The sequence below is a fragment of the Streptomyces sp. NPDC052012 genome (assembly GCF_040689265.1).
Taxonomy (GTDB): domain Bacteria; phylum Actinomycetota; class Actinomycetes; order Streptomycetales; family Streptomycetaceae; genus Streptomyces.
In genome coordinates, this window is the sequence record NZ_JBFAXA010000001.1 from 115,344 (window position 1) to 229,046 (window position 113,703).

Below are 113,703 nucleotides of genomic sequence, written 5' to 3' on the forward strand. Positions count from 1 at the left end.
GAGGTTGATGCGCTCGGCGAGCGACGCGAGCTGCTCGCCGCCCATGGGCTCGAGTGGCCCGTGCACCTTGAGGTGCATGGGCAGATCGAGCCGGTCGACAAGGTCGAAGCCCGACGTGAGCTGGGGAAGACCGACCACGCGGACTTCGGGGACGTCGGGCAGGGCCTCGTTCACTTATAGCCTCCGGAAGGCATGTTCCAAGGTTCGCCCGAACCCGGAGCGTCGAAGTCGTAGGACGCACCGGGGGTTGGTTCAGTGGCGGGACCGCTGTTGTACGTGTCACTCGGGTTGTACGTGCCGTAGAGGGTGTTCGTCTCACCGGTGTCGTACACATCACTCGAGCCGTACCCGGAGCCGACCGGACTGCCATAGGCCGGGATGGTTTGTCCCGTGTCGTTCAGGGGGTCGTACGCCGGTATGTGCCCGGTGTCGTTGAGCGGGTCGTACGACGACGGCGGGGCCTCGCCGACCGGCGGCGGGGACGGGATCGGCCAGCTGCCCGAGGTGCTGGAGGGGGAGTCCACGCGCGGCATGCTCTCGGTGGGCTGGAGGTCCAGCGGCAGCTCCATGGAGGACGTCTGGTCCGCGAACAGGGGCTGCTGCCGGCTGCGTGACGGCGCCGAGACCGCGCGGTAGGCGGCCGCGAAACCGTTCGCCGGCTCCGCGGCTGCGGGGCGCTCGGCGGTCTCGAAGCGCGAGTCGGCGGGACGCTCGGCGGCGTCGAAGCGCGGGCCGTCGTCGCGCGAGCGGGAGTCGCGCGACCGGGAGCCGCGCCGGCCGCCGTACCCGGGCAGTGGGGACTCGCCTGCCCGTGACCTGCTCTCCTCCAGCTCCTCGCGCCGCTGCTCCAGGGTCGTGCCGAGGAACGCGGTGATCCGGTCGGCGACCCTGCGCTTGACCGGGCGCGGGGCCGCGCGCAGGGCGAGGGCCGCCGTCACGCCGACCACGGACAGGCCGTAGAGGATCACGAAGATCGGCTTGGCCGCTCGACCCGCGTAGAGCCCGTGGACGAGCGCGGCGCACCAGGCCGGATAGGCCAGCATGTGCATGGCCCGCCAGCGGGCCGCGACCGGCGCCGGGGAGGCGAAGCGGTTGCGCAGGACGCCGGTGACGGCGACGAACATCATCAGCAGGCCGGCCGTGGTGCCGAGGCCGATCAGGAAGGTCCTGCCGCCGACGACCTCGTCGTCGGTCAGGGCCAGCCCGAAGGGGATCACCGCGGCGATCCACGTGGTGTGGTCCTGGGCGACCTTGATGCCGATGTGCATCAGCAGGAACACGAGCGAGGCGACCGCGGTCGTGCGGTGCACCGCCTGCGCCAGGATCCGCTGACGCGGGCCGAGCAGGATGCGGTCCTGGGCGACCAGCCCCCAGATCACCGAGGCGCTGAGGCAGACCAGCGACAGGACGCCCACACCGAAGCTGAGGAACTCGGCGAGCCAGTCGTCCGCCGTGCTGTCGTCCGGCCTCACGACCTACCTCCCCACGTCACGAAGGCGAGCGGGTACGGCTGAGCGGCAGCCGACCGGCCCTGGACGGGGGGTGGGCTGCTGTCTGGACGAGGGTTCATGGGGGCAACTCCGAACGGTTCGGTAAAGCGGTCCCGCTGCCGCACTCTAAGCGTGCTCATACCGATCAGTACGAGGTTTGAGTTATTGCGCTGTTATCAAAAGACGATCCGCTCGTTGTCTTGCCCCTTTAGCGGCCGTTACGCGAAGTAACTTTTGACCGAGATTCAGTGCGTCGCGTGCCGCTCCGGGGCTGCGGTACCCTAGCGCCATGCGTGCCGTACGCCTTCTGCTTAGCGAGCCGCGCTGATCAGTCCCGGCCATCGCCCGACCGCCGTTCGCGTCGGGTGGCCGGAGTCGGCGCGGCGTCCCCTCCTGTGCGAGGGGATTTTTCATTTCTTGGAAGTCGCAGGTCGCAGGCAGAGACGATCGATGGAGCTTTGAGGACGATGAGCGAGACGAACCCCGCTGCCGCCGCCGCGGAGGCCGCGCCGCACCGCTACACAGCCACCCTGGCCGCCGAGATCGAGGCACGCTGGCAGGACTTCTGGGACGCCGAGGGCACCTACGCCGCCCCCAACCCGAGCGGCGACCTGGCCGGCGACCCCGAGACGGTCGCCAGGCCCAAGAAGTTCATCATGGACATGTTCCCGTACCCCTCCGGTGCGGGACTGCACGTCGGCCACCCCCTGGGCTACATCGCCACCGATGTCTCCGCCCGGTTCCAGCGCATGACCGGCCACAACGTGCTGCACACCCTGGGCTTCGACGCCTTCGGGCTGCCCGCCGAGCAGTACGCCGTGCAGACCGGCACGCACCCGCGCGTGTCCACCGAGGCCAACATCGAGAACATGAAGGCCCAGCTGCGCCGGCTGGGCCTGGGCCACGACAAGCGCCGGTCCTTCGCCACGATCGACCCGGACTACTACAAGTGGACCCAGTGGATCTTCCTGCAGATCTTCAACTCCTGGTACGACGAGGACGCGAACAAGGCCCGCCCGATCTCCGAGCTGATCGCCCGGTTCGAGTCCGGTGAGCGGCCCGTACCGGGGCACACGCGCGCGTGGAGCGAGCTGAGCGAGGCCGAGCGCGCCGACGTGCTGGGCGAGTTCCGCCTGGCCTACGCCTCCGACGCGCCGGTCAACTGGTGCCCCGGCCTGGGCACCGTGCTGGCCAACGAGGAGGTCACCGCCGAGGGCCGCTCCGAGCGCGGCAACTTCCCCGTCTTCAAGGCCAAGCTGCGCCAGTGGAACATGCGGATCACGGCGTACGCGGACCGGCTGCTGGAGGACCTGGACGCGCTGGACTGGCCCGAGGCCATCAAGCTGCAGCAGCGCAACTGGATCGGCCGCTCCGAGGGCGCCCGCGTCGACTTCCCGATCGACGGCGAGCGCATCACCGTCTTCACCACCCGCCCCGACACGCTGTTCGGCGCGACCTACATGGTGCTGGCGCCCGAACACCCGCTGGTCGAGAAGTTCACGCCGCAGGAATGGCCCGAGGGTACCCACCAGGTGTGGACCGGCGGCCACGCGAGCCCGGCCGAGGCCGTCGCCGCGTACCGCGCGCAGGCCGCGTCCAAGTCCGACGTCGAGCGGCAGGCCGAGGCCAAGGACAAGACCGGCGTCTTCATCGGCGCCTACGCCACCAACCCGGTCAACGGCGAGCAGGTGCCCGTCTTCATCGCCGACTACGTCCTGATGGGCTACGGCACCGGCGCGATCATGGCCGTCCCCGGCCACGACTCCCGCGACTTCGAGTTCGCACGCGCCTTCGAACTGCCGATCCGCTGTGTGGTCGAGCCGACCGACGGCCGCGGCACCGACCCCGCCACCTGGGACGACGCCTTCGTCTCGTACGACGCGAAGATCATGAACTCCTCGGGCGCCGACGTCTCCCTGGACGGCCTGGGCGTCGTCGAGGCGAAGGCCCGCATCACCGAGTGGCTGGAGAGCAAGGGCTTCGGCGAGGGCACGGTCAACTTCCGCCTGCGCGACTGGCTGTTCAGCCGGCAGCGCTACTGGGGCGAGCCCTTCCCGATCGTCTACGACGAGGACGGCGTCGCCCACGCCCTGCCGGAGTCGATGCTGCCGCTGGAGCTGCCCGAGGTCGACGACTACTCGCCGCGCACCTTCGACCCGGACGACGCCGACACCCAGCCCGAGACGCCGCTGTCGCGCAACGAGGAGTGGGTCGACGTCACCCTGGACCTGGGCGACGGGCGCGGCCCGCGCAGGTTCCGCCGGGAGACCAACACCATGCCCAACTGGGCCGGTTCCTGCTGGTACCAGCTGCGCTACCTGGACCCGCACAACAGCGAGCGGCTGGTCGACCCGGAGATCGAGCGCTACTGGATGGGCCCGCGCGAGGGCATGCCGCACGGCGGTGTCGACCTGTACGTCGGCGGTGCCGAGCACGCCGTGCTGCACCTGCTGTACGCGCGCTTCTGGACCAAGGTCCTGTACGACCTGGGGCATGTGTCGGCGCCCGAGCCGTACCACAAGCTGTACAACCAGGGCATGATCCAGGCCTACGTCTACCGCGACAGCCGGGGCATCGCGGTGCCGGCCGCCGAGGTGGAGGAGCGCGACGGCGCATACTACTACCAGGGCGAGAGGGTCTCCCGGCTGCTGGGCAAGATGGGCAAGTCCCTGAAGAACGCGGTCACTCCGGACGAGATCTGCGCCGAGTACGGTGCCGACACCCTGCGCCTGTACGAGATGGCGATGGGCCCGCTGGACGTCTCCCGGCCGTGGGACACGCGCGCGGTGGTCGGTCAGTTCCGGCTGCTGCAGCGGCTGTGGCGCAACATCGTCGACGAGGCGACCGGTGAGGTGACCGTCGTCGACGCCGAGCCCGACGAGGACACGCTGCGCGCCCTGCACAAGGCGATCGACGGCGTCCGCCAGGACCTGGAGGGCATGCGCTTCAACACCGCCATCGCCAAGGTCACCGAGCTGAACAACCACCTGACCAAGGCGGGAGGGCGGGTGCCGCGCTCGGTCGCGGAGCCGCTGGTGCTGATGGTCGCGCCGCTGGCCCCGCACATCGCCGAGGAGCTGTGGCACCGGCTGGGGCACGACGGCTCGGTCGTGCACGAGGACTTCCCGGTGGCCGACCCGGCGTACGTGGTCGACGAGACCGTGACCTGTGTCGTGCAGGTCAAGGGCAAGGTCAAGGCGCGGCTGGAGGTGTCGCCCGACATCTCCGAGGACGAGCTGGAGAAGGCCGCCCTGGCCGACGAGAAGGTCGTCGCGGCGCTGGACGGCGCCGGGATCCGCAAGGTGATCGTGCGGGCGCCGAAGCTGGTGAACATCGTTCCGGCCTGACCCTTACGGGTAGCGCCGGATCCGTCTGCGGGCAGGCTCGGGGTTCTTCCGGAACTCCGGGCCTGCCTGTTGCGTTTACCGTTGAAGAGCGGCGCGGAGTGTGCCGGGACTGGTGCTACGGCCCTCAGGAGGAGCCTCGTGGAAGCAGTGTTCGCAGTGTTCGCCCTGCTTTTTGTGCTCCTGGTCGTCCTCGGCGCCTACGCCACGGTGAAGGTCGTCGGCGCCGCCAAGCGCAGTGCCGACCGTCACATCACCCAGGCCCGCCGCACCGTCGAGGACCACACCCTGAAGGTCAAGTCCCTCGTCCAGCCGGGCGCCGCGGGGGAGGTCGCCCAACTCCGGCTCAAGCTGCGCACGTCCATGCGAGCCACGCAGGACGCATTGCAGGCGGCCGTCGCCGAGGACGAGTCCCTCAAGGAGTCGCTCGCCCTCTTCGAGCGCCTCAGCGCCCACGGGCACGAGCTCGACGCGGAACTGCGCCGCCTGGAGACCGAACCGGACCGGGACACGCTCGCCGACCGGCTTCCCCAGCTGCGGGAGCGCACCGAGCGCATCACACAGTCGGCGGACGCCCTGCGCTGGGCGGCCCGCGACCGCGCCCGCCGCTTCGCCGAGGACGACCTGGACTCCCTCAGCACCCAGATCGACATGGAGGCCGGTGCTCTGAGGCACTGGACCACGACCGAGCCGCCCGCCGGCGGGCAGTCTCCGACCGGGCAGTCCGCGGGTGGACAGTCCGCGACCGGGCAGTCCGCGGGTGGGCAGCGCCCCGCCGCTCCGCCGTGGCCGGAAGCGCCCGCCGCCGATGCCCCGACGGCCGGTCAGACCTGGCCGGAGAGCCAGGAACCGGCCACGACGCGGCCGGAGTCGACCGAGCAGTCGCGGCCCGCGATCGCTCCGTCCGTGCCGCGCCCCACCTACCCCTGGCAGAAGAAGCCCCGCCCCGAGAGCACCACTTGATCCGGTCACTGCCGCACCCGGCCCGCGGGGCCGGGCTGCCGCGCGGGCGGTACGCCAGGTAACCTCCAGCTCATGTCCCGCCATGTCGCGATCGTCACCGATTCAACGGCCTACCTACCGGCCCGGACGATGGAGCGGCACGGCATCACCTCGGTACCCCTGACCGTGGTCCTCGGCGACCGCGCGCTGGAGGAGGGCACCGAGATCTCCACCCGCTCCCTCGCCCAGGCCCTGCAGAAGCGGCGCCCGGTCACCACCTCACGACCCGGTCCCGAGGTTTTCGCCGAGACCTATCGCAAGGTCGCCGAGTCGGGTGCCACGGGCATCGTCTCGCTGCACCTGTCCGCCGAACTCTCCGGAACCTACGACGCGGCGGTCGTCGCGGCCCGTCAGGCGCCGGTGCCGGTGCGGGTCGTGGACACCGGCATGATCGCGATGGCGCTCGGGTTCTGCGCGCTGGCCGCGGCGCAGACCGCGGAGGCGGGCGGCACGGTGGACGAGGCGGTCACGGCCGCGGAGAAGCGGGCGGCGGGCACGTCCGCCTACTTCTACGTCGACACCCTGGACTATCTGCGCCGTGGCGGCCGGATCGGCGCCGCGCAGGCGCTGCTGGGCTCCGCGCTGGCCGTGAAGCCGCTGCTGCAGCTGTCGGGCGGGCGCATCGAGCCGCTGGAGAAGGTGCGGACGGCGTCGAAGGCGATCGCCCGGCTGGAGGAGATCGCGGCCGAGCGGGCGGGCGGTGCCGAGGTCGACATCGCCGTGCACCATCTCGCCGCGCCGGACCGCGCGTCGGCCCTCGCGGACCGGCTTCGCGGGCGGGTCCCGGGGCTGGCCGATCTGCATGTCAGCGAGGTGGGGGCGGTGATCGGGGCGCATACCGGGCCCGGGTTGCTGGGTGTTGTGGTGTCGGCGCGGTGAGGCTCGTGGAGCGGGCCGCCGGGCGGCGGTTCCCTCGTGCGGGTGACGGAGTTGTCCACAACCCGGTGATAATCCCCGGGAATTGAGCAAGATCATCGCGGATGGGCGGGGTGTCCGATCCTCGTCGCATGGCACTTCGATCACGTTCACGCACTGCGACGGCAACCAGCGGCCCCGGCCGTGGGGCCGCGTCCGACGGCCGCGTTCGTCACCGCCGGGCCCGGCACGGGCACCGGCGCGGATACCGGCACCGCAGCCGTGACGCGTCGGCGGAGGAACTCCGGCGGCGTGCGGAGGCGCTGTTCGGTGGGGGCGGTGAGGGCCGCCCGGAAGGTGAGGGCCGTCGGGAAGGTGAGGGCGGCCAGGGAGGTGACAGGCGCAGGGGCGGGCGGCGGGTGCCGAGCTGGGCCGCAAGCGATGACGCGCCGTACGCCGATGCGGCGGACCCGGACGAGGAGCCGGCACCGCGGGAGGATCCTGACCTCGCGCCCCCGGAGAACTCCCGCAGGGAGCTGATGGGGCTCGCCCTGCGGGAGCGGTTACCGCTGTGGGTGCAGACGCGCTGCGGGATGGAGCGGCGGAGCCTGGTCGCGCTGTCGGTGGTGCTGGTGGTCGCGGTGGGCTTCGCCGTGCAGCACTTCTGGGCAGGGCGGACCCAGCCGGTGCGGCCACCGGAGGTGGTGCGGGCCGCGGCACCCCGCGGGGACCAGGCGCCGGCCGGTGCGGCGAAGGCCCCGGCCTCGGCGGCCCCGGAGATCGTCGTGGATGTCAGCGGCAAGGTGCGCGACCCGGGGGTTCATCATCTGCCGGCCGGTTCCCGGGTCGAGGACGCGCTGCGGGCGGCGGGCGGAGTACGGCCCGGCACGAAGACCGACGGCCTCAACCGGGCCCGCTTCCTGGTCGACGGGGAGCAGCTGATCGTCGGCGGTCCGGCACCTGGTGCGGCGCCGGGCGCGGGTGGTACGGCCGCGGCAGTGACGGCAGGTGGGGCAGGCGGGCCAGGGGCAGCCGGTCCGGCGACGCCGGTGTCGTTGAACACCGCCACACCCGAGCAGCTCGACACGTTGCCGGGAGTCGGCCCCGTGCTGGCCCAGCACATCATCGACTACCGCACACGCAACGGCGGCTTCCGCTCGGTGGACGAACTCCGCGAGGTCAACGGCATCGGTGACCGCCGTTTCGCGGACCTGCGCAACCTGGTGCGGCCATGAGCGGCGACGGCAGTGAGCAGGCCCGTGTCGCCGGTCGCGAACCCGGGGCCGGGGCGGCCCGGCGCGGGACCGGAGCCGGGCCAGGGGCTGCGACCGGCGCCGCGGTCACCGGCAGCCGGTCGGCGGTGACCCGCTCGGTGGTGCCCCGGTCGGTGGTGCCCACCCGCTCGGTGGTGCCCACCCGGTCGGTGGTGCACGCCCGGTCGGGGCATCGCCTGGGGGCCGCTCGGCCGAGGCAGGAAGGGCCGGTCGATCTCCGGCTGGTGCCACCGGCGCTGGCGGCCTGGGCCACGGCGGCGCTGATGTTGCATGCCTCGCCGGGCTGGGGCGTGCTGGTGGTGATCGTCGCACTCGCCGCAGCGGGTGCGCTGCTCGCCTCGCGGAGCACACGCCGCGCACGGTCGTGGGTTTCCGGGGCGGCCGTGCTGGTGTGCGTCGCCGCTGCGGCGGCGTCGGCCGGTCTGCACGGGGCGGATCTGCGGCGGGGACCGGTTCCGGCGCTGGCCCGGGAGTTCGCGCCGGTGACGGCGGAGGTCGAGATCACGTCCGACCCCCGGCTCACCCGGCCCCGGGTCAGCGGCGATCGGATGGCTCCGCCGGTGGTGCTGATCGAGGGCGAGGCGCGCCGGGTCGAGCGGGCGGACGGGGGACCGGCGGAGGTGACCCGGACGCCGGTGCTGATGATCGTCGACACCCGCTCGGGGAAGCGGGGCGCGGCCGGGAGCGGGCGCTCGGTGCCGGACGGTGCGGGTGCCCGGGGAAGGGACGCGCGGGCGATCTGGCTGGGGTTGCTGCCGTCCACCCGGGTGTCGGTCGAGGCACGGCTCGTGCCCGCGGCGGCGAGTGGGGACCGGTTCGCGGGCGTGCTGCGGGTGAAGGGCCGGGGTGGGCCGGAGGTCGTGGGGGCGCCGTCGGGGGCGCAGCGTTCGGCGGGGCGGCTGCGTGCGGGACTGCGAGAGGCGACCGACGGGCTGACCGGGGACGCGCGGGCGCTGCTGCCGGGACTGGTCGTGGGAGACACCTCACGGATCACACCGGAGCTGGACGAGGCGTTCCGGGAGACCGACCTCACGCACACGCTCGCCGTCTCCGGCGCCAACTTCACCATCCTGCTCGCCCTCCTCCTCGGCCCTCCCGGACTGGCGCAGCGCGCCGAGCGACGCGGTCTCGCACCCCGCCTCGGCATCTCCCTGCGCACGACGGCCCTGCTGGGCGGGGCGCTGTCCCTCGGCTTCGTCGTCGTGTGCCGCCCGGATCCGAGCGTGCTGCGGGCCGCGGCCTGCGGATCCGTCGCCCTGCTCGCCCTCGCCACCGGCCGGCGCAGATCGCTGATCCCGGCGCTGGCGGCAGCCGTCCTGCTGCTCGTGCTCTACGACCCCTGGCTGGCCCGCAGTTACGGCTTCCTGCTCTCCGTGCTGGCCACGGGCGCGCTCCTCACCCTCGCGCCACGCTGGAGCGCGGGACTGCGGCGGCGCGGGGTTCCGCCCCGGCTCGCGGAGGCGCTGGCCGCGGCCGGTGCCGCGCAGGCCCTGTGCGCGCCGGTGGTCGCCGTGCTGTCGGCCCGGGTGAGCCTGGTCGCGGTGCCGTGCAATCTCCTCGCGGAGTTCGCGCTCGCGCCGGCCACGGTGCTGGGCTTCGCCGCGCTGGCCACCGCCCCGCCGGCGATGCCGGTGGCCAAGGCGCTGGCCTGGTGCGCGAGTTGGCCCGCGGAGTGGATCGCGCAGATCGCCCGCGCCGGTGCCGCGCTGCCCGGTGCGGGAGTGGACTGGCCCGGCAGCTGGGCCGGGGCGGCGCTGCTCGGCGTGGTCACCCTGGCCGCGCTGCTCGCCGGGCGGCGGCTGCTGGGGCATCCCTGGTGGTGCGGGGCGTGCGCGCTGCTGCTGGTGCTCGTGGTGGTGCGCCCGCCCCCGCTGACCCGGGCCGTCACCGGCTGGCCCCCGCCGGGCTGGCGGATGGTGATGTGCGACGTCGGCCAGGGTGACGCGCTGGTGCTGGCGGCGGGTGAGGGCACCGGCGTGGTCGTGGACGCCGGCCCCGACCCGGATCTGGTGGACCACTGCCTGCACTCCCTGGGCATCACCAGAATCCCGCTCGTGGTCCTCACCCACTTCCACGCCGACCATGTGGCGGGCCTGAGCGGGGTGCTGCGCGGACGGTCGGTGGGGGCCATCGAGACCACCGGCTTCCAGGAGCCCGAGGACCAGGCGGCGTTCGTGAGGAGACTGGCGGCCGCCCGGCGGGTGCCGGTGACGCAGGCGGTCGCCGGGGAGCAGCGGCGCACGGGGGCGTTGACGTGGGAGGTGGTGTGGCCGCCGGGAGGGACACGGCAGCCCTCCAACGCGCCGGGGCACCCCGCCCCGTCCCCGGCCCCGGAACCGGAGGGGCCGAACGACGCCAGCGTGGCCATGCTCGTCCGGACGGCGGGTCTGCGCCTGCTGCTGCTCGGGGACCTGGAGCCCCCGGCCCAGCGGGCCCTGGCGAGATCACCGGCGGGATCGGTGCTGGCGGAGGTGGACGTGCTGAAGGTGGCCCACCACGGCTCGGCGTACCAGGACCCGGACCTCATACGCCGGGTGGCGCCGCGGCTGGCCTTGATCAGCGCCGGCGCGGACAACTCGTACGGCCACCCCGCGCCGAGCACGGTCGACGCGCTGCGCGCGCAGGGGGCGATGGTGCTGCGGACCGACCAGGAGGGAGCGATCGCGGTCACCGGTACGGGCGGTGCCCTGCGAGTGGCGGGACACTGAGGCCATGGACTCCCAAGAGATCGACGCCTATCTCCGCCGACTGGGTGCCCAGCGCCCCGCCCGCCCCACCGCCGACGCCCTGCGGTCACTGCAGCTGAACCATCTGCGGACCGTGCCCTTCGAGAACCTCTCCATCCATCTCGGGGAGGAGATCGTGCTGGAGGAGAAGCGGCTGCTGGAGAAGGTGGTGGGGTCGCGCAGGGGCGGGTTCTGCTACGAACTCAACGGCGTCTTCGGGGCGTTGCTCGCCGCCCTCGGGTACGACGTCACCCTCCTCGCGGCCCGGGTGTACGGGGAGGAGGGCCGGCTGGGGGTCCCGTACGACCATCTGGCGCTGCGGGTGCGGACGGTGGACGGGGCCGACTGGCTGGCCGACGTCGGCTTCGGTGCGCACAGCCACTTCCCGCTGGTCTTCGGGGAGCGGGGAGACCAGGAGGACCCCGGCGGCACGTTCCGGATCGCCGAGGCGGGGCCGGACGCCGCCGGGGTGCGCGGGGGACCCGGCTCCGCCCGAGCCGGTGACCTGGACGTCCTGCGGGACGGGAGGCCGGCGTACCGGCTGGAGCTGCGTCCGCGGGTGCTAGGGGACTTCGTCACCGGGGCCTGGTGGCACAGCACCTCGCCCCGGTCGCACTTCCGGCAGTCGCTGGTGTGCTCGCGGGTCACGGAGGACGGGGGCAGGGTCACGCTCAGCGGCCGGAAGCTGGTGCTGACGGGCGCGGCGGGCGGCGAGCGGGAGGAGCGGCAACTGGGGACGGACGAGGAGGTGCTGGCCGCGTACCGGGAGCGTTTCGGTGTGCTGCTCGACCGGGTGCCCACGGTGCGCGGACTGTGAGACGGCCCGTCTCCCGCGATGGGGAACGTCGTTCCCATGACGCACGGACCAACATGGGGCGGATCGTCGGTCTGCTGCTGTTCGTGTGAGGGCCCTACGCAGCGCTGCTCAAGAGGGACCGCAAGGTTCGGGCCACATTCGTTTCGTGGGTTTTCGGTCTGTGGCGCAGGCAGGCAGTGACCCTCTCTCACGCCGTCCTCGCCGTAGCGGTGGCGTCCATGGCCCTGTCAAGCACCCGTTCCGGACTCTTCGTCCTCGATCCCCCGCCCCCGGGCTCGCTGAGGACGGCGTGTTGCTGTCGCTGGGGCCCGCCTTTGATCGGGCGTCCTGCTTTTTCCTCGGGGGCCGGGGGCAGATGGGTGTGGACATGGGGGACGAGCCCGGGCGCCGGTAAGGCGACCGGGGAACCTAGGGGGTTGGTTGCGCATGATCCGTGTTCTCGTGGTGCACGATGCGGCGCTGCTGCGGACGGCACTGGTGCAACTGCTGCGGTCGGCCGGCGGATTCGAGGTCTCGTCCATGTCCTCCCGCGATGTCGTCCGCGTCGAGAACGACTTACCCCCGGACGTGTGCGTGGTGGACGGAGACAGCCTCGGGGGGCCGGGGGAAGTCGGCCGTGCGTCGTTCTGGGGCCGATGCGGGGCCGGGCTCGTCGTGCTCGGGGCTTCCCAGCGGCCCGGTGTGCTGCGCAGGGCGTTCGACGCGGGAGCGCTGGGTTTCGTCGACAAGGACGCCTCGTCACAGCGGTTGATCGCTGCGGTGCACGCTGTCGCCAGGGGCGAGCGGTTCCTCGACGAGAGACTCACCGTCGCGCTGTTGGAGGCGTCGGAGATGCCGCTGACGACTCGTGAGCTGAGTGTGGTCTCCCTGGCGGCGCAGGGCGCCCCCGTCGCGGAGATCGCCGTCTCTCTGCACCTGTCCCGGGGGACCGTCCGTAATTACATGGCCAGCGCGATCCGGAAGGTGGGGGCGCGCAATCGCGTGGACGCGATACGCATCGTGCAGAGCGCCGGCTGGATGTGAGGCGGCTGCCCTCGCCATCGCCTTCGGCTGCCCGCCCGCCGCGCGTCACTCCCGGGTTCCGCTCCAGTGCCCGACCAGGTCGCGGTAGAGGGGCGAGCGGGCGAGGAGCTCCTGGTGGGTTCCGCACACCGCGTCGACGCCGTCCAGTACCAGGATCCGGTCGGCCCGCATCGCCGACGACATGCGATGGGCCACGACGACGAGTGCTCCCGGACGTCGTGCGAGGGCCTGCTCGGCTCGTGCCTCGGACGCCGCGTCGAGATGGCAGGTCGCCTCGTCGAGGAGGAGCAGGCGAGCCGTCGACAGGTGCGCGCGGGCCAGGACCAGCAGTTGGCGCTCGCCCTGTGAGAGGTCGCCGGGCCGTACCGGCGCGTCGAGCCCGCCCAGGCGCTCGACGAGCGGGCCGGCCCCGAGTTCTCGCACGGCCGCCTCGATGTCGGTCCGCCGCGCGTCCGGCCGCAGGTAGCCGAGGTTGTCGCGGACCGTGCCGGTGAAGACGTACGCCTGCTGGGGCAGCAGGACGCGCAGGGCGGAGAGTTCGGCCGTGCTCCGGTCGGCGATCGTACGGCCCGCCACGTCGACCTCGCCGCTCCTGGGCACACAGGTCCCGGCGATGAGGCGGGTGAGGGTCGACTTGCCGATGCCGCTGGGACCGACGACGGCCAGGTGTTCGCCGTCCTCGATACGAAGATCGAGCGCGTCGAGGACCGGTTCGGCCCGCCCTCCGTAGGCCACGGTCACGGCCCGCAGTTCCACCGCGGGGGGCGGCCACGACGCCCGAGGGGCTTTCCGCAGCGGGCCGGGGACCTGCTGCGGGCGGTCGGCGCGCGTGGTGGCGGCGAGGAGCGGAGGCGACGCCGTCGTGGTGAACCGGTCCAGGACCACGAGCAGTCGGGTTCCCGCGGCGCCGAGCGCGGTCATGAGGGTGTGCAGTGCGGGCAGCAGGGCCTGCGCGAGGTAGGTGAACGCGCCCAGCAGGGCGCCCATGGTGACTCCTCGTCCCTGCAGCCATGGCGCGGCCAGCACCAGGAGCAGCACCGGCAGTTGGCCCGCGACGCCGAGGGCCAGCGTGCGTACCGCGGCCCAGCGGGCGAGGACACACGAGGTGGCGGCGGCTTCGGCGATGAGCCGCGCTCCGTGCCGGGCCGCTCCCCCTTGCGTGCCGCAGGCGGTGATGTCGCGCAGCGCCCGGCGGGTGCGCGCCGCGTGATCGCCCAGTGCCTCGTCGGCGGCGAGCGCCCGCCGTTGCGCGGCGGCCATGGGCCGCAGGGTGACCAGGAACAGGGTGAGGCCCGCTGCGAGGGGCGGCACGACCACCACGAGGAGGGCGGGGTCCAGTGAGAACAGTCCCACCAGGGCCCCGGCGGCGGTGAAGACGAACGAACGCAGGGTCAGGACGAGCCCGGCGAAACTGTCCCGCACGATCTCGACCTGGTTCGTGAGCCGTGAGACCGCGGCGCGGTCCCCGCCACCGGGGCGGGCCAGGGCGCGGGCCATCGACTGGTCGACCGCCCGCCGTACCAGCTGGTCGCGCAGCGGTTCCGTCAGCCCGGCCAGCTGGGCGAACACGCCCCGGATCACGGGCGCTCCGAGCACCACGGCGACGCCGGCGACCGCGAGCCAGCCGAGTCCCGTGCGGGTGTCGCCGACGAGGAATCCCCGGTCGACGGCCTGGGCGACGCCGTAGCCGACCAGGAAGGTCTGTGCGGACTCCGCCACGGACCACGCCGCGAGCCGCGCGAGGACGTGTTTGCGCCCGGCGAGGAAGCGACGGGCGGGCGGTGCGAGCCGGCGCAGCGGCCCGGACCTGCCGTGGGGCGGCGCGGCGGAACGGCCGCTGTCGACGGAGGTCACGGCCGCGCCTTTCCGTGCAGGGATGCCGTCCGTTCCTGCCGGGGCGTGTCGCCGCCCGCGGGGCCGACGGGTTCCTCGCCGCGCTCCTCGCCGGTGAACACCGCTCGGTAGGCGGTCTCCTGCCAGAGGTGCCGATGGGTGCCGACCGCGCGTACCCGGCCGCTCTCCAGCCAGATCACCAGATCCGCTCGGGCCGCGACCGACGGGCGGTGTGCCACGACGAGCCGCGTGGCGGCGCTGAGTGAGCGGCGCAGTGCCTGGTCCACCGCGTGTTCCGTGGCGGTGTCGAGACTGGACGTCGCGTCGTCCATGACGAGCAGCCGGCCCGCGTGAGCGAAGGCGCGCGCCAGGCCCAGACGCTGGTACTCGCCGCCGGACAGGGGGGCGTCGGCGAGCCGCGTGTCGTACGTGTCGGGAAGGCGGCGTACGAAGGCGTCGGCGCCCGCGACGCGGAGGGCGTCCCGTATCCGGTGCGACGACACGGTGCGTGGTCCGGCCGCGACCGCTTCCGCCACGGTGCCGTCGCCCAGGACCGGGCGGGCGAAGGCGAAGCCGACCTCGGCGCGCAGGCACGGGCGGGTCAGCTGGTCGAGACGTGTGCCGTCCAGCAGCACCTCCCCCTCGTCGGGGTCCACCAGCCGGCCGGCCACGGCGGCCAGCACGGACTTGCCGGCACCGCTGCGGCCCACGACCGCGGCGGTCAGGCCGCCGGGCACGACGACGTGGTCCGCCCGCAGGACCTCCGTCCCGTCCCGCAGGACCCGTACGCCGCGCAGTTCGAGGGCACCGGGGCCGTGCGGGGGGAGGGTCCGGGTTCCGTAGGGCAGGGTGGGCAGTTGTTCCAGGGCCGTGGTGCGTTCCCGCGCGGACCGTCCCCGGACGAGCGCGCCGAGCAGGGTGGCCGCACTGCCGAAGCCGGCGGTCAGCTGCGCGTACCGGCACACCGCCAGCAGTTCTCCGACGCTCAGGGCCCCTGCGTCGAGCCGGAGACCGCCGACGGCTGTGGCGGCCACGGTCAGCAGCGGAACGAGGACACCTCCGGTCGCCAGCGCCCTGCCGTGCAGCACCCACATGTGCCCGCCCAGTTCGGCGAGCTCGGTCAGCGGACGCAGTACGCGCTCACGTTCACGGACGGCCGTCCCGGCGGCGGCGACGGTCTCCGCGCCTTCGATGGTTTCGAGCAGGCGGGCCGCGATGTCCGACTGCACGCGCTGGTAGGCCCGTACCGACGTGCCCGTGTCGCGTGCGAACGCCCGCAGCACCAGGGCCAGGGCCGGCAGCCCGGCCAGGACGCATGCGGCGACCCATACGTCGACGACGGCCAGCGCGACGAGCGCGCCGGCCGGGGTGATGAGCGAGGCCGCCAGTGCGGCCCGGGCGGCCGGAGTGCCGCCGGCGTCGGAGGCGTTGAGCGTCAGCCGGGTCGCGATGTCCCCGGGTGAGTACCGGCTGACCGGGTCCGGGACGGCGTGCAGCATGCCGGTGAGGGCGCGGGAGCGGATCGCTGCCGTCCAGTGGGCCGTGCACCGGCCGGTGAGCAGCGCGGTCAGGCTGTCGAGCAGGACCTCACCGACGAGCAGTGCGGCGCTCGCCGCGAGCCAGCCTCCGGCGGCGCCGTCGTGCAGCAGCAGGTCCAGGGTGCGGCCGAGGACGAACGGCTGGGCGACCGCGACCGCCGCGGCCACCACCGAGCACACCAGGACGAGCAGTTCGGGCGTGCGGCCCGGACCGGTGTCGTACAGGTCCGGCGCCGAGCGCTTCTGCCGCCGCCGGACCGGGATGATTGCCACCAGCTGTCCCTCCTCGTGGCGTCGCCGTCCGCGGCGGAGACGAGGCGTGCTGGAACCGCCGCCCCGGGAGGTGAGTCCGGGGCGGCGGATCGCGGGGGCCCGCCGCGGTCGCCGCGACGGGCCGGCCGCCTCGGACGTCAGTTACAGGTCGTGACGCTGAGGCTGCTGTCGCCGCAGAGCAGCAGGCTGGCGCGGCTGCCCGTCTCGACGTCCCCGATGGCCTCTTCCTTGGGGGTCTCCATCGACTGCAGATCGAACAGGTTCATGTCATCTTCCCTTCGTGTGGCAACGGGTGTTCTTCTCACGGTCCCTGGTGGGACCGGCTCGTGGGCCGCGGCGTGTGCCGCGGGGTGGGGAGGAACGGCAGTCCGGCGGGGCGGTCGCCGTGTACGGACGCGAGGGCCAGCAGGCATCCGGCGGTGCCGGTGGACAGGTCCATCGACAGCCGCATCATCTGTTCGCCGGGGAAGGCGAGCCGGCCGCGGTAGGACATGGCGTGCCACGTCAGCGCGTCGATCTGGCGCCGGACGGCCTGCGGTCCTGTGCCCGGGCCGGTGGCCGTCGTCCGGCCGAGGTACAGCACCATGCCGGCCACGCCGCGGTAGAGGCCCGGCTGTGCGTAGAACATGGCTTGCGCGGCGCGTACGATCTCGGTCCGCGCCTGCTCGAACCGGTCGTCGGCGCGGTGTGCCAGGTAGTCGTCGAGCACCATGCCGATGCCCACGCTGCCGGCTCCCAGGTACGGCATCGTGCGCCAGCCCTCGTCCACCTGGAGGGCGCCGCTCGCGCTCCGGACGCACGCCGAGAGGTCCTGGCGCAGCGCGCCCCGGGCGAGGTCGAGCAGTCCGGTGTCACCGGTGCGTTCGTACAGGCGCAGGAACAGCAGGGCGCTGCCCGCCGCGCCGTACAGCAGACCTGCCCGCCGGCGGGGGCTGCCTGGCCGCAGGTCGGGCGTATCGCCCGGTAGGCTCCGCGCGCTCAGCTCGGCGCACCGCAGCGCCGCGGTGTGCAGGGCGCTGTCGCCGGTGGAGGCGGCCAGCGAGTCCAGCATCAGGCCCACTCCGGCCGTGCCGCTGTGCAGGTCCGCCGCGAGAGCCTCGAGGGGGTGGTCGAGGAGCAGCCCGGTGAGCTCGAGCGCCCGGTCCCGGTGGCCGAGGTGGTTCAGGGTCCACGCGGTTCCCGCGATGCCGTCGTGAAAGCCCAGCGGCATGCCCGACGGTGGTTCCTTGGTCCGTTCGAGCAGCCACTGCTCCTCGTCGTCGTCGCGCTCGGCGCCGCTCTCGGCGAGGGCGTACAGCACTCCGGCGGCTCCGTAGCCGAACGACAGCCCTCCGCCCGCGGTGGCGAACTGGGCGATGTCGCCGGGGAAGAGGCGGTCGTCGCGGGCCAAGGTCGCCGACGCGCGGATGGCCGCCGTCATCGAGTCGCGGCTGCGCGGCCAGTCGCCCGGCGCCACCGGGACGAACTGCTTCCCGCCGCGTCGCGCCGCCGGTGGGCGAGGAGACGTGGCGTCGGTGATCTCCTCGACCGCCGCGTCGAGGAAGGCCCGCGGAACCGGGAACTGCCCTGCCACCACGTCGGCGAGGTGCTCGGCCTTGCGCCGGTCCAGCGCCAGGAGACTGGTCAGCGGCAGGAACAGGGCCAGCCGCAGGCAGGCCAGCGCGTACCGGTCCACGGCTGTGCCCTTGCGGCCGGGGGGCGCCACGAACCCGGGATGGGCGACCGTCTGCCGGCCCGGCTCGTCGACGTGATGGGCGGCTTCGAAGTCCAGCAGGGCCACCCGTCCGTCGTCGCGGATCATGATGTTGAACAGGTGCAGGTCGTTGAAGACGACACCGCGGGCGTGCACCTCGGCGACGGCCTGCTCGACCCGGGCGTGGATGTCGAGCGCCCACTCGGTGTACTCGGCCAGCCGCCGGTGGTCGGGGTCGGCCTCGATGAGCGGATGGCGGCGGGCGAAGAAGGTGTTGAGCGGTTTGCCGTCGAGGTACTCCAGGGCGAGGAAGTGGTGCTCTGCGACGGTGAAGCCGTCACGCACCTCGGGCGTGCACGACAGACCCGAAAGCCTTTCCAGGGCCCGGCGTTCGCGGTGCAGGCGGGTCACCGCGTCGGCGCCGTCGGCCGCCAGCCCGGCGTGCGGGCGGGCCTCCTTGAGGACCACGAGTTCACCTGTGCGGTGGTCGCGCGCCCGGTAGACGCCACCGCCGTTGGAGAAGTGCAGGGCCGCCTCGACGGTGTACGGGATGCCGACCAGGGTCACCGTCGCCCGCGCGTCGAGGTGGGGCCGCAGGAAGGCCGGCACACGCACCCAGTCGGGGACCTGGAACACCGGGCCGCGAAGGTCGGGGACGAGGACGCCCTCGGGGTTCGCGACGGCCGGGCGCAACTCCCCGTCCTCGTCGTAGCAGTTGCGGCGGGTGAAGCTGCCGTAGCGCACGTGCACCGGGCCGTCGCCGAGCCTGAGGTCGCTCAGGATGTGCGGTCCGGGCTCACCGGCCAGCAGTGCGGCCAACTCGCCGGCGACGCTTTCCAGTTGTTCCTCGTCCGCCGGATACACGGTGATGAACTTGCCGCTGCCCGCCCGGTCCGCGTACTTGGCGTTGCGCTGGTGCAGCAGATAGCGGCTCGGGACGAACTTGAACGCGACGCGGCGCTCGAGGCAGTACGCCCGGACGCGCTCGAGGACGGACTCGGCGTTGTCCAGGCAGGCCGAGACGTGGATCTTCCAGCCCTGGGGCGGCAGCGTGGCGTCGAGCGGGCGCAGGGCGAGCCAGTCGCCGCTCTCTCTGCGCTGCCATCCGGCCGGCACGGGCAGCAGGGCCGCCGCGTACCGGGAGTCCGCCGCGCGGGTGCCGGGGGCGGTGCGGTGCGGCGCGTCGTAGAAGTGCGGGTCTGCGTCGCAGTACACGGCGTAGCCCTTGTTCACGCCTGCTCCCTCCGGCCGGATCGGTGCCGGGACAGACGCTGTCACGCGCCGCTGCGCCGGGGACAGTCACCACTGTCATCACTGTGACGTGCGGAACGCACAGGTAACTTGACCCGAGCGGATCCCTGTCGGCAGCCGCATGCCGGTCTGTGCTCGCTGCACGGGGTGACGCGTACGGTCACGCTGGACACCGAGCACCTCGGGCTGGGCAGCGGCATGGAGGGCGAGCCGCGGGCGGCGTGCCGGGCCACGACGGAGCTCCATCTCCTGCCGAAGGGGTGAGGCCCAGAATGGGTGTCGTGAGTGATGTGCGACATGTGCTGGTGCTGCCGGATCGGGATGCCGCGGAGGAGGTCGTGGAGGCGCTGAGGGAGAGATTCGGGGTGGCTGAGGAGCTTCGGGTCGTCCGGGACGCGTTGGCGGGGGAGGACGATGCGGAGGACGCCCAGTGGCTGGTGGCGCTGCGGGACGAGGAGGGCCGCCTGGATCCCGCGGAGCTGGACGAGTTCGCGGGGGAGTGGGACGGCTGGCGTGAGGAGCCGTAGCCGTCGCCGGTGCGGCTGAGTCACCTGAAGGGGGCGGGGAAGTGCGCGACCAGCCACGGACCCCCGCAGTCGGGAAGGCACCGGACCCCTACTGACCGACCCCGCTGTCAGTCCCCCGTGTCATCCTTGTCGCGATGGCCAGGAAAGCTGCTCAAGACGACCCCCTCGCCCCGCTGACGCTCGCCGTCGGTCAGGAGGAGCTGCTCCTCGACCGTGCCGTGCAGGAGGTGGTCGCCGCCGCCAAAGCCTCCGACGCCGACACCGACGTACGGGACCTGACCCCGGACCAGCTCCAGCCCGGCACCCTCGCCGAGTTGACCAGCCCCTCGCTCTTCGCGGAGCGCAAGGTCGTGGTCGTACGCAACGCGCAGGACCTGTCGGCGGACACGATCAAGGACGTGAAGGCGTATCTCGGTGCGCCGGCCGAGGAGATCACGCTCGTGCTGCTGCACGCGGGCGGAGCCAAGGGCAAGGGCCTGCTGGACGCCGCGCGCAAGGCGGGGGCCCGCGAGGTGGCCTGCCCGAAGATGACGAAGCCGGCGGACCGGCTGGCGTTCGTGCGGGGCGAGTTCCGCGCCGCCGGGCGGTCGGCCACGCCGGAGGCGTGCCAGGCACTGGTCGATGCCGTCGGCAGTGATCTGCGGGAGCTGGCCTCGGCGGTGTCCCAGCTGGTCGCGGACGTCGAGGGCACCATCGACGAGGCGATCGTCGGCCGGTACTACACCGGGCGGGCCGAGGCGTCCAGCTTCACGGTCGCCGACCGGGCCGTCGAGGGGCGGGCAGCCGAGGCACTGGAGGCGCTGCGCTGGTCGCTCGCGACCGGGGTCGCGCCCGTGCTGATCACCAGCGCGCTGGCGCAGGGGGTACGCGCCATCGGCAAGCTCCAGTCGGCCCGTGGCGGCAGACCCGCCGACCTGGCCCGTGAGCTGGGCATGCCGCCGTGGAAGATCGACCGTGTGCGGCAGCAGATGCGGGGCTGGACCCCGGACGGCGTGGCGGTGGCGCTGCGCGCGGTCGCGGACGCCGACGCGGGCGTGAAGGGCGGCGGCGACGACCCTGAGTACGCCCTGGAGAAGGCGGTCGTCACCATCGCCCGAGCGGCGCGGTCGAGAGGGCGGGCGTAGCGGAGTCGAGAGGGCGGGCGTGGAGGAGCAGAATCGGATGTATCAGCCGTAGGTCGCCCAGACAGACGGAGAGGTGGCGAGCGCCATGGCTGAACACCCGCACGCAATGCTCGTCCGCAAGGGGTACGAGGCGTTCACGCAAGGGGACATGGACACCCTGCGCGGACTGATGGCGGCGGACGCGACCCATCATGTGCCCGGGACCGGGATCCTCTCGGGCGACTACAAGGGACAGGACGCCATCCTCGACATGTACCGGCGGCTCGGTGAGGAGACCGGCGGCACGTTCCGCGTCGAGCTGCGTCAGACCCTCGTCGACGGCCGGGGCCATGCGGTGACCCTGCACCACTTCACGGCCGACCGGCAGGGCAAGCACCTGGACGAGGACGGCGGCATCGTCTTCCGGATCGTCGGGGACAAGATCACCGACCTCGACGAATGCGTCGCCGACCTCGACGCGGTGAACGACTTCTGGGCGTAGCGCCGCGAACGCCGAAGACCCCGCCCACCACCCTGGGGAAGGGTGAGCGGACGGGGTCTGCGGTTGAAGCCGATGAGCTCGTACCCGCGTGGCGAACGCAGGCCGCGTACGAGCTCGGGGTGCCGGTCGGGGGCGGATGAGAGAGGGCCCGCCCGGGTCCTTCCGGCGATCAGATCAGGAAGGTGATCAGCTCTGGTGAGCGATCAGCCCTTGAGGGTCGCGACCTTCTGAGCCAGCGCCGACTTCTTGTTGGCGGCCTGGTTCTTGTGGATGACGCCCTTGGAGACGGCCTTGTCGAGCTGACGCGCGGCAGCGCGCTGGTACTCGGTGGCCTTCTCGACGTCGCCCGCGGCAACGGCCTCGCGAGCCTTGCGGATCGCGGTCTTCAGAGAGGACTTGACGGCCTTGTTGCGCAGCCGGGCCTTCTCGTTGGTCTTGTTCCGCTTGATCTGGGACTTGATGTTCGCCACGAATGAGCCTCTTCAGAGTTGTATTTTCCGGTGTGCCTCGCGCAGAGAGGGCATGAGACACAGCGCCCTACACTACCAGCGGCTCTTTCCCCGGCCCAAACCGGTCGCCGCTCCCCACCCGTGGGACCATGGAGACTACGTATCGATCCGACCCGAGGCATAAGGCGCCTCAAGAGACAGGACCCTGCGTGCCCGCGACCCCTAACAATGTGCCCGAGCCGAGCCGCACCGACCCGGCTCTGATCCGCAATTTCTGCATCATCGCGCACATCGACCACGGCAAGTCCACGCTCGCCGACCGGATGCTCCAGCTGACCGGTGTGGTCGAGCAGCGGCAGATGCGCGCTCAGTACCTCGACCGCATGGACATCGAGCGCGAGCGCGGCATCACGATCAAGTCCCAGGCGGTGCGTCTGCCGTGGGCCCCGACCCACGACAAGGGCAACACGCACATCCTCAACATGATCGACACCCCGGGGCACGTCGACTTCACCTATGAGGTCTCGCGGTCGCTCGCCGCGTGCGAGGGGACCATCCTCCTCGTCGACGCCGCCCAGGGCATCGAGGCGCAGACCCTCGCCAATCTCTACCTGGCGATGGAGAACGACCTCACGATCATCCCGGTGCTCAACAAGATCGACCTGCCGGCGGCGCAGCCCGAGAAGTTCGCCGAGGAGCTCGCCAACCTGGTCGGCTGCGACCCCGACGACGTCCTGAAGGTCTCCGCGAAGACCGGCCTCGGCGTCGAGGCGCTGCTGGACAAGGTGGTCGCGGAGATCCCCGCCCCGGTCGGCGTCAAGGACGCCCCGGCCCGCGCGATGATCTTCGACTCGGTGTACGACTCCTACCGCGGTGTCGTGACGTACGTCCGTGTCATCGACGGCCAGCTCAACAAGCGCGAGCGGATCCGGATGATGTCCACCGGCGCCACGCACGAGCTGCTGGAGATCGGCACCAACTCCCCGGAGATGCTGCCGGCCGACGGCCTCGGTGTCGGCGAGGTGGGCTATCTGATCACCGGTGTGAAGGACGTCCGCCAGTCCAAGGTCGGTGACACCGTCACGAGCCAGCAGAAGGGCGCCGAGGAGCCGCTGGGCGGCTACAAGGACCCCAAGCCCATGGTCTTCTCCGGGCTGTATCCGCTGGACGGCTCCGACTACCCGCTGCTGCGCGAGGCGCTGGACAAGCTCCAGCTCAACGACGCCGCCTTGGTCTACGAGCCGGAGACCTCCGCGGCGCTCGGCTTCGGCTTCCGTGTCGGCTTCCTCGGCCTGCTGCACCTGGACGTGATCCGCGAGCGGCTGGAGCGCGAGTTCGGGCTCGACCTGATCGCGACCGCGCCGAACGTGGTCTACCGCGTGGTCATGGAGGACCGCAGCGAGCACACCGTCACCAACCCGAGCGAGTTCCCCGAGGGGAAGATCGCAGAGGTGTACGAGCCGGTCGTGCGCGCCACCATCCTCGCGCCCAGCGAGTTCATCGGCTCGATCATGGAGCTGTGCCAGACCCGGCGCGGTGTCCTGCTCGGCATGGACTACCTCTCCGAGGACCGGGTGGAGATCCGCTACACCCTCCCGCTCGCCGAGATCGTCTTCGACTTCTTCGACCAGCTGAAGTCCAAGACCCGCGGCTACGCCTCCCTGGACTACGAGCCCACCGGCGAGCAGACCTCCAGCCTGGTGAAGGTCGACATCCTGCTGCACGGCGACAAGGTGGACGCGTTCTCCGCGATCACCCACAAGGACCAGGCGTACGCGTACGGCGTACGGCTCGTCGCCAAGCTCAAGGAGCTGATCCCGCGGCAGGCCTTCGAGGTGCCGGTGCAGGCCGCCATCGGCTCCCGCGTCATCGCCCGCGAGACCATCCGCGCCATCCGCAAGGACGTCCTCGCCAAGTGCTACGGCGGTGACATCTCCCGTAAGCGGAAGCTGCTGGAGAAGCAGAAGGAAGGCAAGAAGCGGATGAAGATGGTGGGTTCCGTGGAAGTTCCGCAGGAGGCCTTCATCGCCGTCCTCTCCAGCGATGACAGCGCGGGACCGGGTAAGAGCAAGAAGTAGCCGCCGGGGGCCGCGGGGCCGCCTCGCAAACCGGACGGAACGGGGCCCGTCGCACGAAAGTGTGGCGGGCCCTTTCGCGTTCACGGGGTAGCTCTCTGTACGAAGCGACAGGCCGCGGACCCTTACGCGGCGGCCGGTCGACCTTTACTCTGTCCCTGCTCGATAGTTACTCGCGAGTTAAACAACGGCCGCGAGTGAAACCAGCCGCACTGAGCCAGCCGCACTGTCGCGGGCCCCGGAGGATGTCGTGAGCGACGCACAGACTTTGATCGAGAACCGTCCGCCGACCGTGGCGGCCCTCTTCCTGGAGCGCGTGGCGGCCACACCGGACGCCGAGGCATACCGCTATCCCGTCCCCCCGGCCTCCGGCCAGGGACCGGACGACTGGAAGTCCCTGACCTGGGGCCAGACCGCCGAGCGCGTCAACGCCATCGCGGCCGGCCTGATCGAGCTGGGCGTACGCCCGGAGGAGCGGGTGGCGCTGGCGTCCGCCACGCGGGTCGAGTGGATCCTCGCCGACCTCGGCATCCTGTGCGCGGGCGCCGCCACCACCACGATCTACCCGCAGACCAACGCGGACGAGTCCGCGTACATCCTGTCGGACTCCGGCAGCCGGGTGCTCATCGCGGAGAACGCCGAGCAGGTCGCCAAGGCGGTCGAGAAGCGCGCCGAGCTGCCCGAGCTGACGCGCGTCGTGGTCATCGACCCGGCCGGCGTCCAGACCGACGACTGGGTGATCAGCCTCAGCGAGCTGGAGAGCCGCGGCGCGGCCCGGCTGGAGAAGGACGCGGAGCTGATCAAGGAGCGGGTCTCCGCGATCACCAAGGACCAGCTCGCCACCCTCATCTACACCTCCGGCACCACCGGCCGCCCCAAGGGCGTGCGCCTGCCGCACGACAACTGGTCGTACATGGCCAAGGCGATCGCCGCGACCGGGCTGGTCAGCAGCGACGACGTGCAGTACCTGTGGCTGCCGCTCGCGCACGTCTTCGGCAAGGTGCTCACCTCCGGCCAGATCGAGGTCGGCCACGTCACCGCCGTCGACGGCCGCGTCGACAAGATCATCGAGAACCTTCCGGTGGTGCAGCCGACGTACATGGCGGCCGTGCCGCGCATCTTCGAGAAGGTCTACAACGGCGTCGCCGCCAAGGCGAAGGCCGGCGGCGGAGCCAAGTACAAGATCTTCCAGTGGGCCGCCGGCGTCGCCCGCGAGTACGCCAAGGTCACCCAGGACAACTTCCGCCGCACCGGCACCGCGAGCGCCCCCGCCGGCCTGCGCACCAAGCACGCCGTCGCCGACAAGCTCGTCTACGCCAAGATCCGCGAGGCCTTCGGCGGCAACCTGCGCGCCTGCGTCTCCGGCTCGGCCGCCCTCGCCCCGGAGATCGGCTACTTCTTCTCCGGCGCCGGCATCCACATCCTGGAGGGCTACGGCCTCACCGAGTCCTCCGCGGCCTCCTTCGTCAACCCCGGCGAGGCCTACCGCACCGGCACGGTCGGCAAGCCGCTGCCCGGCACGGAGGTGCGCATCGCGGACGACGGCGAGATCCTGCTGCGCGGCCCCGGCATCATGCAGGGCTACCACAACCTGCCCGAGAAGACCGCCGAGGTGCTGGAGGCGGACGGCTGGTTCCACACCGGCGACATCGGCGAACTGTCGCCCGACGGGTACCTGCGCATCACCGACCGCAAGAAGGACCTCATCAAGACCTCCGGCGGCAAGTACGTCGCCCCCGCCGAGGTCGAGGGGCAGTTCAAGGCCGTCTGCCCGTACGTCTCCAACATCCTCGTGCACGGCGCCGACCGGAACTACTGCACCGCCCTCATCGCCCTCGACGAGGTCGCGATCCAGGCGTGGGCCGCGGAGAACGGCCTCGAGGGCAAGCCGTACGCGGAAATCGTGGCCGCGCCGGTGACCGTCGAGATGGTCCAGAGCTACGTGGACCAGCTCAACCAGGGCCTGCAGCGCTGGCAGACCATCAAGAAGTTCCGCCTGCTGCCGCGCGACCTCGACGTCGAGCACGGCGAGATCACCCCGAGCCTGAAGCTGAAGCGGCCCGTGGTGGAGCGCGAGTACAAGCACCTGATCGACGAGATGTACGAGGGCACGCGCGAGGCGTGATCGTCGCGCGCTGAGCGCAGGGGCGGACTCCGGTGGGGTCCGCCCCTCTCTGTTCCGGTGGTGCATGGGTTCCCTGTTCGGGTGTTGCACGGATCTGACCGGATTCGTGCCCGTTCCTGAGCGCCTGGGTAGCACGGTTCTCACCCCTGGCGGGCCACTTCGGTAACTCGTTGCTCACGGGCGGGTCCGGTCTGTCACCCTGTCGGCAGCGATCGAGGTGTATTCGTACGCACTGTCCGGGGAGCTGCCCATGGGGGCCATTCCGACGCAACGGGAGACGGCCTCGCGCGCCGCCGACCTACGGGCGTGCGCGCGGGCGGACGCGACCCTGTCCGGAAGCTCCCTCGCGCCCGGCTCCGCGCGGGCCCTGGTGCGGGCGGCGCTCACGGAGTGGGCCGAGCAGCGACTACCCGGTGCCGAGCACCTCACCGCGCGCACCGTGGAGGACGCCACACTCATCGCCAGCGAACTGGTCACCAACGCCGTCGTCCACGCCGGGACGGACGTGCAGCTGACGTGCAGGCTGGAGGACGACACCGGCGCGCTGGTGGTCGAGGTCGCCGACCGGTACCCCTCCAGCGCCCCGCGCGACGGCGAGGCGGCCACCGCTGCCGCCCAGGAACCCGGTGAGTTCGGACGTGGCCTGCGCCTCGTCGCCGCGCTCTCCGAGGCCTGGGGGATCACCTACCGCCCCGGAACCAAGACGGTCTGGGCCCGGCTCCCCGCCGGAGGCCGCACGACGAGCGAGGGCACCGAGGCGTACGCGGAGGACCGCGCGCCTGGGCGTGACACCCAGCCGGCGAACCTCCTTGCGCCCGAGTCGGCCGCTGATGCGACGGGGCTTCTCGTGTCCGGGCAGGCCGCTGATGCGACGGGGCTTCTCGCGTCCGAGTCGGTCGCCGATACGGCCGAGCCCCTCGCGTCCGAGTCGGTCGCCGGATCGACTGAGCTCCTGGCGTCCGGACCGGCCGCCGATGCGACAGACCTCCTCGCGTCCGAGTCGGTCGCCGGATCGACTGAGCTCCTGGCGTCTGGACCGGCCGCCGATGCGACCGGGCTCCTCGCGTCTGGACCGGCCGCCGATGCGACAGGGCTCCTCGCGTCCGAGTCGGCTGCCGGAACGACCAACCTCCTCGCGCCCGAGCCGACCAACGGAACGGCCGACCACGTCACGCCCGCGCGGGCGCAGGGCGACTGGGCCGACTGGACTGACTGGCCGCCCCGGGCGTCGAGCGGGGCGGCCGGCGCGGGGGGCTCCGTCCCGGCGGTGGGCGGTGCCAGCGAGCCGGGCCGCTCGGCGCAGACGGCAGCGCAGGGCGGGGCCGGTGCGGAGGGCTGGACCCAGGCGGGAAGAGGAGTGATCGCCCCGGGCGGCCGGCCTCAGGCCCAGCCGCCCGGGGCGGGTTTCGCGGACGACTGGCTCGCCGGGCGCACGCGGCGCGACGGGGCCTGGCTCGGACGAGGGGCGTTGTCCTTCCTCGCCGAAGCCTCGGACCTGCTCGCCGGGCAGCTGGACGAGGATCTCGTCGCCGCGCTCACCGGGCAGCTGATCGTGCCGAGGCTCGCGGACTGGTGCGCGGTCTGGCTGGAGGACGAGACCAGCGGTCACGGCGGCTGGGGCGGGGACGCGTGGACCGGCGGCGCACGCCTCGCCCGCGTGTGGCACACCAGCGAACACCGCATCGAGGAACTCCGCGCCGCCCTCGACCAGAACCCCCCGGAGCCGCCGGACCCGTCGGGCGCCGGCCCGGCCCCGTACCCGTGGCCCGAGAAGGCGCTGGACGCGCCGGCCGGCACCGACCCCGGCAGCGGCGTCGCGGAGCCGCCCGGCGCACCCGGCGTCGCCCTGGCCTACCGGCTCGTCGCCGGGGGACGCCCGCTCGGCACTCTGGTGATCGGACGGGGCGCGATCGAGCGGTTCCCCGACGAGATCACCGGGCTCGTGGAGGACCTGAGCCGACGGGTCGCCCTCGCCATCGGCGCCGCCCGGCAGTACGCCCGCCAGGCCACCATCAGCGCCGTGCTGCAGCGCGGGCTGCTGCCCGGTGCCGTCGCCGAGATCCCCGGCGTGCGCTCCGCCCTCGTCTACGAGCCCTGCGACAAGGGCGGACCCAGCGGTGACTTCTACGACCTGTTCCCGGCCGGCCGGGGCCGCTGGTGCTTCGCCCTCGGCGACGTCCAGGGAAAGGGCCCGGAGGCCGCCGTCGTCATCGGTCTCGCCCGCCCCTGGCTGCGGCTGCTCGCCCGCGAGGGCTACCGCGTCGCCGACGTCCTCGACCGCCTCAACCAGCTCCTCCTCGACGACGCGACGGAGGCGGCGGACGCCGCGGCCCGAGCGCTGGTGGCGGCCGGCGCCCGCCCGACCGTCCCCGGCGACGGACCCCAGACCCGCTTCCTCTCCCTCCTCTACGGCGAGCTGGTCCCCCACGACGGCGGTGTCCGCTGCACCCTCGCCTCCGCCGGACACCCCCTGCCGCTCCTCCTCGCTCCCGACGGCACCGTCCGCACCGTCGCCGAGCCCCAGACCCTCCTCGGTGTCGTCGAGGACGCCACGTACACCAGCGAGACCTGCGAACTGCGCCCCGGCGACAGCCTCCTCTGCGTCACCGACGGCGTCACCGAGCGGCGCTCCGGCACCCGCCAGTTCGACGACGGCGACGGACTCGCCACCGCGCTGGCGAGCTGCGCGGGCCTGGACGCCGAGCCGATAGCGGAACGGATCACCCGCCTCGTGCACGAGTTCGGGGCGCGCCCGCCCGCGGACGATCTCGCCCTGCTGGTGCTCCAGGCGGAACGACAGGCGTGACGGCCGCCGTACCGGGCGGGTGCGGGACAATGGAGCACATGCCTTCCGCACTCCCCGACGGCGAGCCCGTCCCCGCCGACGGTGCGCTGCCCGCCTCCGCGCTCACCGACGCCGCCGACCGCCCCCTCGGCTTCTACCTGCACGTTCCGTACTGCGCGACCCGCTGCGGCTACTGCGACTTCAACACGTACACCGCGAGCGAGCTGCGCGGCAGCGGCGGCGTGCTGGCCTCGCGCGACAACTACGCCGAGACGTTGGCCGAGGAGGTCCGGCTGGCCCGGAAGGTGCTCGGGGACGACCCGCGGCCGGTGCGCACGGTGTTCGTCGGCGGGGGTACGCCCACCCTGCTGGCCGCCGGTGATCTCGTACGGATGCTGGGTGTGATCCGGGAGGAGTTCGGGCTGGCGGCGGACGCCGAGGTCACGACGGAGGCGAATCCGGAGTCGGTGGATCCGGCGTATCTGGCCGCGCTGCGGGAGGGCGGCTTCAACCGGATCTCCTTCGGGATGCAGAGCGCGCGGCAGCACGTGCTGAAGGTGCTGGACCGTACGCACACGCCGGGGCGGCCGGAGGCGTGCGTCGCCGAGGCGCGGGCGGCGGGCTTCGAGCACGTCAACCTCGATCTGATCTACGGCACGCCGGGGGAGTCGGACGACGACTGGCGGGCCTCCCTCGACGCGGCGATCGGGGCCGGACCGGACCACGTGTCCGCGTACGCGCTGATCGTGGAGGAGGGCACGCAGCTGGCGCGGCGGATCCGGCGGGGCGAGGTGCCGATGACGGACGACGACGTGCACGCGGACCGGTATCTCATCGCCGAGGAGGTGCTGTCCGGGGCCGGGTTCGAGTGGTACGAGGTGTCGAACTGGGCGACGTCGGAGGCGGGGCGGTGCCTGCACAACGAGCTGTACTGGCGGGGAGCGGACTGGTGGGGTGCCGGACCGGGGGCGCACTCGCACGTGGGGGGCGTGCGGTGGTGGAACGTGAAGCATCCGGGGGCGTACGCGGCGGCGCTGGCCGCGGGGCGGTCGCCGGGGGCGGGGCGTGAGGTTCTGACGGAGGAGGACCGCCGGGTGGAGCGGATCCTGCTGGAGCTGAGGCTCCGGGAGGGCGTCCCGTTGTCGCTGCTGCGCGCGCAGGGCCTCGCGGCGGCACGCAGGGCGCTGTCCGACGGGCTTCTTCAGAAGCGGCCCTACGACGACGGGCGGGCTGTGCTGACGCTGCGGGGGCGGCTGCTGGCGGACGGGGTGGTCAGGGACCTGGTGGACTGAGCAGGTGCCCGGGGTGGGGGCTGGGCAGGGGTTGGGTCTCGCTCGCCCGCGCTTGCGGGGTGCCTCCCCCCACTCTCATGCCGTGACGAAGTCGATCAGTTCCTCTACCCGGCCCAGCAGCTGCGGTTCCAGGTCCTTGTACGAGTGGACCCGGGACAGGATCCGGTGCCACGCCGCCCCCGTGTTCTGCGGCCAGCCCAGCGCCCTGCACACGCCCGTCTTCCAGTCCTCGCCCCGCGGGACGCGGGGCCACGCCTCGATGCCCAGGGCCGACGGCTTCACCGCCTCCCAGATGTCGATGTACGGGTGGCCCACCACCAGCGCGTGCTCGCTCGTCACCGACTGGGCGATGCGCCACTCCTTCGTGCCCGGTACCAGGTGGTCCACCAGGACGCCCAGCTTCGCGTCCGGGCCGGGGGAGAAGTCCGCGACGATCGACGGCAGATCGTCGACGCCCTCCAGGTACTCCACGACCACGCCCTCGATGCGCAGGTCGTCGCCCCACACCTTCTCGACCAGTTCGGCGTCGTGCCGGCCCTCGACGTAGATGCGCCCGGCGCGGGCCACGCGGGCGCGTGCGCCGGGGACGGCGACCGAGCCGGATGCCGTGCGGGAGGGGCGTGCCGGGCCCGAGGCGGGCTTCACGAGCGTGACCACGCGGCCCTCCAGCAGGAAGCCGCGCGGCTCCAGCGGGAACACGCGGTGCTTGCCGAAGCGGTCCTCCAGGGTCACCGTGCCGGCCTCGCAGCGGATCACCGCGCCGCAGAAGCCGGTGGCGGGCTCCTCCACCACCAGGCCGGGGTCGGCGGGGACCTCGGGGACCGGCTGCGGTTTCTTCCACGGAGGGGTCAGGTCGGCGGAGTACTGGCGCATTCTGATGACGATACGAGGATCCTGTCCCTCACGATCATCACGACACGCCGAACCTCGCCGCGAGCGCGTCGCGTTGGGCGCGTACGAACGCCGCGTCCACCACCGCCCCGTGACCGGGCACGTACGCCGCGTCCTCGCCGCCCAGGTCCAGCAGCCGGTCCAGCGCGGCCGGCCAGTGGGACGGCACCGCGTCGCGGCCGGCCTGAGGTTCGCCGGACTCCTCCACCAGGTCGCCGCAGAAGACCACCTCCGGGTCACCGGGGACCAGGACGGCCAGGTCGTACGCGGTGTGGCCGGGGCCCACGTTCGCCAGCAGGACCTGCCGGCCGTCGCCCAGGTCCAGCGTCCACTCGCCGCACACCGCGTGCCGCGGGCGGATCAGCGCGTCCGCGGCGTCCTCCGCGGCGCGCGGGTCCAGACCGTGCCGCACGGCGTCCGCGCGCAGCTCCTCACGGCCGTGCGCCAGGGCCGCGTCCAGCCCCACCGCTCCGTAGACGTCCGCGCCCGCGAACGCCGCCGCGCCGAGGACGTGGTCGAAGTGCGGGTGGGTGAGCGCGAGATGCGTCACACGGTGACCGGCGAGCGCCTGCGCCTCGGTGCGCAACCGTGCGCCCTCGGCGAGACTCGAACCCGCGTCGATCAGCAGTACCGCGCCCGCGCCGACGACAAGCCCCGCCGTGCAGTCCCACACCGGCAGCCGGCACCGCCCCACCCCGGCCGCCACCTGCTCCCATCCCGACTCTTCCCAAGTCACGGTCATACCGCGACGCTAGCCGGACGGTCCCGGCCTTGCCCGGGGTATACCTCCCGGCCGTACACTGGGCCGGGGAAGTCTGGCACTCGCGTGCGAAGAGTGCCAGAGACGTTACCGGGCGGAAAGCTTCTGGAGGTGTGCGCGATGCTCAGTGAACGCAGGCTCCAGGTGCTGCGCGCCATCGTCCAGGACTACGTCGGCACCGAGGAGCCCGTCGGCTCCAAGGCGCTCACCGAGCGGCACAACCTCGGCGTCTCCCCGGCCACCGTGCGCAACGACATGGCGGCCCTGGAGGAGGAGGGGTACATCGCCCAGCCGCACACCAGCGCCGGGCGCATCCCCACCGACAAGGGCTACCGGCTGTTCGTCGACAAGCTCGCCGGCGTCAAGCCGATGAGCCCGCCCGAGCGGCGGGCCATCCAGAACTTCCTCGAGGGCGCCGTCGACCTCGACGACGTGGTGGCCAGGACGGTGCGGCTGCTGGCGCAGCTGACCCGGCAGGTCGCCGTCGTGCAGTACCCGTCGCTGACCCGTTCGACCGTGCGGCACGTCGAGCTGCTGTCCCTCGCGCCCGCGCGGGTGATGCTCGTGCTGATCACGGACACCGGGCGGGTCGAGCAGCGCATGGTCGACTGCCCGGCGCCCTTCGGTGAGGCGTCGCTCGCGGATCTGCGGGCCCGGCTCAACAGCCGGGTCGCCGGCCGCCGTTTCACCGATGTGCCGAGCCTCGTCGAGGACCTCCCCGAGGCCTTCGAGGTCGAGGACCGCGGCACGGTCTCGACGGTGCTCTCCACCCTCCTGGAGACGCTCGTCGAGGAGAACGAGGAGCGGCTGATGATCGGCGGCACCGCCAATCTGACCCGCTTCGGACATGACTTCCCCCTCACGATCCGGCCCGTCCTGGAGGCGCTGGAGGAGCAGGTCGTGCTCCTCAAGCTGCTCGGCGAGGCGAAGGATCCGGGCGTGACCGTCCGTATCGGTCATGAGAACGCCCACGAAGGACTCAACTCCACGTCCGTCGTGTCGGTGGGCTACGGTTCGGGCGGCGAGGCGGTTGCCAAGCTCGGCGTGGTCGGACCGACCCGCATGGACTACCCGGGAACGATGGGAGCGGTACGCGCAGTGGCACGGTACGTCGGACAGATCCTGGCGGAGTCGTAGTGGCCACCGACTACTACGCCGTACTCGGCGTGCGCCGCGACGCGTCGCAGGAAGAGATCAAGAAGGCCTTCCGGCGGCTCGCGCGCGAGCTGCACCCGGACGTCAACCCCGATCCGAAGACCCAGGAGCGGTTCAAGGAGATCAACGCCGCGTACGAGGTGCTGTCGGACCCGCAGAAGAAGCAGGTCTACGACCTCGGCGGCGACCCGCTCTCGCAGGCCGCCGGCGGCGGTGCGGGCGGCTTCGGAGCCGGTGGCTTCGGGAACTTCTCCGACATCATGGACGCGTTCTTCGGCACGGCGTCGCAGCGCGGCCCGCGCTCGCGCACCCGCCGCGGCCAGGACGCCATGATCCGGATCGAGGTCGAGCTGGACGAGGCCGCGTTCGGCACGACCAAGGACATCCAGGTCGACACGGCGATCGTGTGCACCACGTGCAGCGGCGAGGGCGCCGCGCCGGGCACCAGCGCGCAGACCTGTGACATGTGCCGCGGCCGCGGTGAGGTCTCGCAGGTCACACGGTCCTTCCTCGGCCAGGTCATGACCTCGCGCCCCTGCCCGCAGTGCCAGGGCTTCGGCACGGTCGTCCCGACGCCCTGCCCCGAGTGCGCGGGCGACGGCCGTATCCGCTCCCGCCGCACCCTCACGGTGAAGATCCCGGCCGGTGTCGACAACGGCACGCGCATCCAGCTGGCCGGCGAGGGAGAGGTCGGACCCGGCGGCGGTCCGGCGGGCGATCTCTACGTGGAGATCCACGAACTCCCGCACCCCACCTTCCAGCGGCGCGGCGACGACCTGCACTGCACGGTCACCATCCCGATGACCGCGGCGGCGCTCGGCACGAAGGTGCCGCTGGAGACGCTGGACGGCATGGAGGAGGTCGACATCCGGCCCGGCACCCAGTCCGGCCAGTCGATCCCGCTGCACGGCCGCGGCGTCACCCACCTGCGCGGCGGCGGCCGGGGCGACCTCGTCGTCCACGTCGAGGTGCAGACCCCGACCAAGCTCGATCCCGAGCAGGAGCGGCTGCTGAGGGAACTCGCCAAGCTGCGTGGGGAGGAACGCCCGCAGGGCCAGTTCCAGCCCGGCCAGCAGGGACTGTTCTCCCGGCTGAAGGACGCGTTCAACGGGCGCTGACGGACCCGGCCGGCGGTCGTCGGGAAGCGGACGACCGGCCCTTCCGCAGCGGCCTGTGCCAAGGGGAAGGGCTGATTCGGAGTTGGTCGGAGGACGTGACAACATGCGGGCATGTCCTCCGCGCTGACCGATCTTCTCCCGCACCCGATCGTGCAGGCCCCCATGGCGGGCGGTGTCTCCGTGCCGCAGCTCGCCGCCGCGGTGTCCGAGGCGGGCGGGCTGGGTTTCCTGGCCGCCGGATACAAGACCGCGGACGGCATGTACCAGGAGATCAAACAGCTGCGCGGGCTCACCGGCCGCCCCTTCGGCGTCAACCTCTTCCTGCCCCAGCCGGAGACCGCCGACCCGGCCGCCGTCGACGTCTACGCCCACCAGCTGGCCGGCGAGGCCACCTGGTACGAGACCGAGCTCGGCGACCCCGACAGCGGGCGCGACGACGGCTACGACGCCAAGCTCGCCGTACTCCTCGACAATCCGGTACCGGTGGTCTCCTTCCACTTCGGCGTGCCGGCCCGCGAGGTCGTCGACTCCCTGCACCGCGTCGGCACGTTCGCTCTCGTCACCGCCACCACCGCCGAGGAGGCCCGGGCCGTGGAGCGCTCCGGCGCGGACGCGGTGATCGCGCAGGGCGTCGAGGCCGGCGGCCACCAGGGCACCCACCGTGACGTCCCCGAGGCGGACGGCTCCGGTGTCGGAGTGCTCTCCCTCGTCGCCCAGGTCAGGGAGTCCGTCGGGATCCCGGTCATCGCCGCGGGCGGCATCATGCGCGGCAGCCAGATCGCCGCCGTGCTCGCCGCCGGCGCCGTCGCCGCGCAGCTCGGGACCGCCTTCCTCGCCACCCACGAGTCCGGCGCGCACGCCCTGCACAAGCAGGCCCTCACCAACCCCCTCTACGTCCGCACCGAGCTGACCCGCGCCTTCTCCGGCCGCCCGGCCCGCGGACTGGTCAACCGCTTCCTGCGCGAGCACGGCCCCTACGCCCCCGCCGCCTACCCCGACGTCCACCACCTCACCGCGCCGCTGCGCAAGGCCGCCGCCAAGGCCGGGGACGCGCAGGGCATGGCGCTGTGGGCCGGGCAGGGCCACCGCATGGCACGGGAGCTGCCCGCCGGGCAGCTGGTGGAGGTGCTGGCCGCCGAACTCGCCTCCGCCCGGACAGCGTTGTCGGCGGGAGGTGCCCTGTGACCGCGCCCGTCTTCGTCGTCGACGGCTTCGACACCCAGGGCGGGGGCCGCTTCGTCCTCGACGGCCCCGAGGGACGGCACGCCGTCTCCGTGAAGCGGCTCAGGGCGGGCGAGGACGTCGTCCTCACCGACGGCGCGGGCCGCTGGGCCGAGGGCCAGGTGGAGGCCGCGGAGGGCAAGGACCGGCTCGTCGTGCGCCTCGGCGAGGTCCGGCAGGAGCCCGCCGAGACGCCCCGGCTCACCGTCGTCCAGGCGCTGCCCAAGGGTGACCGGGGGGAGTTGGCCGTGGAGACGATGACCGAGGTCGGCGTCGACGTGATCGTGCCGTGGTCGGCGGCCCGCTGCATCACCCAGTGGAAGGGCGAGCGCGGGCTGAAGTCCCTCGGCAAGTGGCGGGCGACCGCCCGTGAGGCCGGCAAGCAGTCCCGCCGGGTGCGCTTCCCCGAGGTCGCGGACGCGGCGACCACCAAGCAGGTTGCCTCACTTCTCGCCGATGCCGACTTCGCCGCCGTCCTCCACGAGAGCGGCACCGAGGCGCTCGCGACCGCCGAACTGCCCGCCGCCGGCAGCATCGTGCTGGTCGTCGGCCCCGAAGGCGGCATCGCGCCGGACGAGTTGGCCCTGTTCGAGCAGTCCGGCGCGCACGCCTACCGCCTGGGCCGCACCGTGCTGCGCACCTCGACCGCCGGAACGGCGGCTGCGGCCCTGCTCCTGGGACGCACCGGCCGCTGGTCCTGAACAGCCCTGCGCTCATGGGCGCTTGCGAGGGGCGCACAGTGGCCGTATGCGCCCTACCGCCGCGCCTGTGACGGTGGCAGGCTGCCGTCCATGGGGGTGTGGCAGAGGATGCGGGGCGGGACGCGGCTGCGGCGGACGGCTGTGGCGGCCGGGTTCGCCGTGCTGGCCGTCGGCGGCGCCGTGGCGTGCGAGCCGGGCGCGGTGAGCTCCGCGACCGTGGCGTACACGGTCGACGAGACGGTCACCGACGAGCTGAACCGGCAGAAGGCCGGGGTGCGCTGGCTCAGTTGCACCGCCTCGTTCGACAGCGACGGCGGCAACGCCTCGCGCTCCGCCACCGAGAAGACCGTCGCCACCGTCGACTGCCAGGGTGAGACGGAGGACGGCAAGGAGATCACCGTCACCGGCAAGGTCACGCACGCCATCGACGGCGCCTGCGTGCGCGGCGACATCACCGCGAAGGTCGACGGCAAGCAGTGGTTCCGCGTCGACGGGCTGGGCGACTGCAACGCCAGCAACCCGCCCCCGGTCGGCGGGCCCACGAACGACGGGCCCCGCCCCACCGTCACCGTGACCGTCACCACCACCGTGTGGTGCGACCGGTACCCCGACTGCCGCCCCGTCGAGGGCAAGTGATCCAAAGCCCTGGCCGGGCCGCCGCCGGGTGCATAGGGTGATCGGGTGACACAGCCTGCATCGGTCGCATCCGCCGCGTATCTCCGGTTCCCGCATCCGCACGGCGAGTTGGTCGCCTTCACCGCCGAGGACGACGTGTGGCTCGCCCCGCTCGACGGCGGCGGCCGGGCCTGGCGGGTGAGCGCCGACAACGTGCCCGTCAGCCACCCGCGCATCTCGCCCGACGGCACCACCGTCGCCTGGACCTCCACCCGCGACGGCGCCCCCGAGGTGCACATCGCGCCCGTCGACGGCGGCCCCGCCAGGCGCCTCACCCACTGGGGCAGCCTCAAGACGCAGGTGCGCGGCTGGACCCCGGACGGCCGGGTCCTGGCGCTCACCACCCACGGCCAGGCCAGCCTGCGCCGCACCTGGGCCCGCGCCGTCCCCCTCGACGGCGGCCCGGCCACCACCCTGCCGTACGGACCCGTCGGCGACGTCGCGTACGGCCCGCACACCGTGCTGCTGTCCGCCACGATGGGCCGCGAGGCGGCGTTCTGGAAGCGCTACCGGGGCGGTACGGCGGGCAAGCTGTGGATCGACCCGGACGACACCGGCGAGTTCGTCCGCCTGCACGCCGACCTCGACGGCAACATCGAGTACCCGCTGTGGGTCGGGGACCGGATCGCGTTCCTCTCCGACCACGAGGGCACCGGCGCGCTCTACTCCTCCCACGCCGACGGATCCGACCTGCGCCGCCACACTCCTCTCGACGGCTTCTACGCCCGCCACGCCGCGACCGACGGCACCCGTGTCGTCTACTCCAGCGCCGGTGAACTGTGGGTGCTGGACGACCTGGACGGCGCCGAGCCGCGCCGGCTCGACATCCGGCTCGGCGGTCAGCGCGTCGACCTCCAGCCGTTCCCGGTGAACGCCGCCCGCTGGTTCGGCTCCGCCTCTCCCGACCACACCGCCCGCGGCAGCGCCGTCTGCGTCCGCGGAACCGTCCACTGGGTCACCCATCGCTCCGGCCCCGCCCGCGCGCTCGCCGCCACGCCGGGCGTACGGGCCCGCCGGCCCCGCACGTTCCGCGCGGACGGCGAGGAATGGGTGGTGTGGGTGACCGACGCTGAGGGCGACGACGCCCTGGAGTTCGCGCCCGCCACCGGACTCGCCCCGGGCGCGACCCCGCGCCGTATCGCCGCCGGGCAGCTCGGCCGGGTCCTCGAACTCGCCATGGCCCCCGACGGCAGCCGCGCCGCGATCGCCTCCCACGACGGCCGGGTCCTGCTCGTCGAGCGGGAGACCGGCGAGGTCCGCGAGGTGGACCGCAGCGAGGACGGTGACGTCTCCGGGCTCACCTTCTCGCCCGACTCCGCCTGGCTCGCCTGGTCCCACCCCGGCCCGCGCCCGCTCAGCCAGCTGCGCCTCGCCAACACCACCGACCTCCAGGTCACCGAGGCGACCCCGCTGCGCTTCCAGGACTACGCGCCCGCCTTCACCCTCGACGGCAAGCACCTCGCCTTCCTGTCGACCCGCTCCTTCGACCCGGTCTACGACGAGCACGTCTTCGACCTGGCGTTCGTCGAGGGCGTCCGCCCGTATCTGATCACCCTCGCGGCGACCACACCCTCCCCCTTCGGCCCGCAGCGGCACGGGCGCGCCTTCGAGGCACCGGACCGGGAGGAGACGCCCGACAGCGAGGGCACCCCCACGACCCGCATCGACCTCGACGGGCTCGCCGACCGGATCGTGCCGTTCCCCGTGGAGGCCGCCCGCTACTCCAACCTGCGGGCCGCCAAGGACGGCGTGCTCTGGCTCCGCCACCCGGTGACCGGCGTCCTCGGCGCCTCCCGTGCCACCCCGGACGACCCCGACCCCAAGACCGAGCTGGAGCGCTACGACCTCGCCCAGCAGCGCATCGAGCATCTCGCCGCCGACGCCGACCACTTCGAGGTCAGCGGCGACGGCAAGCGGGTGCTGCTGTGGACCGACAGCCGGCTCAAGGTCGTGCCCAGCGACCGGCGTGCCTCGAACGACGACGACAGCGACTCCAACATCACCGTGGACCTCGGCAGGGTCCGCCAGTTCATCGACCCGGCCGCCGAGTGGCGGCAGATGTTCGACGAGACCGGCCGCATCATGCGGGACAACTTCTGGCGGCCGGACATGAACGGCGTCGACTGGGACGGCGTCCTCGACCGCTACCGGCCCGTCCTCGACCGGCTCGCCACCCACGACGATCTGGTGGACCTGCTGTGGGAGGTGCACGGGGAGCTGGGTACCTCGCACGCGTACGTCACGCCGCGCGGCGGACACGGCGACGGGAGTGCCCGGCAGGGGCTGCTGGGGGCGGACATCTCCCGGCACGAGGACGGGAGTTGGCGGGTCGACCGCATTCTGCCGTCGGAGACGTCGGATCCCGATGCGCGGTCGCCTCTTGCGGCGCCCGGGGTGGCGATTCGGCCCGGTGACGCGATCGTCGCGGTGGCCGGGCAGCCCGTGGATCCGGTGACCGGGCCCGCGCCGCTGCTGGTGGGGACGGCGGGGAAGCCCGTCGAGCTGACCGTGTCGCCCGCGGGGGGCGGGGATCCGCGGCATGCGGTGGTGGTGCCGGTCGCGGACGAGGAGCCGCTGCGGTATCACGCGTGGGTGGCCGACCGGAGGGCGTACGTCCATGAGAAGTCCGGCGGACGGCTGGGGTATCTGCATGTGCCCGACATGATCGGGTCGGGGTGGGCTCAGTTGCACCGGGACCTGCGGGTGGAGGTGGCCCGTGAGGGGCTGGTCGTGGACGTCCGGGAGAACCGGGGCGGGCACACCTCGCAGCTCGTCGTGGAGAAGCTGGCGCGGCGGATCGTGGGGTGGGATCTGCCGCGGGGGATGCGGGCGGAGAGCTATCCGCGGGATGCGCCGCGGGGGCCGGTGGTCGCGGTGGCGAACGAGTTCTCGGGGTCCGACGGGGACATCGTGAACGCGGCGATCAAGGCGTTGGGGCTCGGGACTGTCGTCGGTACGCGGACGTGGGGCGGGGTCATCGGGATCGACAGTCGGTATCGGCTGGTGGACGGGACGTTGGTGACGCAGCCGAAGTACGCGTTCTGGCTCGAGGGTTACGGGTGGGACGTGGAGAACCACGGGGTTGATCCGGATGTGGAGGTTGTGCAGCGGCCGCAGGATTATGTGGCGGGGCGGGATGTGCAGCTGGACGAGGCGATTCGGCTGGCGTTGAGTGCGCTTGATGAAACGCCGGCGAAGGTGCCGCCTGCTGTGCCGTGACCCTGTGCTGCTGGGCGGGGGTGGGTGTCGCTCGCCCGCGCTGGCGGGGGGACCCCCATCGCCCACCCGTGCCGCCCTGGGGGTACCTCCCAGGCCCTTGAGGCACTGGGGGAGGCACGACTGCCCGCAGCTGCGTAGGCACGACTGCCCGCAGCTACGTGGGCGTGGATACGATGCCCTGGTACGCGATCATTCCGGCAAGGAGGCCGTATGGCTGGGGAGCCCCAGGACGACTGCTTGTTCTGCAAGATTGTCGCGGGGACCATCCCGGCGACGATCGTCCGTGAGACGGAGACGACCGTCGCGTTCCGTGACATCAATCCTCAGGCGCCGACCCATGTTCTGGTGATCCCGAAGGCGCATCACCGGGACGCCGCCGCTCTCGCCGCCGCCGCGCCCCAGCTGGCCGCCGACGTGCTGCGGGAGACGCAGGCCGTCGCGGACGACGAGAAGCTGGAGAGCTACCGGATCGTGTTCAACACCGGCAGCGGCGCCGGTCAGACCGTCTGGCACGCGCACGCCCACGTCCTGGGCGGTCGCGGGCTCGAGTGGCCCCCCGGATAGGCCGCCTTGTCCGTACGCGAACTGGTGGTGCTCGGCACCGCCAGCCAGGTCCCGACCCGGCACCGCAACCACAACGGCTATCTCCTGCGCTGGGACGGCGAGGGCTTCCTGTTCGACCCCGGCGAGGGCACCCAGCGGCAGATGCTGCGCGCCGGGGTCGCCGCCCACGACCTGAACCGGATCTGTGTCACCCACTTCCATGGTGATCACAGCCTCGGCCTCGCGGGTGTCGTCCAGCGCATCAATCTCGACAAGGTGCCGCACGAGATCACCGCGCACTACCCCCGCTCCGGGCAGCGTTTCTTCGACCGGCTGCGGTACGCCACGGCCTATCGGGAGACCGTCTCCCTCACCGAGGCGCCCGTCGACACCGATGGCGCTCTCGCGGTCGCCCCCGGCTACACGCTCGAGGCGCGGCGGCTCTCCCACCCCGTCGAGTCGTTCGGCTACCGGATCGTCGAGCCCGACGGGCGGCGCATGCTGCCCGAGCGGCTGGCCGCGCACGGCATCAAGGGCCCCGACGTGGGCCGTATCCAGCGCGAGGGTTCGCTGAACGGGGTGGCTCTGGAGGACGTGAGCGAGGTGCGGCGCGGGCAGAAGTTCGCGTTCGTCATGGACACCCGGCTCTGCGAGGGTGCCCAGGCGCTCGCCGAGGACTGCGACCTGCTCGTCATCGAGTCGACCTTCCTCGACGAGGACGAGGAACTCGCACGGGAGCACGGGCACCTGACGGCGGGGCAGGCGGCGCGGGTGGCCCGGGAGGCGGGCGTACGGCATCTCGTCCTCACCCACTTCAGCCAGCGCTACACCGACCCGGAGGAGTTCGAGCGGCAGGCGCGGGCCGCCGGATACGAGGGCGAGCTGACCGTGGCGCACGATCTGCTGAGAGTTCCGCTTCCGAAACGTCGGTGACACCGCCGTACGATGACGTAATGCCCATACCGAAAGCCGAACTGCACCTTCATATCGAAGGCACCTTGGAGCCCGAGCTGGCCTTCGCCCTGGCCGAGCGCAACGGGGTCGAGCTGCCCTACGCGGACACCGCGGCGCTGCGCGAGGCCTACCGGTTCGAGGATCTGCAGTCCTTTTTGAACCTGTACTACGAGCTCATGGCGGTGCTGCGTACCGAGCGGGACTTCGAGGAACTCGCCGACGCCTATCTCGCCCGCGCCGCCGCACAGGGCGTACGGCACGCGGAGATCTTCTTCGATCCGCAGGCGCACGTAGCCCGGGGGGTCGGCATGGGCACGGTGGTCGAGGGGCTGTGGCGGGCGCTGGGGCGGAGCCGGCAGACCCATGGTGTGTCCACGCGGCTCATCATGTGCTTCCTGCGGGACGAGTCCGCCGAGTCGGCGATGGCGACGCTGGAGGCCGCGAAGCCGTACCTGGACCGGATCACCGGGGTCGGCCTCGACTCGGCGGAGGTCGGGCACCCGCCGGTGAAGTTCCGCGCGGTCTACGAGGCCGCCGCCGCGCTCGGGCTGCGGCGTGTGGCGCACGCCGGTGAGGAGGGGCCCCCGGAGTACGTCACCGAGGCCCTGGACGTGCTCGGCGTCGAGCGGGTCGACCACGGGCTGCGCTGCGTGGAGGACCCGGCGCTGGTGGAGCGGCTGGTGCGGGAGCGCGTCCCGCTGACCCTGTGCCCGCTGTCCAACGTCCGGCTGCGCACCGTCGACACCCTCGCCGGTCATCCGCTGCCCGCCATGCTGGAGGCGGGGCTGATGTGCACGGTCAACTCCGACGACCCGGCCTACTTCGGCGGCTACGCGGGCGACAACTTCGACGCCGTGCGCGACACCCTCGGCCTGTCGCGGGAGCGGCTGCGCGAGCTGGCCCGCAACTCGTTCCTCGCGTCCTTCCTGGACGACGACGAGGAGCTGCGGGCGCGGTACCTCGCGGAGGTCGAGGCGTACGACTTCTAGGCCCTGTCCAGCGGTCAGGGCGTTCCGGGGGCCCGGGTGGCCGCCGCCGTGTCGTAGTCGCGCTGGACGGGGACGGCCGGGGCGTCCACGGGGAACTCCACGACCGGCTGCTCGGGGGCGCCGACCTCGGGGACCGCGCCGCTGGGCGTGCCGGTGTGGGCGGCGACCACGGCCGCCGGGTGCCCGCCGCGGCGGCGGATCGCGCCGGGCAGCAGCGGGCGCCCGCCGGTGTGCAGGGCGACGGCGGTCATCGGCACGGCGACCAGCAGCAGACCGGCGCCGAGGACCAGGCCCATGACGGGGTAGCCGGCCTGCGCGGACAGCGCGCTGCCGGTCAGCGGACCGGCAGCGGTGCCGAGCGAGGACGCCGACCCGACGAGCACCGCCCACCGGCCGCGCGGGTCGAGCGAGGCGGCGAGGCCGATCAGATACGAGAGCACCACCGGGTACAGCGTGTTCCAGGCGACCTCGCCCGCCGCGAAGGTCACCGGTCCGGTCGCGGACGCGGTGAGCGCGATGCAGCCGGCGATCAGCACGGTCCCGGCGCCGATCGGCACCGCCCGCCCGAGCCGGGCCCCCAGCGCCCCCGCCGCCAGCACACCGACGAGCCCGGCGCCGAGCGCCACGGCGAAGACGACGCCGAGGGCGGCGTCACCGAGATGCGCCTGGGTGAGCCCGATCCGGCCGCTGACACCCCACAGCGAGTTCTGCGCGAGCGACCAGAACACGATGGCGGCGGCCAGGACGAGGCCGGAGCGGCGGTGGGGGAGGGGCGAGTCGTCGTGCGGCGCGTGGGCCGTCTCCTGCGGCTGTCCGGCGCCCGGCAGGCGGCCGGTCAGCGGCCACACCGCGAGGGCCGTCAGGGCGATCGCGGCCAGCGGCAGGCCGTGCGTCCGGCCGAGGTGGGGCACCGTCAGGTACACCGCGCCGGCCAGCGCGGACACGGTGAGGAGGCCGAGCGTGGACGCCCGGTGCGGGTCCCGCTCCGCGGCTATGCGCGTCGCGGCGACCGTCGTGGCCGTACCCGAGCCGAAGCCGCCGACCATCGCGCCGGCGACGACGACGGGGATGTCGGTGGTGAGGGCGGCGGTGCCGTAGCCGAGGGCGGCCAGGAGGAGGCCGAGCCGGGCCAGCGCACGGGCGCCGACGCGCTCCACCCGGGAGGCGAGCAGGAAGCCCGCCGTCGCCGAGCTCAGCAGCAGCGCGCTGCCGACGGCGCCGGCCTGGGTGGCGGTCAGCGGAAGCGAGGTGTCCAGCCGTCCGACGGTGGTCGGCAGCAGATACGGAGCGAGGTACCCGGCCGTGAAGAGGGCGACGAGGGGCCAGGGGGCGGTGCGGGCGAACACGGGCGTTCCCAGGGCATGCGAAAGGAAGGGTTCGAAAAGGGGGAGGGGCGACGACCGTCGACGGACAGGAACGCGCGGGCAATTTGTATCAAGCACACAGTCGCGTGAGCGAAGCCAGAGGGTGTGATCTGGCCCACTCTTGCGTTTGGGGTGTGTGAGGCGGGGTAACAGCGGGCGCCACCGCCAGTGGACCGAGCCTGTAGTGCCTCGTACGGCCCCGTCGTGACCATTGCCTCGACCTCGTAGGAGCCTCCCTGTGAACCTCACCGTCACCGACGTCCGCCTCACGCCGATCCTGGTCGCCGACCCGCCGCTGCTGAACACCCAGGGCGTCCACCAGCCGTACACCCCCCGCCTGATCGTGGAGGTGGAGACGGCGGACGGCGTCACGGGCGTCGGCGAGACCTACGGTGACACCCAGTACCTGCAACTGGCCCGCCCGCTCGCCGAGCGGCTGGTCGGACGTCAGGTGTCGGATCGAAACGGCCTGTTCAGCCTCGCCGACGAGGTGGCCGTCGACGCCTCCCGGGTCTCCGGGCAGGTCGACGTGGGCGGGCTGCGCGGGGTGCAGACCGCCGACAAGCTGCGCCTGTCCGTCGTCTCCGGCTTCGAGGTCGCCTGCCTGGACGCACTCGGCAAGGCGCTCGGCCTGCCCGTGCACACCCTGCTCGGCGGCAAGGTGCGCGACGCCGTGGAGTACAGCGCGTACCTCTTCTACAAGTGGGCCGAGCACCCCGAGGGCGTGGCGGCCGAGAAGGACGACTGGGGTGCGGCCCTCGACCCGGCCGGTGTCGTCGAACAGGCCCGCGCCTTCACCGAGCGCCACGGCTTCACCTCCTTCAAGCTCAAGGGCGGCGTCTTCCCGCCCGAGGAGGAGATCGCCGCGATCCGCGCGCTCGCCGAGGCGTTCCCCGGACACCCCCTGCGCCTCGACCCCAACGGCGCCTGGTCCGTGGCGACGTCACTGAGGGTCGCCGAGGAGCTCGGGGACGTCCTTGAGTACCTGGAGGACCCGGCGCTGGGCACGCCCGCCATGGCCGAGGTCGCGGCGAGGACGGACGTACCCCTCGCCACCAACATGTGCGTGACGACGTTCGCCGAGATCAAAGAGGCGTTCACGCGCGACGCCGTCCAGGTCGTCCTCTCCGACCACCACTACTGGGGCGGACTGCGCAACACCCAGCACCTCGCCGCCGTCTGCCGCACCTTCGGCGTCGGGGTGTCGATGCACTCCAACACCCACCTCGGCATCAGCCTCGCCGCGATGACCCACGTCGCCGCGACCGTCCCCGGCCTGCACCACGCCTGCGACTCCCACTACCCCTGGCAGTCGGAGGACGTCCTCACCGAGCGCCTCACCTTCGACGGCGGCAAGGTCACCGTCTCCGACGCGCCCGGCCTCGGCGTCGAACTCGACCGCGAGCGGCTGGCGTTCCTCCACCAGCGCTGGCTCGACGACGACGGCACCCTGCGCGACCGCGACGACGCGGCGGCGATGCGGGTCGCCGACCCGGACTGGGTCGTCCCCTCCGCCCCCCGCTGGTGAACCAGCGGGAACCTTCCGAGCACGCGGTGTGACGGCGTGAGCGTTGTCAGTGGTGTGGTGCAGACTGGCCAGATCCGCACCACGTCAGGGAGCGCATCGTGATCGCGTCCACCGCGTCCCCCGCGTCGACCGGAGAGGGAGCGCACCGCCGCCAGGCCCAGGTCGACCCTCTCGCCCTGCTGCGCACCGCGCAGGACCCGCCCTGGGACGTCTACCTCACCGGCACCGTCTTCCTCGACATCATCTTCACCGGGCTCGACTCCGCCCCGGTGCGCGGGACCGAGTCCTGGGCACGCGGGATGGGGTCGAGCCCCGGTGGTGTCGCCAACATGGCCACCGCGCTCGCCCGCCTCGGTCTGCGGACGTCCCTCGCGGCGGCGTTCGGCGACGACCACTACGGCGAGTACTGCTGGGACACGCTCGAGCAGGGCGAGGGCATCGACCTGTCGCTGTCGCGCACCGTGCCCGGCTGGCACTCGCCGGTCACCGTCTCGATGGCGTACGAGGGGGAGCGGACGATGGTCTCCCACGGGCACGAACCGCCGCCTGAGGAACCCGCCCCCGACTGCCCGCCGCGCGCGCGGGCCGCCGTCGCCTCGCTCACTCCCGGGCGCAGCTCCCCCTGGATCGCGCAGGCGGCGCGCAAGGGCGCCCGGATCTTCGGTGACGTCGGGTGGGACGACACCGGGGCGTGGGATCTGGCGGGCCTGCCGGACCTGCGGTACTGCGAGGCGTTCCTGCCGAACGCGCAGGAAGCGATGCGGTACACGGGGACGGACTGCCCGCGGGCGGCGGCCCATGCGCTCACCGATCATGTGCCGGTGGCCGTGGTGACGCTCGGGGCGGAGGGGGCGTACGCGGTGGACGGGCGGACCGGGGAGTGCGCGGAGGTGCCGGCGATCGAGGTGGAGGCGCTGGATCCGACGGGAGCGGGGGACGTGTTCGTGGCGGGTTTCGTGACCGGGACGCTCGCGGGGTGGCCGTTGGCGGACCGGCTCGCCTTCGCGGGGCTGACGGCGGCGCTGTCGGTGCAGGAGTTCGGGGGGTCGTTGTCGGCGCCGGGATGGGCGGAGGTCGGGGCGTGGTGGCGGAAGGTGCAGTCGGTGCAGGGGCAGGGTGCTGCTGCGCTGCGGCGGTACGGGTTCCTGGCGGACCTGGTTCCGGAGGAGCTGGTGCGGCCGTGGCCGCTGCGGCGGGCCGTGCCGACGATCGGGTTCCGCCGGTCGGCGTGAGCCTTGGCGGCGGCTTCGCCCCCACACCCCCACCAGGGGGCGCCGCCCCCTGACCCCCGGCCTGTGCCCACCCACCACGCGACTCGGCCGGTCGAGAGGTGGGCCGCCCGGCGGTGCGACTCGGGTGGGATCAAAGTGATGAGAGGAAAAGCCCTACGGGCTTGTCACCCCCGCGTCGTACCCTGGGAGACGCGAGGCCGCCCTCAGCGATGCGGCCGTGACGAGGAGGAACCGCAGGCCTTAAGCGCCGGCCCATGACTCAGACACCCACAGCTCACACGCCCGCGCAGGGGCAGGCGAGAGTGCAGCTCACCGTCCCCGCCCAGCACCCCATGGTGACCGTGCTGGGTTCCGGGGACTCCCTTCTGCGCGTGATCGAGAAGGCCTTCCCGGGGGCCGACATCCACGTCCGGGGCAACGAGATCAGCGCGGTCGGCGACGCCACGGAGGTCGCCCTCATTTCGCGCGTGTTCGACGAGATGATGCTGGTGCTCCGCACCGGGCAGCCGATGACGGAGGACGCAGTGGAACGCTCGATCGCCATGCTCAAGGCGAGCGAGAACGGGGAGAGCGACGGCCAGGAGACCCCGGCCCAGGTGCTCACGCAGAACATCCTGTCCTCGCGCGGCCGCACGATCCGCCCCAAGACGCTCAACCAGAAGCGCTACGTGGACGCGATCGACAAGCACACCATCGTCTTCGGCATCGGCCCCGCCGGTACCGGCAAGACGTACCTGGCGATGGCCAAGGCGGTCCAGGCCCTGCAGTCCAAGCAGGTCAACCGCATCATCCTGACCCGGCCGGCGGTGGAGGCGGGCGAGCGGCTCGGCTTCCTGCCGGGCACGCTCTACGAGAAGATCGACCCGTATCTGCGCCCGCTCTACGACGCGCTGCACGACATGCTCGACCCCGACTCCATCCCGCGCCTGATGGCGGCCGGGACGATCGAGGTCGCGCCGCTCGCGTACATGCGCGGACGCACGCTGAACGACGCCTTCATCATTCTCGACGAGGCCCAGAACACCAGCCCCGAGCAGATGAAGATGTTCCTGACGCGGCTCGGGTTCGACTCGAAGATCGTCATCACGGGTGACGTGACACAGGTCGACCTGCCCGACGGCACCAAGTCGGGTCTGCGGCAGGTGCAGGAGATCCTGGAGGGAGTGGAGGACGTCCACTTCTCCCGGCTGTCGTCCCACGACGTCGTACGGCACAAGCTGGTGGGCCGTATCGTCGACGCGTACGAGCAGTACGACAGCAAGCACGGCACCCAGAACGGCTCCCACAAGGGCGGCCGGGGCAAGTCCGGGCACAAGGGGAAGTAGACCGAGCACCAGATGTCGATCGACGTCAACAACGAGTCCGGCACCGAGGTCGACGAGCAGGCGATCCTCGACATCGCCCGCTACGCCCTTGCGCGGATGCGCATCCACCCGCTCTCCGAGCTCTCGGTGATCGTCGTGGACGCCGGCGCCATGGAGCAGCTCCACATCCAGTGGATGGACCTGCCCGGCCCGACCGACGTGATGTCCTTCCCGATGGACGAGCTGCGGCCGCCGTCGAAGGACGACGACGAGCCCCCGCAGGGGCTGCTCGGCGACATCGTGCTCTGCCCCGAGGTAGCCGCCAAGCAGGGCGCCGAGGCGCCGACGCAGCACACCATGGACGAGGAGCTCCAGCTCCTCACCGTCCACGGTGTGCTGCACCTGCTCGGCTACGACCACGAGGAGCCGGACGAGAAGGCCGAGATGTTCGGCCTGCAGGCCGCCATCGTGGACGGCTGGCGCGCGGAGAGGGGCCTGACCGGCCCGTCGCCGGCCCCGACCGTCTCATGAGTCCCGCGCTCGTCCTCGGCGCGATCGCGCTGGTCGTCGTCGCCTGGCTGTTCGCCTGCGCCGAGGCCGGCATAGCCCGCGTCTCCAGTTTCCGCGCCGAGGAGGCCGTACGCTCCGGCCGCCGGGGCAGTGCCGGGCTCGCGCAGATCGCCGCCGACCCGACCCGCTATCTCAACGTGGCGCTGCTGGTCCGCGTCGCCTGCGAGATGGCCGCCGCCGCGCTGATCACCTACGGCTGCCTGGAGGAGTTCGACAGCACCACCGAGGCCCTGCTGATCGCCATCGCGATCATGGTGCTCGTCTCCTACGTCGCCGTCGGTGTCTCCCCGCGCACCATCGGCCGCCAGCATCCGCTGAACACGGCCACGGCGGCGGCGTACGTGCTGCTGCCGCTCGCCAGGATCATGGGCCCGATCCCGTCCCTGCTGATCCTCATCGGCAACGCGCTCACCCCCGGCAAGGGCTTCCGGCGCGGCCCCTTCGCCTCCGAGGCGGAGCTGCGCGCGCTGGTGGACCTCGCGGAGAAGGAGTCGCTGATCGAGGACGAGGAGCGCCGCATGGTGCACTCCGTCTTCGAGCTGGGCGACACCCTGGTGCGCGAGGTGATGGTGCCGCGCACCGACCTGGTGGTGATCGAGCGCTACAAGACCATCCGCCAGGCCCTCACCCTCGCCCTGCGCTCCGGCTTCTCCCGGATCCCGGTGACCGGCGAGAGCGAGGACGACATAGTCGGGATCGTCTACCTCAAGGACCTGGCCCGCAAGACGCACATCAGCCGGGACGCGGAGAACGAGCTGGTGTCCACCGCGATGCGCCCGGCGGTCTTCGTGCCCGACACCAAGAACGCCGGCGACCTGCTGCGCGAGATGCAGAAGGAACGCAACCACGTCGCCGTCGCCGTCGACGAGTACGGCGGCACGGCCGGGATCGTCACCATCGAGGACATCCTCGAGGAGATCGTCGGCGAGATCACCGACGAGTACGACCGCGAGCTGCCACCCGTCGAGGAACTGGGCGAGGACCGCTTCCGGGTCACCGCCCGCCTGGACATCGGCGACCTGGGCGAGCTGTACGGGCTCGAGGCGTTCGACGACGAGGACGTGGAGACCGTCGGCGGACTGCTCGCCAAGGCCCTCGGCCGGGTCCCGATCGCCGGTGCCTCCGCCGTGGTGGAACTCCCCGACGCCCGCACCCTGCGCCTGACCGCGGAGGCCGCGGCCGGCCGCCGGAACAAGATCGTCACGGTACTGGTGGAGCCGGTCGGCGACCGGCCCGGCGCCGAGGAGGAGCACCCGGGATGACCCCCCAGGAGCTGCGCGCCCTGTGCCTGTCCTTCAACGCGGCGGTGGAGGACTTCCCGTTCAACCCGGAGACCTCGGTCTTCAAGGTCCAGGGCAAGCTGTTCGCGCTGACGAACCTGGACGCGCGGCCCCTGAAGGTCAACCTCAAGTGCGACCCGGAGGACGCGATCCGGCTCCGCGCGGAGTACGACGGCCTGATCGTCCCCGGCTGGCACATGAACAAGAGGCACTGGAACACGGTCGTCGTGGACGGCGCCCTCCCCGACGCCCTGGTGCGGGAGCTGGTCGAGGACTCCTACGACCTGGTCGTCGCCGGTCTGCCGCGCGCCGACCGCCTGCGTCTCGACCGTCCCTGAGCGCGTCCTATGCTCGGATCATGACCGACAGCAGCGCGCTCGACCCCGAAGACCGCAAGATCGTCACCCTGGCCCGCTCCGCCCGTGCCCGCAACGGCGTGCCCGAGGGCGCGGCCGTACGCGACGAGACGGGGCGCACGTATGTCGCGGGCACGGTGGCCCTCGACTCCCTGAAGCTCAGCGCCCTGCGGACGGCGGTGGCGATGGCGGTGGCGTCCGGCGCGACGTCCCTGGAGGCGGCGGCCGTGGTGACCGAGGCGGAGTCCGCGTCGCCGGAGGACCGGGCGGCCGTGCGCGACCTGGGTGGCCCCGAGACCCCGGTCCTGGTGGCCGGCCCGGACGGGACGGTCCGGGAGACGGTCACCGCGGGCTGACACACCGGCGCCACTCCTGGTGTTACCGGCGGTAAATAGGCCAGTTTTCAACCTTGTCGTGCGCTGCCTCTCGCGCATCAATGGAACCGGCTGATCTGACGGTATGTCAGGCACCGGCAGTTCCCCCCACACCGAAAGGGAACCGAATCCCATGAGAGGCAACAGAGGCAAGCGCATCGGTACAGCCGTGTCCGTGACGGCCGGCGCTCTCGCGGCCTGCGGACTCGCCTTCGCCCCCACCGCCGCCGCCGTCACCCCCGGCACGGCGACGATCACCGCCGACTGCGGCAGCTACGGCGGCGGCGAGGCCACCCTCACGGCCACCCAGAACGGCACGGCCGCCACGTTCACCCTCAGCACCTCCGCCATGACCGCGCCCGTCGCCCTCGGGCAGGACTCGATCGTCTCCACGCTCACCCTGGTCAAGGCGGGCGGCGGCACCGCGGTCTTCACCGGCACCAAGAACCCCGCCATGGCGGTGGGCGACCCCCTCTCGGTCGGCCCGCTCTCCGGCACCGTGGCCTCCGGCGACAGCCTGGAGGCGTACGGCGGCTCGCTGAAGATGACCGTGTTCGGCTTCATCACCATCACCTGCACCGCGACCGGGCCGCAGTCGCCAGGACCCTTCGTCTTCGACTGACCACCCGTTTCGCGACGGCCGACCGGGCCGGACGCCCCTCGCGGCGTCCGGCCCGCACCCGTGGTGGTGCGGAGGGGCTCCGGGGATCAGGGAGAATGGGCGCCATGAGTGTTCGTACCCAGTCATCCGAGCAGCCGGCCGACGCCGCACACCGGGCCGGCTTCGCCTGCTTCGTGGGCCGTCCCAACGCGGGCAAGTCCACCCTCACGAACGCTCTGGTCGGGCAGAAGGTGGCGATCACCTCCAACCGCCCCCAGACCACCCGGCACACCGTGCGCGGCATCGTGCACCGCCCGGACGCGCAGCTGATCCTGGTGGACACCCCCGGCCTGCACAAGCCGCGCACCCTGCTCGGCGAGCGCCTCAACGACGTCGTGCGCACGACGTGGGCCGAGGTCGACGTGATCGGCTTCTGCCTGCCGGCCAACGAGAAGATCGGCCCCGGTGACCGCTTCATCGCCAAGGAGCTCGCCGGGATCAAGAAGACCCCGAAGATCGCGATCGTCACCAAGACCGATCTGGTGGACTCCAAGGCCCTCGCCGAGCAGCTGATCGCCGTCGACCAGCTCGGCAAGGAGCTGGGCATCACCTGGGCGGAGATCGTCCCGGTGTCGGCGACCGCCGGCAAGCAGGTCGATCTGCTCGCCGACCTCCTCATCCCCCTCCTGCCGGAGGGCCCCGCCCTCTACCCGGAGGGCGATCTGACCGACGAGCCCGAGCAGGTCATGGTCGCGGAGCTGATCCGCGAGGCCGCGCTGGAGGGCGTCCGCGACGAGCTGCCGCACTCCATCGCCGTCGTCGTCGAGGAGATGCTCCCCCGCGAGGACCGCCCCGCCGACAAGCCGCTCCTCGACATCCACGCCAACCTGTTCATCGAGCGCCCCAGCCAGAAGGGCATCGTCATCGGCCCCAAGGGCAAGCGTCTGAAGGAGGTCGGCATCAAGTCCCGCAAGCACATCGAGGCACTGCTGGGCACGCCGGTCTTCCTCGACCTGCACGTCAAGGTCGCCAAGGACTGGCAGCGGGATCCGAAGCAGTTGCGGCGGCTCGGGTTCTGACGTCAGGGCCGGGGCTGGGCGCGCAGGAAGTCCCGGTACCAGGCGTACGACGCCTTCGGGGTGCGCGTCAGCGTCTCGAAGTCCACGTGGACCAGGCCGAAGCGGCGGGCGTACCCCTCCGCCCACTCGAAGTTGTCCATGAGCGACCAGACGAAGTAGCCGCGGACGTCCACGCCCGCACTCAGCGCGTCGTGCAGGGCGCGGAGGTGGCCGTCGAGGTAGCTGATGCGGTCCTGGTCGTCGAGGCCCTCGTAGGAGCAGCCGTTCTCGGTGATGACGACCGGGGGCAGCCGGTCGCCGTAGCGGGAGCGGAAGGCGGTCAGGAGTTCCGTCAGGGCCTCCGGGACCACCGGCCAGCCGAAGTCCGTCAGCGGGCGGTTCTCGATCTCCCGCACCGAGAAGGGCAGTTCGGCCGGCATCCGCACCCCGCCGAAGTCGATCTCCGTGCCCTGCGGGGCGCCCACCTTCGTCGGCGCGTAGTAGTTGACGCCGTAGAAGTCGAGCGGTTCGGCGATGACCTTCAGGTCGGACTCCACATCGCCCGGCATCAGCTCGCCGAGGCCCTCCGGGTACGCCCCCAGCAGTACCGGGTCGGCGAACAGGCGGTTCAGCAGGACGTCGTAGAAGTCCGCCGCCGCCACGTCCGCCTGCTCCCGTGACGCCGGCCAGGTCGGCCCGTGCGAGTTGGTGAGGCCGACCTCGGCCGCACCGGCCGCGCGCAGGGCCCGCACCGCCAGCCCGTGGGCGAGCAGCTGGTGGTGGGCCACCGGCAACGCGTCGAACATCAGCCGCTCACCAGGTGCGTGCGTGCCCAGGGCATGGCCCAGCAGGGTGTGCTCGGCGGGCTCGTTGAGGGTGATCCACTGCCGCACCCGGTCGCCCAGACGAGCGGCGACGCCCGACACGTACTCGGCGAACCGCTCCGCCGTGTCCCGCTCGCGCCAGCCGCCCGCCTCGTGCAGGGCCAGCGGAAGGTCCCAGTGGAACAGCGTCGGCACCGGGCGGATCCCCGCCGCGCACAGCTCGTCCACCAGCCGGTCGTAGAAGTCCAGGCCGCCCGCGGACCGCACCCTCGGCCAGGAGACCGAGAAGCGGTACGCGGTCACACCCAGCCCGGCCAGCAGGGCCACGTCCTCGCGGTGGCGGTGGTAGTGGTCGCAGGCCACCGCGGCCGTCGAGCCGTCCTTCACCCGCCCCGGCCGCTCGGTGAAGGCGTCCCACACCGACCGCTCGCGCAGCTCCACCGCGCCCTCGATCTGATGGGCGGAGGTGGACACGCCCCACTGGAAACCGGCCGGGAAGCGGGGGAACGGATGCGTCGTCGCCATGCCCCGGATCATCGGTACCCGCGGTAACCGAAGTCAACGCCCGCGCGGCGACCGGCCGTTACGCCCCCTCCTTCAGCACCCGGCCGATCAGCGTGCGCTGCTCGTCCGTCAGCCGGGGATCCGCGCAGTACACGGTCGTGCCGTCCACCGTGATCTGGTAGCTGAACCCGTCCGGCACCCCGACCGGCGGCGTGCCCCGGCCCGCGGCCACCGCCCGCTCGGCCAGGGCATGCCACTCGGCGGCATCGGCGCGGCCCGAGGTCTCCACCTCGGCGTGCCGCTCGATGCCCGCGAATCCACCGGTGCGCCTCACCTGAATACGCATGGGTCCGTGTCTAGTACGGAACTACAGCGTCCGCACCCCGACCTGCTCCCACGCCTTGCTCACCGCGTCCAGCTCCTCGCCGTCCCCGTACCGGGCGCGCGCCGCCTGCACCGTGAGCGTGGCGAAGTCCGTGAACACGGCGTCCTGCTTCAGCTCGCCGCCGGTCAGCACGTCGTACCAGACCTGTCCGGCCCGCTCCCAGGCGTGCCCGCCGAGCGCGGTCGCCGCGAGGTAGAAGGCGTGGTTGGGGATGCCGGAGTTGATGTGCACGCCGCCGTTGTCGCGGCCGGTGCGGACGTAGTCGTCCATCGTCGCGGGCTGCGGGTCCTTGCCGAGGACGTCGTCGTCGTACGCCGTGCCCGGTTCCTTCATCGAGCGCAGCGCCTTGCCCGTGACCCGTGGGGCGAGCAGGCCCGCGCCGATCAGCCAGTCGGCCTCGGCGGCGGTCTGGCCGAGCGTGTACTGCTTGATCAGGGCGCCGAAGACGTCCGACATCGACTCGTTGAGCGCGCCGGGCTGGCCGAAGTAGGTCAGATTCGCCGTGTACTGCGTGACGCCGTGGGCGAGCTCGTGGCCGATGACGTCGATGGGGATGGTGAAGTCGAGGAAGATCTCCCCGTCCCCGTCGCCGAACACCATCTGCTCGCCGTTCCAGAAGGCGTTGTTGTAGTCCCGGTCGTAGTGCACGGTCGCGTTCAGCGGCAGCCCGCTGCCGTCGATCGAGTCGCGTGCGTATGCCTTGAGGAACAGCTCGAAGGTGGCGCCGAGGCCCGCGTAGGCGCGGTTGACGGTGGCGTCCTTGCCGGGCTCGTCGCCCTCGCCGCGCACCTTGCGGCCGGGCAGATCCGTGCCGTGCCGGGCGTCGTACACCGTGCGGTGCGGCTTGCCCGCGGGGGCGAGCGGGGCGACCGCGGGAGCGCCGATGACCGTGGTCAGGCGGCGCTGGGTGCGTTCGTAGGCGTCCCGCTGGAGGGTGCGGCGGGCCGGGCCGGCGAGGGCGGGGTCCTCGGCCTGGGCGAGCTTGTCCAGGACGTGCGGCGGGACGATCGTGCAGAAGACGGGCGTGGTCATGGCGGCACGATGGCACTCAGTCATGGCGATGTCACGACCTGCAACCATGATTGGTGAATTGTGGGGGCATTCCGCCGGAGCGGCCCCGCGGAGTGGTATGCGGCACGTTTTGTCCCGTTCATCCTTCCGGTCCCGCATACTGATACGTGCCCCCGCACGGAGCGCGACTCGGTTAAGCTGCGGAGCATCATGCGTTTCGGGCTGCTTCTTCTTAGCTGCCGCGGCGAGGGCCTGTAGTCGAGGCCGACCCCCTCCCCGCGGAGTTTGGCGCTGCGCCGTCGGCCGTCCCCCAGGACACCCCGCGGACCATCGAGGAGCCCACGCATCATGGCAAACCGCCAGCAGCCCAGTTCCATGCCGATCCACAAGTACGGCCGCTACGAGCAGGTCGACATCCCCGACCGCACCTGGCCGGACAACCGGATCACCACCGCCCCCCGCTGGCTCTCCACCGACCTGCGCGACGGCAACCAGGCCCTGATCGACCCCATGTCGCCCGCCCGCAAGCGCGCGATGTTCGACCTGCTGGTCAAGATGGGCTACAAGGAGATCGAGGTCGGCTTCCCGGCCTCCGGCCAGACCGACTACGACTTCGTGCGCTCCATCATCGAGGAGCCCGGCGCCATCCCGGACGACGTGACGATCTCCGTACTGACCCAGGCCCGCGAGGACCTGATCGAGCGGACGGTCGAGTCGCTGCAAGGCGCCAAGCGCGCCACCGTCCACCTGTACAACGCCACCGCCCCCGTCTTCCGCCGGGTCGTCTTCCGTGGCTCCAGGGACGACATCAAGCAGATCGCCGTCGACGGCACCCGCCTGGTCATGGAGTACGCCGAGAAGCTGCTGGGCGACGAGGCTGGTGGTACGGAGTTCGGCTACCAGTACAGCCCGGAGATCTTCACCGACACCGAGCTGGACTTCGCCCTGGAGGTCTGCGAGGCGGTGATGGACGTCTACCAGCCGGGCCCCGGCCGCGAGATCATCCTGAACCTGCCCGCCACCGTCGAGCGCTCCACGCCCTCCACGCACGCCGACCGCTTCGAGTGGATGGGCCGCAACCTGTCCCGCCGCGAGTACGTCTGCCTGTCGGTCCACCCGCACAACGACCGCGGCACGGCCGTCGCCGCCGCCGAGCTGGCGCTGATGGCCGGCGCCGACCGCGTCGAGGGCTGCCTGTTCGGGCAGGGCGAGCGCACCGGCAACGTCGACCTGGTCACCCTGGGCATGAACCTGTTCTCCCAGGGCGTCGACCCGCAGATCGACTTCTCCGACATCGACGAGATCCGTCGCACGTGGGAGTACTGCAACCAGATGGAGGTCCACCCGCGCCACCCGTACGTGGGCGACCTGGTCTACACGTCCTTCTCCGGCTCCCACCAGGACGCCATCAAGAAGGGCTTCGACGCCATGGAGGCCGACGCGAGGGCCAAGGGCGTCACCGTCGACGACATCGAGTGGGCCGTGCCGTACCTGCCCATCGACCCCAAGGACGTCGGCCGCTCCTACGAGGCCGTCATCCGCGTCAACTCGCAGTCCGGCAAGGGCGGTATCGCCTACGTCCTGAAGAACGACCACAAGCTGGACCTGCCGCGCCGGATGCAGATCGAGTTCTCCAAGATCATCCAGGCGAAGACGGACGCCGAGGGCGGCGAGATCACGCCGAAGGACATCTGGGCGGTCTTCGAGGACGAGTACCTGCCGAACCCGGAGAACCCGTGGGGCCGCATCCAGGTCAGGAACGGCCAGTCCACCACCGACCGGGACGGCGTGGACACGCTCACCGTGGAGGCCACGGTCGACGGCCAGGACACCGTGCTGACCGGAACCGGCAACGGTCCGATCTCGGCGTTCTTCGACGCGCTGCAGTCCATCGGCATCGACGTACGCCTGCTGGACTACCAGGAGCACACGATGAGCGAGGGCGCGTCCGCGCAGGCCGCCTCCTATATCGAGTGCGCCATCGACGACAAGGTTCTGTGGGGCATCGGAATCGACGCGAACACGACGCGCGCGTCGCTGAAGGCGGTTGTTTCGGCCGTTAACCGGGCTGCCCGGTAAGAGGCGACTTCTGGGGTGCCGCGGGGTTGTGCGTAGGCTGCGGGTTCGTTGTGGCTGGTCGCGCAGTTCCCCGCGCCCCTGGGGGATGGTCCTTGCCCGGTGCTTATAGGCCAATGCCTGTGCAGGTCACGGAAAGGTCTCGTCCGGGGTACTGACTCCGCCTGGCAGATGTGGCTAACATCACGCAAGCGCGGCGACGATGCTGTGGCTGATGGAGGTGCGACGTGCTGCCAGGACGGGGACCGAACGGCCGTGCCGCCAGGCTTGCGCGCCTCCTGGGCAGCCGCACCTCGTGGACACCCGTCGGCGACGGGGAGTTCTTCTGCCCCGGCTGCGGCGGCGACCGCAACTACCAGCGGCTCACCGGACAGCGCCGCTTCGCCCTCCTCGGCGTGCCCGTGCTGCCGCGTGGTGAGACCGGCCCGGTCGTCGAATGCGCGGCCTGCCGCCGCCACTTCGGCACCGACGTCCTCGACCACCCGACGACCACCCGCTTCTCCGCGATGCTCCGCGACGCCGTGCACACCGTCGCCCTCGCGGTCCTCGCCGCGGGCGGCACCGGCTCACGCGCCGCCCTGGAGACGGCCGCGGCCGGCGTGCGCGCGGCCGGCTTCGAGGACTGCACGGAGGAACAACTCGCCGCGCTGGTCGACGCGTTGGCGGCCGACACCGGCCGGTTCACCGGGGAGCCCTGCGCGGCCGGCCTCGCCATCGAACTCCACGAGGCCCTCGACCCGCTCGCCCCGCACCTCGCCGCCCCCGGCCGCGAATCGATCCTCCTCCAGGGCGCCCGCATCGCCCTCGCCGACGGCCCCTACACCCCCGCCGAACGCGACGCCCTCGCCACGGTGGGCGCGGCCCTCACCATCTGCGCCGACGACGTGCACCGCCTGCTGACGGCGGCCCGCACACCGTCGTAAGCCGGGCGAGCCTCCGCGCCGTAAGCCGGGCAGGCTTCCGAGCCGTGAGCCGGGCGGACCTCCTCCCGGGCCCGGGAGCGAGTACTCCCGGGGGAGTACTCCCGCCCCCGCACCGCCCGTCGCAGTACCCGGCAACTCGCCCCCACGTCCGACGAAACGGCCCCCGCGTGCCGGGAGTCTGGAGACCGTCCCAGACACCCGAACCGGAGGGAGGCCCGTCTCATGGGGGCCGAAAGGACACTTTCGCGGAGGCGGCGTGCGGTGCCCTGGGTGGTGGTCGGCCTGTGGCTGGCCGCACTCGTGGTACTCGGGCCGCTCGCCGGGAAGTTCAGCGACGTGCAGCAGAACCGCGCCGTCGACTACCTGCCCGACAGCGCCGACTCCACCCAGGTCGCCCGCATCCAGGACCAGTTGCCCGGCGGTGAGTCCACCGACCTGGTGCTCGTCTACCACCGGGACGGCGGACTGACCGCCGAGGACAAGCGGGCCGCCGGTGAGCAGGTCGCCGAGGTCGACGGCGCCTACGAGCTCGCGAACGAGCCGCGCGGCATTCCGTCCGAGGACGGCAGCACCCTCATGTACCCGGTCTCCAGCACCGAGCCCGGGCAGGACGAGGAGGCCCGCAACGCCTTCGTCGACGGGGTGCGCGAGATCGCCGAGGGCGGCGGCGGGCTCAGCGTCGAGGTCGGCGGGCCGGGCGCCCTCAACACCGACATGGGCAAGGTGTTCGAGACCATCGACGGCACCCTGCTGTTCGCCACCCTCGGCGTCGTCACCGTGCTGCTCGTGCTGATCTACCGCAGCCCGTTCCTGTGGGTGGTGCCGCTCGCCGTCGCGGGTGTCGCCGCCGCGCTGGCGATGGCGGCCGCGTACGGGCTGCACGAACTGTTCGACGTCACCATCACCGGGCAGAGCGGCGGCATCATGACCGTGCTCGTCCTCGGCGCCGGCACCGACTACGCGCTGCTGCTCGTCTCCCGCTACCGCGAGGAACTGCGCCGCCACGAGCGGCCGTACGACGCCATGCGCACCGCCCTGCGCGGCTGCGGGCCGGCGATCCTCGCCTCCTCCGGCACCGTCGCCGCCGGACTGCTGTGCCTGCTCGCCGCCGACCTCAACTCCAGCAGCGGCATGGGACCCGTCGGCATGGTCGGCGTCCTCGCCGCGCTGGTCGCCATGACGACGCTGCTGCCCGCCGTGCTCGTCCTGCTCGGACGGCGCGTGTTCTGGCCGCTGATCCCCGCCTTCGGCAGCGAACCCAAGGCCCGCCGCTCGCTGTTCGCCGCCATGGGCACCTCGGCGGCCCGCCGCCCCGCCGCCGTCCTCACCGGCGGCGCCCTCCTCCTCGGCGCGCTCGCGCTCGGCACCCTCAACCTCAGCGGCGACCTCAAGCAGGAGGACTCCTTCACCGACCGGCCGGAGTCCATCACCGCGATGAGCACCCTCGCCGAGGAGTACCCCGAGCGCAGCAGCCGCCCGGTGACGGTCATGGCCCCCGCCGACCGCGCCGACGCCGTCCTCGCACAGGCCCGCACCACCACCGGGGTCGCCGACGCGACCGCCGGACGCACGGGCGGCGACTGGACGGAGATCTCCGTCTTCCCCACCGCGGCCCCGGAATCGGAGGGCGAGACCAGGACCATCGTCGCCCTGCGCGACGCGCTCCACGACGACGGCGCCCATGTCGGCGGGCCCAGCGCCCAGCAACTCGACCTCGCCGACAGCGAGGCCCGGGACCGCAAGGTGATCGTGCCGCTGGTGCTGGCCGCCGTGTTCGTCATCCTCGTCGCCCTGCTGCGCAGCCTCGTCGCACCGCTGCTGCTGCTCGCCGCGGTCGTCGCGGTGTGGGGCGCGGCCCTCGGCATCGGGGGACTGGTCTTCGAGCCGCTGTTCGGATTCCAGGGCACCGACCCCGGCCTCGGTCTGCTGTCCTTCGTCTTCCTCGTCGCCCTCGGCGTCGACTACGGCATCTTCCTGATGCACCGGATGCGCGAGGAGTCCCTGAACGGCGCGGAACCCGAGGCCGCCGCGCTCACCGCGCTGCGCACCACCGGCGGTGTCATCGCCTCCGCCGGCGTCGTGCTCGCCGCGACCTTCGCCGTGCTCACCACCCTGCCGCTGGTCCCGCTGGTCGAACTCGGCTTCGTCATCGCCGTCGGCGTCCTGCTCGACACGTTCCTGGTGCGCACCTACCTGGTGACCACCGCGAGCGTGCTGCTGCGCCGCCGCATGTGGTGGCCGGGCCGGCTCTCCCGGACCCCGGAGCCGGCCCGGCCGGAAGGGCAGGAACGGCAGCCGGAACCGGTGTAGCGACCGGCGTGTTCCCACCAAGGGGCGCCCCTCCCTCCCGGAGGGGCGCCCTCCTCCCCGAGGATGAACCCGTGACACCCGTGCAGGAAGCGACGACAGCGGTCCCCGCACCGCAGCCCACACCCCCACGCCCCCGCGTCGGCGAGCGGATCATGGCGGCGATCAACCGCGACCCGCTGACCGCCCCGCACGCCCTGCGCAACGACGCCCTCCTGGCCCTGCTCACCACCGCCCACGCGATCGTCGTCGCCCTGCTCACCGACGACGGGCGCCGCCCCGACGCGCTCGGCTGGACCCTGCTGCTCGCCGCCCAGGTCCCCCTGGTGTGGCGGCGCCGCCGTCCGATGCTCGTCCTGGCCGCCGTGGTCGTCCTGATCGGCCCGTACCACGCCCTCGACTTCAACCACGCCGCCCCCACCCCGGCCGCGTACGTCGCGCTCTACACCGTCGCCGTCACCAGCCGTCCGCTGCGGGCCCTGGTGACGGGTGGCATCGTGCTCGCCGTCCCGCTGACCATCATGGTCGTCGTCAACACCCACCAGGCCGTGGAACTGCTGAGGATCTCCGGCTGGGTGGTCGTCGTGCTGTTCGTCGGCATCGACGTGCGTTTCTACCGCCAGTACGTCGCCGCGATCGTCGAACGCGCCGAACGCGCCGAACGCACCCGCGAGGAAGAGGCCCGCCGCCGCGTCGCCGAGGAACGCCTGCGCATCGCCCGCGACCTGCACGACCTGCTCGCCCACAGCATCACCCTCATCGGCGTGCAGACCTCCGTCGCCGCACACGTCCTGGCCGCCGACCCCGAGCGGCTCGACCGCCGGACCGTCGCCAAGGCCCTCGACGACATCGCCGAGACCTGCCGCACGGCCCGTGGCGAGCTCCGTACCACCCTGGAGGTGCTCCGCGAGGCCGGCACCGCCCCCGACGGCCGTGGCCCCCTCCCCGCCCTCGACGGCGTGTCCGACCTGGTGGAGGCCGCACGCCTGGCCGGCGCCCGCGTCGAGCAGACCGTACGGCTCGGACCGGTCCCGCCCGCCGTCGGCGCCGCCGCCTACCGCATCGTGCAGGAGGCGCTGACCAACGCGGTCCGGCACGCAGGACCCGAGCCGTCCGTCCAGGTCACCCTGCGCGAACAGGACGGTGCCCTGCACGTCTCGGTCAGCGACGACGGCACCGGCCCCACCCCCGGCGGCACCCCCGGATTCGGGCTGGTCGGCATGCGCGAGCGCGCCCGCAGCGTGGGCGGCACGCTCGACGCCGGACCGCGCGAGAACGGCGGCTTCCAGGTGACCGCGACCCTGCCCCTGACGACCACCGACGCCACCCGAGGGACCCGATGACCATTCGCGTGCTGCTCGCCGACGACCAGACCCTCGTCCGGGAGGCGTTCGCCATGCTCGTCGAGTCGGCCGCCGACATGCAGGTCGTCGGCCAGGCCGCCACCGGCCGCGAGGCCGTCGACCTCGCCCGCGCCCGCCGCGCCGACCTCGTCGTCATGGACATCCGCATGCCCGACCTCGACGGCATCGAGGCGACCCGCCGCATCGCCGCCGACGACGACCTCGCCGGGGTGAAGGTCCTCGTCCTCACCACCTACGACACCGACGAGAACATCGTGGACGCGCTACGCGCCGGCGCCTCCGGCTTCCTGGTCAAGGACACCCGGCCCGCCGAGCTCCTCGACGCCATCCGCACGGTCGCGGCCGGGGACGCACTGCTCTCACCGGGGCCCACGGCACGGCTGATCGAGCGGTTCCTGCGCAGCCCCGCACCGTCCGTCGCCGCCGGTCCCGAGTGCCTGTCCGGCCGGGAGCGCGAGGTGCTCACCCTGGTCGCACGCGGGCTCAACAACACCGAGATCGCCGAGGCGTTGGGGCTGAGCCCGCTCACCGCGAAGACCCACGTGAGCCGCATGATGGGCAAGCTGGAGGCACGGGACCGGGCCCAGCTGGTGATCGTGGCGTACGAATCGGGGCTGGTGGCACCGGGGACGCTGTGACGGACGACGATCATGTCAGCTCCGCCGAAGGGACCTCCATGCCCCTGCCCCTGCACGCCTTCGTCCTCACCGCCGCCGCCCTGCTGACCCCGCTCGCCGCCCCGCCCGCCCCCGCCGCACCGCGCTGCACGTCCTCCGTCCCGTACGTCTCCGGGGCGGGCGGCTACACGGCGTACCGCATCCCGGCGACGGTCCGCACCCCGCGGGGCACGATCCTGGCCTTCGCCGAGGGCAGACGGGACGGGGTGGGCGACACCGGCGACATCGACGTCGTGGTGCGCCGTTCCTTCGACGGCGGCTGCACCTGGGGCCCGCTGACCGTCGTCGCCGCCGGGAACGGCGACACCCGGGGCAACCCGGCCCCGGTGATCGACCCGCGCACGGGCACGGTCGTCCTGGTCACCTGCTCCAACGCCGGCGATGTGACGGAGGCGCAGATCATGCGGGGGGAGGTGCCGCCGGAGCGGGGCCGCAGGGTGTTCGTCCAGCACAGCGGCGACGACGGCCGCACGTTCACCCCGCCGCGCGAGATCACCGACCGGGTCAAGCCGCCGGGCTGGCGCTGGTACGCCACGGGCCCCGGACACGCCCTGGCCCTCACCGAAGGCCCCCACGCCGGCCGCCTGATCGTCCCCGCGAACCACTCCGCGGCCCCACCCCCCGGCTCGTCCGACACCGGCCGCGAACCCCGCTACTACGGCGCCCACGCCCTGCTCAGCGACGACGGCGGCCACACCTGGCGCCTGGGCTACATCGACGCCGAGTACGACGGCCGCCACAACGCGAAGGAGCAGACGGCGGCCCAACTCCCCGACGGCCGCGTCTACTTCAACGCCCGCGACCAGCAGGGCTCGGCCCCCGGCCACCGCCTGGACGCCCACTCGGCGGACGGCGGCGAGAGCCTGGTACGCCCCCTGGCACCACAGCCGAGCCTGGGCGACGCGCCGGTGGTGCAGGGGAGCGTGCTCCAACTACGGGGATCCGCAGCCCCCTTGCTCTTCTCAGCACCCTCCGTCCCCACGACCCGAGAGGCGATGGCGGTCTGGAGCAGCAGGGACGGAGGGTCGACCTTCCGGAAGGAGGTGACGCTCAGCGGGCGGCCGGCGGCGTACTCGGACCTGGTGCCGCTGGACGACGAGGGCCGGACGGCCGGGATCCTGTACGAGACGGGGGCGGCCGGACCGTACGAGACGATCGAGTTCCGCAGGCTCCCGTCCTAGAGGGACATCCTCTGGAGGTGTGATCAGAGGGTGTGATGCAGCCAGCGCTGGATCGTGGTGTTGATGCTGCCGGACAGCGCGCTGAGGCTGTCGATGGCCTCGCGGTCCTCGGGCCGGGGCGGGATACCGGCGGCGGTCAGCGCGGCGTGCAGCTCCAGACGGCGGCGGTCGCGCGGGTCGATGCCGAGGTCGACGTCGAGGTCGAGGTCCATCCGGTCGGCCGGGTTCGGCGGGGGCAGCAGGTAGTCGCCGTCGCGGTACTCGAAAGTGGTGGCGGTCATGGCGGTCTCCTCACCCAGAGGTGTCGGTTGTGCAGAAGAGGAGAGCGTGGAGGGGATGGCCGGTTGCGGCGGGGGCGAAACGTCACGCCAAAGGAGCCATCGACAGTTCATCGTCCGGTCCGACGAGCGGTGCGGAAGGGGGCGGTGGGCGGCTACCTTCGGCGCGGTGCCGTAGACCGACGGCCGACAGCGGAAGGGGGCCGGGGTCGGCCACGGTGGCCGTATGGAGAACACGGGGAACACACAGCGCAGGGCAGGCATCAGCAGGGCGCGCTTCCTGGCGGGTGCGGCGGCGGTGGGACTGGCCGGGGCGGCCGGACCTGCGGGACGGGCGGGAGCGGCGACGACGAGGGCGGCGGCGACCGGCTCGACGTCTCGCCGGGGCCTGCGCCGCCACGGCGTCGTCTACACGGTCGGGGCGGGGGAGACACCGGGCACCGAGTGGAGTGCGCGCCGCATGCGGGCGGACGTCCGCGCCATCCGCGACGACCTGCACGCCGACACGCTCGACGTCACCGGCGACGGGGTGGAACGCCTCACCGCCACGGCGGCGGAGGCCGCCGAACGCGGCCTGCACGTCTGGCTGCAGCCGACCCTCGGCGACGTACCGCAGCGGGACATCCTCGAACACCTCGCGGAGACCGGCCGGTTCGCCGAGCGACTGCGCAGGCACGGGGCGAGTGTCGAGCTGAGCGTGGGCTGCGAGTTCTGGCTGTTCGTGCCGGGGATCATCCCGGGGGAGACGGCGGTGGAGCGCATCGAGAACATCCAGAACGGCACGGTGGACTGGGAGTCGGCGCAGCGCCGCCTGGACCGCTTCACCGCGCGGGCGGCGAAGGTCGGCCGCTCGGTCTTCGGGGGCCGACTGAGCTACGCGGCGGCTCAGGACGACCAGGTCGACTGGAGCCTGTTCGACGTGGTGGGCATCGACTACTACTCCTTCCATCCCCGACGGCAGGACTACGTAAGGGAGTTGAAGCGCTACCTGGCCTGGGGCAAGCCGCTCGCCATCACGGAGTTCGGCACGTGCGCGTACGTCGGCGCCCCGCAGGCGGGCGGCATGGGCTGGGACGTGGTCGACCACGAGAAGCAGCCCCCGGAGATCAAGGGGAACCTGGTCCGCAGCGAGCGCGTGCAGGCCGAGTACGTGACGGACCTGCTGGACGTCTTCGAGTCGATGGGCCTGTACGCGGCGATGGTCTTCGAGTTCATCTCCGCGGATGCCCCGCACCGCCCGGACAACCCGCGACACGACCTCGACATGGCGACATACGCGATCACCAAGACCCTCAAGGACGACCCGGACGACCCGGCATCGGACTGGCACTGGGAGCCGAAGGAGGCGTTCCGGGCCGTGGCGTGCAGGTATGAGAGGGCGAGGGGGCGGGCGTAGAGGCCGGTAGCCGACGTACAAAGAACTCGTTGCAAAGAATCCCTTGCAACGAGTTCTTTGCATGTCTAGAGTCGTCCCCATGAACGAGCCCCAGGATCTGCAACCGGTCCACAGTCTCGACGCCCGCTCGCTGCGTGGACTCGCACATCCCCTGCGCATGCAGCTGCTCAACGCCCTGCGCCGAGGCGGCCCGGCCACCGCGTCCCAACTTGCCGCGAAACTGGGCGAGTCCAGCGGTGCGACCAGCTATCACCTGCGTCAGCTCGCCACGCACGGCTTCGTGGAGGACGCGCCGGAGCACGGGAAGGGCAGGGAGCGATGGTGGAGGGCGGTCCATATGGGCGTGCAGTACGACGAGGCCCTGCTCAACGACGGGGATCCCGAAGTGCGTGGAGCCGCCGACCTGCTCCTTCACGAGGTCGCCAACCAGCACACCCGTGAACTCTCGACCTTCCTCGGTACGCGGGGTGACTGGTCCGAGGCGTGGCAGCGCACCTGGGACGCGAGTGACTGGACGCTGAGCCTCACGCCCGAGCTGGCCCGCGAACTCATCGACAAGATGCACGACCTCGTGGAGAGCTACCGCGCCCTGGCCCCGGCCGAGGGCACCCCGGATGCGGAGCAGGTGCGCGTCCACTCCCACGTCATGCCCATCCACACGGACTGAGAGGCCGGCCGACCATGCATCCCGAGACCCATCTCGCCCTGCACCACCTGCGCGCCGCCGAGCTCCAGGCGGAGGCCGAGACCCACCGACTCGCCCTGGGGGCCCGGCAGCACCTCCGCAGCCGCCTCGGCTGGACCCTCGTGGAACTGGGCCTGCGCCTGGCCACCACCGATCAGAGGGTGCCGGTCCGCACGGCGGTGGCCGCCAGGGGCGTGTAGGGCCCCTCGGTCACGACACGGTACGTATGAATTCCGCCCAGGCAGCCGACCCGACGACGATCACCGGTCCGCCGTCCACTTTGCTGTCCCGGATGGGTACGACACCGGGGACTTCGGAGGCGACTTCAACGCAGCTGCCGCCCTCGCCGTTGCTGTACGTGCTCTTGCGCCAGCGGGCTTCGCTCAGGTCGTACTCGCGCATCGTCTGAAGTCCTCCGCCGCCGACTCGACCAGGGCAAGGGACGCCTCCGGCGACAGCGCGGCGACCCTGAGCAGATCGTAGGCGCGCTGTGCTCGCTTCACCACGCCCGGGTCGTCGACCAACGTTCCCGAAAACGACGTCTCTGTATAGGCGATGGGCGGCGCGTCGTCGAAGTCCATGAGCGTCAGCATGCCGCCCATGGAGGGGTGGGCTCCCACCGCGTAGGGCAGCACTGTCACTACCGCGTGGCGCTCGCGCATCAACCGGGCGATGTGGTCCAGCTGTCCGGCCATGGCTCCCGGCCCGCCGACCGGGATGCGTAGCACCGTCTCGTGCAGGACGACCCAATACTCGGGCCTTGCAGCGTCCTTGAGGATGCGCGCCCGTTCCAGTCGGGCCGTGACTTTTTCCTCGATGTACTCGTCGGTGACGAATGGATTGGCGGCTACGGTTACGGCCCGGGCGTACGCCGCCGTCTGGAGCAGTCCCGGAACCAGCGTGGGCGCGAACTCACAGAGCCTGGTTGCCAGCCTCTCCAGCTCCACCACCTCTGCGAAGTAATCCGCATACCGCCGATCATCAATCAGCTGTCTGCACAACCGCTCGAAAATACCGTCGCTTTGCAGCACCTCGTCGATCCGCTGGGCTACATCCAATTGAGGTTTCCGAATGGCCTGTTCGAACTGGCCGATATAGCCGCCCGACACGAACACCCGCGACCCCAGCTCCACCTGCGTGAATCCGGCGTCCTCCCGCCGTCGCTTCAGTTCCGCACCGAAGAACTCCCACGCCGCCTGGCGCGAACCGTTGGCCATTGATCAACCCCTTTGTGCAGCCCGGCAGTTGTAGTGCGCAAACCCTTCCGAGTGTAGGCGCGGAGCGTCACCGTGGGGGTGTGAAGAGTGAAAGTCGAAAAGGGAGGGGATCACCGTGACGGCACGACACTCGGCGCTCTGCGTCGAAGAAGCGGAGGAAGTGGTGAAGGAATTGCGGGCGGCACTCGCGAAGGCCGGAATTACTCTGCCGTCACTCGGGGTGGACCCGGTGAGTCTTGCGCGGGAAGCGCCCTGTCCGCTCGTGGAATTGGGGCGGTGTTCCGTGCAGACGGCGCAGCGGCTCGCGGCGGTGGTGCGGTGAAGCCGCCCGTCGGAGCCCTCGTCGTGGACACCCGGAGCGAACGGGTCGGGGTCGTCATGGGGCACCAGGGGCCCTACGTCCAGCTCAGGCCGTACGGCGGTGGCAAGGAGTGGGACGCCGACCCCCGTGCCGTACGGCAGGCGACGCCCGCCGAGCGGCTGCGCGCGGCGACGGCGTATGCCAATGCCCGCAGTCGCGGTGAGGTGCCGTGAACGTAGGCGACAATGGGTGTCATGAGTCTGTTCCGCGACGACGGCATCGTGCTGCGCACCCAGAAGCTGGGTGAGGCGGACCGGATCATCACCTTGCTCACACGCGGTCACGGGCGCGTACGCGCCGTGGCGAGGGGCGTGCGCCGGACGAAGTCGAAGTTCGGTGCGCGCCTCGAGCCGTTCTCGCACGTGGACGTGCAGTTCTTCGCCAAGGGCAGTGAGCTGGTCGGGCGCGGGCTGCCGCTGTGTACGCAGAGCGAGACGATCGCGCCGTACGGTGCCGGGATCGTCAGCGACTACGGACGGTACACCGCCGGTACGGCCATGCTGGAGACCGCCGAGCGGTTCACCGATCACGAGGGGGAGCCGGCGGTGCAGCAGTACCTGCTGCTGGTGGGGGCCCTGCGGACCCTCGCCCGGGGTGAGCACGCTCCCGCTCTCGTGCTCGACGCGTTCCTGCTGCGCTCCCTCGCCGTCAACGGGTACGCCCCCAGCTTCGGCGACTGCGCGAAGTGCGGGATGCCCGGTCCGAACCGGTTCTTCTCGGTCGCGTCGGGCGGTTCCGTCTGCGTCGACTGCCGGGTGCCCGGCAGCGTCGTACCCTCCCCGCAGACCCTGGAACTCCTCGGTGCGCTGCTCACGGGAGACTGGGAGACCGCGGACGCGTGCGAGCCGCGGTATGTGCGGGAGGGGAGCGGGCTGGTGTCCGCGTACCTGCACTGGCATCTGGAGCGGGGGCTGCGCTCGCTCCGGTATGTCGAGAAGTAGCGCTCAGTAGCGGAAGTAACAGAGGAGACGAGAGACACATGGCCGTACGCGGGTTCCTGGGGCGTCAGCGCCGGGAGTACAGGACGCCGGAACCGCACCCCTCCGGCGCGCGGCCGCCGAAGCTCCCCGGGGAGCTGGTCCCGAACCATGTGGCGATCGTCATGGACGGCAACGGCCGCTGGGCCAAGGAACGCGGGCTGCCGCGGACCGAGGGGCACAAGGTCGGTGCCGAGCGGGTGCTGGACGTGCTCCAGGGCGGGCTCGAGATGGGTGTCGGCGCGATCTCGCTGTACGCCTTCTCCACCGAGAACTGGAAGCGGTCGCCGGACGAGGTGCGCTTCCTGATGAACTTCAACCGTGACTTCATCCGCAAGACCCGGGACCAGCTGGACGAGCTGGGGATCCGGGTGCGGTGGGTCGGGCGGATGCCGAAGCTGTGGAAGTCGGTCGCCAAGGAGCTCCAGGTCGCACAGGAGCAGACCAAGGACAACGACCGGCTGACGCTGTACTTCTGCATGAACTACGGCGGGCGTGCGGAGATCGCGGACGCGGCGAAGGCCCTCGCGGAGGATGTGCGCGCGGGCCGGCTCGACCCGTCGAAGGTGACAGAGAAGACGTTCGCGAAGTATCTCTACTACCCGGACATGCCGGACGTGGACCTGTTCCTGCGCCCCAGCGGTGAGCAGCGCGTCTCCAACTACCTCCTCTGGCAGAGCGCATACGCCGAGATGGTCTTCCAGGACGTCCTGTGGCCCGACTTCGACCGCCGTGACCTGTGGCGGGCCTGCGTCGAATTCGCCTCCCGCGACCGGCGGTTCGGCGGCGCCATCCCGAACGAGGCCGACGCGGGTGCAACGGGCCGGTCCGTCACGGGAGATGGGCAGGACGAGCACCCTGGCGACGGTGACTGACGTTCCGTCGGGTCAAGCCGCCAGATGGTTGACCGTTCACTGTTCTCCCTGGTCAGGGGCTATCTTTTGCATCCGGGTGAGAGCTGCGTGAGGGTGGTGGTGAGGGTGTTTCGACGCCTGGGAAAAGGGGCCGCACGGCTGTAGTCGGCGACTCCCGGCGGGCACCCTCGGCACCCTTTCGCAACCCAAAATGGGAGGCCGTGATGGCAATTAGCTCAGGAAACAGGAGGAAGAAGAGGATCTACCGGGGAGCCATCGCGGGCGTGTTCGCGGCGGCCCTGGCCTTCCCGGTCGCGGCGACCACGGCTGCCTCCGCCAATCCGAACAGCGACCTGGTGGTCCTGCGGGGCACGGTGAGCTGCGCCAGGTTCGGCGCGGAATTCGTGCCGACCAGTCTGTCCGTCTCGGCGGGCGTCGCGGGGACCGACAGTACGGCCATCAACGCGGCCGCATCCAGGGCCAGTTACAGCGGAATCCAGCTGAGCCCGGTGCCGCCGGGCGCGGGCACCCCGGCGACCGCCACTCTGACCTGCACCAGCACTGTGGACGGGCTGGACCAAGAGATCGTGAGGAACTTCCAGCTTGTGCGGCCGGCGGGCAACACGGTCACCGCGACGCTGAACGTCTTCTGACCCCCACCCCCGCCAGCACAATCCCGCCCCATGAGATCACCCCCATGGGGCGGGAAGGCGTACCGTCCTCGCGGCCCCTCAGCCCTTGCCCGCCGCCGCGCACTCCGCGCACGTGCCGAAGATCTCCACCGTGTGGGCCACGTTGACGTAGCCGTGTTCGGCGGCGATGGCTTCTGCCCACTTCTCCACCGCGGGGCCCTCGACCTCCACCGCCTTGCCGCAGCTGCGGCAGACCAGGTGGTGATGGTGGTCGCCGGTGGAGCAGCGGCGGTAGACGGATTCGCCGTCGGCGGTGCGCAGGACGTCGACCTCGCCGGCGTCGGCGAGGGACTGCAGGGTGCGGTAGACCGTGGTGAGACCGACCGAGTCGCCCTTGTGCTTGAGCATGTCGTGGAGTTCCTGTGCGCTGCGGAACTCGTCGACCTCCTGGAGCGCAGCCGCCACTGCGGCACGCTGCCGGGTGGCGCGGCCCTTCACGGGCGGTCCTGCGGTCGTCACCGGATTGCCTCCTCGCCTCTGCTACTGCCCGGGCCATTGTGCCAGCCCGGGCAGAGAGGAGTCGGACGTCGATCAGACGCCGACCCCGTCGCCGGACTTCCGGGTGGCCGGAATCGTGCACTCGGCGGGATCTCCCGTGGGGTGTGCCGCGGCCAGTGCACGGGCGCGGCGGCGGGCCAGCGGGGTGGCCAGCGCGGTCAGTGCGATGAACGCGGCGATGGTCAGCAGCACGATCGTCGCGCCGGGCGGTACGTCCTGGTAGTACGAGGTGACCGTGCCGCCGAGGGTCACGCTCACGCCGATCGCGACGGCGATGGCGAACGTCGCGGCGAAGCTGCGGCTGAGCTGCTGGGCCGCGGCGACGGGTACGACCATGAGCGCGCTCACCAGCAGCAGGCCCACCACCCGCATCGCGACCGTCACCGTCACCGCCGCCGTCACGGCCGTGAGCAGGTTCAGCAGCCGCACGGGGACGCCGGTGACCCGCGCGAACTCCTCGTCCTGGCTGACCGCGAACAGCTGGCGGCGCAGGCCGAGGGTGACCAGGACCACGAAGGCGGCCAGGACGCAGATGGCCGTCACGTCGGACTCGGAGACGGTCGAGAGCGAGCCGAAGAGGTACGACGTGAGGTTCGCGTTGGAGCCGCCGGGCGCGAGGTTGATGAGCATGACGCCGCCCGCCATACCGCCGTAGAACAGCATGGCGAGGGCGATGTCGCCGCGCGTGCGGCCGTACCAGCGGATGAGTTCCATCAGGACCGCGCCGAGCACCGAGACCAGCGTGGCCACCCATACCGGCGACCAGGACAGCAGGAAGCCGAGGCCCACGCCGGTCATCGCCACGTGGCCGATGCCGTCGCCCATGAGGGCCTGGCGGCGCTGGACGAGGTAGATGCCGACCGCGGGGGCCGTGATGCCGACCAGGACGGCCGCCAGCAGCGCCCGCTGCATGAAGGCGTAGTTCAGGATTTCCATCAGCTCAGCAGTCCCGTACGGATCGGTTCGGCGCCCGCCGGTGCGTGCGGGTGGACGTGGTCGTGGCCGGGCAGCGCGTGCTGGCCGACGGCCTTCGGCGGCGGGCCGTCGTGCACCACGCAGCCGTCGCGCAGGACGACCGCCCGGTCGATCAGCGGCTCCAGCGGGCCCAGTTCGTGCAGGACGAGCAGGACGGTGGCGCCCTCGGCGACCTGGTTCCGCAGCGTCTCGGCGAGGACCTCCTGACTGGCGAGGTCCACGCCGGCCATCGGCTCGTCCATGATCAGCAGTTCGGGTCCGGCGGCGAGCGCGCGGGCGATCAGGACGCGCTGGTGCTGGCCGCCGGAGAGGGCGTCGACCGGGTCCTTGGCCCGGTTCGCCATGCCGACGAGCTCCAGGGCGTGCGTCACGGCCTCGCGGTCGGCCTTGCGGAAGACGCCGAAGCGGGTGCGGGCGAGGCGGCCCGAGGAGACGACCTCGGTCACCGTGGCCGGGACGCCGCCGGCGGCCGTGGTGCGCTGCGGGACGTAGCCCACGCGCGCCCAGTCGCGGAAGCGGCGCCGCGGGGTGCCGAACAGCTCGATCTCGCCGGCGCTGACCGGCACCTGGCCGATGATGCTGCGGACGGCCGTCGACTTGCCGGAGCCGTTGGCGCCGAGCAGGGCGACGACCTCACCGTGGCGCACGGTGAGGTCGATGCCGCGCAGGACGGGGCGCGAGCCCAGCTCCGCGCGGACGCCGCGCAGGGTGATGACGGGCTCGGTCATGCCGTCCTCCTTCGGGTCGTTCACTTGGCTCCCAGGGCCGACTGGAGAGCCTTGAGGTTGGCTTCCATCACCTGGAAGTAGTCGTCGCCGCGGGACTTCTCCGTGATGCCCTCGATGGGGTCGAGGACGTCGGTCTTCAGGCCGGCGTCGGCCGCGAGGGTCTTCGCGGTCTTGTCGCTGACGAGCGTCTCGTAGAAGACGGTGTTCACGCCGTCCTCCCCGGCCACCTTCGACAGCTCCTTGACCCGGGCCCCGCTGGGCTCGGACTCGGGGTCGAGACCGGTGATGGACTCCTCGATCAGGCCGTAGCGCTCGGCGAGGTAGCCGAAGGCGGCGTGGGTGGTGATGAAGACGTCGGACTTGCGGTTCTCCAGCCCGGTGCGGAACGTGCCGTCGAGGGCGGTCAGCTTCTTGACCAGGGCCTGGGTGTTCTTCTTGTAGTCGGCCGCGTGATCCGGGTCGGCCTTCTGGAACGCCGCGCCGACACCTTCGGCGACCTCGGCGTACTTCACCGGGTCGAGCCAGATGTGGGGGTCCTTGCCGCCCTCGCCCTCGTGCCCGTGGTCATGGCCTTCGTGCTCGTCGGCGTGTTCCTCGGCGTGCTCGTCGGCGTGTTCCTCGGCGTGGCCGCCGACCTCCGTGCCGTGCTCCTCGAGGGAGGTGAGGGTCGCTGCGTCGATCTTCGTCTTCACTCCGGACTGGCCGATGGCCTCGTCGACGGAGGGCTGCAGGCCCTTGAGGTAGAGCGCCGCGTCGGACTCCTCGAGCTGCGCGGTCTGCTTGGCGCTGATCTCCAGGTCGTGCGGCTCCTGACCGGGCTGGGTCAGGCTGGTGACGTTCACGTGGTCGCCGCCGATCTGCTCGGCGAGGAACGCCATCGGGTAGAAGGAGGCGACGACGTCGAACTTCTCGGTGTCGCCCGCGGCGGCACTGTCGCCGGCGCAGCCGGTCAGGGTGCCGAGGCCGAGAGCGGTGACCGCGGTGAGAGCGGCCGCGGGTATGAGGCGTCGTCGTACGTTCATGACACTCATTTTCAAATAAGATGGAAACCGTTGTCAACAAAGCAGGTGGGAGCAGTTGCAGGGGGCACTCAACGGGGTCCCGATTTGGTCGAGGGGCAGGCCGCGCCGGTAACCTGAAGCATTCGCTGGAAGCATCTCGCTTCGTCGCCCGTCGTCGTAATGAAGAGAGCACCGTGGCCGCCGACAAGATCGACACCATCGTCAGCCTGAGCAAGCGCCGTGGCTTCGTATTCCCCTGCAGTGAGATCTACGGCGGTCAGCGGGCCGCCTGGGACTACGGGCCCCTGGGTGTCGAGCTCAAGGAGAACCTCAAGCGCCAGTGGTGGCGCTACATGGTGACGTCGCGCGAGGACGTCGTCGGTATCGACTCGTCCGTGATCCTGGCCCCCGAGGTGTGGGTGGCCTCGGGCCACGTCGCCACCTTCACGGACCCGCTCACCGAGTGCACCTCCTGTCACAAGCGGTTCCGCGCGGACCACCTGGAGGAGGCCTACGAGGCCAAGCACGGCCGTGTCCCGGAGAACGGCCTCGCGGACGTCAACTGCCCGAACTGCGGCAACAAGGGCCAGTTCACCGAGCCCAAGCAGTTCTCGGGTCTGCTGTCCACGCATCTCGGCCCGACGCAGGACAGCGGCTCCATCGCCTACCTGCGCCCCGAGACCGCACAGGGCATCTTCACCAACTTCGCCCAGGTGCAGACCACTTCGCGCCGCAAGCCGCCGTTCGGCATCGCCCAGATGGGCAAGTCGTTCCGCAACGAGATCACGCCGGGCAACTTCATCTTCCGGACCCGCGAGTTCGAGCAGATGGAGATGGAGTTCTTCGTCAAGCCGGGCGAGGACGAGAAGTGGCACGAGTACTGGATGGAGCAGCGCTGGAACTGGTACACCGGCCTGGGTCTCCGTGAGGAGAACATGCGCTGGTACGAGCACCCGAAGGAGAAGCTCTCCCACTACTCCAAGCGCACCGCCGACATCGAGTACCGCTTCAACTTCGGCGGCAACGAGTGGGGCGAGCTGGAGGGTGTCGCCAACCGCACCGACTACGACCTGGGCGCCCACTCCAAGGCCTCCGGCCAGGACCTCTCCTACTTCGACCAGGAGGCCGGGGAGCGCTGGACGCCGTACGTCATCGAGCCGGCGGCCGGTGTGGGCCGGGCGATGCTCGCGTTCCTGCTCGACGCGTACGTCGAGGACGAGGCGCCGAACGCCAAGGGCAAGATGGAGAAGCGGACGGTGCTGCGGCTCGACCACCGGCTCGCGCCGGTGAAGGTGGCCGTTCTGCCGCTGTCGCGCAACCCGGAGCTGTCGCCGAAGGCGAAGGGGCTCGCGCAGGCGCTGCGGCAGCACTGGAACATCGAGTTCGACGACGCCGGTGCGATCGGGCGGCGTTACCGGCGGCAGGACGAGATCGGTACGCCGTTCTGTGTGACCGTGGACTTCGACACGCTGGACGACAACGCGGTGACCGTGCGTGAGCGCGACTCGATGAAGCAGGAGCGTGTGTCGCTGGACCAGATCGAGGGGTACCTGGCGTCGCGTCTGCTGGGCTGCTGACGTCCGTCTGACGGTGCCGTACCAGGGGGCTCCGCCCCCTGGACCTCCGACCTCGCCCACCCACCACCCGACTCGGTCGGTTGAGGGGTGGGCGTTCTCGTTGGTGCCCGTTCGGGGATTGGTCCCCGATGCCGGGGGGTGAGTGGTCCTGTGGGCGGGGGTGGTGGGGCGGCAGGGTCGGGGGTATGAGTATCGCGTTTCTGCTGACCACCCTTGTCGTCGTCGCTACTCCCGGGACCGGTGTCGTCTACACCCTCGCCGCGGCGCTGTCGCGCGGGCGGCGGGCCGGTGTCGTCGCCGCGCTCGGCTGCGCGCTCGGGATCGTGCCGCACATGCTGGCCACCGTCACCGGGGTCGCCGCGCTGCTGCACGCGAGTGCCACGGCGTTCCAGATCCTCAAGTACGCGGGGGTGGCCTATCTGCTGTACATGGCGTGGGCCACGCTGCGGGACCGGGAGGCCATCGCGGTGGACCGGGATGAGAGCGCCGCACACGTCCCGGCCGCGCGGGTGATCGCGCGGGGCGTGCTCATCAACATCCTCAATCCGAAGCTGACCCTGTTCTTCTTCGCCTTTCTGCCGCAGTTCGTGGACCGCGGGGAGCCGAACGCCCTGGCACGCATGCTCGTGCTGAGCGGTGTGTTCATGGCGGTGACCTTCGTCGTGTTCGCGGGGTACGGCGTCCTCGCCGCCTCCGTGCGCAGCCAGGTCGTCTCCCGGCCCCGGGTGATGACCTGGCTGCGGCGGAGCTTCGCCGGGTCGTTCGTGGCGCTGGGGGCGAAGCTCGCGTTCACGCCCCGGTAGCGCTCAACGGCCCTGGAGTGACTTGACGTTGTCGCCGAAAGTCCAGTTCTTCGAGCCGTCCCAGTTGATCGACCAGGTCATCAGGCCCTTGAGGGCGCCGTTGTAGCGGTTCCAGGCCTGGGAGACCAGGGCCGGGGACATGTGGCCGCCGCCCGCGCCGGGCTGGGCGGGGAGGCCGGGGACCTGTTTGCCGTAGGGGACCTTGATCGTCGTGCCCTGGACGACGAGGCCCTTGTTCAGGCAGTCGGTCTGGGCCACGAAGCCGTCGACGGTGCCGGCGGAGTAGGAGTCGCCGGAGCAGCCGTACATGCTGCCGTTGTAGTACTGCATGTTCAGCCACCACAGGCGGCCGTTGTCCGCGTACTTCTTGATGATCGGCAGGTACGCGCCCCAGATCGAGCCGTAGACCACACTGCCGCCGGTGACGTAGGCGGTCTCCGGGGCCATGGTCAGACCGAAGTTCGACGGCATGCGGGCCAGGACGCCGTCGATGATGCGGATCAGGTTCGCCTGGGAGGGCGAGAGTTGGTTGATGTTGCCGCTGCCGACCAGGCCGGTCTCGATGTCGATGTCGATGCCGTCGAAGTTGTAGGTCTTCAGGATCGGGACGATCGTCTCGACGAAGCGGTCCGCCACCGCCTGTGAGCTGAGGTCGATGCCCGCCGTCGCGCCGCCGATGGAGAGCAGGATCGTCTGGCCGGACGCCTTCGCCGCGCACATCTCCGCGGGCGTCGCGACCTTCACGTCGGTGTCCATGCCGTCCTCCCACAGGGCCGTTCCGTCCGAGCGGATGACCGGGAAGGCCGCGTTGATCACGTTGTAGCCGTGGGCGGGGATGCGGGAGTCGGTGATCGGGGTCCAGCCGAAGGGCGGGTGGACGCCGTTCGCGGCGCCGTCCCAGTTCTCCCAGTAGCCCTGGAGGACCTTGCCGGTCGGCTTGGACTTCACCGGGCAGGTGGCGGCGGCGGGCGCGGCCGTCGCGGTGGGGGTCAGTGGGGCGAGGACGGCCGCGGCGAGGGCGGCGGTGACCAGTCGGAGTCTGCGGCGGAGCATGTGGGGGCCTCCTTTATGTCGTAGGCATGACAGTCCTCTGGTCCAGACCTTTCGTCAAGAGGTCTGGGCCGCGCCCCCCGTCGTCGCGGCGCTGACGGATTAATGAATGACAGATATTGAAATCTGTCAGCTGTCATGCCAATCTTGAGGCATGACGATGAACACCCGACCCCTCGGAAGCACCGGCCCCCGCGTCTCCGCCCTCGGCCTCGGCTGCATGGGCATGTCCGCGCTCTACGGCGACGCGGACCGGGCCGAATCGATCGCCACCATCCACGCCGCCCTGGAAGCGGGTGTCACCCTGCTCGACACCGGCGACTTCTACGCCATGGGCCACAACGAGATGCTGATCGGCGAGGCGCTGCGCGCCGCTCCCGCCGCCCGGCGCGAACAGGCCCTGCTGAGCGTCAAGTTCGGTGCGCTGCGCGGCCCGGACGGCTCCTGGGCCGGCTACGACGGCCGCCCCGCCGCCGTGAAGAACTTCGCCGCGTACTCGCTCCAGCGCCTCGGCGTCGACCACATCGACGTCTACCGCATCGCCCGCGCCGACCCGGACGTGCCGATCGAGGACACCGTCGGCGCCATCGCGGAGCTCGTCGAGCAGGGATACGTCCGGCACATCGGCCTGAGCGAGGTCGGTGCCGACACGATCCGCCGCGCCGCCGCGACCGCGCCCATCACCGATCTGCAGATCGAGTACTCGCTGATCTCGCGCGCCATCGAGGACGAGATCCTGCCGGCCACCCGTGAACTGGGCATCGGCATCACCGCGTACGGAGTGCTCTCCCGCGGGCTGATCTCCGGCCACTTCACCGGGGACCGCAAGCTCGCCGCGAACGACTTCCGCGCCCACTCGCCCCGCTTCCAGGGCGACAATCTCCGGCACAACCTCGCCCTCGTCGAGGCGCTGCGCAAGGTCGCCGAGAGCAAGGGCGTCTCGGTCGCCCAGATCGCCATCGCCTGGGTGCTCTCCCGCGGCGAGGACATCGTGCCGCTGGTCGGCGCCCGTACCCGCGAGCGGCTCGCGGAGTCCCTCGGCGCGCTGGACGTCACGCTGGAGCAGGACGACCTCGCGGCGATCGAGCAGGCCGTGCCGGCGGGCTCCGCGGCCGGTGACCGCTACCCGGCACCGCAGATGGCACACCTCGGCACCAGGGAGTGATCCCCGCTCCGGGTACGGTCGAGGCATGGCACCGACCGAGACCCTGACCGCCGAGCGCATCCTCGAGGCGACCGAGGAGGTGCTGCGCCGCCACGGCCCGGCGAAGGCCACCGTGGTGGACGTGGCCCGCGCGCTCGGGGTGAGCCACGGCAGCGTCTACCGCCACTTCCGTACGAAGGCCGCGCTGCGGGAGGCGGTGACCAAGCGCTGGCTGGACCGCACCTCCGACGCGCTGGCCGGGATCGCGGCCGACGACACACGGGACGCGGAGTCCCGGCTCCGGGACTGGCTCGCCGAGCTCTTCGCGGCCAAGCGCCGCAAGGCGGTCGACGATCCGGAGCTGTTCGCCACTTACCTGGTCCTGGCCGGTGAGCAGGGCGCGGCGGTCGCCGAGCATGTCGACGATCTGACGGGCCAGTTGGCCCGCATCGTGGCGGCGGGCGTCGAAGCGGGCGTCTTCAGCAGCACGGACGCGGCGGCCACCGCCCGGGCCGTCTTCCACACCACGGGCCGGTTCCACGACCCCGTCTACGCGCCCGAGTGGAAGAAGCCCGGCGCGGACGCCGACTTCGCGGCGGTCGTGGAGCTGGTGCTGCGAGGGCTGCGCGCCTGAGCGCGCAGGTGCGGCCGTTCGGACGGTTCATGCCGCCGTCGGGTCCACTGTCGCCTGGTGGGCTTCGGCCAGGTGTTCCTCCGCCTTCAGCCAGGGCAGGAACTGCGCCCCTCGGCGCCAGCCGCACGTATCGCATCTGATCGTGCGCTGCACGCCGGTGCGCTGGACACGCACCACGTGCTCGCGGCCGTGCTGGTCCCAGCGGCTGACCTTGCTCGTGTCGATCTGCGGCATCACGCCTCCGGCCGTCCGTGTGCGGGTGTCGCCGTCCTTCTGCCCCGGTTCCGGGACGACAAGGAGTGTGCAGCAAGAGCAACATCAACAGGGGGCGCACGGCCGGGAATTCAACGTTCGTACAACAGGCCCTGGAACACCGGGTCCCGGAACAACAGGACGGCTGGAGCAACGGCCTTGCTCTAGGAGCCGAGGCTCGCCGCCTCGCGGATCTCCTTCGACTCCAGGCGCTCGGCCGTGCGTTCCGCCGTGCGGCGGGCCCAGCGGCCCGAGGTCAGCGCGCCCAGCACCAGGACCGCCAGACCGCAGGCGGCGAGGATCCACCAGGCGGGCCGGGCGGCCGGGACGAAGGCGTCCGCGTACGGCGACGAGCCCACCCCGGCCGCCAGCACCGCGCCGATCACCGCGACGCCGAGGGTCTGGCCCAGCTGGCGGCTGGTGGAGGCCACGGCCGAGGCCACGCCCGCCTGGGCGCGGGGCATGCCGGAGACGGCGGTGTTGGTGATGGGGGCGTTGACGAAGCCGAAGCCGACGCCGAACAGGACGTACCCGAGGAAGAGGGTGACGTTCGACGTCTCGGCCTCGAAGAGGGCGAAGAGCAGACCGCTCGCCGTCATCGCGCCGCCCGCTATCAGCAGCGGCAGCCGCGGGCCCCGGCTGCCGACCAGGCGGCCGGCGAGCGGCGCGCACAGGAATGTCGGGACGGCCATGGGCAGCATCCACAGGCCGGCGTCCAGGGCGGTCAGACCGCGGACGTTCTGCAGATACAGGGTGGACAGGAAGAGGAACCCGCCGAGCGCGGCGAAGGCGCTCACCGCGATCACCGTGGCCCCGCTGAACGGTGCCGATCGGAAGAAGCGCAGGTCGATGAGGGGTTCGCGGCGGCGGGGTGCGTGGAAGAGGAGGGCGGTCAGCGCGGCGAGGGCGAGGACGGCGAAGGGGGCGATCGCGGGGAGGCTCGCGTGCGGGGCCTCGATGATCGCGTAGGTCAGGGAGCCGAACAGCACGATGACCAGGAGCTGGCCGACCGGATCGGGGCGGCGGGCCGTGCCCGCGCGGGACTCGGGCACGAAGCGCAGGGTGAGCAGGAGGGCGGCGAGGCCCACCGGCAGGTTGACCCAGAAGATCGAGCGCCAGCCGACCGAGTCCACGAGCAGCCCGCCGACCAGCGGACCGGCTGCCATGGAGATGCCGACGACCGCGCCCCACACGCCGATCGCGCGGGCGCGTTCGCGCGGGTCGGTGAAGGTGTTGGTGATGATCGACATCGCGACCGGGTTCAGCATCGAGCCGCCCACCGCCTGCACCATCCGGAAGGCGACCAGCGCTTCGAGGTTCGGGGCGAGGGAGCACAGCAGGGAGCCGAGGGTGAAGACCACCAGGCCCGCCATGAAGACCCGCTTGCGGCCGATCCGGTCGGCGGTGGAGCCCGCGAGCATCAGCAGGGCCGCGAGGACGAGGGTGTAGGCGTCGATGGCCCACTGCAGTCCCGAGGTGCTCGCGTGCAGGTCGCGCTGCATGGCGGGGAGGGCGACGTTCAGGACGGTGTTGTCCAGGGTCACGATCAGCAGGCTCATGCAGCAGATCGCGAGCACCAGCAGGCGTCGGCGGGGGCTGAGCTCGGGCATGGCGTCCACTGTACGACGATATCGATAGTGCGGCTAACTAATGAATTTTACCGAGTCATTGCACGGCACGGAGCCCGGTCGCTGACACGGCACAATGGAGGAATGTCCACGCCCCTGCAGATCGGTCCGCACACCGTCCAGCCGCCCGTCGTCCTGGCCCCCATGGCCGGGATCACCAACGCGCCCTTCCGCACCCTGTGCAGGGAGTTCAGCGGCGGCAAGGGGCTGTTCGTCAGCGAGATGATCACCACCCGGGCGCTGGTCGAGCGCAACGACAAGACCATGCAGCTGATCCAGTTCGACGCGAGCGAGAAGCCGCGCTCCATCCAGCTGTACGGCGTCGACCCGGCGACCGTCGGCAAGGCCGTCCGCATGATCGCGGAGGAGGGCCTCGCCGACCACATCGACCTCAACTTCGGCTGCCCCGTGCCCAAGGTGACCCGCAAGGGCGGCGGCTCGGCCCTCCCGTACAAGCGGAACCTGCTGCGCGCCATCCTGCGCGAGGCGGTCAGCGGAGCCGGGGACCTGCCGGTGACGATGAAGATGCGCAAGGGCATCGACGACGACCACATCACCTACCTCGACGCCGGACGCATCGCCGTCGAGGAGGGTGTCACCGCCATCGCGCTGCACGGCCGCACCGCCGCCCAGCACTACGGCGGCACCGCCGACTGGGACGCCATCGCCCGGCTGAAGGAGCACGTGCCGGAGATCCCGGTGCTCGGCAACGGCGACATCTGGTCGGCCGAGGACGCGCTGCGGATGGTGCGCGAGACCGGCTGCGACGGCGTGGTCGTGGGCCGGGGCTGCCTGGGGCGGCCGTGGCTGTTCGCGGATCTGGTGGCCGCCTTCGAGGGGCGCACGGACGCCATCGCGCGGCCCACCCTGCGCGAGGTCGCCGACGTCATGGTCCGGCACGCCACCCTGCTCGGCGAGTGGATCGGCGACGAGTCCCGCGGCGTGATCGACTTCCGCAAGCATGTCGCCTGGTACCTCAAGGGCTTCGCGGTCGGCTCCGAGATGCGCAAGCGGCTCGCCGTCACGTCCTCGCTGGAGGAACTGCGGGCCGGGCTCAACGAGCTGGACCTCGACCAGCCCTGGCCGGCCGGCGCCGACGGCCCCCGCGGTCGTACGTCCGGCAACAACCGGGTCGTCCTGCCCGACGGCTGGCTGAAGGACCCCTACGACTGCGCGGGCGTCGGCGAGGACGCGGAACTGGACACCTCCGGCGGCTGACCGGTGGCTGATCAGCCCTCGGTCGGGTGCGGGGTGGAGCCGTAGGCGGTCAGGAAGCGGTCGCGGAAGTCGCTCATCCTCCACACGGGCGCGTTCTTCGCGGGCCTGAGCCCTTCCGTCCAGTTCCAGTCGCCGATCTTCTCCAGCACCTTCGGGTCCCTGGCGACGATCGACACGGGGACGTCACGGCTGGCGTTCGCGCCGCTGACCCGGGCGATGGGCTGGTGGTCGCCGAGGAAGACGAGAACGGTGTCGTCGGTGCCGTAGCGCTCCAGCCACTGGGTGAGGCTGGTGACGGAGTAGCTGATGGACCTGCCGTACTCCTGCCGGGACTCGGCGGTGTCGGCGATGACGTCGGCGGGCTTCCTGCCGGCGCGCTGGACGGCGTCGAAGACGGAGCCGTCGCCGAGGTCCTCCCAGTCGACGAGCTTCGGGATCGGCGCCCAGGGCTGGTGGCTGCTGGTGAGGATGATCTCCGCCATGAGCGGCTTGTCGCGCTTCCTGCCGTGCTCCAGACGCTGGAAGGCCTCCAGCGCGTACTGGTCCGGCATGGTCGACCAGCTGAACTTCGGGCCCCGGTAGCCGAGTTCGAAGGCGTCGTAGACCTTGTCGAGGCCGTACCACTCGGCCTCCGGCCAGCCCTTCTGCACACCGGGCATGACGCCGAGGGTGTCCCAGGCGCCGGTCCTCTGGAACGCCTTGGTGAGGGTGAGGTGGTCGCCGGAGGTGACGGTGCGGTAGCGCTGCTGGTTGTCGATCCACAGGCCGGACAGGGTCGTGGAGTGCCCGAGCCAGCTGCTGCCGCCGTAGGTCGCCGAGGTCAGCCAGCCGCTGCCGGCCCGGAATCCGGCCTTCGCGAGGGCCTCGGTGGCGGTGTCCAGAGTGCGGGTGACGCCGGGGGCGATGGCCGGGTCCTCGACGGCACTGCGGCCGTAGCTCTCGATGAACGTGAACAGGACGTCCTTGCCGCGCAGGTCCGGCACGAGTTGCGCGGGGGGCGTGGCGCCGAAGGTGTCGGCACGCGCCTCCTTCGCGAACGCCGCTTCGTCGCGCAGCGTGTCCACCACACGCCGGGTCTGCACCTTCAGGGCGCCGGCCGCCCGCTCCGAGGCGACGGGCACACCGGAGACCTGCAGACCGAGGGCGGCGCAGGTGATCCAGACAGTCGACGCGAGCAGCGCGCCGCGGGTGGCCCGGGAGCGGTGCCGGGCGAGCAGATGACCCAGCCGGACGGCGGCGAGGGCCATGAGGACCACCAGCAGGACGACGAGGACGACCGCACCGACGGCCGCGGCGGTCGCCGCCGTGCCGCCCATCGAGTCGGCGACGTAGGCCTGGGCGTCGTCGAGGAGCCCCCAGTCGAGGACGAGGTTGAAGCCCCGGCCCAGATACTCCCTGAACCCCATGTCGAGCAGGTTCAGCACGGTCAGCACGCCGAGGCCCGCGCCGTAGAGGGCGGCGACGACGGTCCTCGGGCGGCGGGGCAGGGCGAGGACCAGGACGACCCCGATGATCGCCTCGGCGGGGATCCGGGTGAACCGGTTGGGGCGCAGGGCGGCGAGGGAGTTCGGGAGGAGGAGGGCGCCGAGGAGGAGGACCGCGGCGAGGAGATGGAGGAACCAGCGGGACCAGCGGGCGGAGGGGAGCCCGGCGAGACGCCTGCGGAACTGTGTGAGGCACGTGCGGAACCGTGTGAGACGGGTGCGGAGGCCCGAGCGCGACACGCGCCCGGTCTCCTCGGTCTCCTCCGGGGTGTCCCGGGTGCCTTCGGTCCCCTCTGCCTCTTCGGTCTCTTGCGTCGGCGTCCGGCGCAGGCGTGTGTAGACAGGCACCCCGGAGGTCCTTCCGTACCCGTGACTCGGTGAGGACGGCGGACCCGGCGTGGGGGCCCGGGTCCGCCGTAAGTCCGTACGGGCGCGCTGACCGGTGCGTTCAGCCTGCCGGGTGTGGTCTCGGCAAACAGCTCGCAAACGGCCGGCTACGGCGTGTCGTCCGCCGGCAGGCGCTCCGGCAGCCCGAGGCACGGGAACCGGTCGCTGTGGAAGGTGGTGATCTCGGCGATGGCCCCGCCGGTGATGCGCAGGACGTCGATCGTCAGCGGCAGGTACGCGTTCTCCCGCTCGTGCCGGAGGTAGAAGGCGACGGCGGGCTGCCGGTTCACGGAGGCGGGGACGGCACGCAGGCCCTTCATGCCCTCGAAGCCGCTCTCGACCCAGTCGTTCACCACGGCCTCGCGGCCGACGTACAGGCCCGGCGTGGGCGGCATCGAGCACCGGACGTCGTCGCGCAGCATCGCGGCGAGCGCCGGGATGTCCGTGGCCACGCTGGCCTCGGTGTAGCGGCGCACCAGCTCGCGGGTCCCGGCGTCCTCCTCGCCGTCGGTCCAGTCCTGCCGCTCGGCGGGCAGGCGCTCCCGCAGGCCGGCGCGGGCCCGCTGCAGCGCGCTGTTCACGGAGTTGACGGAGTCCCCGAGGAACTGTGCGACGTCCTTCGCCGGCCAGCCGAGCACGTCCCGCAGGATCAGCACGGCCCGGGGGCGCGGCGCGAGGTGCTGGAGCGCGACCAGGTACGCCAGCTCGATCGTCTCCCGCGCGACGGCCAGGGCCTCCGGCTCGTCCGCGTGGCCCGCGGGCAGCTCGTCGAGCAGCCGGTCCGGGTAGGGCTGGAGCCACAGCACCTCGTCGCCGGTCGCGGGCTCAGGGCGGCGCTTGGCGAGCAGGTCCAGGCAGGCGTTGGTGGCGATCCCGTACAGCCAGGCCCGGAACGTCGACCGCCCCTCGAACGTCTCCCGCCGCCGCCAGGCACGCAGGAACGTCTCCTGCACGGTGTCCTCGGCGTCCTCGAACGAGCCGAGCATCCGGTAGCAGTGCACGTGCAGCTCCCGCCGGTGCCGCTCCGCCAGCTCCGAGAACGCCGGCTCGTCGATCTCCCCCAGGCCGCTTCCGCCCAGGCCGCTTCCGCCCAGGCCGCTTCCGCCCAGGCCGCTTCCGCCCAGGCCGCTTCCGCCCGCCCCGCCCCCGCCCAGATCCTCCGGCCGTGTGTCCGCACTCATCAGGTCGTCCTTCCGCCTCGTCGTGTCCCGTCGTACGTGTGACGGGTGCGGGCGCGAAAACTCATCACCCGGGGGAAGGCCGGCATCCCGACGTGCGACGAGGAGAGGGCGGGCACCCCCGCACGGGTGCCCGCCCTCTCCTTCGTGGTCCGGAGTCGTCGCCGATCGGTGAGGGTGGTCGGGTGACAGACGACGACTCCGGGGATCAACGCCCCGTCGGGGCTAGCGGTGGTCGCTGCCCGCCGACGTCACCGCAGCGCGGCCGGCCTCCAGGCGGGCCACCGGGATGCGGAACGGGGAGCAGGAGACGTAGTCCAGGCCCACCTCGTGGAAGAAGTGGACGGACTCCGGGTCGCCGCCGTGCTCGCCGCAGACGCCGAGCTTCAGGTCGGGGCGGGTCTCCCGGCCGGCCTTGGCGGCGAGCTTCACCAGGGAGCCCACGCCGTCCTTGTCGATCGTCTCGAACGGGGAGACGCCGAAGATGCCCTTCTCCAGGTACGCCGTGAAGAAGCTCGCCTCCACGTCGTCCCGGCTGAAGCCCCACACCGTCTGCGTCAGGTCGTTCGTGCCGAAGGAGAAGAACTCCGCCGCCTCCGCGATCTGACCGGCGGTCAGCGCGGCGCGCGGCAGCTCGATCATCGTGCCGATGGCGAGCTTCAGGCTGACGCCCGCGGCGGCCTCGACCTCGGCGATGACCTTGTCGGCCTCCTCGCGGACGATCTCCAGCTCCTGGACCGTGCCGACCAGCGGAATCATGATCTCCGCACGCGGGTCGCCCTTGGCGTTCTTGCGCTCGGCCGCGGCCTCCGCGATGGCCCGCACCTGCATGGTGAACAGGCCGGGGATGACCAGACCGAGGCGGACACCGCGCAGACCCAGCATCGGGTTCTGCTCGTGCAGGCGGTGGACCGCCTGGAGCAGACGCAGGTCGTTCTCGTGCGGCTCCTGACGGGACTCCGCGAGCGCCACGCGGACCGACAGCTCGGTGATGTCCGGCAGGAACTCGTGCAGCGGCGGGTCGAGCAGGCGGATGGTGACCGGCAGGCCGTCCATCGCCTCGAACAGCTCGACGAAGTCCTTCTTCTGCAGCGGGAGCAGCGCCTTCAGGGACTCCTCGCGCTCACTCTCGGTGTCGGCCAGGATCAGCCGCTCGACCAGCTCGCGCCGGTCGCCGAGGAACATGTGCTCGGTGCGGCACAGGCCGATGCCCTGGGCGCCGAAGCGGCGGGCCCGCAGCGCGTCCTCGGCGTTGTCCGCGTTGGCGCGCACGCGCAGCCGGCGCTTGCGGTCGGCGAAGGCCATCATCCGGTGCACGGCCTCGACCAGCTCGTCGGCGTCGTCGGCGCCCGGGTGCATCCGGCCCTCGAAGTACTCCACGACCGGCGACGGCACGACCGGGACCTCGCCCAGGTACACCTTGCCGCTGGAGCCGTCGATGGAGATGACGTCGCCCTCCTCGACGACGTGCCCGCCGGGCACCGTCATCCGGCGGCGCTTGGTGTCGACCTCGAGCTCCTCCGCGCCGCACACACAGGTCTTGCCCATGCCGCGGGCGACGACGGCCGCGTGGGAGGTCTTGCCGCCGCGCGAGGTCAGGATGCCCTCGGCCGCGATCATGCCGTCGAGGTCGTCGGGGTTGGTCTCGCGGCGGATCAGGATGACCTTCTCGCCCGAGCGGGACCACTTCACGGCGGTGTACGAGTCGAAGACCGCCTTGCCGACCGCCGCACCCGGGGAGGCCGCGATACCGCGTCCGACCTGCTCGACCTTCGCGCTCTCGTCGAAGCGCGGGAACATCAGCTGGGCGAGCTGGGCGCCGTTGACGCGGGTGAGCGCCTCGGCCTCGTCGATCAGACCCTGGTCCACCAGCTGCGTGGCGATGCGGAAGGCCGCGCCCGCCGTGCGCTTGCCGACGCGGGTCTGCAGCATCCACAGCTGGCCGCGCTCGATGGTGAACTCGATGTCGCAGAGATCCTTGTAGTGGTTCTCCAGGGTCTCCATGATCTGCATGAGCTGGTCGTACGACTTCTTGTCGATCTGCTCCAGCTCCGCGAGCGGCACGGTGTTGCGGATGCCCGCGACCACGTCCTCGCCCTGCGCGTTCTGGAGGTAGTCGCCGTAGACGCCCTGGTGGCCGCTGGCGGGATCGCGGGTGAAGGCGACACCGGTGCCGGAGTCCGGGCCCAGGTTGCCGAAGACCATGGAGCAGACGTTGACGGCGGTGCCCAGGTCGTGCGGGATGCGCTCCTGGCGGCGGTAGAGCTTGGCGCGGTCGCCGTTCCAGGAGTCGAAGACCGCCTTGATGGCGAGGTCCATCTGCTCGCGCGGGTCCTGCGGGAAGTCCCGGCCGGCCTCGGTCTTGACGATCTTCTTGAACTTGGTGACGAGCTTCTTGAGGTCGGCGGCCTCCAGCTCGGTGTCGACCGTGACCTTCTTGGCCGCCTTCGCCGCCTCCAGCGCCTCCTCGAAGAGCTCGCCGTCGACGCCGAGGACGGTCTTGCCGAACATCTGGATGAGGCGGCGGTAGGAGTCCCACGCGAACCGGTCGTCGCCGGCCTGCTTGGCGAGGCCCTGCACGGACTTGTCGGACAGGCCGATGTTGAGGACGGTGTCCATCATGCCCGGCATGGAGAACTTGGCTCCGGAGCGGACCGACACGAGGAGGGGGTTGTCGGCCTGGCCGAGCTTCTTGCCCATCTTCTCCTCGAGGGCCACGAGGTGCGCACTCACCTCGTCGCGCAGCGCGGCCGGCTCCTCGCCGCTCTCCAGGTAGACCTTGCAGGCCTCCGTGGTGATGGTGAAGCCGGGAGGCACGGGGAGACCGAGGTTGGTCATCTCGGCGAGGTTCGCGCCCTTGCCGCCGAGGAGGTCCTTGAGGTCCTTGTTGCCCTCGGTGAAGTCATAAACGAACTTCACGCCCTCAACGCTCGTGCCCGACTGAGCTCCATGGACATCTTTGTTTTCCGACACGGGTCTCGACTCCTCGAGGACGCGGTGGCTGCCCTGACGGCGAGGAATGTACCCAGATCAAAGGCCTCTGGGTACGTCCACTTGCGCGTCATGTGCCTGTAACCACTCGTCCGCCAGTGGATCGAAAGTCAAGGATTGGCAAGCGGTCACGGCCGGATGTTTTCACTTCTTGAACGCAAGCACCCTCGATGAGCGCTCCCAATGCTCATATGAGCGGCCTTTGGTACGTCTGATTTCGCTCGATGAACGATCATCGGATGGCACTGAGTGCCATACCTTTCAGAAGTGCAGCCGCCCAAGATCCGCTCATCTGAGCGCAACCCCTATCAAGGGTGGCGAGAATCACGCTGCCACAGCGGCGGGGATTTCACCATGCGGGCGGCCGATGAGATCGGCGCCGCGGTCCGGTCGTACCCATGACGACCTCGGGGGGAGTTGTCGCCCATGACGACACCGTGAGGGAAGGGAACCGCGGCGATGAGACTGAAGACCGTCACGAACATCTCCGTCGACGGCGTGACGCAGGGGCATCGACGGATCGAGGCGGCCGGTGCGGCGGACGAGGAGGCGCGCGGCGGATTCGAGCGCTTCGGCTGGGCTCCGCCGCTGCTCGACGAGGAGGCCTCGGCGTTCATCAGCCGGACCTTCCAGAGCGCCGACGCCTTCCTGTTCGGCCGGCGGACCTACGAGATCTTCGCCGGCTCCTGGGGAGCGGGCATGGACCCGGGGAACCCGGTCGGAGAGGCGCTGAACAACCGGCCCAAGTACGTCGCCTCGACCACGCTCACCGACCCGCGATGGGCGGGCACGACCGTCCTGTCGGGCGACCTCGCGGACGCGATCGGCGACCTGAGGGCCCAGCCGGGCGGTGAACTGCAGGTCTGGGGCAGTGGCACCCTGATCCGCTGGCTGCTCGCCCATCGCCTGATCGACGAACTCGTGCTGCTCACCTACCCCGTGGTCGTCGGCCAGGGCACCCGCCTCTTCCCCGCCACGGGCCCGGACCTGGGGCTCGCCCTGAGCGACCTGCGGTCCACCCCGAAGGGCCTGACGATCCAGACCTACCGCACCACGGGCCGCCCTCGGTACGAGACGGGCATGCCCTGAAGCCGCCCCCGGCCGGACGGGGTTCAGCCGAGGCCGCGATGGGCGGCCCACAGGGTGCCGGCCTGCCGGGCGGCGTCGGCGATCAGGTCGGCCAGTTCGGGGTCGTCGGGGACAGGGAACGACACGTAGGTGCCCCGGCCGCCGCCGACGGGCCGGCCGTACGCCTTGGCGGCGAGGTGGCCGTCGGGCAGCAGCCGGATGGTGAGGGTGGTCAGGGTGAAGGTCTCTCCGCGTCGGGTGTCCGTCCAGCGGAGCGCCTCCGGGATGGTGACGTTGATCGCCAGAGCGCTCACTTCCAGGTCGCTGCTCATGGTCGGATGATCTCACGCGAGCCGCCGCGGGCGGCTGTCACCGTGAGAGCGAGGAGCAGACGTGCCGTTCGGCATACGCAGGAGCAGTATCAGGCCGTTGAGTGCCATGGGCGGGTACGCCGTCGATCCCTGGCAGTCGGTGCGCAGGACCGTGGGGGTGGTGCTGTTCGGCTGGGGAGCCGCCGCCGTCACCGCCGGGGTGTCCTACCTGGCGCTGCGCTGGGTGGCGGTGCCCATCATGGTGGGGACCGTGCTGTGCGTGGCGTTCGCGGTGCTGCTGGCGCTTCTTCACCGGGCCGGGTGGATCGCCTTTCTGTCGCTCGTGCCCGCGCTGTTCATCCTCGTCGGGGCCGTGCAGTACGCGCCGGAGGCGGCGTTGGAGGCGCGGGGCGTGCGGGAGAGCGTGGTGATCGTCGCGGACAGTGTGGCCGAGACGGGCGGGGACAATCACCGGTTCACGCTGCGGACCACGGACGGGGGCGAGGAGTTGGAGGAGCGGCTCACGTACAACGGGGACGCGTGGGCGCCGGAGGTGGGGGAGCGGCTCGACGTCGTGCGGGACCCGGAGGGCGTGGTGCCCATGGAGCAGGCGGACGAGGTGGATCCGGCGGGGCGGCTGAGCGGGCTCGTCGCCGGTGTGGTGGCGTGGACGCTGATGGCCGTTCTGGCGGGCCGGCGCGGGCATGTGCGGCGGCGGCGGGGGAAGACCGAATCGCTGCTGTTGTCCCTGTGAGCCGGGGAGCCCGCGGGGCGGGCTCCCCGCTCGGGCGGTGTCAGCGGGTGTCGCGGCGCCTGCGCGTGGCCAGGAGCACCCCGCCGCCCGCGAGGACGACGACCGCGCCGGCCGCCGCGATGTAGGGCGTGGTGTCGTTGCCGCCCGTCTCGGCGAGGTCCGTGCCGGAGTCGTTCCCGGCTCCGGTGTCGTTCCCCGCGCCCGTGTCCGTGTCGCCGCCGGTCGAGTCGCCCTCGTCGTCGCGGGGTTCGAAGCCCGCCGGCGGCTTGTCGCAGCCGACACCGTCGCCGTCGCGGTCCAGGTGCTTGCCGTAGTGCTCGTCGCCCTTGGGAATGTTCGCGTAGCCGTTCTCGTAGGCCTCGGTGCAGTTCGTGAACGGGTGGTCGCCGTCGTGGGCCACGGCGGTGGCCGGCACCGCGGCCAGGGCGAGAGCGGTCAGGACCGCGGCGGCGGACGTGCGGATCGGGTTCATGGACGAAGCCCCCCAGTGGGTGGTGCGTGTGCTCGGTTTCGAGGTGGACGAAGCTACTGGGGGGCCTGGAGTGTGGTGGAGATATGGAGGAGCTGTGATGTGAACGTGACGTGACTGGAGGGTAGCTCTCCGCTACGACCCCGGGGCGCCTTCCGCTACGCCCTGAACGGGCCCCGCACCTCGTACGTGATTCCGCCCGACGAACTTCCGCTCGTCCCGCGCTGGCTGGAGAAGTACAGGCGGCTGCCGTCCGGGGAGAACGCCGGGCCGGTGATCTCCGAGCCCGACTGGCCGTCGATGCGGAGGAAGGGGGCGACCACGTCGTCGGGGGTGATGACGCAGATCTCCATGTTTCCGCCGTCCTCGGCCACGAAGAGGTCGCCGGAGGAGGAGCCGGTGACGTTGTCGACGCCCGTCAGGGGAGCGGTGCCGCCGGTCACCAGGGAGTCGTCGTAGGCGAGTTCGATGGTCTGGGCGGCTGCGTTGTACTGCCAGACGCGGTTGTCGCCCTTGGTCGTGAACCAGCAGGTGTCGTCGGCGTAGTAGCAGCCCTCGCCGCCGTTGAAGCGCTTGGCGCCCGAGACCTGGCCGCGGGTGGCGGTCGCGCCGGACGGGTCCGGGACCCTGGCCCAGCTCACCGGGCCGCTGGTGCCGCTGCCGGCCACCAGCACCTCCAGCGTGCCGGACGACAGATCGCCCCAGGTCGTCGGCCGGAAACGGTAGAAGCAGCCGTCCGTCACGTCCTCGGTCATGTACACCACCCTGCGCACCGGGTCCGCGGCTGCCGCCTCGTGCTTGAACCGGCCCATCGCGTCACGGCGGACGGCCGCCTTCACACCCCACGGGTCGGTCTCGTAGACGTAGCCGCGGTCCACCTCCTCGCAGGACAGCCAGGTGTTCCACGGGGTCTTCCCGCCCGCGCAGTTCTGCCGGGTGCCGGACAGGATCCGGTACGCGCCCGTGATGGCGCCGGTCGCCGAGAACTTCACCGCGCCTGCGCCGCCCGACGGGTTGATCTCCGAGTTGGAGACGTAGATCCAGCCCGACCCGTCCGCGTAACAGGCGCCGCCGTCGGGGGCGTTGTGCCAGGTGTACGACGTGCCCGTGACCCGCTGGCCGGAACGGGCGATCACCCGGCTGGTGAAACCGGCGGGCAGTCTGATGCCGTTGGCGTCGGGCGACCCGAGCGCGCCGTACGGGCCCGCGCCGGGCTGGGCGGGTGCGGCGTGCGCGGCGCCGCGCCAGAGGGTGCCGCCGAGAACCGCGGAGGTGCCGCCGACGGCGGTCGCACGAAGGAAGGTACGACGTTCCACTGTCGCTCCAAGGGGCCGTGACCGTCCCGCCACCGGTCGGCGGCGGGGCCGTGCGGGGAGGAACCTAGGGGCGTGGAATGAACATGCCATGCATGGGGGTGTACGGGAGGGTGTCGGGCGACCGCGGGGCGGGTGGCCGGCTGCTGCGGGAGGTGCCCGCCGCGCGGGTCACGCCGGGAGGGCGGGGCGTTCGCACGGGCGGGCGTGCGGTGCGGCCGGCGCGTCGGCGTCCTGCGGCGGGGCCGCCGACGGGAGGCTGATCACCGCGTCCAGGCCGCCCGTCGCCGCCGCGTGCAGACTCGCCTCGCCGCCGCTGGCGTGGGCGAGCCGCTGGACCAGGGCCAGGCCCAGGCCCGTACCGCCCTTGGGGGCGCCGGGCGCCCGCCAGAACCGGTCGAAGGCGCGGGCCCGCTGCTCCGCGGTCATGCCGGGACCCTCGTCGGTGACGTGCAGGTCGACCCGGCAGGGACGGCTGTCGCGCAGGGCGCGCCGGGCCGGGGTGTGCAGCCGCAGTTCGATGGTGACCGTGCTGTCGGCGGGCGAGGCGCGCAGCGCGTTCGACAGCAGGTTGTCCAGGATCTGCTCGACCGCGCCCGGCACCGCGAACACCGGCCCCACGCTGCCCGCGAACAGCACCAGGGACACGTCCCGTCGCGCGAACATCGGCGCCCAGGAGCGGTGGCGTTCGGCGCAGATCTCGCCGATGTCCACCGGCGCCGGGGTGGCCGCGCGCTCCTCCAGGCGGGCCATCGCCAGCAGGCCCTCCACCATCCGCGCCAGCCGGTCGGTCTCGGTCAGCGCGGCGTCGAGGCTGCCGCGGGCGCGGGCCGAGACGTGCGGCTCCAGGTTCTCCAGCCGCAGCCGCAGCGCCGCGAGCGGGGTCTTCAGCTGGTGCGACGCCTCGCCGGCGAACGCCCGCTGGGAGGCGAGCAGATGGGCGAAACGGGCGGCCGTGTGGTTGAACGCGGCGGCCAGGCCGCGCACCTCGGGCGGTCCCTTGGTGACCGGCACCGGCGCGAACCGGCCGCCGTCACCCAACGCATGGGTGGCGCGCTCCAGTTGGCGGATGGGCCGGGCCGCCCAGCGGGCGAAGGCGAAGCCCGCGACGGCGACCGCCGTGAGAACGCCGAGCCCGCCCACGGCGAGCAGCAGCCACACCTGGTGGACCCGCTCGTGCACCGTCCGGGTGGGCACCGTCAGCCACACCGCGCCCTGAGGCCGCCCGCCCTCGCCGACCGGCGCCGCGACCGACAGGTACTCCACCCCGCCGATGGTCGAGGTGCGCACGTCCACCGACGCCGTGCCGTGCAGCGCGGCCTGGATGCCGGGCCGGGAGGCGAGGGCGCGGGAGGCGCGGGCGGTCAGCGGATGCGAGGCGGCGAGCGGGGCTCCCGAGGCGTCGACGATCACCACCTTCCCGCCGATGCGCCGCGCGCAGTGCGCCACCCGGGTGGGCAGATCCCGCGCGGCCCGGCCGGTGGCCAGGGACAGCGCCGTGTACGCGGCGACCGACTCGGCCTCGGTGCGCGCCGCGTTCACCACCCGCTCCCGCTCCGCACGCGAGTAGACGAAGCCGAGCGGGATCTCCAGGCAGACCAGGACCAGCGCGGCCAGGCTGAGGTAGCTCAGCAGCAGGCGGCGGGTCACGGGGAGGCACCCCGCCCGGACTCCGGCCGGGTGTGCACCGCCAGCCGGAAGCCGACGCCGCGCAGGGTGCGGATCCACGCCGGGTGCCCCAGCTTCCTGCGCAGCGCCGCCACATGGACGTCCAGTGTCCTGGTCGGCCCGTCGAAGTGCGGATCCCATACGCGGTCCAGGATCTGCTGCCGGGAGTAGACCGCGCCCGGGTCCTCGCTGAGCAGCGCCAGCAGGTCGAACTCCTTCGGCGTGAGGGGCACGGCGGTCTCGCCCACCCAGACCTGACGGGTGCGGCGGTCCACGACGAGCGGGCCCGGGTCCGGCACGGAGTCGTGCGGGGCTTCGCTCGCGGGCTCGTACGAGGGCGGTGGCTCGGGAGCGGTGACCGGCTCGTAGGAGGGCGGCGGCTCGGGTGCGGCGATCGGCTCGTAGGAGGGCGGTGGCTCGGGAGCGGTGACCGGCTCGTGGGCGCGCTGCGTCCGCCGGGTCACCGCACGCACCCGTGCCACCAACTCCCGTACGCTGAACGGTTTCGCCAGATAGTCGTCGGCACCCAGCTCCAGCCCGAGCACCCGGTCGGCCTCCTCGCCGCGGGCGCTCAGAATGAGGATCGGCACGTCGGAGACCCGGCGGATGCCCCGGCAGACGTCGATGCCGTCCATGTCCGGCAGCCCCAGGTCGAGCAGGACGACATCGCCGTACGGACCGGCCAGCCCCGCCGTGCCCGTGGCGACGTGGTCGACCGTCAGCCCGAAGTGCGCGAGGCCCTCGACGAGTGGTTCCGCGATCGTCTCGTCGTCCTCGACGAGCAGCACCTGTATGCCCATATGTTCTGTCTCTCCCGGAACTGAAACATCGGCGAAACAATTCGAGACTTCCGCTTTCCGGTCGACACGTTACAGGCGCGCCGAAAGAAATACCGAGTTCTGTCCGGATCCTGGCCGCCGCTTAACCTTCCGCTGTATCGGCGTCCCTTACGGTGCAGGAGTCGGACACCACCAACTCCCCTGTCAGGAGGCAGAGTTGAAGGCGCTGCTGGACCGTGCGCGGGCATTCAGGCGACGGGTCGATTTCGAGAGCGACGCATACCGGAAACTGGCTGACGGGCAATATCCGGAGGTGTTGTTCATCACCTGTTCGGATTCCCGTGTCATTCCCGCACTCATCACCGGAGCGCGTCCGGGCGAGATATTCGAGCTGCGGAACGCGGGCAATATCGTGCCGCCTTACGGGCGGCCCGCGGCCTCCGGCGAGGCGGCCACCATCGAGTACGCGCTCCAGGTGCTCGGGGTTCAGGACATCGTGGTGTGCGGTCACTCACACTGCGGAGCCATGGGCGCGCTGAAGTCGGGCGACGACCTGTCCGCGCTGCCCGGTGTGGACGCCTGGCTGCGGATCGCCCGCCCCGAGCTGACCCCGGTGCTCGAGACGGCCTCCGACGATCCGTCCCTGCGGGACGTGGTGCAGGGACATGTCGTCAACCAGCTGGCGGCGCTGCGCAGTTACCCCGTGGTGCGGCAGCGGGTCGGGGAGGGCCGGCTGCGGCTGCACGGCTGGTACTACGAGATCGACACCGGGAGCGTGCACGAACTCGACGACGACGGTGACTTCCGGGTGCACGCCGTATGAGCGGGGCGCATGCACGGGGACGGACCCGGTCCGCCAAGTCCGCCAAGTCTGCGAAGTCCGCCAAGACCGCCGAGCCTGCCAGGTCCTCCAGGCTCGCCAAGTCCTCCGGGCCCGCCACGTCCGGCACGTCCGGCACGTCCGGCACGTCCGGGCTCGCCACCGAGATCTCCGCCTCCCTCGTCGTCTTCCTCGTCGCCCTGCCGCTGTGCATCGGCGTCGCCGTCGCCTCAGGGGTCCGGCCCGAACTGGGGATCATCTCCGGGGTGATCGGCGGGCTCGTGGTCGGTGCGGTGCGGGGCAGCACGTTGCAGGTCAGCGGTCCGGCCGCGGGGCTCGCCGCGCTGGTCGCGGAGACCGTCGCGGAGCACGGGGTGGCCGTGCTCGCGGTGATCGTGCTGTTCGCCGGTCTGCTGCAGATCGTCCTCGGTCTGATCCGGCTCGGCCGGATGTTCCAGGCGATCTCCATCGCCGTCGTCCAGGGCATGCTCGCCGGCATCGGACTGCCGCTGATGTTCAGCCAGCTCTATCCGATGGCGGACGCCAAGGCCCCGGGCACGCCGATCGAGAACATGGCCGGGGTCCCGGATCTGACGGCCCGCATCCTGACCGACCGGCAGGCGATGATCGCCACCCTGCTCGGGGCCGTCACGATCGTGCTCAGCTTCGTGTGGAAGAAGGTCCCCGGGCCGCTCGGGAAGATCCCGGCCGCGCTGGTCGCCGTCGCACTCGGCTGCGTGGTCGCCGCACTGCCCGGGGTGGACGTACGGACCCTCCAGGTCGGCAATCTGCTGGCGTCCGTCCAGGTGCCGGGGGCCGAGGAGTTCGGGGCACTCGCGGAACCGGCCGTGCTCACCTCCGTCGTCACCTTCACGGTGATCGCCTCCGCGGAGAGCCTGTTCACCGCGGCGGCCGTCGACCGTATGCACAGCGGTCCGCGCACCCGCTACAACACCGAGCTGATCGCGCAGGGCGCGGGGAACACGCTGGCCGGTCTCGTCGGCGCGCTGCCGGTGACGGCGGTGGTCGCGCGCAGCTCCGCGAACGTGCAGGCGGGCGCGAAGACCCGGCTCTCCCGCACGCTGCACGGCCTGTGGCTGCTGGCCTTCGCCCTGCTGCTGCCCCAGGTGCTGGCGCTCATCCCGATCTCCGTGCTCGCCGGTGTCCTGGTGCACAGCGGCTGGAAGCTGCTCGCGCCGGGCGAGTTCCCGAAGATGTGGCGGCAGGACCGGGGCGAGTTCGCCGTGATGACCCTGACCATGCTGGTGATCGTGGCGACCGCGCTGCTGGAGGGCGTGCTCATCGGACTCGCCGCCGGCATCCTGCTGGCCGCGCTGCGCATGTCGCAGACGGTGATCCGGCAGCACAGCGAGGGGGACACGGCGCAGGTCGTCATGGCCGGGAACGCCACCTTCCTGCGGTTGCCGCAGGTCATCGAGGCGCTGGAGGCCGCCGCCGCGTCGGGCAGGCCGCGCATCCGGCTCGACCTGACCGGCGTGACCCATCTCGACCACGCCTGCCGCAACCAGGTCGAGGAGTTCACCGCCCAGCAGCGAGGGCTGGGAACGCGGGTCGAGCTGCTGATGCCGGGACCGGCGGCGGACAAGACCGGTACGGCAGCACGCGCGCCGCGAGCCGGGAACGGCCTGACCGGCGGAACCGCGGCGAGCCCGGGGACCGGTTCGACGTCCGGGAGTGGCCTGACGGCCTGGGACGCGGTGAGTCCGGGGGTCGGTTCGACCGCCGGGAGTGGGCCGGCGGGTGGGGGCGGGTTCACGGCCGGGCTCGGGCTGACGGCCGGGGTGGCGGTCCCGGACGACCTGCGCGCCGAGGCCGCTGCCCTGTCCGCCGCATCGCCCACGCCCGGCGCCGAGTGGTTCTACCTGGACACCCGGCCCCTGCCCGACGATTACGCCGGACGCCCGCCGCTCGTAGGGTGAGAGCCTCACCGAGCGCTGGGAGTGATCCGTCCATGTCCGGTTGGACCGTGCACGACATCCCCGATCAGAGCGGGCGCGTCGCCGTCGTCACCGGCGCCAACAGCGGGCTCGGGCTGGTGACGGCGACGGAACTGGCCCGGGCCGGTGCCCGGGTGGTGCTCGCCTGCCGCAGCGAGACCAGAGGGCGGGCGGCGCTGAACCGGCTGCGGGACGAAGTGCCGGACGCGGAGGCCGAGGTGCGCCCCCTGAACCTCGGCGACCTGGGCTCCGTACGGGAGTTCGCGCGGGCCCTGCCGTACGGGCGGGTCGATCTGCTCGTCAACAACGCGGGCGTGATGGCGCTGCCCCACGGCACGACCGCGGACGGGTTCGAGACCCAGTTCGGGGTCAACCACCTCGGGCACTTCGCCCTCACCGGGCTGCTGCTGCCCGCGCTGCTCGCGGCGCCCGAGGCCCGGGTCGTGACCGTGTCCAGCATGATGCACGCGCTGGCCAACGTCGATCTGCGGGACCTCGACAGCGGGCGCGGGTACCGGCGTTGGGTGGCCTACGCCCGCTCCAAGTCCGCCAACCTGATGTTCACGCACGAGCTGGCGCGCAGGGCGGCGGCGCACGGGGCAGGGCTGACCGCCGCCGCGGCCCACCCCGGGTACGCGGCCACCAACCTCCAGACGGCGGGCCCGCGCGCCGAAGGGCGCCGGGCCGCCGAGCGGCTGATGCGGCTCGGCAACCGGATCGTCGCCCAGTCCGCCGAGGCGGGCGCCCTCCCGCTGCTGTACGCCGCGACCGCGCCCGCCGTCCGCCCGGACGCGTTCGTCGGACCGTCCTTCGCGATGTGGCGCGGGGCGCCCGCACCGTCCTGGCGGGCGCCCTGGACCCTCGACGACACGATGACCGAACGGCTGTGGGCGGCCTCGGAGGACCTGACCGGCGTGCGCTACGCGTTGCCGAAGGCCGCCTCCTGAGACACCCCGTGCGTCACCGCAACGGCACCGCGACCGCCGTGAACGTCGTCTCCGGCGTCTGCGGACTCGTGAAGCGGGCGTTGACCAGGTAGAGACGGTCGCCGAAACGCGCGGCGGTGGCGGGGACGTCGAAGCGCGGGTCGGTGATCGAGCGGCGCAGCGTCGCGGTCGTCGCGTCGGCGTCCAGCTCGAACACGGTGACCACGTTCAGCCGGTTCTGCACCACGTACAGGGTGCGGCCGACACGGACCAGACCGTCCCCGTTGACCACGTTCTCCACGCCGGACAGGGCGATCCTGGTGGCGTGCCCGGTCCGCAGGCTCACCCGGTACAGCTCGCCCGGCGTGCTCTTGACCACGATCACGCCGCGGCCGTCGGGGGTGCTCACGATGCCGTTGGCGTTGTTGACGTCGGGCAGCTGCTCCCAGTCGCCGCCGAGCGGCAGCGCCCGGACCTCCCCGCGCCGGCCGCGCGGGACGCCGTACAGGACGGCGTCGCGCGAGTCGGTGAACCAGGCGCGGTCGCCGAGCAGCACCACGTCGTTGACGAAGTGGCCGGTGCTCCCGGTGAGCTCGTACGTGCGGACCAGGTCGCCGGTGCGGGCGTCCACGAGCCGTGCCGTGCCGCCCGCGCCGCCGGCGACGTGGAGCAGGCCGTCGCGGTCGTCCAGCTTGAGGCCGATGGCCGCGAGACCGGGGGCGCCGTCGTGGAGCACACGGCCCTTCCCGGTGCGCAGGTCGGTGCGGTAGATCGCGCCGTCGGCGCGGGAGCCCATGTAGGCGTACGGGCGGCTGCCGATGGTGATGCCCTCGGGGAGCCAGCCGTCGGGCAGCGGGAACTCGGTCGGCCAGGCGGACGAGCGGCCGGTGGCCTGCGCGCTGCCGGTGCCGGCGACCAGAGCGAGCGCGGTCGCGGTGGCACCGCCGAGGACGGCGCGCCGGGTGGGCCGGGGCTGCTGGGGAGTCATGGTTCACGCCTCCGTGTCGGGTGGATGGGGCTCGAGACGGAACGGAATGGTTGAAAACACAATGACGCCCGTCCACCTTACGCAGGACACGGCCCCGGGCGCGCGGTGCGGGCAAACGGGCATGACAGGGCGCGCGCACCCGGTCCACGGATGCGCGCGCCCTGCGCCTCGGGATCTCCGCCCTACGCGGTGATCACACCGCCTTCACCTCGTACGCCGTCACGCGTACGCCCTCGTCGTCCAGGCACTGCCCCGTCTCCAGGTCGAAGCGCTGCTTGAGCAGCGGCGAGGCGACGAAGGGGCGGCCCTGGTGGCTGCCGGTGAGGCCGCGGGAGAGGACCGCCGCGCCGGTGAACGGATCGCGGTTGTCGATGGCGTAGAGGCGGCCGGCGCGGTCGCTGAAGACGGCGACCTGGCGGCCGTCGGGCAGCAGCGCCGCCACCCCGCGGCCCGGGATCAGCGTGCTGAGGTCACAGACCGTGAACCAGTCGTCCGCCAGGCGGAGCTGGACCTTCAGGTCGGTCGTCTCGAGTGCCAGGGTCATCGCTGGGCGCTTCCTTCCAGGATCTCGTCGGCGGGGCGCAGGCCGATGTTCAGCAGCGGCAGGTCGGGCTTGATCTGGTCGCGCTCGGGGACGAAGGCGACCACCGGGTCGGGGGTGTCCGGGGCGTTGACGAAGGACACGAACCGGGCGAGCTTCTCGGGGTCGTTGATGGTCTCCGCCCACTCGTCGCGGTAGTGCGAGACGTGCGCGGCCATCAGGGCCTCCAGCTCGTCGCAGATGCCGAGCGAGTCGTGCACGACGACGTCCCGCACGTGGTCCAGGCCGCCGGGGATCCGCTCCAGCCAGGTGGAGGTGCGCTCGAGACGGTCGGCGGTGCGGATGTAGAACATCAGGAACCGGTCGATCAGGCGGATCAGCTCGGCGTCGGAGAGGTCCTGCGCGAGCAGGTCGGCGTGGCGCGGAGTGGCGCCGCCGTTGCCGCCGACGTAGAGGTTCCAGCCGTTGGCGGTGGCGATCACGCCGAAGTCCTTCGACTGGGCCTCGGCGCACTCGCGCTGGCAGCCGGACACCGCCGACTTCAGCTTGTGGGGCGACCTGAGCCCCCGGTAGCGCAGCTCCAGGTCGATCGCCATGCGGACGGAGTCCTGGACGCCGTAGCGGCACCAGGTCTGCCCGACACAGGACTTCACCGTGCGCAGCGACTTGCCGTAGGCGTGGCCGGACTCGAAGCCGGCGTCGACCAGCCGGGCCCAGATCAGCGGCAGTTGCTCGACCCGCGCGCCGAACATGTCGATCCGCTGACCACCGGTGATCTTCGTGTAGAGGCCGAAGTCGCGGGCGATCTCGCCGATCACGATGAGCTTCTCGGGCGCGATCTCCCCGCCGGGGATGCGCGGCACGACCGAGTACGAGCCGTTCTTCTGCAGGTTGGCCAGGAAGTGGTCGTTGGTGTCCTGCAGGGCCGCCTGCTCGCCGTCCAGGACGTAGTTGCTGGCGCCGATCGCGGGGGCGAGGGAGGCGATGATCGAGCCGACGGCCGGCTTGCAGATCTCGCAGCCGTCTCCGCCCCGGGCGCCCTCGCGGCCGTAGCGGTCGAGGAGGTCCTGGTAGGAGGTGATGCGCAGGGCGAGGACGATCTCGTACAGCTCCTCGCGGGTCTGGGAGAAGCAGCCGCACAGGCCCTTGTCGACCTCGACGCCGCTCGCCTCCAGCTCGGCGTTGACCAGCTGGCCGAGCACCTTCACGCAACTGCCGCAGCCGGTACCGGCCTTGGTGCACTTCTTCACCTCGGGCACGGTGGTGCACCGGTGCTCGGTGACCGCGCCGCGGACGGTGCCCTTGGTGACGTTGTGGCAGGAGCAGATCACCGCGTCGTCGGGCAGCGCGGACGGGCCGAGCTGGGCACCCGAGCCGGCACCGGCCGGCAGCACCAGCGACTCGGGCGCGATCGGCGGGACCGAGCCGGTCAGCGCGCGCAGCGTGCCGTACGCCTCCGCGTCGCCGACCAGGATGCCGCCGAGCAGCGTGCCGTCGCGGCCGATGACCAGCTTCTTGTACAGGCCCGCGCGGGAGTCGGAGTAGACGACGTCCAGGCAGTCCTCGGTCGTGCCGTGCGCGTCGCCGAAGGACGCCACGTCCACGCCGAGCAGCTTGAGCTTGGTCGACAGGTCCGCGCCGGTGAAGGCCGCCTCGTCCTCGGCGATGGTCGCGGCGGCCGTCTCGGCCTGCTCGTAGCCGGGGGCCACCAGGCCGTAGACCCGGCCGTCCGCCGCCAGGGCGCACTCGCCGATCGCGAAGACGTGCGGGTCGGTGACGCTGCGGCACTGCTCGTCGACGGTGATGCCGCCGCGCTCGCCGACCGCGAGGCCGCAGTCGCGGGCCAGCTGGTCGCGGGGGCGGACACCGGCGGAGAACACCACCATGTCGGTGGCGAGTTCGGAGCCGTCGGACAGCTTCATGCCGGTGACGGCACCGTCCGCGCCGACCACGATCTCCTGCGTGCCGACGCCCGTGTGGACGGACAGGCCCATCTCCTCGATGGTGCGCAGCAGCGCCGCACCACCGCCCTCGTCGACCTGCACGGGCATCAGCCGCGGCGCGAACTCCACGATGTGCGAGGTCAGTCCGAGGCCCTTGAGGGCGCCGGCCGCCTCCAGGCCCAGCAGACCGCCGCCGACCACCGCGCCCACGGTCGCCTTCTTCGCGTACTCCTCGATCGCGAGCAGGTCCTCGATGGTGCGGTACACGAAGCAGCCCTCGGCGTCCTTGTTCGGCACCGGCGGCACGAACGGGTAGGAGCCGGTGGCCAGCACGAGGACGTCGTAGTCGACGACCAGCCCGGAGCGGGCGGTGACCCTGCGCGCCGCGCGGTCGATGCTCTGCGCCGGGTCTCCGACGTGCAGCTCGATGCCGTGGTCCTTGATGAACTCCAGGTCCGTCATGGACAGGTCCTCGGGCGTGCGGCCCGAGAAGTACGAGGTGAGCTGGACGCGGTCGTACGCGGGGCGCGGCTCCTCGCACAGCACGACCACGCGGTGCGTGGCGGTCAGGCCGCGCTCGGCGAGCGCTTCGAGGAAGCGCTGGCCGACCATGCCGTGGCCGACGAGCACGATCGTGGGGGTGCCCCCCGGGTTGGCGGTCATTCAGGAGCCTCCATCGTTGGTGAGCAGGTGGAGCAGGGGCCCGCCGCCGGAGGGGAGCGGCTCTGCTCCCTCCCAGGCGCGCGCGAGGGCGCCGACGGTGCCGAGTTCGCCGACGAGAACCCCGCCGACCAGGCGGTCGTCGCGGACGACGACCTTGCGGTAGGTGCCCCGGGTGGCGTCGGTGAGCTGGACGACGTCGTCGCCCGGCAGCGGCTCGGTCTCGCCGAACGCCGCGAGGTCGAAGGGGCCCTCGTGCCCGGTGAGCGTGAGCCGGGTCAGCGAACGGGTGCCGGTGTAGCGGGAGTCCGCGTCCCCGGCGAGCAGCTCGGCGAGCGCGTCGGCCTGTTCGAGCGCCGGGGTGGCCAGCCCGTACACCGTTCCGGCGTGCTGGACGCAGTCGCCGACGGCGTGGATGTACGGGTCGGAGGTGCGCAGCTCGTCGTCGACGACGATGCCCTTGCCGACGTCGAGGCCGGCCGCCTTCGCGAGCGCCACCCTCGGGCGCACCCCGCAGGCCAGCACCACGATGTCGGCGTCGAGGGCGTAGCCGTCGGCCATCTCGACCGAGCGGACCGCGCCGGCGACGCAGCGCACGTCCCGCACCCGGCACTCGGTGTGCACCTCCACGCCGAGGTCGGTCAGATGCCGCTTGACCAGCTTGGACGCGGCCGGGTCGAGCTGGCGCTCCATCAGCCGCTCGGACTGCTGGGCGAGGACGACCTGGGCGCCGCGCACGGCGAGCGCGCGGGCCGCGGAGACCCCGAGCAGGCCGCCGCCGATGACGACCACCCGCACGCCGGGCCGTACCGCCTTGGCCAGCCCCAGGCAGTCGTCCATGGTGCGGAAGGCGTGCACGCCCTCGGGCAGCTCGTGATCGGCGGTGAACAGTCCGCGCAGCGGCGGCAGCACCGGGTTGGAGCCGGTGGCGAGGACCAGCCGGCCGTATGCGATCACCGAGCCGTCCGCGCAGGTGACGGTCCGGCCGGCGCGGTCGATGCCGGTGACCCGGGCGCGGGTCAGCTCCGCGGGCGCCGGCAGGGCGATCACCTCGGGGCTGTAACGCCCGGCCAGCACCTCGGCGAGCAGGACCCGGTTGTAGGGCCGGTGCTCCTCCTCGCCGATCAGCGTCACGGGCGTGCCGAGCTCGCCGAGCCGCCGGGCGAGACGTACGCCCGCGAGGCCGGAGCCGATCACCACCACACGCTCATTCGAGGTCATGCCATCGAGCGTGCGGTGCGGGTGTTTCCCGGCAGCATCCCTTCTGTTTCCCGCGAGGAACGCTGCCCTCAGCGGGGGAGCGGGGTGGATGTGAGGGTTCCCGGGGCTCGGTGGGGCGGGGCTGTGAGGAGGCCAACCTCAGAAAACGCTCATCTTGATGGACGGCACAACTATCCGGTTCATAGGGTCGCGGCCATGCCCGACATCTCCCTGACCATGGTCGTCCTGCTCTGCCTCGCGGCGCTCGCCGCCGGCTGGATCGACGCCGTGGTCGGCGGTGGAGGGCTGCTGCTGTTGCCGGTGCTGCTGCTCGGACTGCCGGCCGGGACCCCGGCCGCGCACGCGCTCGGCACCAACAAGGCGGTCGCGATCGTAGGCACGACGGGCGCGGCGGTGACGTACGCCCGCAAGGCGCCGGTCGACGTGCGGACGGCGGTCCGCATCGGCCTCGCCGCCCTCGCCGGATCCTCCGCCGGGGCGTTCTTCGCGGCCGGTATGAGCACGGACGTCCTCAAACCGGTGATCATGGTGGTGCTGCTCGGGGTGGCCGCCTTCGTGATCCTGCGCCCCGCCTTCGGCACGGCCCCCGCCACCGGCCCGGCGACCGCGCGCCGGATCCTCGCGGCGATCGGCCTGGCCGGCCTGGGCATCGGCTTCTACGACGGCTTCATCGGCCCCGGCACCGGCACGTTCCTCGTCCTGGCCCTCACCGCCCTGCTCCACCTCGACCTCGTCACGGCCTCCGCCACCGCCAAGATCGTCAACTGCTGCACCAACGCGGGCGCCCTGGCGATGTTCGCCTGGCAGGGCGCGGTCCTGTGGCAGCTGGCCGCCCTGATGGCCGTCTTCAATCTGGCAGGCGGCACCCTCGGCGCCCACACGGCCCTGAAGAAGGGCAGCGGCTTCGTCCGCATCGTGCTGCTGACGGTGGTGTTCGCCCTGGTGGGCAACATGGCGTACGAGCAGTGGGTGGCCTGACCGACCCCACGCGACCGGACCGGGGGAGTGGCCGACCGGCGCCGCGCTCACGGGCAGAAGCGCCCGCACCACGAAGCCGCCGCCGGGTGCCGGACCGGCGTGGAACTCCCCGTTGAGGAGGAGAACCCGTTCCCGCAGTCCCACCAGACCGTGCCCTCCTCCGGGGAGTCGCGACGCTGGTCCGGCCGGATGCGGAGGCGAATTGTGCACCTCCACGCGCAGGTGGCCGCCGACGAGGTGTACTCGTACGCGCGCACGAGCGCCGGGGGCGTGCTTGCGGATGTTGGTGAGGGCCTCCTGGCATGTGCGGTAGGCGGCCCGTTCCACAGCCTCGGGCACCTTGACGACGACGGCCGGCACCTCGAGATCGGCGGGGACCCCGCAGCCGCGTACCAGCTCGGGAAGGTCCGCGAGGCACGGATGGATGCGGCCGAGGACACCCTCCGCCTCCGCGCCACCCGAGGTCCTGAGCACTCCCACCATGTGCCGCAGCTCGGTGATGGTCTGCGCCGACAACTCGTGGATCAGCCGAGCGCCCGCCCGGACGTCCGTGTCCTCGAGCCGGCCGACCTCCAGCGCTGCCGCCTGAAGGCTGATCAGACCCACCTTGTGCGCGACCACGTCGTGCATCTCCCGAGCCAGCCGGTTGCGTTCGCCGGCCAGCACCCGTTCGGTGAGGAGACGGTTCTCCCAGGCCCGTCTCGCCGCCATCTCCCTCAGCCGCTCCTGCCGGGACCGCGCCGACCGGCCGAGCACGACGACGGCCGTGGCCACCCCGCAGCAGTCCAGGGCCACCAGCATGGTTGCCCGGTCGAGCACGAGAGAGGACACGCCTGTCAGCGGGTGGGGGAGAAACCACGCCGCGGCCACCGCCGCCCCGCCTGCCGCACCGACGAGGACGCGGCTGCGCCGCAGGGCGACGCAGTACAACGCGATAAGGGGAGCGAAGGCGAGGTGACCGAGATACAGGCCCGGCAGCCCGATGAGCAGGGGGAGCTCGGGCGCTCGCCGACGCAGCAGCAGCGCCCAGGCGGCGCCGACGGCCAGCCAGGTTCCGGGACCGGCTGACAGCCCGTTGACCATGAGCCCGTCGACGAGGGCCACGACGACCGGAAGCGCGTGGGAGGCGGCACGCGCCGCGGCCCCGCTCACCACTCGTCCCGCGGGGAACCGGCCAGGTCCGCCCGATCAGCGACCACCGCGGCCTGTACACGGTTGAGGCCGCCGAGCTTGGCCAGCAGCGAGCTGACATGGTCCTTGACGGTGCTGTGCGCGAGGTGCAGTCTGCCCGCGATGGCACGGTTGCTGAGCCCGGCTCCGACCAGGGCCAGCACTTGGCGCTCACGCTCGCTCAGTACCCGGACGCGGCGTTCGGCCTCAGCGTCGCGGCCGGAGGCCAGGTAACCGTCGATCACCCGTCCGGCCGCCTCGGGAGCCAGCAGCCTGCCACCGGCGGCCAGGACCCGCACCGCATGGATCAGCTGCTCGGGTGCGGTGTTCTTCAGCAGATATCCGGCCGCGCCCTGACGCAACGCCTGGTCCACGTGGTCGCCGCTGTCGAACGTGGTCAGCATCGCCACCGCCGGGGGATTCGGCAGCCGCACGACCTCGCGCAGCACGGCCGGCCCGTCCACGACGGGCATACGGATGTCCAGCAGCAGGACGTCCACGCTCCGCCTGCGCACGGTCTCGACGGCGTTCACACCGGGGCAGTCGGCCACCACCGTGAGATCCTCCGCGGAATCGAGGATCACGCGCAGCCCGGCGCGGGCCAACGGCTCGTCGTCCACAACCGCGACTCGAATCACTCTCGCTCCCCACCTACGTGCGGTCTGCCCGCCGCTCGGTACGACGGAAGTCCGCCGCGGGGCGTTGCGCCGCGACCGTGTGCCACCTGCCACACGCGGCGTCCCGGCGTGCCCGCGAACCGTCCCGCGGGTCCGGCGACTTCGGCAACCGGCCCTCCGGCAACCGGCTCCCGCCCCATCCGCAGTCCGCCCTCCCCGGTGCCCTGCCGCCGCAGTTCCCCCTGGCCCCTCCGTTCGGCGCCCTACCCCGCCGAACGGCGGATTCGCCTCCCGCTCATCGACGGATGTCGGCAGCCGGCCCACCGTTGCGATGATCCGTTGCACCGATCAACCGACGCCCCCTCTGCGGGCCTTCAGCAAGGAATCACATGCACGGCACCCAAGTCCGACCGGTCCGATCCCGACGCACTACGGCACGCATCCTGGTGGCGGCCTGTACGGCAGGCGCGGTACTGGTGACCGCCACGGAGGCGCACGCGGCGGCCGACCACGCCGACGCGAGGTCCGCCCGTGTCGCGCAGGCGGCCCAGACGATCGAACACGTCACGGGGACCGCCGACCTGGTGCGCCCGACCCCGCTCGGCGGTGGTGCCGCCCGCGCGGAGCTGACCACTGAGACGTCCACCACGCACATCACCGCGCCCGCCACCGCCGACGGATCCCTGGAACTCACCCACGACGGCGAGGTGCTCCGTCTCAGCCTTCCCGGCAGTGGTGACTCGGCAGCCACGGTGAGTGCCAACGGAACTGTCGTGTATCCCGGTGCCGGAGACTTCGACCTCGCCGTCCAGCCCAACCGGGACGGGGTGCGCACCCTGGTCACGCTCAAGGACGCGGATGCCCCGACCGAGTACCGCTTCCCGCTCGGTCTGCCCGCAGACGCGGCCCTCGATCGACTGGAGGACGGGACCATCCTGGTCAGCCGGGGTGAGGAATACCTCGGCACGTTCGACGCGCCCTGGGCGAAGGACGCGAGCGGCGAGGCGGTGCCCACCGACTACCGCATCGAGGACGGCGCGCTCGTGCAGACCGTGCGGCCCGGGCCGAACACGGCCTACCCGGTGGTGGCGGACCCCGCGTGGTTCATCCCCCTCGCGATCGTCGCCGGACGGCTTCTGCTCTCCACCGGCGTCAAGAGCATCTCCCGGCACGCCGCCAAGCGCATGGCCCAGCGGGGCATCAGCGAGGAGATGGTTGCGCGTACCGTGAAGAACGGCAAGAAGACCAAGGGCAAGACGGCCGGTACCTGGAAGTACGTCAGCGGAAAGATCTGGGTGGTGGTCAACAAGGCCGGGAACGTCGTGTCCGTTGGCCGCAACTGATCGCCGCTCGCTGGGAGTTCAGACATGCACATCGAGTATGACCGGGAGAACGACACCGCCTACGTCTCCTTCGTCGCCCGTATCGCTGACGGAGCCGCCGTCCGGCAGGTCGCCGTCGACGGGGTCGCGCCGGAGGCCGAGGTGATGCTCGACCTGGACGCGGCGGGGCGCATGCTCGGGATCGAGGTGATCGGGGCCCGTCGCGTCCTGCCGGCCGAACTGCTGGACGGGGCGCCGTCCGTGAGCTGAGAGGTCAGGGCGTGGGACCGGTGGGCCGGACCAGCAGGTCGATCATGCCCGTCCCGTCCTCGTCGCCGTGGCCGGCGGCGACGTGGCGGGCCATCAGGTCCATGTACGGCGTCAGCAGCTCGGGGCTGACGCCCTGTTCCTCGGCCGTGCGGAGCAGGGTGGCGTTGCCCGCGGACTGCATGGCGAGGTTGGAGACCACGTCCTTGGTGTAGTCGCCGCTCTCCAGCTGCTCGGCGGTCCGGTGCACGGCCGGGGTCATCGCGGTGAGCCAGGAGGCGAGGAGGGGAGCGAAGTCCCCCGGGGGGATGTTCTCCCGGCGGATCAGGGCGAAGGCGTGGGTGACTCCGGCGAACAGGCCGCCCATCGCGCTCAGCAGCGCCACGTCGTGCAGCGCGGCGAAGCCCGGGTCGTCCCCGGTGTACCGGGTGCCGGCCGGGACGGCGAGGGTGTCCTCGTGCTCCTCGAACAGGGCGCGCGAGCCGCTGTAGAACACGTACGCGCCGGACTTCTCGTCGCCGATCATCGGCGGTACCGCCATGATCCCGCCGTCCAGGAAACGGGCGCCGCGCGCCCCGGCCCAGGCGGCGCGGGCGCGGGCCTCGCCCGGGGTGCCGGTGGTGAGGTTCACCAGGTCCCGCCCGGCCAGATCGGCGCCGTCCAGTGCCGCGCCGACGGAGGCGTCGTCCAGCAGGCAGGCGATCACCAGACGGCTCGCGGCCACCGCCTCGGCGGCGCTCGCGGCGACGGCGGCGCCCTCGGCGGCCAGGGGCTCGGCGCGTGCGGGCGTGCGGTTCCAGACGGTCACCGGATGCCCGGCGGCGAGCCAGGCGCGGGCCAGCGCGGAGCCCATGTCACCGGTGCCGAGGACGGTCACGGGAGTGGGGGAAACAGGAAGCGGAGCAACGGTGTTGTCGGTCATGGCGACTACGCTCGCCGCGGGGAAGGGCCTGATCAAGTACGTACTTCGAAGTGGGCGCTTACCCCGGGGAAAGGGTGCAGGCAGCGACGTGGGACGGGGTGGCGTGCATGGCGACGGGACGGCGGCCGGGCGGTCACGTGTGCGGGATCGACGCGGCGATGGACGTGATCGGCGGCAAGTGGAAGGTGCTCATCCTGTGGGCGCTGTCGGTGCGGGCGTGCCGCTTCGGCGAGCTGCGCAGAGAGCTGCCCGGCATCACCGAGAAGGTGCTCGCCTCGCATCTGCGCGAGCTGGAGGCCGACGGCATCGTGCACCGCGAGGATCACGACGAGGTGCCGCCCCGCGTGGAGTACTCGCTCACCCCGGAGGGCGCCGCCCTCAACGCGGCGCTGGAGCCGCTGGGGGAGTGGGGCAGGGCTCATGCGCTGCGGGCGTCAGCGGCTGCCGGTGAGGTGGGCGAAGACGACCACGTTGCCCTGGTAGCCCGTGGTGCGTGAGTAGCCGCCGCCGCAGGTGATGACGCGCAGCTCGGGGCGCTTCGCCGCGCCGTAGACCTTCCGGTCGGGGAAGTCCCGCGCGTCGTAGACCTCGACGGCGTCCACGGTGAACACCGCGACGCTGCCGTCGCGGCGGTCCACCTCGATGGTGCCGCCCTTGCGCAGGGCGCCGAGGGAGTAGAACACGGCCGGGCCGTCGGCGTTGTCGACATGGCCCGCGATGATCGCGGTGCCGGTCTCGCCGGGGGTGGTGCCGGCCTCGTACCAGCCGGCCAGGTTCTCCCGGTCGGCGGGCGGCACGTCGAGGCTGCCGGAGCCGGTCAGACCGAGGCCCGTCAGCGGGGCGTTCACCTCGATCGCGGGGATGCGGACCCGGTCGGGCGGGGAGGGCGGCAGCGCGGGGGCCGCGGCCCGGCCGCCGCCGTGGTCGTCACCACCGGAGCGCGCCTGCGCGACGGACGGCTGCGGCGGCGCCTGCGACTCGGCGCCGCTGCGCAGCAGCCACATCCCCGAGCACAGCGCGAACACCGTGACGGCGGCTATGGCGGCGTTGCCCGGACTGCCGATCCTGCACAAGCTGCGGCGCATGACGAACTGACCTCTCCTGAATCGGCCCCGTGCCCCCCTCCGGGCCGCGAGGGGCGTCGGACCCGGAGGGGGAGGGACATGCGGTACCGGCGGACGGGCAGCGGAGGGTGCCCGTCAGATCCCGTCGCCTCTCGCCCGGCGATGCAGGAGCCAGGTACCGCCCGCGGCGGCGACGGCCAGTGCCGCCACGCCTGCCGCGGTCTGCACGGGGTCGGGGCCCAACGCGCCCCCGACCCCCGTCTTCACACTTCCTCGCGGGTACACCTGCTGCGCCCCGGCCGACAGCGTGACCACCAGGTCGCCCGCCACCCGCCGGCCGCTCTCCGCGCAGGTCGCGACGATCTCGTACGTCCCCGGCTGCGCACTCGGCGGCACCCGGAACTGCCCGATCATCTCCTGCTCGTGCGTGCTCGGCGCCAGCGTGAAGCGGCCCGCGCCCACCGCGGTGGCGTCGCCCTCCGTCGCGCCCTCGTCGTCGCACGCCGCCGTGTTCACCGTGACCTGCCCGCCCGGCACGGCCGACGACGGGTAGACGTCCAGGCTCCCGGCCGACGTGCCGAAGGGGCGGCCGTTTGGGGCGGTGGCCTGACCGGCGTACGCGGGTGCCGCGAGCGCCCCCGCGGTGGCCACGGCGAGCGCGGTGCCGGTCAGCAGCCGGGCGGTACGTCGCATCGATGCTCCCTCGAGCTCACCAAGGGAGCACGGCCCGCGGCACCCCCATGTGCCGCCGTCGGACGCGTCCCTGCCCTACCGAGGTAAGTGCCGGCGGGCCCCGCCCGCTCCCTGAGGGGGCGTCAGGAGGCGGGCTGAATGGGTGTCAGACGGGCCGGGCGGGCTGCTTCGGCCCGCGCGTTTCAGCAGGTCACCGGCGTCCGGCCGGGCGTATGAGAGTGAACTGCCCGAAGAGTGCGCGACGCGGCTGTGAACGGGTGACCCCCCTCAGGGGATGTCCGCGCGCCCCCGGCCCCGCCAGTCCCCGCCCTCGACCGGCTTCCCCCGGCCCCGCAGCCGTGCGGCGACGGCGGGGGCGGCGACGTACACCCAGGCCCGTACGGCCGTGCCGTCGGCGGTACGGAGCACCTCGCGCTCCACCCGCTCGTACAGGTTGCGCGGATCGCCCGGCGCGTAGTCCTCCAGCCGGTCCAGTTCCGCGAGCAGGGCCGTGTACTCCTCCTCGCGGGCCGTGATCAGCTCCCCGCTCACCACCCCGCCCGGCTCCTCCACGGCGTACGGATAGCCCGGCCCGTCGTACAGCACCGCGCCCGGCAGCCGGCCGGGCTCCTCCGCGAGCGTACGGCCGCGCAGGAACAGGTCGTGGTTGACCTCGCCGGGGCGGAGGGTGCCGTAGACGAAGAAGGGGAGAGTCACGCGTTCACCTGCGGGGACGGTCGGCGGAGCCCCTCTGCACCGAAGTGCCACCGGAGCCTTGCAGGAACGATTCTCACCCCTCACACACCCCCACATTCCCGCTATGGACATGCCATGTCCGGCCCCACTTGAATCGCGGTCACCATCCCCGCCGCCCCTCCCCCCACCCGCATCGGGGCGCCCGTCCCAGGAGACCGCTTGAGCCCGATACGGCATGTCCGACGTCCCCGTCCCGTCACCGCCGGTGTGGCCGTCACCGGCGCCGCCCTGCTGGCCGCCGCCCTGTCCCCCACCGCCGGCGCGACCGACCGGCCGACCCGCGCCACCGCGCTCGGCCACGCGGCATCGGCCCTCACCGAGCACGCCGCCGCCCTGGGCCTCACCGCCGCCCAGGACACCGAGGTGCGCGACGTGATCGTGGACAAGGACGGCACCCAGCACATCCGTTACGACCGCACCTACCGCCGGCTCCCCGTCCTCGGCGGCGACTTCGTCGTCCACCTCGCCCCCGACGGCACCTACCTCGGCGCCGACCGCGCGACCAAGTCCGCGATCGACCTGTCCACCGTCACCCCGAAGCTCACCGCACCCAAGGCCGCCGACCTCGCGGCGAACGCCCTGCGCGCCGCCCACCTCGGCGAGACCCTCAGGAAGCTCACCGCCAAGCCCCGGCTGGTGGTCGACGCCCTGCACGGCACCCCCCGACTGGCCTGGCGCACCGACGCGGTGGCCCAGGACGGCCTCGGCAACCCCGTCGCCCGCACCGTGCTCACCGACGCGCACACCGGCGCCCGCATCGACTCCTGGGACAGCATCGAGACCGCCTCCGGCGACGGCAGGTCCCTGTACGGCGGCACGGTCCCGCTGGAGACCACGCCCTCCGGATCGGCGTACCAGCTGAAGGACCCCACACGCGGCGGCACCTACACCGGCGACGCGGGCAACAAGACCGACCTGTGCGTCCTGGCCGTCTGCCTCACCCGGGCACCGGCCACGGTCTTCACCGACGCCGACAACCACTGGGGCGACGGCACCGGGTCCGACCGCTCCACGGCCGCGGTGGACGCCCAGTACGGCACCGACGTCACCTGGGACTACTACGAGGACGTCCACGGCCGCCGCGGCATCGCGGGCGACGGCAAGGGCTCCTACAACCGTGTGCACTACGGCAACAAGTACAACAACGCCTTCTGGGACGACAGCTGCTTCTGCATGACCTACGGAGACGGTGACGGCACACAGATGGGCCCGCTGGTCTCGCTCGACGTCGCCGGGCACGAGATGACGCACGGAGTGACCTCGAAGACGGCCGCCCTGACGTACTCGGGCGAGTCCGGCGGGCTCAACGAGGCCACCTCCGACATCTTCGGCACCCTCGTCGAATTCCACGCGGCCAACCCGGAGGACCCCGGCGACTACCTGATCGGCGAGAAGATCGTCCGGGACGGCTTCGGCAAGGACGCCCTGCGCTACATGGACAAGCCGTCGAAGGACGGCAAGTCCGCCGACTGCTGGGACACCTCGGTCAAGGACCTCGACGTCCACTACTCCTCCGGCGTCGCCAACCACTTCGCGTACCTGCTCGCCGAGGGCAGCGGCGCGAAGACCCTGGGCGGCGTCGCCCACGACTCCCCGACCTGCGACGGCTCGACGGTCACCGGCATCGGCCGCGCCAAGCTCGGCAGGATCTGGTACCGCGCCCTGACCGTCCACATGACCTCGTCGACCGACTACGCGGGCGCCCGCACGGCCACACTGAAGGCGGCCGGCGACCTCTACGGCGAGGGCGGCACGGAGCACAAGGCGGTCGCGGCGGCGTGGAGCGCGGTCGGCGTGGGCTGAACGCGACGGCCACGGCACGACGCGAGGGCCGGTGCACCCACCCCGGGCGCACCGGCCCCCGCCGGGTCCGGATGCCCGGGCCCTGCGGACACCCCCTAAGCCCGCACCGCCTCCACCCGCACCGCGCACGCCTTGAACTCCGGCATGCGGGAGGTCGGGTCGAGGGCGGGGTTGGTGAGGGTGTTGGCACGGCCTTCGCCCGCCCAGTGGAAGGGCATGAACACCGTGTCGGGCCGGATCGCGGTGGTGATGCGCGCCGGTGCGACCGCCCGGCCCCGCCGGGACACCACCGCCACCGGGTCGCCCTCGGCCGCACCGAGCCGCTCCGCGAGCCGCGGGTGCAGCTCCACGAACGGGCCGGGCGCGGCGGCGTTCAGCTCGTCGACGCGCCGGGTCTGGGCGCCCGACTGGTACTGGGAGACCACCCGCCCGGTGGTCAGCAGCACCGGGTACTCCTCGTCGGGCTCCTCGGCGATCGCGCGGTGCGAGACGGGGACGAAGCGGGCGCGGCCGTCGTCGGTGGCGAAACGGTCGAGGAACAGGCGCGGGGTGCCGGGGTGGACGCCGGCCGGCGTCTCGTCGCGCGCCGGGTCGTCGGCCACCGCGTCCAGGGAGGCGTCCTCGGGATCCTCCGCCGGCGCCGTCTCCGCTGCCGGGCACGGCCAGAACACGCCGTTCTCCTCCGCCAGCCTGCGATACGTGATCCCGGAGTAGTCCGCGGGGCCGCCCGCGCTCGCCCGGCGCAGCTCCTCGAAGACCTCCTCGGGGTCGGTCGGGAAGCCCTTCTCCACACCGAGGCGGGCGGCAAGTTCGTGCAGCACGTACAGGTCGCTGTGCACACCCTCCGGCGGGGTGATCGCGCGGCGGCGCAGCAGCACCCGGCCCTCGAGGTTGGTCGTCGTGCCCGTCTCCTCCGCCCACTGCGTCACCGGCAGCACGACATCGGCCAGCGCGGCCGTCTCCGACAGCACCACGTCGCACACCGCCAGGAAGTCCAGCGACCGGATCCGCTCCTCGATGTGCGCGGCGCGCGGCGCCGACACCACCGGGTTGGAGCCCATCAGCAGCAGCGACCGGATGTCCGTGCCCAGCGCGTCCAGCAGCTCGTACGCACTGCGTCCGGGCCCCGGCAGCGAGTCGGGGTCCACGCCCCACACCTCGGCGACATGCCGGCGCGCCTCCGGATCGGTGAGCTTGCGGTAGCCCGGCAGCTGGTCGGCCTTCTGGCCGTGCTCGCGCCCGCCCTGCCCGTTGCCCTGCCCGGTCAGGCAGCCGTACCCGGACAGCGGGCGCCCCGCGCGCCCCGTCGCCAGGACGAGGTTGATCCACGCGCCCACCGTGTCCGTCCCCTTGGACTGCTGCTCGGGCCCCCGCGCGGTGAGCACCATGGCGTGCTCCGGCTCACAGAACAGCCGTACCGCTTCCCTGAGGTGAGGAACGGACACCCCCGTGATCCGCTCCACGTACTCCGGCCAGTGCGCCATGGCCGCGGCCCGGGTCTCCTCCCAGCCGACGGTGCGTTCCTGGATGTACTGCTCGTCGGTGCGCCCCTCGGCGACGATCAGATGCAGCAGGCCCAGGGC

The 113,703-nt window shown here is 72.0% G+C and carries 102 protein-coding genes and 1 pseudogene (2 of these 103 running past the window's edge); 61 read left to right on the forward strand and 42 right to left on the reverse strand.

Going from position 1 to position 113,703, the window contains the following annotated elements; all coding sequences use genetic code 11:
• Both AB0412_RS00500 and AB0412_RS00505 read right to left on the reverse strand, forming a co-directional pair.
• On the reverse strand, window positions 1–174 hold the start of the coding sequence (locus AB0412_RS00500; RefSeq protein WP_366400215.1) for an NADH-ubiquinone oxidoreductase-F iron-sulfur binding region domain-containing protein. 1,437 nt of this gene lie to the left of the window's left edge; the window shows 174 of its 1,611 coding nt (coding positions 1–174); the start codon lies at window positions 172–174; its stop codon lies beyond the left edge, outside the window.
• Window positions 171–1,472 carry a ferric reductase-like transmembrane domain-containing protein gene (locus tag AB0412_RS00505; RefSeq protein WP_366400216.1) on the reverse strand — a complete coding sequence of 434 codons (1,302 nt, stop codon included), beginning with the start codon at window positions 1,470–1,472 and terminating at the stop codon, window positions 171–173. Before AB0412_RS00505 ends, AB0412_RS00500 begins: the two co-directional genes overlap by 4 nt.
• A 485-nt stretch (window positions 1,473–1,957) precedes the next feature.
• On the opposite strand from AB0412_RS00505, the gene leuS reads away from it, so the two are divergent.
• From leuS to AB0412_RS00540, 7 genes are all read left to right on the forward strand, one after another.
• Window positions 1,958–4,837, forward strand: coding sequence for a leucine--tRNA ligase (gene leuS / locus AB0412_RS00510; protein ID WP_366400217.1), 2,880 nt, complete (start codon window positions 1,958–1,960; stop codon window positions 4,835–4,837).
• A 138-nt stretch (window positions 4,838–4,975) separates the two neighbouring features.
• Window positions 4,976–5,797: a hypothetical protein gene (locus AB0412_RS00515; protein WP_366400218.1), complete on the forward strand. Its 822-nt coding sequence runs from the start codon at window positions 4,976–4,978 to the stop codon at window positions 5,795–5,797.
• 72 nt (window positions 5,798–5,869) lie between these two features.
• Complete coding sequence (locus tag AB0412_RS00520) at window positions 5,870–6,715, forward strand: DegV family protein (protein ID WP_366400219.1); 846 nt, start codon at window positions 5,870–5,872, stop codon at window positions 6,713–6,715.
• A 128-nt stretch (window positions 6,716–6,843) separates the two neighbouring features.
• The gene (locus tag AB0412_RS00525) at window positions 6,844–7,926 is read left to right on the forward strand and encodes a ComEA family DNA-binding protein (protein ID WP_366400220.1); all 1,083 of its coding nucleotides are present in this window, start codon (window positions 6,844–6,846) and stop codon (window positions 7,924–7,926) included.
• Window positions 7,923–10,673 carry a ComEC/Rec2 family competence protein gene (locus AB0412_RS00530; protein ID WP_366400221.1) on the forward strand — a complete coding sequence of 917 codons (2,751 nt, stop codon included), beginning with the start codon at window positions 7,923–7,925 and terminating at the stop codon, window positions 10,671–10,673. The genes AB0412_RS00525 and AB0412_RS00530 overlap by 4 nt, the downstream gene beginning before the upstream one ends.
• Before the next feature lie 4 nt (window positions 10,674–10,677).
• The gene (locus tag AB0412_RS00535; RefSeq protein ID WP_366400222.1) at window positions 10,678–11,508 is read left to right on the forward strand and encodes an arylamine N-acetyltransferase; all 831 of its coding nucleotides are present in this window, start codon (window positions 10,678–10,680) and stop codon (window positions 11,506–11,508) included.
• Window positions 11,509–11,934: 426 nt separating this feature from the next.
• Window positions 11,935–12,531, forward strand: a complete 597-nt coding sequence (locus AB0412_RS00540; RefSeq protein ID WP_366400223.1) for a response regulator transcription factor — start codon at window positions 11,935–11,937, stop codon at window positions 12,529–12,531.
• A 45-nt stretch (window positions 12,532–12,576) separates the two neighbouring features.
• On the opposite strand, the gene AB0412_RS00545 is transcribed toward AB0412_RS00540, so the two are convergent.
• The 4 genes from AB0412_RS00545 to lanKC form a co-directional block, all read right to left on the reverse strand.
• On the reverse strand, window positions 12,577–14,385 hold the full coding sequence (locus AB0412_RS00545) for an ABC transporter ATP-binding protein (RefSeq protein ID WP_366400224.1): 1,809 nt from the start codon (window positions 14,383–14,385) through the stop codon (window positions 12,577–12,579).
• Window positions 14,382–16,169, reverse strand: coding sequence for an ABC transporter ATP-binding protein (locus AB0412_RS00550; protein ID WP_366400791.1), 1,788 nt, complete (start codon window positions 16,167–16,169; stop codon window positions 14,382–14,384). The genes AB0412_RS00545 and AB0412_RS00550 overlap by 4 nt, the downstream gene beginning before the upstream one ends.
• 143 nt (window positions 16,170–16,312) lie before the next feature.
• The gene (locus tag AB0412_RS00555) at window positions 16,313–16,441 is read right to left on the reverse strand and encodes a SapB/AmfS family lanthipeptide (RefSeq protein ID WP_260827783.1); all 129 of its coding nucleotides are present in this window, start codon (window positions 16,439–16,441) and stop codon (window positions 16,313–16,315) included.
• Window positions 16,442–16,476: 35 nt separating this feature from the next.
• Window positions 16,477–19,101: a class III lanthionine synthetase LanKC gene (lanKC, locus tag AB0412_RS00560; RefSeq protein WP_366400225.1), complete on the reverse strand. Its 2,625-nt coding sequence runs from the start codon at window positions 19,099–19,101 to the stop codon at window positions 16,477–16,479.
• Window positions 19,102–19,400: 299 nt separating this feature from the next.
• Between lanKC and AB0412_RS00565 the strand changes: the two genes are divergently transcribed.
• The 3 genes from AB0412_RS00565 to AB0412_RS00575 all read left to right on the forward strand — a co-directional run bounded on the left by AB0412_RS00565 (window position 19,401) and on the right by AB0412_RS00575 (window position 21,251).
• Window positions 19,401–19,646: a hypothetical protein gene (locus tag AB0412_RS00565; RefSeq protein WP_366400226.1), complete on the forward strand. Its 246-nt coding sequence runs from the start codon at window positions 19,401–19,403 to the stop codon at window positions 19,644–19,646.
• Between the two features lie 134 nt (window positions 19,647–19,780).
• Entirely contained in the window at window positions 19,781–20,770 is a 990-nt protein-coding gene (holA, locus tag AB0412_RS00570; protein ID WP_366400227.1) for a DNA polymerase III subunit delta, read from the forward strand.
• Between the two features lie 85 nt (window positions 20,771–20,855).
• Window positions 20,856–21,251, forward strand: coding sequence for a nuclear transport factor 2 family protein (locus tag AB0412_RS00575; protein WP_366400228.1), 396 nt, complete (start codon window positions 20,856–20,858; stop codon window positions 21,249–21,251).
• A 203-nt stretch (window positions 21,252–21,454) separates the two neighbouring features.
• Here the strand turns inward: AB0412_RS00575 and rpsT are convergent, their stop codons facing one another.
• A complete protein-coding gene (rpsT, locus tag AB0412_RS00580) occupies window positions 21,455–21,721 on the reverse strand; it encodes a 30S ribosomal protein S20 (RefSeq protein WP_260827788.1) in 267 nt (88 codons plus the stop codon).
• A 188-nt stretch (window positions 21,722–21,909) separates the two neighbouring features.
• On the opposite strand from rpsT, the gene lepA reads away from it, so the two are divergent.
• From lepA to hemW, 4 genes are all read left to right on the forward strand, one after another.
• Window positions 21,910–23,778 carry a translation elongation factor 4 gene (gene lepA, locus AB0412_RS00585; RefSeq protein WP_366400229.1) on the forward strand — a complete coding sequence of 623 codons (1,869 nt, stop codon included), beginning with the start codon at window positions 21,910–21,912 and terminating at the stop codon, window positions 23,776–23,778.
• Window positions 23,779–24,025: 247 nt separating this feature from the next.
• Window positions 24,026–25,900, forward strand: a complete 1,875-nt coding sequence (locus tag AB0412_RS00590; RefSeq protein ID WP_366400230.1) for an AMP-dependent synthetase/ligase — start codon at window positions 24,026–24,028, stop codon at window positions 25,898–25,900.
• Window positions 25,901–26,150: 250 nt separating this feature from the next.
• Entirely contained in the window at window positions 26,151–28,706 is a 2,556-nt protein-coding gene (locus AB0412_RS00595) for an ATP-binding SpoIIE family protein phosphatase (protein ID WP_366400231.1), read from the forward strand.
• A gap of 38 nt (window positions 28,707–28,744) precedes the next feature.
• Window positions 28,745–29,977, forward strand: a complete 1,233-nt coding sequence (gene hemW / locus AB0412_RS00600; protein WP_366400232.1) for a radical SAM family heme chaperone HemW — start codon at window positions 28,745–28,747, stop codon at window positions 29,975–29,977.
• A 75-nt stretch (window positions 29,978–30,052) separates the two neighbouring features.
• Here hemW and AB0412_RS00605 read toward each other — a convergent pair whose 3' ends face one another.
• Window positions 30,053–30,850: a DUF3097 domain-containing protein gene (locus AB0412_RS00605; RefSeq protein ID WP_366400233.1), complete on the reverse strand. Its 798-nt coding sequence runs from the start codon at window positions 30,848–30,850 to the stop codon at window positions 30,053–30,055.
• A gap of 37 nt (window positions 30,851–30,887) precedes the next feature.
• Complete coding sequence (locus AB0412_RS00610; RefSeq protein WP_366400234.1) at window positions 30,888–31,610, reverse strand: MBL fold metallo-hydrolase; 723 nt, start codon at window positions 31,608–31,610, stop codon at window positions 30,888–30,890.
• Between the two features lie 138 nt (window positions 31,611–31,748).
• Here AB0412_RS00610 and hrcA point away from each other — a divergent pair, with 138 nt between their 5' ends.
• The 9 genes from hrcA (at window position 31,749) to AB0412_RS00655 (ending at window position 42,203) form a co-directional block, all read left to right on the forward strand.
• Entirely contained in the window at window positions 31,749–32,765 is a 1,017-nt protein-coding gene (gene hrcA, locus AB0412_RS00615; protein WP_366400235.1) for a heat-inducible transcriptional repressor HrcA, read from the forward strand.
• A complete protein-coding gene (gene dnaJ, locus AB0412_RS00620; RefSeq protein ID WP_366400236.1) occupies window positions 32,765–33,901 on the forward strand; it encodes a molecular chaperone DnaJ in 1,137 nt (378 codons plus the stop codon). Before hrcA ends, dnaJ begins: the two co-directional genes overlap by 1 nt.
• Window positions 33,902–34,012: 111 nt before the next feature.
• Window positions 34,013–35,086: a nitronate monooxygenase gene (locus AB0412_RS00625; protein WP_366400237.1), complete on the forward strand. Its 1,074-nt coding sequence runs from the start codon at window positions 34,013–34,015 to the stop codon at window positions 35,084–35,086.
• On the forward strand, window positions 35,083–35,823 hold the full coding sequence (locus AB0412_RS00630) for a 16S rRNA (uracil(1498)-N(3))-methyltransferase (RefSeq protein WP_366400238.1): 741 nt from the start codon (window positions 35,083–35,085) through the stop codon (window positions 35,821–35,823). Before AB0412_RS00625 ends, AB0412_RS00630 begins: the two co-directional genes overlap by 4 nt.
• A 90-nt stretch (window positions 35,824–35,913) precedes the next feature.
• The gene (locus tag AB0412_RS00635) at window positions 35,914–36,459 is read left to right on the forward strand and encodes a hypothetical protein (protein WP_366400239.1); all 546 of its coding nucleotides are present in this window, start codon (window positions 35,914–35,916) and stop codon (window positions 36,457–36,459) included.
• Window positions 36,460–36,504: 45 nt separating this feature from the next.
• Complete coding sequence (locus AB0412_RS00640) at window positions 36,505–39,717, forward strand: S41 family peptidase (RefSeq protein ID WP_366400240.1); 3,213 nt, start codon at window positions 36,505–36,507, stop codon at window positions 39,715–39,717.
• Window positions 39,718–39,927: 210 nt separating this feature from the next.
• Window positions 39,928–40,281 (forward strand): histidine triad nucleotide-binding protein, encoded by a 354-nt coding sequence (locus AB0412_RS00645; RefSeq protein ID WP_366400241.1) that lies wholly within the window; start codon window positions 39,928–39,930, stop codon window positions 40,279–40,281.
• A gap of 6 nt (window positions 40,282–40,287) precedes the next feature.
• On the forward strand, window positions 40,288–41,193 hold the full coding sequence (locus AB0412_RS00650) for a ribonuclease Z (protein WP_366400242.1): 906 nt from the start codon (window positions 40,288–40,290) through the stop codon (window positions 41,191–41,193).
• 20 nt (window positions 41,194–41,213) lie between these two features.
• The gene (locus AB0412_RS00655) at window positions 41,214–42,203 is read left to right on the forward strand and encodes an adenosine deaminase (RefSeq protein ID WP_366400243.1); all 990 of its coding nucleotides are present in this window, start codon (window positions 41,214–41,216) and stop codon (window positions 42,201–42,203) included.
• 14 nt (window positions 42,204–42,217) lie between these two features.
• Here AB0412_RS00655 and AB0412_RS00660 read toward each other — a convergent pair whose 3' ends face one another.
• Window positions 42,218–43,549, reverse strand: coding sequence for an MFS transporter (locus tag AB0412_RS00660; protein ID WP_366400244.1), 1,332 nt, complete (start codon window positions 43,547–43,549; stop codon window positions 42,218–42,220).
• 256 nt (window positions 43,550–43,805) lie between these two features.
• On the opposite strand from AB0412_RS00660, the gene AB0412_RS00665 reads away from it, so the two are divergent.
• From AB0412_RS00665 to era, 9 genes are all read left to right on the forward strand, one after another.
• A complete protein-coding gene (locus tag AB0412_RS00665) occupies window positions 43,806–45,095 on the forward strand; it encodes a glucarate dehydratase family protein (protein WP_366400245.1) in 1,290 nt (429 codons plus the stop codon).
• A 101-nt stretch (window positions 45,096–45,196) separates the two neighbouring features.
• On the forward strand, window positions 45,197–46,327 hold the full coding sequence (locus AB0412_RS00670; protein WP_366400792.1) for a PfkB family carbohydrate kinase: 1,131 nt from the start codon (window positions 45,197–45,199) through the stop codon (window positions 46,325–46,327).
• A gap of 254 nt (window positions 46,328–46,581) precedes the next feature.
• Window positions 46,582–47,652 (forward strand): PhoH family protein, encoded by a 1,071-nt coding sequence (locus AB0412_RS00675; protein ID WP_366400246.1) that lies wholly within the window; start codon window positions 46,582–46,584, stop codon window positions 47,650–47,652.
• 12 nt (window positions 47,653–47,664) lie between these two features.
• On the forward strand, window positions 47,665–48,162 hold the full coding sequence (gene ybeY / locus AB0412_RS00680; protein ID WP_260824809.1) for an rRNA maturation RNase YbeY: 498 nt from the start codon (window positions 47,665–47,667) through the stop codon (window positions 48,160–48,162).
• Entirely contained in the window at window positions 48,159–49,463 is a 1,305-nt protein-coding gene (locus AB0412_RS00685) for a hemolysin family protein (protein WP_366400247.1), read from the forward strand. The genes ybeY and AB0412_RS00685 overlap by 4 nt, the downstream gene beginning before the upstream one ends.
• Window positions 49,460–49,819: an MmcQ/YjbR family DNA-binding protein gene (locus AB0412_RS00690; RefSeq protein WP_366400248.1), complete on the forward strand. Its 360-nt coding sequence runs from the start codon at window positions 49,460–49,462 to the stop codon at window positions 49,817–49,819. The genes AB0412_RS00685 and AB0412_RS00690 overlap by 4 nt, the downstream gene beginning before the upstream one ends.
• A gap of 20 nt (window positions 49,820–49,839) precedes the next feature.
• Entirely contained in the window at window positions 49,840–50,193 is a 354-nt protein-coding gene (locus AB0412_RS00695) for a cytidine deaminase (protein ID WP_366400249.1), read from the forward strand.
• A 151-nt stretch (window positions 50,194–50,344) separates the two neighbouring features.
• Window positions 50,345–50,833 (forward strand): hypothetical protein, encoded by a 489-nt coding sequence (locus AB0412_RS00700; RefSeq protein WP_366400250.1) that lies wholly within the window; start codon window positions 50,345–50,347, stop codon window positions 50,831–50,833.
• A gap of 104 nt (window positions 50,834–50,937) precedes the next feature.
• Complete coding sequence (gene era, locus AB0412_RS00705; protein ID WP_366400251.1) at window positions 50,938–51,891, forward strand: GTPase Era; 954 nt, start codon at window positions 50,938–50,940, stop codon at window positions 51,889–51,891.
• A gap of 2 nt (window positions 51,892–51,893) precedes the next feature.
• Here the strand turns inward: era and AB0412_RS00710 are convergent, their stop codons facing one another.
• Genes AB0412_RS00710 through AB0412_RS00720 form a run of 3 tightly spaced genes read right to left on the reverse strand, consistent with a single transcriptional unit; the run spans window position 51,894 to window position 54,615 of the window.
• Window positions 51,894–53,231: a GH1 family beta-glucosidase gene (locus AB0412_RS00710; protein WP_366400252.1), complete on the reverse strand. Its 1,338-nt coding sequence runs from the start codon at window positions 53,229–53,231 to the stop codon at window positions 51,894–51,896.
• A gap of 46 nt (window positions 53,232–53,277) precedes the next feature.
• Complete coding sequence (locus AB0412_RS00715; protein WP_366400253.1) at window positions 53,278–53,544, reverse strand: protealysin inhibitor emfourin; 267 nt, start codon at window positions 53,542–53,544, stop codon at window positions 53,278–53,280.
• A gap of 21 nt (window positions 53,545–53,565) precedes the next feature.
• Complete coding sequence (locus AB0412_RS00720; RefSeq protein WP_366400254.1) at window positions 53,566–54,615, reverse strand: M4 family metallopeptidase; 1,050 nt, start codon at window positions 54,613–54,615, stop codon at window positions 53,566–53,568.
• 327 nt (window positions 54,616–54,942) lie between these two features.
• Here AB0412_RS00720 and leuA point away from each other — a divergent pair, with 327 nt between their 5' ends.
• The 6 genes from leuA to AB0412_RS00750 all read left to right on the forward strand — a co-directional run bounded on the left by leuA (window position 54,943) and on the right by AB0412_RS00750 (window position 63,122).
• Entirely contained in the window at window positions 54,943–56,673 is a 1,731-nt protein-coding gene (gene leuA / locus AB0412_RS00725; protein ID WP_366400255.1) for a 2-isopropylmalate synthase, read from the forward strand.
• A gap of 224 nt (window positions 56,674–56,897) precedes the next feature.
• Window positions 56,898–57,593: a TerB family tellurite resistance protein gene (locus AB0412_RS00730; RefSeq protein ID WP_366400256.1), complete on the forward strand. Its 696-nt coding sequence runs from the start codon at window positions 56,898–56,900 to the stop codon at window positions 57,591–57,593.
• 222 nt (window positions 57,594–57,815) lie between these two features.
• The gene (locus AB0412_RS00735) at window positions 57,816–59,903 is read left to right on the forward strand and encodes an MMPL family transporter (RefSeq protein ID WP_366400257.1); all 2,088 of its coding nucleotides are present in this window, start codon (window positions 57,816–57,818) and stop codon (window positions 59,901–59,903) included.
• Between the two features lie 152 nt (window positions 59,904–60,055).
• The gene (locus tag AB0412_RS00740) at window positions 60,056–61,243 is read left to right on the forward strand and encodes a histidine kinase (protein ID WP_366400793.1); all 1,188 of its coding nucleotides are present in this window, start codon (window positions 60,056–60,058) and stop codon (window positions 61,241–61,243) included.
• Window positions 61,240–61,902 (forward strand): response regulator transcription factor, encoded by a 663-nt coding sequence (locus AB0412_RS00745; protein ID WP_366400258.1) that lies wholly within the window; start codon window positions 61,240–61,242, stop codon window positions 61,900–61,902. Before AB0412_RS00740 ends, AB0412_RS00745 begins: the two co-directional genes overlap by 4 nt.
• A gap of 38 nt (window positions 61,903–61,940) precedes the next feature.
• Window positions 61,941–63,122: a sialidase family protein gene (locus AB0412_RS00750; protein ID WP_366400259.1), complete on the forward strand. Its 1,182-nt coding sequence runs from the start codon at window positions 61,941–61,943 to the stop codon at window positions 63,120–63,122.
• Between the two features lie 23 nt (window positions 63,123–63,145).
• On the opposite strand, the gene AB0412_RS00755 is transcribed toward AB0412_RS00750, so the two are convergent.
• Entirely contained in the window at window positions 63,146–63,403 is a 258-nt protein-coding gene (locus AB0412_RS00755) for a hypothetical protein (protein WP_366400260.1), read from the reverse strand.
• Window positions 63,404–63,626: 223 nt separating this feature from the next.
• Between AB0412_RS00755 and AB0412_RS00760 the strand changes: the two genes are divergently transcribed.
• From AB0412_RS00760 to AB0412_RS00770, 3 genes are all read left to right on the forward strand, one after another.
• Window positions 63,627–64,796, forward strand: a complete 1,170-nt coding sequence (locus AB0412_RS00760) for an abortive phage infection protein (RefSeq protein WP_366400261.1) — start codon at window positions 63,627–63,629, stop codon at window positions 64,794–64,796.
• 79 nt (window positions 64,797–64,875) lie between these two features.
• Complete coding sequence (locus AB0412_RS00765) at window positions 64,876–65,463, forward strand: winged helix-turn-helix domain-containing protein (protein WP_366400262.1); 588 nt, start codon at window positions 64,876–64,878, stop codon at window positions 65,461–65,463.
• A gap of 14 nt (window positions 65,464–65,477) precedes the next feature.
• Entirely contained in the window at window positions 65,478–65,681 is a 204-nt protein-coding gene (locus tag AB0412_RS00770; protein ID WP_366400263.1) for a hypothetical protein, read from the forward strand.
• Window positions 65,682–65,691: 10 nt separating this feature from the next.
• Here AB0412_RS00770 and AB0412_RS00775 read toward each other — a convergent pair whose 3' ends face one another.
• Together AB0412_RS00775 and AB0412_RS00780 are read right to left on the reverse strand one after the other, a co-directional pair.
• Complete coding sequence (locus tag AB0412_RS00775; RefSeq protein ID WP_366400264.1) at window positions 65,692–65,883, reverse strand: DUF397 domain-containing protein; 192 nt, start codon at window positions 65,881–65,883, stop codon at window positions 65,692–65,694.
• A complete protein-coding gene (locus AB0412_RS00780; RefSeq protein WP_366400265.1) occupies window positions 65,865–66,698 on the reverse strand; it encodes a helix-turn-helix transcriptional regulator in 834 nt (277 codons plus the stop codon). Before AB0412_RS00780 ends, AB0412_RS00775 begins: the two co-directional genes overlap by 19 nt.
• Window positions 66,699–66,813: 115 nt before the next feature.
• Here AB0412_RS00780 and AB0412_RS00785 point away from each other — a divergent pair, with 115 nt between their 5' ends.
• The 5 genes from AB0412_RS00785 (at window position 66,814) to AB0412_RS00805 (ending at window position 69,543) form a co-directional block, all read left to right on the forward strand.
• The gene (locus AB0412_RS00785; RefSeq protein ID WP_366400266.1) at window positions 66,814–67,020 is read left to right on the forward strand and encodes a hypothetical protein; all 207 of its coding nucleotides are present in this window, start codon (window positions 66,814–66,816) and stop codon (window positions 67,018–67,020) included.
• Window positions 67,017–67,232, forward strand: coding sequence for a hypothetical protein (locus AB0412_RS00790; protein WP_366400267.1), 216 nt, complete (start codon window positions 67,017–67,019; stop codon window positions 67,230–67,232). Before AB0412_RS00785 ends, AB0412_RS00790 begins: the two co-directional genes overlap by 4 nt.
• Window positions 67,233–67,253: 21 nt before the next feature.
• On the forward strand, window positions 67,254–68,000 hold the full coding sequence (gene recO, locus AB0412_RS00795) for a DNA repair protein RecO (RefSeq protein ID WP_366400268.1): 747 nt from the start codon (window positions 67,254–67,256) through the stop codon (window positions 67,998–68,000).
• Window positions 68,001–68,038: 38 nt separating this feature from the next.
• On the forward strand, window positions 68,039–68,911 hold the full coding sequence (locus tag AB0412_RS00800) for an isoprenyl transferase (RefSeq protein WP_366400269.1): 873 nt from the start codon (window positions 68,039–68,041) through the stop codon (window positions 68,909–68,911).
• A 203-nt stretch (window positions 68,912–69,114) separates the two neighbouring features.
• Entirely contained in the window at window positions 69,115–69,543 is a 429-nt protein-coding gene (locus tag AB0412_RS00805) for a hypothetical protein (RefSeq protein WP_366400270.1), read from the forward strand.
• Between the two features lie 78 nt (window positions 69,544–69,621).
• Here AB0412_RS00805 and AB0412_RS00810 read toward each other — a convergent pair whose 3' ends face one another.
• The 4 genes from AB0412_RS00810 to AB0412_RS00825 form a co-directional block, all read right to left on the reverse strand.
• Window positions 69,622–70,041, reverse strand: coding sequence for a transcriptional repressor (locus AB0412_RS00810; RefSeq protein WP_366400271.1), 420 nt, complete (start codon window positions 70,039–70,041; stop codon window positions 69,622–69,624).
• A 72-nt stretch (window positions 70,042–70,113) separates the two neighbouring features.
• Complete coding sequence (locus AB0412_RS00815) at window positions 70,114–71,016, reverse strand: metal ABC transporter permease (RefSeq protein ID WP_366400272.1); 903 nt, start codon at window positions 71,014–71,016, stop codon at window positions 70,114–70,116.
• Entirely contained in the window at window positions 71,016–71,783 is a 768-nt protein-coding gene (locus tag AB0412_RS00820; protein WP_366400273.1) for a metal ABC transporter ATP-binding protein, read from the reverse strand. The genes AB0412_RS00815 and AB0412_RS00820 overlap by 1 nt, the downstream gene beginning before the upstream one ends.
• A gap of 20 nt (window positions 71,784–71,803) precedes the next feature.
• On the reverse strand, window positions 71,804–72,805 hold the full coding sequence (locus AB0412_RS00825) for a metal ABC transporter substrate-binding protein (RefSeq protein WP_366400274.1): 1,002 nt from the start codon (window positions 72,803–72,805) through the stop codon (window positions 71,804–71,806).
• Between the two features lie 173 nt (window positions 72,806–72,978).
• Between AB0412_RS00825 and AB0412_RS00830 the strand changes: the two genes are divergently transcribed.
• On the forward strand, window positions 72,979–74,361 hold the full coding sequence (locus AB0412_RS00830; RefSeq protein WP_366400275.1) for a glycine--tRNA ligase: 1,383 nt from the start codon (window positions 72,979–72,981) through the stop codon (window positions 74,359–74,361).
• Between the two features lie 185 nt (window positions 74,362–74,546).
• Complete coding sequence (locus tag AB0412_RS00835; RefSeq protein ID WP_366400276.1) at window positions 74,547–75,164, forward strand: LysE family translocator; 618 nt, start codon at window positions 74,547–74,549, stop codon at window positions 75,162–75,164.
• 3 nt (window positions 75,165–75,167) lie between these two features.
• Here the strand turns inward: AB0412_RS00835 and AB0412_RS00840 are convergent, their stop codons facing one another.
• Window positions 75,168–76,217, reverse strand: a complete 1,050-nt coding sequence (locus AB0412_RS00840) for a chitinase (RefSeq protein WP_366400277.1) — start codon at window positions 76,215–76,217, stop codon at window positions 75,168–75,170.
• A 151-nt stretch (window positions 76,218–76,368) separates the two neighbouring features.
• Here AB0412_RS00840 and AB0412_RS00845 point away from each other — a divergent pair, with 151 nt between their 5' ends.
• Together AB0412_RS00845 and AB0412_RS00850 are read left to right on the forward strand one after the other, a co-directional pair.
• Window positions 76,369–77,379, forward strand: a complete 1,011-nt coding sequence (locus tag AB0412_RS00845) for an aldo/keto reductase (protein ID WP_366400278.1) — start codon at window positions 76,369–76,371, stop codon at window positions 77,377–77,379.
• Between the two features lie 25 nt (window positions 77,380–77,404).
• The gene (locus AB0412_RS00850) at window positions 77,405–77,992 is read left to right on the forward strand and encodes a TetR family transcriptional regulator (protein WP_366400279.1); all 588 of its coding nucleotides are present in this window, start codon (window positions 77,405–77,407) and stop codon (window positions 77,990–77,992) included.
• A 27-nt stretch (window positions 77,993–78,019) separates the two neighbouring features.
• Here AB0412_RS00850 and AB0412_RS00855 read toward each other — a convergent pair whose 3' ends face one another.
• A complete protein-coding gene (locus AB0412_RS00855; protein WP_366400280.1) occupies window positions 78,020–78,226 on the reverse strand; it encodes a hypothetical protein in 207 nt (68 codons plus the stop codon).
• Between the two features lie 182 nt (window positions 78,227–78,408).
• Complete coding sequence (locus AB0412_RS00860; protein WP_366400281.1) at window positions 78,409–79,854, reverse strand: MFS transporter; 1,446 nt, start codon at window positions 79,852–79,854, stop codon at window positions 78,409–78,411.
• A gap of 102 nt (window positions 79,855–79,956) precedes the next feature.
• Between AB0412_RS00860 and dusB the strand changes: the two genes are divergently transcribed.
• The gene (dusB, locus tag AB0412_RS00865) at window positions 79,957–81,090 is read left to right on the forward strand and encodes a tRNA dihydrouridine synthase DusB (protein WP_366400282.1); all 1,134 of its coding nucleotides are present in this window, start codon (window positions 79,957–79,959) and stop codon (window positions 81,088–81,090) included.
• An 11-nt stretch (window positions 81,091–81,101) separates the two neighbouring features.
• Here dusB and AB0412_RS00870 read toward each other — a convergent pair whose 3' ends face one another.
• The 3 genes from AB0412_RS00870 to ppdK form a co-directional block, all read right to left on the reverse strand.
• On the reverse strand, window positions 81,102–82,922 hold the full coding sequence (locus tag AB0412_RS00870) for a CDP-alcohol phosphatidyltransferase (protein WP_366400283.1): 1,821 nt from the start codon (window positions 82,920–82,922) through the stop codon (window positions 81,102–81,104).
• 146 nt (window positions 82,923–83,068) lie between these two features.
• Window positions 83,069–84,142: an RNA polymerase subunit sigma-70 gene (locus AB0412_RS00875; protein ID WP_366400284.1), complete on the reverse strand. Its 1,074-nt coding sequence runs from the start codon at window positions 84,140–84,142 to the stop codon at window positions 83,069–83,071.
• A gap of 222 nt (window positions 84,143–84,364) precedes the next feature.
• Window positions 84,365–87,058 carry a pyruvate, phosphate dikinase gene (gene ppdK, locus AB0412_RS00880; RefSeq protein ID WP_366400285.1) on the reverse strand — a complete coding sequence of 898 codons (2,694 nt, stop codon included), beginning with the start codon at window positions 87,056–87,058 and terminating at the stop codon, window positions 84,365–84,367.
• Window positions 87,059–87,589: 531 nt separating this feature from the next.
• Here ppdK and AB0412_RS00885 point away from each other — a divergent pair.
• Window positions 87,590–88,219 carry a dihydrofolate reductase family protein gene (locus tag AB0412_RS00885; RefSeq protein WP_366400286.1) on the forward strand — a complete coding sequence of 210 codons (630 nt, stop codon included), beginning with the start codon at window positions 87,590–87,592 and terminating at the stop codon, window positions 88,217–88,219.
• A 23-nt stretch (window positions 88,220–88,242) separates the two neighbouring features.
• On the opposite strand, the gene AB0412_RS00890 is transcribed toward AB0412_RS00885, so the two are convergent.
• Window positions 88,243–88,530 carry a hypothetical protein gene (locus tag AB0412_RS00890; protein WP_366400287.1) on the reverse strand — a complete coding sequence of 96 codons (288 nt, stop codon included), beginning with the start codon at window positions 88,528–88,530 and terminating at the stop codon, window positions 88,243–88,245.
• 106 nt (window positions 88,531–88,636) lie between these two features.
• Here AB0412_RS00890 and AB0412_RS00895 point away from each other — a divergent pair, with 106 nt between their 5' ends.
• On the forward strand, window positions 88,637–89,263 hold the full coding sequence (locus AB0412_RS00895; RefSeq protein ID WP_366400794.1) for a hypothetical protein: 627 nt from the start codon (window positions 88,637–88,639) through the stop codon (window positions 89,261–89,263).
• Between the two features lie 40 nt (window positions 89,264–89,303).
• On the opposite strand, the gene AB0412_RS00900 is transcribed toward AB0412_RS00895, so the two are convergent.
• From AB0412_RS00900 to AB0412_RS00915, 4 genes are all read right to left on the reverse strand, one after another.
• Window positions 89,304–89,735 (reverse strand): LAETG motif-containing sortase-dependent surface protein, encoded by a 432-nt coding sequence (locus AB0412_RS00900; RefSeq protein ID WP_366400288.1) that lies wholly within the window; start codon window positions 89,733–89,735, stop codon window positions 89,304–89,306.
• Window positions 89,736–89,890: 155 nt separating this feature from the next.
• A complete protein-coding gene (locus tag AB0412_RS00905) occupies window positions 89,891–91,048 on the reverse strand; it encodes an alkaline phosphatase PhoX (RefSeq protein ID WP_366400289.1) in 1,158 nt (385 codons plus the stop codon).
• Window positions 91,049–91,216: 168 nt separating this feature from the next.
• On the reverse strand, window positions 91,217–92,695 hold the full coding sequence (locus tag AB0412_RS00910; protein ID WP_366400290.1) for an ATP-binding protein: 1,479 nt from the start codon (window positions 92,693–92,695) through the stop codon (window positions 91,217–91,219).
• Window positions 92,692–93,513, reverse strand: coding sequence for a winged helix-turn-helix domain-containing protein (locus AB0412_RS00915; protein WP_366400291.1), 822 nt, complete (start codon window positions 93,511–93,513; stop codon window positions 92,692–92,694). The genes AB0412_RS00910 and AB0412_RS00915 overlap by 4 nt, the downstream gene beginning before the upstream one ends.
• 196 nt (window positions 93,514–93,709) lie before the next feature.
• On the opposite strand from AB0412_RS00915, the gene AB0412_RS00920 reads away from it, so the two are divergent.
• From AB0412_RS00920 to AB0412_RS00930, 3 genes are read left to right on the forward strand one after another with little or no spacing between them, the layout of a single operon-like run.
• The gene (locus AB0412_RS00920) at window positions 93,710–94,315 is read left to right on the forward strand and encodes a carbonic anhydrase (protein WP_366400292.1); all 606 of its coding nucleotides are present in this window, start codon (window positions 93,710–93,712) and stop codon (window positions 94,313–94,315) included.
• Complete coding sequence (locus AB0412_RS00925; protein WP_366400293.1) at window positions 94,312–96,252, forward strand: SulP family inorganic anion transporter; 1,941 nt, start codon at window positions 94,312–94,314, stop codon at window positions 96,250–96,252. The genes AB0412_RS00920 and AB0412_RS00925 overlap by 4 nt, the downstream gene beginning before the upstream one ends.
• A gap of 32 nt (window positions 96,253–96,284) precedes the next feature.
• Window positions 96,285–97,217, forward strand: a complete 933-nt coding sequence (locus AB0412_RS00930; RefSeq protein ID WP_366400294.1) for an oxidoreductase — start codon at window positions 96,285–96,287, stop codon at window positions 97,215–97,217.
• A gap of 13 nt (window positions 97,218–97,230) precedes the next feature.
• Here AB0412_RS00930 and AB0412_RS00935 read toward each other — a convergent pair whose 3' ends face one another.
• The 4 genes from AB0412_RS00935 to AB0412_RS00950 all read right to left on the reverse strand — a co-directional run bounded on the left by AB0412_RS00935 (window position 97,231) and on the right by AB0412_RS00950 (window position 102,549).
• Window positions 97,231–98,184, reverse strand: coding sequence for a superoxide dismutase (locus tag AB0412_RS00935; RefSeq protein ID WP_366400295.1), 954 nt, complete (start codon window positions 98,182–98,184; stop codon window positions 97,231–97,233).
• A 193-nt stretch (window positions 98,185–98,377) separates the two neighbouring features.
• The gene (nirD, locus tag AB0412_RS00940) at window positions 98,378–98,728 is read right to left on the reverse strand and encodes a nitrite reductase small subunit NirD (RefSeq protein WP_366400296.1); all 351 of its coding nucleotides are present in this window, start codon (window positions 98,726–98,728) and stop codon (window positions 98,378–98,380) included.
• The gene (gene nirB, locus AB0412_RS00945; RefSeq protein WP_366400297.1) at window positions 98,725–101,331 is read right to left on the reverse strand and encodes a nitrite reductase large subunit NirB; all 2,607 of its coding nucleotides are present in this window, start codon (window positions 101,329–101,331) and stop codon (window positions 98,725–98,727) included. Before nirB ends, nirD begins: the two co-directional genes overlap by 4 nt.
• Window positions 101,332–102,549 (reverse strand): FAD-dependent oxidoreductase, encoded by a 1,218-nt coding sequence (locus tag AB0412_RS00950; RefSeq protein WP_366400298.1) that lies wholly within the window; start codon window positions 102,547–102,549, stop codon window positions 101,332–101,334. It abuts the gene before it with no gap.
• Window positions 102,550–102,744: 195 nt separating this feature from the next.
• Here AB0412_RS00950 and AB0412_RS00955 point away from each other — a divergent pair, with 195 nt between their 5' ends.
• On the forward strand, window positions 102,745–103,527 hold the full coding sequence (locus AB0412_RS00955) for a TSUP family transporter (RefSeq protein ID WP_366400299.1): 783 nt from the start codon (window positions 102,745–102,747) through the stop codon (window positions 103,525–103,527).
• Between the two features lie 108 nt (window positions 103,528–103,635).
• Here the strand turns inward: AB0412_RS00955 and AB0412_RS00960 are convergent.
• Window positions 103,636–104,610: pseudogene (locus AB0412_RS00960) on the reverse strand (histidine kinase); the annotation flags it as partial.
• 65 nt (window positions 104,611–104,675) lie between these two features.
• Entirely contained in the window at window positions 104,676–105,335 is a 660-nt protein-coding gene (locus AB0412_RS00965) for a response regulator transcription factor (protein ID WP_366400300.1), read from the reverse strand.
• 455 nt (window positions 105,336–105,790) lie between these two features.
• Here AB0412_RS00965 and AB0412_RS00970 point away from each other — a divergent pair, with 455 nt between their 5' ends.
• Window positions 105,791–106,657: a DUF4258 domain-containing protein gene (locus AB0412_RS00970; RefSeq protein WP_366400301.1), complete on the forward strand. Its 867-nt coding sequence runs from the start codon at window positions 105,791–105,793 to the stop codon at window positions 106,655–106,657.
• A gap of 24 nt (window positions 106,658–106,681) precedes the next feature.
• On the forward strand, window positions 106,682–106,906 hold the full coding sequence (locus tag AB0412_RS00975; protein ID WP_366400302.1) for a DUF2283 domain-containing protein: 225 nt from the start codon (window positions 106,682–106,684) through the stop codon (window positions 106,904–106,906).
• A gap of 4 nt (window positions 106,907–106,910) precedes the next feature.
• Here AB0412_RS00975 and AB0412_RS00980 read toward each other — a convergent pair whose 3' ends face one another.
• Entirely contained in the window at window positions 106,911–107,825 is a 915-nt protein-coding gene (locus tag AB0412_RS00980; RefSeq protein WP_366400303.1) for an NAD(P)-binding domain-containing protein, read from the reverse strand.
• Window positions 107,826–107,932: 107 nt separating this feature from the next.
• Between AB0412_RS00980 and AB0412_RS00985 the strand changes: the two genes are divergently transcribed.
• Window positions 107,933–108,322 carry a helix-turn-helix domain-containing protein gene (locus AB0412_RS00985; protein ID WP_366400304.1) on the forward strand — a complete coding sequence of 130 codons (390 nt, stop codon included), beginning with the start codon at window positions 107,933–107,935 and terminating at the stop codon, window positions 108,320–108,322.
• Here the strand turns inward: AB0412_RS00985 and AB0412_RS00990 are convergent.
• The 3 genes from AB0412_RS00990 to AB0412_RS01000 form a co-directional block, all read right to left on the reverse strand.
• On the reverse strand, window positions 108,260–108,910 hold the full coding sequence (locus AB0412_RS00990; protein ID WP_366400305.1) for a class F sortase: 651 nt from the start codon (window positions 108,908–108,910) through the stop codon (window positions 108,260–108,262). The genes AB0412_RS00985 and AB0412_RS00990 overlap by 63 nt on opposite strands.
• A 114-nt stretch (window positions 108,911–109,024) precedes the next feature.
• Window positions 109,025–109,582 carry a hypothetical protein gene (locus AB0412_RS00995; protein ID WP_366400306.1) on the reverse strand — a complete coding sequence of 186 codons (558 nt, stop codon included), beginning with the start codon at window positions 109,580–109,582 and terminating at the stop codon, window positions 109,025–109,027.
• 267 nt (window positions 109,583–109,849) lie between these two features.
• The gene (locus AB0412_RS01000; RefSeq protein WP_366400307.1) at window positions 109,850–110,278 is read right to left on the reverse strand and encodes a gamma-glutamylcyclotransferase family protein; all 429 of its coding nucleotides are present in this window, start codon (window positions 110,276–110,278) and stop codon (window positions 109,850–109,852) included.
• 198 nt (window positions 110,279–110,476) lie between these two features.
• On the opposite strand from AB0412_RS01000, the gene AB0412_RS01005 reads away from it, so the two are divergent.
• A complete protein-coding gene (locus AB0412_RS01005; RefSeq protein ID WP_366400308.1) occupies window positions 110,477–112,120 on the forward strand; it encodes a M4 family metallopeptidase in 1,644 nt (547 codons plus the stop codon).
• Between the two features lie 95 nt (window positions 112,121–112,215).
• Here AB0412_RS01005 and AB0412_RS01010 read toward each other — a convergent pair whose 3' ends face one another.
• Window positions 112,216–113,703, reverse strand: the 3' portion of a protein-coding gene (locus tag AB0412_RS01010) for a molybdopterin oxidoreductase family protein (RefSeq protein ID WP_366400309.1). It continues 672 nt past the right edge of the window; only the last 1,488 of its 2,160 coding nucleotides appear in the window; its start codon lies beyond the right edge, outside the window; the stop codon is at window positions 112,216–112,218.

What these genes read in the sequence shown, in the direction of transcription:
- AB0412_RS00755 (WP_366400260.1), bottom strand. Translation starts at nt 63,403, where the DNA reads ATGACCGCCACCACTTTCGAGTACCGCGACGGCGACTACCTGCTGCCC.
- AB0412_RS00555 (WP_260827783.1), bottom strand. Translation starts at nt 16,441, where the DNA reads ATGAACCTGTTCGATCTGCAGTCGATGGAGACCCCCAAGGAAGAGGCC.
- era (WP_366400251.1), top strand. Translation starts at nt 50,938, where the DNA reads ATGAGTGTTCGTACCCAGTCATCCGAGCAGCCGGCCGACGCCGCACAC.
- AB0412_RS00765 (WP_366400262.1), top strand. Translation starts at nt 64,876, where the DNA reads ATGAACGAGCCCCAGGATCTGCAACCGGTCCACAGTCTCGACGCCCGC.
- dusB (WP_366400282.1), top strand. Translation starts at nt 79,957, where the DNA reads ATGTCCACGCCCCTGCAGATCGGTCCGCACACCGTCCAGCCGCCCGTC.
- AB0412_RS00820 (WP_366400273.1), bottom strand. Translation starts at nt 71,783, where the DNA reads ATGACCGAGCCCGTCATCACCCTGCGCGGCGTCCGCGCGGAGCTGGGC.
- AB0412_RS00980 (WP_366400303.1), bottom strand. Translation starts at nt 107,825, where the DNA reads ATGACCGACAACACCGTTGCTCCGCTTCCTGTTTCCCCCACTCCCGTG.
- AB0412_RS00900 (WP_366400288.1), bottom strand. Translation starts at nt 89,735, where the DNA reads ATGAACCCGATCCGCACGTCCGCCGCCGCGGTCCTGACCGCTCTCGCC.
- AB0412_RS00645 (WP_366400241.1), top strand. Translation starts at nt 39,928, where the DNA reads ATGGCTGGGGAGCCCCAGGACGACTGCTTGTTCTGCAAGATTGTCGCG.
- AB0412_RS00655 (WP_366400243.1), top strand. Translation starts at nt 41,214, where the DNA reads ATGCCCATACCGAAAGCCGAACTGCACCTTCATATCGAAGGCACCTTG.
- AB0412_RS00845 (WP_366400278.1), top strand. Translation starts at nt 76,369, where the DNA reads ATGACGATGAACACCCGACCCCTCGGAAGCACCGGCCCCCGCGTCTCC.
- AB0412_RS00995 (WP_366400306.1), bottom strand. Translation starts at nt 109,582, where the DNA reads ATGCGACGTACCGCCCGGCTGCTGACCGGCACCGCGCTCGCCGTGGCC.
- AB0412_RS00575 (WP_366400228.1), top strand. Translation starts at nt 20,856, where the DNA reads ATGGCTGAACACCCGCACGCAATGCTCGTCCGCAAGGGGTACGAGGCG.
- recO (WP_366400268.1), top strand. Translation starts at nt 67,254, where the DNA reads ATGAGTCTGTTCCGCGACGACGGCATCGTGCTGCGCACCCAGAAGCTG.
- AB0412_RS00860 (WP_366400281.1), bottom strand. Translation starts at nt 79,854, where the DNA reads ATGCCCGAGCTCAGCCCCCGCCGACGCCTGCTGGTGCTCGCGATCTGC.
- AB0412_RS00740 (WP_366400793.1), top strand. Translation starts at nt 60,056, where the DNA reads ATGGCGGCGATCAACCGCGACCCGCTGACCGCCCCGCACGCCCTGCGC.
- holA (WP_366400227.1), top strand. Translation starts at nt 19,781, where the DNA reads ATGGCCAGGAAAGCTGCTCAAGACGACCCCCTCGCCCCGCTGACGCTC.
- AB0412_RS00745 (WP_366400258.1), top strand. Translation starts at nt 61,240, where the DNA reads ATGACCATTCGCGTGCTGCTCGCCGACGACCAGACCCTCGTCCGGGAG.
- AB0412_RS00915 (WP_366400291.1), bottom strand. Translation starts at nt 93,513, where the DNA reads ATGGGCATACAGGTGCTGCTCGTCGAGGACGACGAGACGATCGCGGAA.
- AB0412_RS00715 (WP_366400253.1), bottom strand. Translation starts at nt 53,544, where the DNA reads ATGCGTATTCAGGTGAGGCGCACCGGTGGATTCGCGGGCATCGAGCGG.
- AB0412_RS00890 (WP_366400287.1), bottom strand. Translation starts at nt 88,530, where the DNA reads ATGAGCAGCGACCTGGAAGTGAGCGCTCTGGCGATCAACGTCACCATC.
- AB0412_RS00925 (WP_366400293.1), top strand. Translation starts at nt 94,312, where the DNA reads ATGAGCGGGGCGCATGCACGGGGACGGACCCGGTCCGCCAAGTCCGCC.
- AB0412_RS00760 (WP_366400261.1), top strand. Translation starts at nt 63,627, where the DNA reads ATGGAGAACACGGGGAACACACAGCGCAGGGCAGGCATCAGCAGGGCG.
- AB0412_RS00720 (WP_366400254.1), bottom strand. Translation starts at nt 54,615, where the DNA reads ATGACCACGCCCGTCTTCTGCACGATCGTCCCGCCGCACGTCCTGGAC.
- AB0412_RS00850 (WP_366400279.1), top strand. Translation starts at nt 77,405, where the DNA reads ATGGCACCGACCGAGACCCTGACCGCCGAGCGCATCCTCGAGGCGACC.
- AB0412_RS00885 (WP_366400286.1), top strand. Translation starts at nt 87,590, where the DNA reads ATGAGACTGAAGACCGTCACGAACATCTCCGTCGACGGCGTGACGCAG.
- AB0412_RS00780 (WP_366400265.1), bottom strand. Translation starts at nt 66,698, where the DNA reads ATGGCCAACGGTTCGCGCCAGGCGGCGTGGGAGTTCTTCGGTGCGGAA.
- AB0412_RS00710 (WP_366400252.1), bottom strand. Translation starts at nt 53,231, where the DNA reads ATGATCCGGGGCATGGCGACGACGCATCCGTTCCCCCGCTTCCCGGCC.
- AB0412_RS00835 (WP_366400276.1), top strand. Translation starts at nt 74,547, where the DNA reads ATGAGTATCGCGTTTCTGCTGACCACCCTTGTCGTCGTCGCTACTCCC.
- AB0412_RS00825 (WP_366400274.1), bottom strand. Translation starts at nt 72,805, where the DNA reads ATGAACGTACGACGACGCCTCATACCCGCGGCCGCTCTCACCGCGGTC.
- AB0412_RS00540 (WP_366400223.1), top strand. Translation starts at nt 11,935, where the DNA reads ATGATCCGTGTTCTCGTGGTGCACGATGCGGCGCTGCTGCGGACGGCA.
- AB0412_RS00535 (WP_366400222.1), top strand. Translation starts at nt 10,678, where the DNA reads ATGGACTCCCAAGAGATCGACGCCTATCTCCGCCGACTGGGTGCCCAG.
- AB0412_RS00775 (WP_366400264.1), bottom strand. Translation starts at nt 65,883, where the DNA reads ATGCGCGAGTACGACCTGAGCGAAGCCCGCTGGCGCAAGAGCACGTAC.
- AB0412_RS00985 (WP_366400304.1), top strand. Translation starts at nt 107,933, where the DNA reads ATGGCGACGGGACGGCGGCCGGGCGGTCACGTGTGCGGGATCGACGCG.
- AB0412_RS00895 (WP_366400794.1), top strand. Translation starts at nt 88,637, where the DNA reads ATGGGCGGGTACGCCGTCGATCCCTGGCAGTCGGTGCGCAGGACCGTG.
- AB0412_RS00625 (WP_366400237.1), top strand. Translation starts at nt 34,013, where the DNA reads ATGTCCTCCGCGCTGACCGATCTTCTCCCGCACCCGATCGTGCAGGCC.
- AB0412_RS00685 (WP_366400247.1), top strand. Translation starts at nt 48,159, where the DNA reads ATGAGTCCCGCGCTCGTCCTCGGCGCGATCGCGCTGGTCGTCGTCGCC.
- AB0412_RS00525 (WP_366400220.1), top strand. Translation starts at nt 6,844, where the DNA reads ATGGCACTTCGATCACGTTCACGCACTGCGACGGCAACCAGCGGCCCC.
- AB0412_RS00690 (WP_366400248.1), top strand. Translation starts at nt 49,460, where the DNA reads ATGACCCCCCAGGAGCTGCGCGCCCTGTGCCTGTCCTTCAACGCGGCG.
- AB0412_RS00770 (WP_366400263.1), top strand. Translation starts at nt 65,478, where the DNA reads ATGCATCCCGAGACCCATCTCGCCCTGCACCACCTGCGCGCCGCCGAG.
- AB0412_RS00875 (WP_366400284.1), bottom strand. Translation starts at nt 84,142, where the DNA reads ATGAGTGCGGACACACGGCCGGAGGATCTGGGCGGGGGCGGGGCGGGC.
- AB0412_RS00975 (WP_366400302.1), top strand. Translation starts at nt 106,682, where the DNA reads ATGCACATCGAGTATGACCGGGAGAACGACACCGCCTACGTCTCCTTC.
- AB0412_RS00635 (WP_366400239.1), top strand. Translation starts at nt 35,914, where the DNA reads ATGGGGGTGTGGCAGAGGATGCGGGGCGGGACGCGGCTGCGGCGGACG.
- AB0412_RS00855 (WP_366400280.1), bottom strand. Translation starts at nt 78,226, where the DNA reads ATGCCGCAGATCGACACGAGCAAGGTCAGCCGCTGGGACCAGCACGGC.
- AB0412_RS00840 (WP_366400277.1), bottom strand. Translation starts at nt 76,217, where the DNA reads ATGCTCCGCCGCAGACTCCGACTGGTCACCGCCGCCCTCGCCGCGGCC.
- nirB (WP_366400297.1), bottom strand. Translation starts at nt 101,331, where the DNA reads ATGACCGCCAACCCGGGGGGCACCCCCACGATCGTGCTCGTCGGCCAC.
- AB0412_RS00530 (WP_366400221.1), top strand. Translation starts at nt 7,923, where the DNA reads ATGAGCGGCGACGGCAGTGAGCAGGCCCGTGTCGCCGGTCGCGAACCC.
- hrcA (WP_366400235.1), top strand. Translation starts at nt 31,749, where the DNA reads ATGCTCAGTGAACGCAGGCTCCAGGTGCTGCGCGCCATCGTCCAGGAC.
- hemW (WP_366400232.1), top strand. Translation starts at nt 28,745, where the DNA reads ATGCCTTCCGCACTCCCCGACGGCGAGCCCGTCCCCGCCGACGGTGCG.
- AB0412_RS00990 (WP_366400305.1), bottom strand. Translation starts at nt 108,910, where the DNA reads ATGCGCCGCAGCTTGTGCAGGATCGGCAGTCCGGGCAACGCCGCCATA.
- leuA (WP_366400255.1), top strand. Translation starts at nt 54,943, where the DNA reads ATGGCAAACCGCCAGCAGCCCAGTTCCATGCCGATCCACAAGTACGGC.
- AB0412_RS00935 (WP_366400295.1), bottom strand. Translation starts at nt 98,184, where the DNA reads ATGACTCCCCAGCAGCCCCGGCCCACCCGGCGCGCCGTCCTCGGCGGT.
- AB0412_RS00605 (WP_366400233.1), bottom strand. Translation starts at nt 30,850, where the DNA reads ATGCGCCAGTACTCCGCCGACCTGACCCCTCCGTGGAAGAAACCGCAG.
- AB0412_RS00800 (WP_366400269.1), top strand. Translation starts at nt 68,039, where the DNA reads ATGGCCGTACGCGGGTTCCTGGGGCGTCAGCGCCGGGAGTACAGGACG.
- AB0412_RS00750 (WP_366400259.1), top strand. Translation starts at nt 61,941, where the DNA reads ATGCCCCTGCCCCTGCACGCCTTCGTCCTCACCGCCGCCGCCCTGCTG.
- ybeY (WP_260824809.1), top strand. Translation starts at nt 47,665, where the DNA reads ATGTCGATCGACGTCAACAACGAGTCCGGCACCGAGGTCGACGAGCAG.
- AB0412_RS00735 (WP_366400257.1), top strand. Translation starts at nt 57,816, where the DNA reads ATGGGGGCCGAAAGGACACTTTCGCGGAGGCGGCGTGCGGTGCCCTGG.
- leuS (WP_366400217.1), top strand. Translation starts at nt 1,958, where the DNA reads ATGAGCGAGACGAACCCCGCTGCCGCCGCCGCGGAGGCCGCGCCGCAC.
- AB0412_RS00520 (WP_366400219.1), top strand. Translation starts at nt 5,870, where the DNA reads ATGTCCCGCCATGTCGCGATCGTCACCGATTCAACGGCCTACCTACCG.
- AB0412_RS00610 (WP_366400234.1), bottom strand. Translation starts at nt 31,610, where the DNA reads ATGACCGTGACTTGGGAAGAGTCGGGATGGGAGCAGGTGGCGGCCGGG.
- AB0412_RS00955 (WP_366400299.1), top strand. Translation starts at nt 102,745, where the DNA reads ATGCCCGACATCTCCCTGACCATGGTCGTCCTGCTCTGCCTCGCGGCG.
- AB0412_RS00675 (WP_366400246.1), top strand. Translation starts at nt 46,582, where the DNA reads ATGACTCAGACACCCACAGCTCACACGCCCGCGCAGGGGCAGGCGAGA.
- nirD (WP_366400296.1), bottom strand. Translation starts at nt 98,728, where the DNA reads ATGACCCTGGCACTCGAGACGACCGACCTGAAGGTCCAGCTCCGCCTG.
- AB0412_RS00815 (WP_366400272.1), bottom strand. Translation starts at nt 71,016, where the DNA reads ATGGAAATCCTGAACTACGCCTTCATGCAGCGGGCGCTGCTGGCGGCC.
- AB0412_RS00700 (WP_366400250.1), top strand. Translation starts at nt 50,345, where the DNA reads ATGAGAGGCAACAGAGGCAAGCGCATCGGTACAGCCGTGTCCGTGACG.
- AB0412_RS00805 (WP_366400270.1), top strand. Translation starts at nt 69,115, where the DNA reads ATGGCAATTAGCTCAGGAAACAGGAGGAAGAAGAGGATCTACCGGGGA.
- AB0412_RS00695 (WP_366400249.1), top strand. Translation starts at nt 49,840, where the DNA reads ATGACCGACAGCAGCGCGCTCGACCCCGAAGACCGCAAGATCGTCACC.
- AB0412_RS00595 (WP_366400231.1), top strand. Translation starts at nt 26,151, where the DNA reads ATGGGGGCCATTCCGACGCAACGGGAGACGGCCTCGCGCGCCGCCGAC.
- AB0412_RS00930 (WP_366400294.1), top strand. Translation starts at nt 96,285, where the DNA reads ATGTCCGGTTGGACCGTGCACGACATCCCCGATCAGAGCGGGCGCGTC.
- AB0412_RS00950 (WP_366400298.1), bottom strand. Translation starts at nt 102,549, where the DNA reads ATGACCTCGAATGAGCGTGTGGTGGTGATCGGCTCCGGCCTCGCGGGC.